Origin of the sequence: Sphingomonas sp. Leaf28, from assembly GCF_001421685.1 — a bacterium.
In the GTDB taxonomy this organism is placed as follows: domain Bacteria; phylum Pseudomonadota; class Alphaproteobacteria; order Sphingomonadales; family Sphingomonadaceae; genus Sphingomonas; species Sphingomonas aurantiaca.
Window position 1 is genome coordinate 1,193,843 of record NZ_LMKX01000001.1, and the last position, 111,514, is coordinate 1,305,356.

Below are 111,514 nucleotides of genomic sequence, written 5' to 3' on the forward strand. Positions count from 1 at the left end.
ATCGCCCGCGCCCGCGACGATCGCGAGAGTCGCGGCGTCGGCGACGAGCAACAGGCCGTGCGGCTGGATCGCACCGGGAATATGGATCGGCTCGCGGTCGCACGCGGTCAGGTCCAGCCCCACGTCCCCGGCAGAACTGGCAGTATCGCTCGACGCGCTCATGTAGGTGAAACTCTCCTCAAGAGCGCCGACCATGCCGCCCCCGGCGGAACAAAGCAAATACCTGCAACCGCTTACGGCATTAATCTGCGGCAAGATCGCTTGGGGCGGACTCGGCATAGCGGCGTGCGATCACCGCGCAGGCGACCAATTGCAGTTGGTGGAACAGCATCAGCGGGAGCAGGATCACGCCGACCTGCGCGGGCGGGAACAGCACGCCGGCCATCGGCACGCCCGACGCCAGGCTCTTCTTCGACCCGCAAAATTGCAGCACGATCGCATCCTCGCGCGGCAGCTTCATCAGGCGGGCCACCGCGAAGGTCAGCGCCAGCACGAAGGCGAGCAGCGCGACGCACAGCAGCCCGATCAGGATCAGGTCGCCGAGCGACAATCTGCTCCACAGCCCCTCTACCACCGCGGCACCGAACGCGCTGTAGACCACCAGCAGGATCGATCCGCGATCGACGATGGTGAGCATCGCCTTGCGCCGCGTGACCCAAGCGCCGATCCACGGCCGCAGCAGGTGCCCGGCGACGAACGGTACGAGCAGTTGCACGACGATTTTCTCGACGCCCTCGACCGAGATCCCGGCGCTGCCAGCGGTGCGCATCAGCAACGTGACCAGCGCGGGCGTGACCAGGATGCCGAGCAGGTTGGAGAAGGACGCGCTGCACACCGCCGCCGCGACGTTGCCGCGCGCGATCGCAGTGAACGCGATCGACGACTGCACGGTCGACGGCAGCAGGGTCAGGAACAACAGCCCCGCCGCGAGCGGCCCGGTGACGAACGGCAGCGCGGAGAGCCCGAGCCCGAACAGCGGAAACGCGACGAACGTCACCGCCAGCACCGCCAGATGCAGCTTCCAGTTGCGCAAGCCCGACAGGATCGCATCGCGCGACAATTTGGCGCCGTGCAGGAAGAACAGCAGGACGATGCCAATATCCGCCGCATAGCCGACGATCGTCGCGATCTCGCCACGGGCGGGCACCAGGCTCGCCAGCACCACGGTACCGAGCAGCATCAGGATGAACGGCTCGAAGACCGCGAGGAAACGCGCGATCATGCGTGCGCTTTGACGTACGCATCCAATGTCGCGAGATGACCGCTGAGCGAATCGTCGTCGAGAAAGCTTCCGAGAAAACTGTTCCGCGCAAGCGTGACGACCTGGTCGCGCGAGAGATTGCGGGCGCGCGCGGTCTGCCGGAAATTCTCGCCGATATAGCCGCCGAAATAGGCAGGATCGTCCGAATGGATCGTCGCGCGCAGGCCGAGATCGAGCATCCGGTCGATCGGATGGTTCTCCAGCCGGTCGACGTTGCGCAGCGCGACGTTGGACAACGGGCACACCGTCAGAGTCATCGCGTCACGCGCCAGCCGGGCGACCAAAGTCGGATCCTCCAGCGCGCGATTGCCATGGTCGATCCGGTCCACCTGCAGGATGTCGAGCGCCTCGTGGATATAGGCGGGCGGCCCCTCCTCGCCGGCATGCGCGCACAGCATCAGCCCGGCATCGCCAGCCGCCGCGAACACGCGGGCGAACTTCGACGGCGGATGCCCGACCTCGGACGAATCGAGCCCGACGCCGATGAACTGGTCGAGCCACGGCTCGGCCTGCGCGAACGTCTTGAACGCATCCTCCTCGTCGAGATGCCGCAGGAAGCTCATGATCAGCCCGACGCTCATGCCGTGCCTGGCCTGCGCCTCGTCGATCCCGGCGAACAGCCCGCGCGCGACCACGTCGAACGGAATGCCGCGATGCGTGTGCGTCTGCGGATCGAAGAAGATCTCGGCATGGACGACACCATCCTGTGCGACCCGGTCGAAATAGGCGACCGCGAGATCGCGGAAATCCTCCTCGGTCTGGAGCACCGCGGCGCCGGCATAATAGATGTCGAGAAAGGTCTGGAGGTTGGTGAAGCTGTATGCGGCGCGAACGTCCTCGACGCTCTTGAACGGGATCGCGACCTTGTTGCGCTCGGCGAGCGCGAACATCAGTTCGGGCTCGAGGCTGCCCTCGATATGAAGGTGGAGTTCGGCCTTGGGCAGGTTCGTGATGAAGTCGCCGTTCATAAAGGGTGGGGTCATGATCCGTCCTGTCGCTTGGGTCGCGTCGGCTGCAACCATTCCGCGTGCCATGCACTACCGCAAGTGCGAAAGCCGTTGCATGACAATCCTGTCACGTTACCGAGCGCGCAACCCCACGCTAAGGACACCCTCGATGCCCACAGGACTGGTCGCACTGCTCGACGACATTGCCGGGATCACGAAGCTCGCCGCCGCGAGCCTCGACGATGTCGCAGCGGCCACCGGCAAGGCGGGCAGCAAGGCGATCGGCGTGGTGGTCGACGATGCGGCGGTGACCCCGCGCTACATGGTCGGTTTCGAACCCAAGCGCGAACTGCCGATGATCTGGAAGATCGCGCTGGGCTCGTTCCGCAACAAGCTGGTCTTCATCCTCCCCGCGGCACTTGCGCTGAGCGCGTTCGCGCCGTGGTTGCTGACGCCGTTGCTGATGCTCGGCGGCACCTACCTCTGCTTCGAGGGCGCCGAGAAGATCCTAGAGGCCGTCGGTGGCGGTCATGCCGAGGAAGAGGTTGACGTCCCGACCGACGCAAAGGCGCTGGAGGACCAGAAGGTCTCGGGCGCGATCCGCACCGACTTCATCCTGTCGGCCGAGATCATGGTGATCGCGCTGTCGGACGTCGCGACCAAGCCGATCTGGGAGCAGGCGATCGTGCTTGCGCTGGTCGGCATCGTCATCACGATCGCGGTGTATGGCGTGGTCGCGCTGATCGTAAAGATGGATGATATCGGGCTCCACCTCGCACAGCGCAGCAGCGCGCCGGTGCAGGCGCTCGGGCGTGGTCTCGTGAAGGGCATGCCGCTCGTCATGTCCGCGCTGTCGGTGATCGGCACCGCCGCGATGGTCTGGGTCGGCGGGCAGATCATCGTCCACGGGATCGAGGAGTTCGGCCTCACGACGATTCCGCACTGGATCCACGATACCGCGCAGGCCGCTTCGCACGAGGTGCCGTTCGCGCAGGGCGCCGTGAACTGGGCGCTGAACGCGTTCTTCTCCGGCATCGTCGGGCTGATCCTCGGCGGCGCGATCGCGCTGGGCCTGCATGCGGTGAAAAAGCCCAAGGCGCACTGAAATGCAGGACCGTGAAGACCGCGGGTCGGGCCTAGCCGCACGACCCCGGTAAAGGACTGGACGGCTGGCCTTTCTGACGATTACACCTTGTGACATCGTCTCTCAGCCGGAAGGCCCTTCCTTGATCCGCAAGCTTCTCGTCGCATCCCTGCTCGCGTCTGCACTTCCTGCGGTGGCGCAGGTCCCCGCCGGCAATACCGCACCGCAGCCGGTCCCGTTCGTCGACACGATCCCCGACGCGGTCGACACCCCCTATCCCGGCACGCTGCTGCTCGACGTCGATGCGACCGATACCGAGCGCGGCATCTTCCGCGTGAAGGAGACGATCCCGGTCGCCAAGTCCGGGCCGATGGCGTTGCTCTATCCGAAATGGCTCCCCGGCGCGCACAGCCCCCGCGGCGAGATCGAGAAGCTCGCCGGCCTCGTAATTCGCGCGAACGGCAAGATCCTCCCCTGGACGCGCGATCCGGTCGATGTGTTCGCGTTCCACATCGATGTCCCCGCGGGCGCCAGGACGCTGGTCGCCGAATTCCAGTTCATCTCCGCGACCAAGGGCGACCAGGGCCGCATCGTGATGACGCCGACGATGGTCAGCCTGGAGCCGAACCTCGTCAGCCTGTATCCGGCCGGCTATTACACGCGCCAGATCCCGATCAAAATGACCGCGACCTATCCGGCGGGCTGGACCGCCGCGGGCGCGGTGCCCGCCAAGGTGTCGGGCTCGACCTACAGCTACGACACGACCAACTATGAGATCCTGGTCGATTCGCCGACGCTCGCGGGCAAATACGGGAAAGTCTGGCCGCTCTCCCCGCGCGTCGATCTCAACGTCTTCGCCGACAGCCCCGACCAGCTCGCCGCCAAGCCGGAGCAGATCGATGCGCACAAGCGGCTCGTCGACCAGGCGGTCAAGACGTTCGGCGCGCAGCATTATGATCGCTACGAGTTCCTGCTGTCGATCACCGATCAGCTCGGCGGCATCGGCCTCGAGCATCATCGCAGCTCGGAGAACGGCGTCCGCCCCGGCTATTTCACCGACTGGGATACGACGTCGGCCGCGCGCAACCTGCTGCCGCACGAATACACTCATAGCTGGGACGGCAAGTTCCGCCGCGGCGCGGACCTGTGGACCCCCGATTTCCGCACGCCGATGCGCGATTCGCTCTTGTGGGTGTATGAGGGGCAGACGCAGTTCTGGGGCTATGTCCTCCAGGCGCGCTCGGGCCTTGTCAGCAAGCAGGACACGCTCGACGGCTATGCCTCGATCCTCGGCATCTACGACAGCGCAAAGGGGCGCGAATGGCGTCCGCTGATCGACACGACCAACGATCCGGTGATCTCGGCGCGCAAGCCCAAGGGCTGGACCAGCTGGCAGCGCTCGGAGGATTATTACAACGAGGGGCTGATGGTCTGGATGGAGGTCGACGCGATGCTCCGCCAGAAGTCGGGCGGGACCAAGTCGATCGACGATTTCGCGCGAGCCTTCTTCGGCGTTCGCGACGGCGATTATGGCGAGCTCACCTACACCTTCGCCGACGTCGCCAAGACGCTCGACGGCATCGTGCCGTATGACTGGGCGACGTTCCTCAACACGCGCCTGACCGAGACGGGCAAGCCCGCGCCGATCAACGGCTTTGCGATGAACGGCTACAAGCTGGTCTACGGCCCCGAGCAGAGCCCGTATCTCAAGCAGGTCGAAAAGACGCGCGGCACCGATGTCAGCTATTCGCTGGGCATGGTGATCAACAAGGACGGTGTCGTGACGTCGTCGATCTGGGACAGCCCCGCGTTCAAGGCCGGCCTCGACGTCGGTACCGAGATCGAGGCGGTCAACGCCGAGGCCTATTCGTCAGACCGCATCAAGGCGGCGATCCTGGCGGCCAAGGGCACCAAGGAGCCGATCCGGCTTACTGTGAAGAACAACGACCGTTTTCGCGATATCACGCTCGATTACCATGACGGCCCGCGCTATCCGCGCCTGCAGAAGGTGGGTAATGGTGACGGCGGGCTGGACAGGCTGCTGATGCCGCGCTGACCAGCAACAAGTTTACCGGTGCCGGTCGCTCCCCACATCGTGGAGCGCCGGCATCGTCATATCGAAAGGACCGCCATGCGTATCGATCTCATCCCGACCGGCAAGAACCCGCCCGAAGACCTGAACGTCATCATCGAAGTGCCGACCGGCGGCGAGCCCGTGAAATACGAGTTCGACAAGGCTTCGGGCGCTCTGTTCGTCGACCGCATCCTGCACACGCCGATGCGCTATCCCGCGAACTATGGCTTCGTGCCGCACACGCTGAGCCCCGATGGCGATCCGCTCGACGCGCTCGTGATCGCGCGCTCGCCGTTCATCCCGGGCTGCGTCGTCCGCGCGCGCCCGATCGCGGTGCTCAACCTCGAGGACGAGGCCGGCGGCGACGAGAAGCTCGTCTGCGTACCCGTCGATTCGGTATTCCCCTATTACGCCAATATCGGCGAGCGTGCCGACATGCCCGAGATCGTGTTCGAGCAGATCGAGCATTTCTTCACCCACTATAAGGACCTTGAAAAGAAGAAGTGGGTCCGGGTCGGCAAGTGGGGCGACGCCGACGAGGCCAAGCGCGTCACGATCGAGGCGATCGAGCGCTACGAAGCCGAAAAGGCCAAGGGCGAAGAGCCAATGGACGCGGACGAAACCGCAGGGCGCTGATCGCCTGTCTCCCTCTCCCTGAAGGGGAGAGGGAAGCGGCCCGCGGCACTTGCCGTGGGAAGGGTGAGGGCACGGTGACGTCGCGTGCCCGCACCTACCGCCCCGCCAGCCGTACCAGAGCCTCCCCGGACATCCGCTGGATCGTCCAGTCCTCCATCCCGACCGCGCCGACCTTGCGATAAAAGGCGATCGCGTCGGCATTCCAGTCGAGCACCGACCATTCGAACCGCGCGCAGCCGCGATCGAGCGCGATGCCGGCAAGATGCGCCAGTAGCGCACCCCCGACCCCCTGCCCGCGCGCATCGGGCGTCACGTACAGATCCTCGAGATACAGCCCGCGCTTGCCCGTCCAGGTCGAGAAATTGTGGAAGAACAACGCGAACCCGAGCGGGCCGTCCGCGCTCTCCGCGATCAGCGCCTCCGCCGCCGGCCGCTCGCCGAACAGCGCCTCCGCCAGCATCGGCTCGGTCGCCTCGACCGCATCCGGCTCGCGCTCGAACGCGGCGAGTTCGCGCACGAAGCGCAGGATCGTGCCGACATCGGCGCGGGTGGCGGAACGGATAAGCGTCATACGGTAGCCTCGATCGATGTTTGCGCGATGTCACGCCGCCGCGCCGCGTACAGGCACGCGACGACGATGACCGCCGCGCCCGCCAGCGTAAACGCCGATACCCGCTCGCCGAACACCAGGAAACCCAGGCCCGCGGCATAGACGAACGAGGTGTATTCGGTGGTCGCCAGAAACCCCGTGTCACCGTGCGCATAGGCCCAGCCGAGCAGCCACAACGACGCGGTCGCCAGCCCCGCGGCGAGCACCAGCTTGGGCCATGACGCAGCCTCGGGCACCACCGCGAGCCATGGTGCCGCCAGCGCGAGCGTCGCGGTGATGACGAGCGCTTGGAAGAACGCGATTTCGCCCGGCCGTGCCGCCTGGCTCTGCAACCGCGCGATCACCAGGTTCACCGCATACAGCACCGCCGAGCCGAGGATCGAGAGCGTGCCGAGCAACGTCTCGGGCCCGGGCACCTCGCGTCCCTGCCCGATCATCACGACCACTACGCCGCCCAGCGCGGCGATCGACGCGACGACCGTCTTCCACCCGACTCGCTCGCCCAGCGTCACCGCCGCGAGCAGCAGCGCGAGGATCGGCGCGATGTAGGTCAGCGAAATCGCCTGTGCCATCGGCACGCGCGCGAGCCCCCAGAAGAACAGCACCGCCATCGCCGTCGTCACCAGCCCGCGCGCGCAGTGCAGCTTGAGCGCGCGCGCCGACGGCCGCCCGCTCCTGCCGAGCTTCCACGCGACCGCCCCCAGCCCGACGCTCACCATCTGCCGCCACAGCAGCGCATTATAGACCCCGATCGCAAGCACGAGCGACTTCATCACCGCGTCCATCATCGAGAACAGCCCGATGCCGAGCGCGGCCACGGCGAAGGCCAAGGCGGGGGAAACAGTGCGAGAGGTCATCGGAAAAGGCGGATATCCAGATCAAGCCCGAGCGTCACCCAAACCGTGTCACCGGTCCATAAGGTCGCCGCCTGATCTATTGCCAGCGCCAGGCAGACCCGGTCGGCGATCGACACGTTCTTGCCTTTGACGACAGGCCAAAGGTCTGCCGCGATCTTGGCCTGGCTCGCGGTGAAGGGCATGATGACGATCTCGAGTCGGTCGAGGTTCGCGATCACCGCATCGACGTCCGACACAATCTCGAACAGCTTGCTGCGGACCTCGACCAGATTGACGCTGGACAGCATCGCGCCTCGCGCATGCTCGATCACGACGTCCGCGCCGGTCTCGTTCTTCAGGATCGCCAATATAGTCGACGCGTCGAAAACGACGGTCACGCGGTGTGCCGCGTCCGCCAGTCCTCGATCTCGGTGTTCTCGCGGGCCGCTGCGGCGCGACGTTCCGCCAACAGTTCATCGACCAGATTACGATCGGCTGGCTTTGCCATCGATCTGAACTCGGACTGCACCTCGCGTACGACCTGCGCGTAGGTCTTCATCGACAGTCCGCCATCCGGATTAATCTCGATGACCAGCGAATCGCCATCTTCGATCCCCGCATCGCGGCGCAGTTCGAGGGGCAGGACGATCTGCCCACTGACGACTTTAGCGTGATAGGTCATGATCACCTCCAGCGAGGGGGCACCCTACCACGCCGCCTATTCCGCCGCCACCGGCACCAATGCTGCCATCGCCTCGTCCGCAGCCTCGATCTCCGCGGCCTTGGCCTCGACCAGCTTGACGATGTGATCGACCATGTCGGCGTCTTGGACGTGGTGGTCGGTGACGCCCGACAGATACACCATATGCTTGCCGTTGCCGCCGCCGGTGATGCCGATATCGGTCTCGCGCGCTTCGCCCGGACCGTTGACGACGCAGCCGAGCACCGACAGCGACATCGGCGTGCGGATATGCTGCAACCGCTCCTCGAGCGCCTGGACGGTGCGGATCACGTCGAAGCCCTGCCGCGCGCAGCTTGGGCACGAGACGACGCGGACGCCGCGGTTGCGGATGCCGAGCGCTTTCAGAATCTCGAAGCCGACGCGCACTTCTTCCTCGGGCTCGGCGGAGAGCGAGACGCGGATCGTGTCGCCGATGCCGTACCAGAGCAGGCTGCCCATCCCGATCGCCGACTTCACCGTGCCGCCGACGAACCCGCCCGCCTCGGTGATGCCGAGATGCAGCGGGCAATCGACCTGTTCGGCAAGCTGCTGATACGCCGCCACTGCGAGAAACAGGTCGGACGCCTTCACCGCGACCTTGAACTCGTGAAAATCATGGTCCTGGAGCAGCTTGATGTGATCCATAGCCGACTCGACGAGCGCATCGGGGCACGGCTCGCCATATTTCTCGAGCAGATGGCGCTCGAGGCTGCCGCCGTTGACGCCGATGCGGATCGCGCAGCCATTCGACTTGGCCGCGTCGACGACTTCCTTCACGCGGCTTGCCGAGCCGATGTTGCCCGGGTTGATCCGCAGGCACGCCGCGCCCGCGTCCGCCGCTTCCAGCGCGCGCTTGTAGTGGAAATGGATGTCCGCGACGATCGGCACGCGGCTCGCGCGGACGATCTGCTTCAGCGCGGTGGTCGATTCGACGTCGGGGCAGCTGACGCGGATGATGTCGACGCCCGCCTCTTCGCAGCGGCGGATCTGGTCGACGGTCGCCTTGACGTCGTCGGTCGGCGTGTTGGTCATCGTCTGCACGGTGACGGGCGCGTCGCCGCCGACGGGGACGTTGCCGACCATGATCTGGCGGCTCGTGCGGCGGGTGATATCGCGCCAGGGACGAAGGGACATGAAGATTCCTCGTGGGTTCGCATCGGTATATAGCGTCCCGCGCCGCGGAACGGAACATCGCTGGCGGCGATCGCGAACGTAAGCCATAAGTTGCGCACGCCCATCCTTGTCCTGCCAGGAGTTCCGTCGATGACACTGTCCCTCTACGATGCGACGATCCCGTCGAACCTGCAGATCCTTCGCGCGGTCGACGCGCTGCTCGACAAGGCCGAGGCGTTCGCCGCCGAGCGCGGCATCGCCCCCGACGCGCTGATCAACGCCAAGCTTGCCGACGACATGCTGCCGTTCGGCTATCAGGTGAAATCGTGCGCGGTCCACTCGGTCGGCGGGATCGAGGGCGTCCGCTGCGGGACCTTCTCGCCCGATACGTCCCCCTGGCCGACCGATTTCGCCGGGCTCCACACGCTCCTGCGCGGTGCGATCACGACGCTGGAGGCGATCGACCGCGAGACGTTCGACGTGCTCGCGGAGAACGACACGAAGTTCGAATTCGGCACGTTCGTGATGCCGTTCACCGGCGCGAACTTCCTGCTGTCGTTCTCGCAGCCCAATTTCTATTTCCACGCCACGACGGCGTACGCGATTCTGCGCGCGCAGGGCGTACCGCTCGGCAAGCGCGACTTCATGGGCATGCCGCGCATGAAGGGGTGAGCGGCCGAATCCCGTAAACGATCCTCCCCCGCCAGGGGGAGGTGGCTGGCACTTGCCAGAAGGAGGGGGAGGTAAGCGATGACGGATGTTCCGTGTCCTCCCCCTCCGTCACCTTCGGTGCCACCTCACCCTGGCAGGGGAGGATTGGAGAAAGACCACCTCACCCGTCCCGCGCTTGCGGCACTGCCCCCCGCCCCCTAGGGCGCTGCGATGACCCGGCATTACGGCATGGACTGGCTGCGGATCGGCGCGTTCGCGTTGCTGATCCTCTACCATATCGGCATGGTCTTCGTGCCGTGGAACTTCCATGTGAAGTCGCTCCATGTCGAGGACTGGGTGCGGCTGCCGATGCTGGCGAGCAACGCGTGGCGGCTGATGCTGCTGTTCGTCGTCTCGGGCTATGCCAGCCGCGCGCTGCTGAACCGGTCGCGCGGCACGGGCGCGTTCTTCGCCAATCGCTGCTACCGGCTGCTCGTGCCCTTGCTGTTCGGCATCGCGGTGATCGTGCCGCCGCAACCCTGGGTCGAGCTGGTCACCAAGCATGGCTATGCCGGCAGCTATCTGACGTTTTGGGCCCACGACTATTTCCGCTTCGGCAAGCTCGCCGGGCTGTCGCTGCCGACCTGGAACCATCTTTGGTTCGTGGTCTATCTCTGCGTCTACACGACGATGCTGACGGTCGCAGTGCTGGTCGTGCGGGGCGATGCGCTGCAACGCGCGTTCGACCGGATCTTCGGCGGCTGGGCGGTGCTCGTCGTGCCGATCGCCTGGCTCGTGTTCGTCCATGCCTGGTGGTTGCGCATGGTCGGCGAGACGCAGGCGCTGTGGGGCGACTGGATCGCGCATGTCACCTATTTCCCCGCCTTCCTGTTCGGGTTCGGCCTCGCGCGGTCCGAGCCAGCGATGGCGGCGATCGGGCGCTGGTGGAAGACGGGCGCGATCGCCGCGGTGATCGGCTATCTCTGCGTCATCGGCGTCGAGCTCCGCTGGCCGGCGGATGTCGTCACGCCGCGCTGGGTTTATACGCCCTACGGTATCGCGCACGCGCTCGAACAATGGGGCGCGATCATCGCGCTGATCGGGATCGCCGAACGCCACTGGAACCGCGACCATCGCTGGCGCCCGGTGCTGACCGAGGCGGTGTTCCCGTTCTACCTGATCCACCAGACGATCATCGTGCTCGTCATGTACGCGCTGCTCCCCGCCGGATTGCCCGGCTGGGCGGAGTTCGCCTGCCTGCTCGCCGCCACGATCGTCGGCTGCATCGCCTTCTACCGGATCGGCCGCGGCATCGCGCCGCTCCGTCCCCTCATCGGCCTGCGCGCCCTCCCCTCGAAAGACTCAGCATGACCTGGACTCTCGTTATCCACGGCGGCGCCGGCAAACTCGACAGCGAGATGGTCTCGCCTGAACAGGATAAGGGCGCGCGCGCCGGGCTCGGCCGGGCACTCGACGCCGGGTCCTCGGTACTCGCGGGCGGCGGCAGCGCGCTCGACGCGGTAGAGGCCGCGGTCCGCGTGCTGGAGGACGATCCGCACTTCAACTCGGGGCGCGGCGCGGTGTTCACGCATGACGGCGCGCTCGAGCTCGACGCCGCGATCATGGACGGGCGCACGCGTGCCGCCGGGGCCGTCGCGGCGGCCACCGCCACGCGCAATCCGGTCGGCCTGGCCCGTGCGATCCTCGACGACGGCCGCCACGTCTTCCTCGCCGGCAAGGGCGCGGATGCGTTCTCGCGCGATCGTGAATTGCCGCAAGCCGATGCCGAATGGTTCGCGACCGAAGAACGCCGCCGCCAGTTCGCCGAGTTCCAGGCCGATGGCGGCGGGTTCGACGTCGACATGAAATACGGCACCGTCGGCGCGGTCGCGTGCGACACGCACGGCCATGTCGCCGCCGCCACCTCGACCGGCGGCGTCACCGGCAAGCGCTGGGGCCGGATCGGCGATACGCCCGTGATCGGCGCGGGCACCTTCGCGGACGATCGCGCCTGCGCGGTCTCGTGCACCGGCTCGGGCGAGTTCTTCCTGCGCATCGGCGTCGGCCATGAGATCGCCGCACGCGTCCGCCTTTCGGGCGAATCACTGCAGGTCGCCGCCGACGCCGTGCTGGCCGAAGTGAAGGCGCTCGGCGGCACCGGCGGGGTGATCGTCGCGGGGCCGGACGGCGCCATGGCATGGGGCTTCAACACCGTCGGCATGTATCGCGGCACGGCATCGTCCGCGGGTAGCCGGATCGTCGCGATCTACGCTAACGAGCCGGCATGAAGCGCTTTATCCTCGCCGCGGCATCGTCCGCGCTGGCCGTTACCGGCCTCGCCTCCCCCGCCACCGCGTTCTGGGAGTACGGCCACCAGACCGTCGCGCAGATCGCCTATGCCAACGTCACGCCGAAGACCAAGGCCGCGATCCGCCGGCTGCTCGCGCAACAGGCGTTGCTCGACACGCCCGAATGCCCCGCGGGCACGATCGAGCAGGCGAGCGTCTGGGCGGACTGCATCAAGCCGCTGAAAACCGCCGACGGCGAGTCGCGGTTCGGGTTCGCGTATAGCTGGCACTACCAGAACGCCGACGTCTGTGCGCCGTTCGACCTCACGCCCGCGTGCAAGGACGGCGACTGCGTGTCGGCGCAGATCGACCGCGACGTGACGCTGCTGCGCGATCGCGCCACTGCGCCGAAGGACCGCGTCCAGGCGTTGGCGTTCCTGATCCACTTCGTCGGCGATCTTCACCAGCCGCTTCATGCGGGCGATCGTCACGACAAGGGCGGGAACGACGTGAAGGCGGATTACGGTATCTACGGCCCCGCGCGGTTCAACCTGCATTCGATCTGGGACGGCCCGCTGGCCGAGCGCGCGATCTCGACGCCGCCCTCGCTGGTACGGCGCTATCCGGCGGCCGAGCGCGCGAAGATCGGCGCGGGGACGGTCACCGACTGGAGCCGGGAGAGCTGGGCGGCCTCGCATACCGCCTATGCGGCGGCGCTCGGCGGGGACGCGTGCGGTACGGTGCCGGCGCGCGTAGAAATGGATGACGCGACGATCGCGAAGATGGTGCCCGTCTCGCGCGAGGAGATCCGCCGCGGGGGGATCCGCCTAGCGAAACTGCTCGACAAGGCGCTGGGCTGACCGACTTACCCTCTCCCCTCCGGGGAGAGGGAGGGGCCCGCGTGCTCTTGCGCGTGGGAGGGTGAGGGGCGTCAGGCTCGGGACGCGTATCCCAAAACCCCTCACCCTCCCGTCGCCTTAGCCTCCTCCTTCCCTCTCCCCGGAGGGGAGAGGGACACGCAATCTCAGTTCAGCACCACCGTGACCGCGCGGCGGTTCGCCGCCCAGCTCTGGTCGTCCGAGCCCATCGCCACCGGGCGCTCCTTGCCATAGCTGATCGTCGTCATCCGCGACGACGACACGCCGCGCGCCGCCAGATAGTTCTTCGTCGCGTTCGCGCGGCGATCGCCGAGCGCGAGATTATATTCGCGCGTGCCGCGCTCGTCGGCATGGCCTTCGATCGTGATCCGCTGGTTCGGGAACTTGGCCAGCCACTGCGCCTGGCTGTCGAGGATCGCGCGCGCGGTCGGATCGATGTCGTACATGTCGAGCGCGAAGTTCACCGTGTTCGAGCTGACCGAGCGCTGGAAGTCGGCATCCGACCCCGGCACGATCGCACCGCCGACATTGCCATTGTTCATCCCCGCATTGGGATCGACCGAGCCGCTATTGTCGACCGGTGCGGGCGGCAGCACCGCGGGGCGCTTCTTGGCACAGCCGGACACGGCGATCAGCGCGGTGCACGCGAGCAAGATGTTGGAAAGCTTCGACATAGATAGTCTCCCGTAGAAAATCACGTTTCCCCGTTATGCCCCCATAGCAGGTTTAGGGCCGCAGCGGGCCCCAAGCCGGATCCGAGCCGTCGAGCGGCGTCGGGATCTTGCGCTCGTTGACGCCCGTCAGGTCGACCGACCAGAGATCCGCCTTGCCGCCGCTGCCGCGCCCCGAGCGATAGAAGTTGATCACGCGCCCGTTCGGAGACCAGCTCGGCCCCTCGTCCTGCCAGTCGTTGGTCAGCAGCTTCTCGCCGCCGCCGCTGGGGCTCATGATCCCGATCCGGAACCCGCCGCCGAGCTTGGTGAAGGCGATGAGGTCGCCGCGCGGGCTCCACACCGGGGTCGCATAACGCCCGCCGCCAAAGCTGATCCGCTGCTGGTTCGACCCGTCCGCGTTCATCACGTAGATCTGCTGCCCGCCCGAGCGATCGCTCTCGAACACGATCTTCGAACCGTCGGGCGAATAGCTGCCGCCGGTATCGATCCCCGGCGAATTCGTCAGCCGCTGCGGCGTGCCGCCCTGCGACGACACGCGGTACACGTCGGTGTTACCGCCCTGCGCCATCGAGAACAGGATGTTGCGGCCATCGGGCGAGAAGCGCGGCGCGAACGTCAGGTTGGCGTTCGCCACTACGAGGCGCTGCTTACCCGAGCCGATATCGTAGACATAGATCGCCGGGCGATTGTTGAGATAGCTCATATAGACGATCGACTGCTGGTTCGGCGCGAACCGCGGCGTCAGCACGATCGACTGCCCGTTGGTCAGGAAGCGGTGGTTGGCGCCGTCCTGGTCCATGATCGCGAGCCGCTTGATCCGGCGCCCCTTGGGCCCCGTCTCGGACACATAGACGACGCGGCTGTCGAAATACGCGCCTTCTCCGGTCAGCCGGGTATAGACCATGTCGGCGCATTTATGGCCTGCGCGACGCCAGTCGGACGGCGGCACGACGAACCCGGTCCGCGTCAATTCGGCCTTGGACGACACGTCGTACAGATAGCAGCCGACCGTCAGATTGCCGTCGCCATTCGCGCGGATGAAGCCCTGCACCAGCGCCTGCGCGCCCGTGCTGCCCCAATAATCGAACCCCGGCGCGGTGACTTCGGGAAAGGTGATCGGGCGCAGCTGGCCCGGCGACAACGGTGTGAACAGCCCCGAATTGCGCAGATCGTTGGTGACGATATCGGCGAGCTGTCGGCCGAGCACGTCGGTCGATCCCGCCGGCGTCGAGACGACCGCGGCGGTCGGCATCACGGGAATCGCGATCGGCATCGGCGCGGAGATGCCGCCGGTGACGTCGACCACGAGGCCGCCGGACTGGTCGCCGGCTGGGGCTGGTGCGGCTGGGTCAGCGGGGGCTTGCTGGGGTGCCGGCGCGGGTGCGTCCTGTGCGGAGGCGGCGCTGCCGGACACGAACGCGAGCAAGCCGACCGAGGCGAGGATCGATCGAGCCTTACGTCTGCCCAATACAGCCCCCACCCCGGCGAAGGCCGGGGCCCAATTGGGGGACGCCGCTGAGGGCGCGTTGCGCATCATTACATCGGCCTTCCCGTTTGGGCCCCGGCCTTCGCCGGGGTGGGGTTTCTCAACGGGAAGCGCCGTGCGTGAAGGGCGAAAACCCAGATCGAATCGAGTCATAACGGACATCCTCAGCCGGGAAGTTTGTAGCGCAGGCTGAAATTGCTCCAGCCATTCTGCACGTCATACAGGTCGTCGGGCAAACCGCGCAGCGGCGAGCACCCGACAAAGGTCGCGATCGCCAGATCGTCGACGCGGTCGACATAGCGTCGGTTGTCGTCGTCGACGCCGGCATGGCCGCTGATCGTCGGCCGCGACTTGAGCGTGCCGTCGCGGTTGAGCTTCAGGTTGATCGTGACGCGGATCCGCTCGGCGCCCGGCCCCGGCGTGACCTGGCGGTTGGCGCAGGGCTGCACCTGGCGCAGGATCGCCGAGCCGATATTGGCCGCCGCCTGCGCGCCGAGCTTGGCGGCCTTGGGCGCCTCCGACTTGCTCGGCGACGGATCGGCGGACAGCCCCTTCAGGAAATTGTCGCCGAGCCGCGAGCCGCGCGGCCGCGACGTCTTGGCCTCCGCGGTCGAGCCGCTGCCCTTGGTCGCGGACGGCTTGGCGGGCTTGGCCGACGATGCGGACGCCGTCTTGCCCGACGTGGCGGACGTCTTGGCCGGCGCGGCACTCGGCTTGGCCGCGGACTTGGTCGGCGCAGCCTTCGCCGGTGCAGCCTTTGCAGGCGCGGACTTGGTGGGCGGCGCTTTCGTAGGCTTGGGCTGCGGCTTCACGACAGGCTTGGCGACCGGCGCCGGCTTCGCAGCGGGCTTCGGTGGCGCAGGCTTGGGTTTGGGCTGCGGTTTCGGCGCGGGTTCCGGGGCCGGCTGCGGCTTGGGTGCAGGCTTGGGTGGCGCGGGCTTCGGCTGCGGCGCAGGCGGGACCGGATCGGGCTGCGGCTCGGGCTCGGCCTCTTCTGGCGCCGGCGGCGCAGCATCCTCGGGCCCCCCCTCGTCCGGCGCGATCGACTGGGCGGGCGCTTCGGTCGATTGCGGCGCGGTCGCCTCGAGCGCGACGTCGGGGACGAGACTCACGTCGATCGGCTGCTGCTGGATCTTCGGCGGTTCGGGCGCATCGAGAAACCCGACCGACAACAGGCCGAACAGCACGACATGCCCCACCAGCGCGACGCCCAGGCCGATCTTCTCCGAGCGATCCATCAGCCGAGCGCCATCAGTTCTGATTACCCTCGACGGTCACCAGCGCGACCCGGTTCAGCCCGGCGCGGTTGAGTTCACCCATCACGCGCATCACGCGGCCGTAATCGAGCTTCCGATCCGCGCGCAGCAGCACCTGCGGCTCGTCACCGACCGCGCGGCTGGCGGCGATCGATGCGAGCCGGATCGGCAGCGCGTCGTCGGTCACCTGGTCCTTGTCGATGAACAGCGCGCCGGTCTCGTCCATCGAGATCTCGACGGGCTTCTGCTCCTGGTCGAGCGCCTTGGCGCGCGCGTCGGGCAGGTTCACCGGCACGCCCGCGGTCATCAGCGGCGCGGTCACCATGAAGATGATCAGCAGCACCAGCATCACGTCGACCAGCGGCGTGACGTTGATATCCGCCATCGGCGCGCGCCGCCCACGCCCGCGCGACGAAGGAAGGTTCATCGCCATCCTACTCCCCTCCCGCTCGCGGGAGGGGTCGGGGGAGGGCAGTGCCGCAATTGCCACGCGCTGAGGAAGAAGCAGAAGCCCCTCCCCTAGCCCCTCCCGCAAGCGGAAGGGGAATAAGACGGGCGCTCATCGCGACCCGTCCAGCTGGCGGCTCAGCGTCGTGTGGAAGCCGTCGGCGAACCGGTTGAGACTGGCCTCGATCCGGTTGATGCCGTGGCTGAACCGGTTGTACGCGATCACCGCGGGGATCGCCGCGAACAGCCCGATCGCGGTCGCGAACAGCGCCTCCGCGATGCCCGGCGCCACCACCGCCAGCGACGTGTTCTGCGCCGCGGCGATGCTGGTGAAGCTGCGCATGATGCCCCATACCGTGCCGAACAACCCGACGAACGGCGCGACCGAGCCGACCGTCGCGAGCACGTTCAGCCGGTCCGACAGCTTGTCGATCTCGCCTGCGACCGCGGCGCCCATCGTGGTCGCCAGCCGCTCGCGCGTGCCGCTCTTGTCGATCGTGCCGCCCGCGGTCGAGCGCCGCCATTCGGTCACGCCCGCCGCGAACACGCGCGCGGACGGCAGCTCGCTCTCGCCCTCGGCCTTGTAGAAGACGTCGATATCCTCGGCCTTCCAGAAATCGCGCTCGAACCGGGTCATGCCTTTGCGCGTCTTGCCGATCCGCCGCCAGAACGCGACGATCAGCGCCCAGGTCCAGATGCTGGCGAGCAGCAGCCCGATCATCACGCCCTTCACCACCCAGTCGGCCTGGAGGAACAAGTGGATCGGCGACAGCGTCGCGCTATCCATAGTCAACACCGGATTCATGCTTCCCCCTGCCAGACAAGGCGTTCGTAAATATCGATCCAGGCGCGCGGCTGGCGGCGCGGGCGGCCATTGGGGGCGACCAATGCCGCCACCAATTCCGCCTCGGCCAAGACAAGCCCGTCGCGCATGACTCTTTGATGAATGGCGACCCCGGCTGCACGCACCTGCGTCATCCGCGAGACGACGATCAACGCGTCGTCGAGCCGGGCCGGTGCGGCATAGCGGATCGCCAGATTCGCGATCGCATAGGATCCTTCGCCCGCCTCGAACGCCGCGCGCTGGTCGATCCCGCCGAGCCGCAGCATGTCCGAGCGCGCACGCTCCATGTAGCGCAGGTAATTGGCGTGATAGACCGCGCCCGACAGATCGGTATCCTCGAAATAGACGCGCACCGGAAAGCGGTGCTCGCGCCCTTCGAAGCGGCCTTCCGCCGGACGATCTGAAACCTCAGCCATTCCCGCGGCTGTTAACCCAGTCTTTGCAGGGAAGCCAAGCTTTGCTGCACATGGCCGCGATACGGGGCGATACTATCCTCCCCGGAAAGCGGGGGAGGATTTCCGTCGACTTACTGGAAGACGCTGGCGTCGAGCTTCAGCCGGGGCTGCGCGGGGGGCACCGGCTGCGAGACCGGCTGGAGGCGCGCCTGCGTGATCGTCTGGACCGGCGTGTTCGACGCATATTGGCGCGCGGCCATCACGGGCTGGACCGGCCGCGGAACGGCGCGACCGCGCCACGCATCGACCGCACGGTAGAAATCGGTGAACGGCCGCTCGAGGACGGGCAGGTTCTGCGCGGCGAAGGCAGGCAGCGCCTCAGCCGAAACGCCTGCGCTCTGCGCGAGAACCGTGTTCGCCGCCGTGCAGAAATCGTCGCGCGCGGGCGATTGCGAGAAGAAGTTGTACAGCCGCGTCATCGAATCGTCGTAGCGATCCTGCCAGTCGCCGCCGCCCGACTTATATTCGCTGGCATAGGTCGCCTCGGCCTTGGCGAGCACCGGCTTCTGCGCCGACAACAGCGCGTTATAGCCCGCGACGATCACCACTTCCTGCGGCCCGCGACACGCGAGCGCGGCCACGTTCAGCGCTGCGCGCAGATGCCAGACCTTGGCAGAGGTCGTCAGGTTGCGATTCGGCGTCGGATAGGTTCCGTCCGCGAGCGCAACGGGAATGACGATGGTCGGCGACGCGCCCTTGGGCATCACCGGCACGGGAACGGGCACCATGATGACGGGCGGCGCGACCGCCGCCACGGTCCGAGGCTTCTGGGCGCAGCCGGCCAGCAGGCCAAGCGCGGTAACGGACAGCAACGCAAACCGACGACTCATCGCAACACCTCGTAACGTCCCCCGACCGGACACTCTTTGCCACGCACAAGGTTAACGAGGCGTAAGCCGTACGCGGTTTGCGGCGAGTGGAGAGAGGGCGGGGTTGGAGATGCGCCACTCAACCAGCCCCACCCCGGCGGAGGCCGGGGCCCAGTTGGAAAGGTCGCAGTAACGGCGCGCAACCTCAGTCAGCGACGTCCCCCAACTGGGCCCCGGCCTTCGCCGGGGTGGTGGTGACCGCTTAATGAACGCATTCCCCGATCCTCCCCCGCCGGGGGAGGATGAGTCGTCAGGCCGCGCGCGCCTCCAGCGCCGCCGCAGCCTGCGCCATCAGCCCGGCGATGATGTCCGCGACCGGCTCCTCGCGCTTGACCATGCCAACCGACTGGCCCGCCATCACCGAGCCATGCTCGACATCGCCGTCGATCACCGCGCGGCGCAGCGCGCCCGCCCAGTAATGCTCGATCTGCAACTGCGCCTCGGCCATTTCCACGCGGCCGCCGTCGAGATGGCCGGCGACTTCGCGCTGCTTGGCGGTGAACAGCTCGCTCGACGCATTCTTCAGCGCGCGGACCGGGATCACCGGAAGCCGCGCGTCGATCTGGACGCTGGCGATCGCATCGCGTGCCGAGGCGCGGATGAACGCCTTCTTGAAATTGGCATGCGCGATCGATTCGGTCGCGCACACGAACAGCGTGCCGAGCTGGACGCCCGCCGCGCCCATGTCGAGATAGCCCGCGATCGCCTCGCCGCGGCCGATCCCGCCCGCCACGAACACCGGCACCTGCTCGGCGATCTCGGGCAGCATTTCCTGCGCGAGCACGCTGGTCGAGACCGGGCCGATATGCCCGCCGGCTTCCATGCCCTCGATCACCAGCGCGTCGACGCCGCTGCGGATCAGCTTCTTGGCGAGCGCCAGCGCGGGCGAGAACGCGATCAGTTTCGCGCCCGTCTCCTTGATCGCCTCGATGCTGCCCTTGGGCGGCAGGCCACCCGCGAGCACGACATGCCCCACCTTGTGCTTGGCGCACACCGCGATCAGCTCGAACAGATCGGGGTGCATCGTGATCAGGTTCACGCCGAACGGCTTGTCGGTCAGCGCCTTGGTCGCGGCGATCTCGGTATCGAGCAGCGCGGGCGTCATCGCGCCGCACGCGATCACGCCGAACCCGCCGGCGTTCGAGATGGCCGAGACGAGATGCCGCTCGGACACCCACGACATCGCGCCGCCGAGGATGGCGACCTGCGATCCGAGGAACTCCGCGCCGCGCGCCATGCGGCGTGCGAGCCGCTGCTCCCCTCCCGCCGTGCGGGAGGGGKCGGGGGGGGGACATATCGGTCATCCGACCCGCCTAGCCCTCCCCCGACCCCTCCCGCAAGCGGGAGGGGAGAGATTTACGCCGCGTCCTCCGCATCGAGACCGTACGCGGTGTGCAGCACGCGCACCGCGAGTTCGGTGTAATCCTCCTCGATCAGCACGCTGACCTTGATCTCCGACGTCGCGATCGCCTGGATGTTGATCCCACGTTCGCCCAGCGTCGTGAACATCGTCGAGGCGACGCCCGCATGGCTGCGCATGCCGACACCGACCACCGAGACCTTGGCGACGCGCGTGTCGTGGACGATCGTCGCATAGCCGATCGCGTCCTTCGCCTTGTCGAGGATATCGAGCGAGCGCGCGAGGTCCGCGGCGGGCACGGTGAAGGTGACGTCGGTCGACCCGGTCGAATGCGCGACGTTCTGCACGATCATGTCGACGTTGATCCCGCCGTCCGCGAGCGGCGCGAAGATCGCCGCGACCGAGCCGGGGCGATCGCTGACCTGCGTCAGCGTGATCTTCGCCTCGTTCTTGTCGTGCGCGATCCCGGTGATGAGCTGGCGTTCCATATCGTCGATTTCCTCTTCGCCCACGATCAACGTGCCACGATGTCCGTCATTGGTATCGCCGTCCTCGAACGAGGACAGCACGCGCACGCGCACATTTTCTTTCATCGCCAGGCCGACAGACCGGGTCTGCAACACCTTGGCACCGACGCTGGCGAGTTCCAGCATCTCCTCATACGTAACCTTGCCGAGCTTCCGCGCGCGCGGCACGATCCGCGGATCCGTCGTGTAGACGCCGTCGACATCGGTATAGATGTCGCAGCGATCGGCCTTCATCGCCGCCGCCATCGCGACCGCGGACGTATCCGATCCGCCACGCCCGAGCGTGGTGACGCGCTGGCCATCCGCCACGCCCTGGAACCCCGGGATCACCGCGACGACGCCCTCGGCAAGGCTGACATCGAGCGCCGCGGTATCGATCTCGCCGATCCGCGCCGAGCCGTGCGCGTCGGATGTGTTGATCGGCAGCTGCCAGCCGAGCCACGACCGCGCCTTGCAGCCCGCGGCCTGGAGCGCGATCGCAAGCAGCCCGCTCGTGATCTGCTCGCCGGCCGAGACGACGACGTCATATTCCTTCGCATCGTACAGCGACGACGCCTCGCGGCAGAAGCCGACCAGCCGGTCGGTCTCGCCCGCCATCGCCGAGACGACGACCGCGACCTGGTTGCCGGCATCGACTTCGCGCTTCACGCGCGCGGCGACGTTGCGGATCCGCTCGATCCCGGCCATCGACGTGCCGCCGAATTTCATCACGATACGGGCCATGAACTGCGCAAATCCCTTTGGGTCGAAGCGGCGGCCCTGATAGGTAGCGCGCATGATACTGGCAAGTGACACCGTAAACGGCGCAACAATCGATCCGCGCGAGGCCGCGCATTTCGGCACGATGGCAAAGGACTGGTGGGACCCCAAGGGCTCGTCCGCGCCGCTCCACAAGCTCAACCCGCCGCGGCTGCGCTATATCCGCGAGCAGGTCGACGCGCATTGGGGTGGCGACGGCGCGACCTTCACGCCGCTGGCGGGCAAGACCGCGCTCGACGTCGGCTGCGGCGCGGGGTTGCTGTGCGAACCGCTCGCCCGCCTCGGCGCCGCGGTGACGGGGATCGACGCCGCGCCCGAGAATATCATGGTGGCGGAGATCCATGCGGCGCAGAGCGGTCTGGCGATCGATTACCGTGCGGGCGGCGTCGAGGGGCTCGTCGGGCAGTTCGATCTCGTCACCAGCCTCGAAGTGATCGAGCATGTCAGCGATCCTGCGGGCTTCGTCCGCGGCCTCGCTCGCGTGCTGGCGGATGGCGGGTTGCTCATCCTGTCGACGCCCAACCGCACGCCCTTGTCGCGGCTCGCGATGATCACGCTGGCGGAAGGCACCGGCACGATCCCCAAGGGCACGCACGACTGGAACAAGTTCCTCACGCCCGAGGAACTGACCGCACTGCTGAAGGACGCCGGTCTCCGCGTGACGGACACGCGCGGCCTGAGCTTCTCGCCGGCGACCGGGTTCACGCTGAGCGATTCGACCAGCCTCGATTACTTCCTGACCGCGGTAAAAGCCTGACCCTTGCTCTAACAGCCCCCACCCCGACTTTCGCCCCCACCCCGGCGGAGGCCGGGGCCCAGTTGGGAATGCCGTGGTAATGCAGCGAGATCCCTGACCATGATCGTCCCCCAACTGGGCCCCGGCCTCCGCCGGAGTAGGGCTGGGTAATGAGCGTCACCGCTCCGCATTGTTCACCCGCGAAGGCGGGTGCCCAGACTGGGCCCCCGCCTTCGCGGGGGAACATGGTTCTGGCGCTCGCAGCGCTGGCGATCCTGTTCGTCGCCCTCGCGCTCCTCCGCCCCGTCGATCACGACGAGAGCCAATATGTCGCCGCCACGCTGCTGACCGCGCACGGCTTCATCCCCTATCGCGACTTCGCCTACCTCCAGACGCCGCTCCAGCCTTACCTCTTCGCCCCGCTCGCGCTGCTCGCCGGCGCGTGGACCTGGCCGGTGCTCCGCATCGCCAACGCGCTGCTGGGGCTCGCCACGATCGCCGCGGTCCACCGCGCCGCGCGAATCGGGGGCGCCGGCCCCCGCGCCGCCACCATCGCCGCCGCGCTGTTCGCCACCTGCGACATCCTGCTCTTCAGCATCGGCACCGCGCGCAACGACGCGCTCCCCGCCGCCTGCCTCGCGCTCGCGCTCCCCGCCATCCTCAGAACCGCGCGCGAGCAAGCCAGCCGCCGCGACGCGCTGCGGATCGGCGCACTGCTCGCCGCCGCCGCCGCCGCCAAGATCTCCTATGCGCTGCCCGCGCTCGCCTACGGCCTCTGGACTCTGTTCCGCGCCAACCGCCGCCCCTGGTGGACGCTGCTCGGCGCGCTCCCCTTCGCGGCAATCACAGGTGCGTTGTTCCTCCAGGCCCCCGAAGCCTTCCTGTTCGGGGTGCTCGGCTTTCCGGGCCAGGCGCCGACCGAATGGTATCAGGCCCACCCCTGGAAACTGTCGAGCGCAGCGAAGCTCATCGACACGCTCAAGTTCCTCGCGCTCGGCCCGGCGTTGCTGGCGATCGTCGCCACCACCGGCAGGCGCCACCGCTGGCACCTCATCCTCGACCTGCTGATCCTCGCCGGTCTGATCGCAGCGCTCGCACCGGTGCCGACATGGCGCCAATATCTGCTGCCGATGTTGCCCGCCTTGTTCGTGCGCCTGACGCTGGTCTGGCACGCGCACCCGCCCGGCAAGGCGATGCGGATCGCCGCTGTCGTCTTTGCCTGCGCCGGTCTTGCGCCGACCGTCGAGGCCGTGGCGAACGGCGGCATCCCGATGCGCGACGCGCTGCGGACCGCCACCGCGGTGCGGGAGACGCTGGACCGCGCGCACGTCACCGGCCCGGTCGCGACGCTCTCCCCGCAATTCCTCCCCGGCACGGCGATCGACCCGCGCTTTGCCCCCGGCCCCTTTTATTTTCGCAGTACGGCGCTGCTCGATGCCCGGCAGGAACGCCAACTCCACCTCGTCTCGCACGCGCGAATCGGTCTTCTCGGCGATCCGCGCGCGATCCTGACCGGCGGCGAAGGCGCGTGGAGCAGCGGCGACGACCGGATCGACGCGTTGCTCGCCGCCTATGCCATCCGCCGCGGATACCAAGCGCTACCGGTACCCGGCACCCGCTTCACGCTGTACGTCGCACGCCCTGCTTTGCCGCGACCAGTCCCGCGTAATAGTCCATGAGCTCGACCGCATGCTCGCGGTCGCTGCGGACATGTCGCGCCGCCACCGCCGCCGCGCGCTGCAGCAAAATGCGGTCGCGCGCGAACAAACGGCCGATCGCCGCCGCCGCGCTCTCCGCATCGCGCGCCGCGTACAGCTCGCTGGCATGACGGTCCGCCACCTCCGCGCACCCGCCCGTATCGGGCACGATCAGCGGCAACCCCGACGCCATCGCCTCTGACGCGACCAGTCCGAACGGCTCGGCCTCCGATCCATGGATCAGCGCATCGCAACTCGCCATGATCCGTGCAAGCCGCTCGCGATCATAGACCGGCGCGAACATCCGGATATGCGGCGATCCGCCGATCCGCCGCGCGATCGCCTTGCTCTGCGCGCCCGTCCCGATCAGCACCAGCCCGACCGGCAGCGTCGCCCCCGCCCGCGCCACCGCATCGACGACCAGCGGCCAGCGCTTCTCGCCGTGATGCCGCCCGAGCCCAAGCAACAGCATCCCCTCCTCGGGCAAGCCGCATTGCCGCAGCAATGCCGCGCGCAACCGCGGATCGCGCAGCTCGGGCGAGAAATGCCCGCGCTCGATCCCCAGCGGCATCGCCGCGTCGATCCGGACGCCGCGCGCGCGCAATCGCTTCTCGAGCGCCGGGCCGTTGGTCACGACGACATCATATTTCTCGAGGAAGCGGCTCATGTACCGGCTGTACCAGCCGAACCCGCGCTCGATCTGGTCGTGGCTCGCCACACCCGCGAACCAGCGCTGCGCATAGGCCGCGATATTGTCGTTGTGCATGAAGAAGGACTTTACCGCGCGCCCCTGCCAGTCGCCGACGAACCACGCCGGCCGCCACGGCGAGCAGCACTCGACCACGTCGGGATCGAGATCGTCGAGCACGCGGTGGATCGCGCGCTCGTCCCAGAACAGACCGTAATTGCGATCGAACGGCATTCCCGGCGATTTCAGATACAGGATCCGCCCGCCGCCCGGCCGCTCCTCGACGCGGTCCTCCCTGCCCGGCGCGACGACGATCAGTTCATGGCCCATGTCCGCCATGATCCCCATCTTCCGGTCGACATAGGTCCGCACGCCGCCCCCGGTCGGCGAGTAGAACTCGTTGACGTCGACGATCCGCATCAGTGCGGTCCGATCGGTCCAAAGCCGCCGAGCCCGCGCAGATACTGCGCAGTAATCCGCACCGTCGTCACCCCCGCGCCGACCTCGACCAGCGCCTGCTCCACCTTGGGCCGCGACCGGCCGAGCTTCACGTTGCTCGCAAACCCGGCGCCGTCGGTCCAGAAACTGAACTTGTTCTTCCCGTCGCGATTATGCGTCAGCAACAGCGCATAGCGGCCCGGCCGCGGTGCCCGGATGCACATCGTCATCGGCCCTGTCGCCGGCGTCGGCACGACCACCCGGCGAAACGTCTTGCCCGCCGCGATCAGCACGCGGTCGCCCTTCAGGAAGTCCGCTTCGGTGCCGGGATAGAGTTCGAGCTTCAGTTCGCCGGTGCGATCCTTCAGCCCGGTGATCTCGACCGCGATCGCCGGCCCCCCGTCCATGGCGGCGCCGGGCCGGCACGCGGCCGCATCGCTGCCGAGCACCTGCGCCCCGGCCGATCCCGCCAGCCCGACGATCGCGGCCAGCGCAACACACCCGCGGATCATGCGCGCAACCGCGTGAGCGCGGCATGGATGCCGAACAGGATGATTAGCGCGACGTGCACCACCAACGTCAGCGCGGCGGTGAACGCGATCAGCTCCGACAACGCCTGATCCTGCCCGATCAGCAGGATCGCAGCGTTGGCGAACAGCAGGTCCTTGTTCGGCACCAGCGGCAGCCGCGACACGAGCAACCGCCCGGCAGCGAGGAACAGCCACATCCCCACCGGCACGCCCGGCAGCGCAAAGTGCCATGCGAACGCGATCAGGACCGATCCGCACAGCAGCCGGATGCAGTGGATCCCGAACACCCACCACAGCTTGGCGCGCGGCAGCGAGAACACGCGGCGCGAGAAGATCAGGAACGGCAGCGAGATCGCCAGCGTCACTGCTGCCGAGCCGAGCACCGTCCGGAACTGGTCGTGCGTCAGCAGATGGCGGCCGAGCGGCAGCGCAATCGCCACCAGCAGCAGCGTGATCGCGTTTCCGGCGATCGCCGACAGGATCGTGACGTCCTTCACCGCGCCGAACGGCGATGCTACCATCCGCGCCTTGGCCCGCGCCCAGGCATAGAAATACGCGTCGCCCGAATAGCCGAACACGACTTCGTTCGCGATCCGCTTCTTGATCAGCGCGACCAGGCCGCCAAGCGGGATGCCCCACAACCGGCGAAAGATCACATAGTCGCCGGTCGGCGGCGACATGTAGAGCAGCCCGAAGCACAGATAGAAACGCGGATCCTGCGGGACCGAGCGCGACAGACCGGCCAGGCCATGGCCGAGCAGTTCGCGGCCCAGCCCGACGATCATCGCCACCGTCAGCAGCGCACCGATGATCGCGGGCCAGCGGCTGCTTAGCGTCTTGAGCGGCTCGAGCCCGACGCGCGCGATCTCCGCATAGCCCTCGGGCTCGCTTGTCTTCGCCATGCGCGAACTCACTCGTCGTTCCTCAAGCCATTGCCCTTAAAGCCGTTTCGACGCTGGCGGTCGGACATAATAGCCGCCCGGCAACACAGGTGCACGCAAAGTCGGTTTCAATCGGTCGCGATCTCCGCTTTATCCATCGCGCATTATGATGACCGCGATATGTCAGCCCTGATCGGATCGCCGACCGCACGGCACATCATGACCTATGCGGAGGATCTGCGCGGTGGCGGCGTCGAGCGCGCGCAGCTGCGCCTCGCGCGCGGCTGGCTGGCGGCGGGGCGTCGCGTGACGCTGGCGATCGAGACGATCGACGGGCCCCTGGCGGCCGAACTCCCCGACGGGCTGGAGATCGTCGCGCCCTCGCGGTTGCTTGCGGTGCCCGGTGTCGTGCGGCGTCTCGCGCCCGACATCATCTTCTGCCCCGGCAATTTCTATACCGGGATCGCCGCCTGGACCCGGCTGCGGCTCGGGCGGCATTGCCCGCCGATCGTCGCCAAGATGTCCAACGCGCCCGCCCGCGCCGATCACGGCCGCGCGATGCACGCCGCGCACCAGCTCTGGCTCGCGGGTCACGGGCGCTTCCTCGATCACCTCGTCGCGATGACCCCGGCCACGGCGGACGAGGCCGCGCGCGCGACGCACATGGTCGGGCGGACCAGCGTCATCCCGAACCCGCCGGCGGTGCCGATCCCCGCCGCGCTGCCCGATCTCCCGCCGCGCTACATTCTCGGCGTCGGCCGGCTCGAACCGCAGAAACGCTGGGACCGGCTGATCGCCGCGCTGCCGTTGCTGGCGGACCGGACTGTGCCGCTCGTCATCCTCGGCGAAGGGGGGATGCGCGGCGCAATCGAGGCGCAGATCCGCACGCTCGGTCTGGCCGACCGCGTCCTGCTGCTCGGTCACAGCGGCGATCCGCTGCCCGTCATGGCGCGGGCGTGCGTGTTGGCGCTGACGTCGGAGTATGAAGGTGTGCCCGGCGTGCTGCGCGAGGCGCTGTCGGTCGGAACGCCCGTCGTCTCGACCGACTCCAGCACCGCGGTGGCGGAAATCATCGACCGCCCCGATCGCGGGACGATCGTCGCGCGGGACGATGCGGCCGCGCTGGTCGCGGCATTGGATGCCTGGCTCGACGTTGGCACGCAGCGACCAGACCCGGTTCCGCAACCGGGTGCGGATTCCGCCGACCGCTACCTCGCGCTGTTCGATCAGCTGGTCAGGCGGTGACCTCTAGCTTCTCTTCTTCCCGCTCCGAACGGCGCTCCAGCGCGGTCTTGATCATCGCGGTCATCGGGTCCGCCAGCGCCAGCCCCAAGATCCCGAACAGCGCACTCGCCAGGATCTGCGCGCCCAGCGTCAGGGCCGGCGGCAGGTCGACGGTGCGCTTGGCCACCATCGGCACGATCACATAGCCGTCGATCGTCTGGACGATCAGATACGTGCCGATCGCCCAGTATCCCGTATCGACGCCCGCGCTGAACCCAACCGCGACCATCAGCACGCCTGTCACGATCGCGCCGACATTGGGAATGAACGCCAGGATACCGGCAATGATGCCGAGCAGCATCGCCATCGGCACGCCGCCGATTGCGAGCGCGATCCCGCTCGCGACACCCTCGACCGCCATGCCGAGCAGACGTCCGGCGAGCAGACGCCGCAACGTCTCGCCCATCTTGACCAGCGTCCTGGCGAATTCGGCGCGCAGGTCGACCGGCACCATCCACTGCAGCCCGCGCGAATAGGTGCCCGGATCCATCGCGATGAACAGCCCCAGGATCAGGATCATGAACATGCTCGTGATCGCGCCGATCGCAGTGCCGACCCATGACGTCACGCGCCCGACCGAGCCCAGCGCCTCCTTGACGATCCCGTTGACGTCCGACGCGCCCGGCATCAGCCCCTGCGACGTCAGATAGCCGGTGAAGCGGTTCGCCTGCATCTCCAGCGTCGAGCGCAGCTGCGTCACCTGTTCGGTCACCTGCACGCCGGTCAGGATGAACGTGCCCACCAGGAACGCGAACGTCAGCACCACGACGATCAGCAACCGCCACCCGCGTCCGATCGGCAGCACCCGCCCGAGCAGCCGCACACCGCCATCGAGCAGGGCCGCGAACACGACGCCCGCAAAGATGATCAGCAACGGCTGGACCAGCACGATCAGCAGCGCGATTCCGCAGGCGAGCCCGAGCCAGATCATCGCGCGCTTCAGTTCCTTGCGCAGGAACGGATCGCGCATCTCGACCGGGCTGAGTTCATCGACGGTCTTGGTATCGGCCATCTCAGTTCGCCTTGGCGGGATGCAGCGACGTGCCGGCGCGGTCCGAGCGCAGCGATCCCCACCAGGTCAGGGGGTTGAAGGTCGCATCGCCATCGAGGCTGAAGGTGATGAACTCCGCGCGCCCACCGAGATTCTCGTACGGCACCGGCCCGCCGAGCCCAAGCTGGCTCAGCGCGAACCGACTGTCGGCCGAGCGATCGCGATTGTCGCCCATCAGGAAGACATGGTTCGCGGGGATCGTCACTTCCGCGAAATTATCGCCCTGGCTGTCCGATTCTAGATCGATCGTCTCGTAGCGACGACCGTTGGGCAGCGTCTCGGTATAGGTCGGCAGGCGGCACATCTGGCGGCTCTCGGGCAGCGTCTCGCGCGCGCCGGGATAGTCGATCTCGCTGCACGGGCTGTTCGTGTCGACCGGGATCAGCGTGTCGTGGAGGGGCCCACGCTTCACCGCGACGCCGTTGAGGAACACGATCCCGCCGCGGACGGCGAGCTTGTCGCCGGGCAGGCCGATCACGCGCTTGATATAGTCGTTATGCGTCCCCGGCGGCGTCACGATCACCACGTCGCCGCGCGTCGGCAGCGATCCGAACAGGCGGCCATGCATGAACGGCAGCGACACGCTCCAGCTGTCTTCCTGCTGGCGCAGCACGACGCCCTTGAAGATCGCGACCGGGTTGGGGATCGTCGGCGACACGAACGACCAGCCATAGGCGAACTTGGTCACCACCAGCCGATCGCCGATCCGAAGCCCCGGCAGCATCGATTCGCTGGGGATATAGAAGGGCTTGGCAATGAAGCTGTGAAAGCCGAGCACGACCAGGATCAGCCAGAAGATCCCCTTCACCTCGCCCCACCAGTCGGTGCCGCGGCGGCGGGGTGTGTCCGATGCGGTGGCCGTCGGAGCGACGGTATCGCCCGTCGCCGCCTTCTGGGCGAGGGGCTTGTCTGGGAACTCGTTGCCGTCCAACGCCGCGTCCTTCATCGATTCATATCTACTTGAGATATCAGAGGTATAGCTTCGATGATCACAAAGGCCTGCGCCCAGGGGTGATCATCCGTCATCGTCAGATGCACGCGTGCGGCGTGGCCTTCGGGCGTCAGCGCGTCAAGCCTCGCTTTGGCGCCCCCGGTCAACGCCAGCGTCGGCGCGCCGCTCGCTGCGTTGACGACGCCGATGTCGCGCATGAACACGCCCGCGCGAAACCCCGTCCCAACCGCCTTCGAAAACGCTTCCTTGGCGGCGAACCGCTTGGCGAGCGTCCCCGCCTTGGTGAACGGCCGCCGCGCCGCCTTGGCGCGCTCGACATCGGTAAACACCCGCGCCTCGAACCGCTCGCCGAACCGCTCCAGCGACGCCGTAATCCGCTCGATATTACACAGGTCGGAGCCGAGCCCGATGATCACGAGATCCTCCCCGGTACGGGGAGGGGGACCGCGACGCGAAGCGGCGGGGTGGAGGGGGGGCTCCACGAACGATACGCCCGCGGCGGGCCCCCTCCCCCATGCTGCGCATGGTCCCCCTCCCCGTGCCGGGGAGGATTAGCGCGCCGCATCCATCGCCTCGCGCATCAGCCGAACCGCCTCGCCAAGCCCGACAAACAGCGCCTCACCCACCAGGAAATGCCCGATGTTCAGCTCCCGAACCTGCCGGATCGCGGCGATCGGCGCGACGTTGTCGTAGGTGAGCCCGTGCCCCGCATGCACCTCGATGCCGTTCTTCGCCGCCAGCGCCGCCGCATCGGTCAGCCGCCGCAACTCCACCGTCCGCGCCTCGCCCGACAGTTCGGCGTACAAGCCGGTGTGCAGTTCGACCACCGGCACCTTGAGCCGCACCGCCGCCTCGATCTGACGCGCATCGGGCTCGATGAAGAGCGACACGCGAATACCGGCCCCGGCGAGCACATCGACTAGCCGCGCCATCCGGTCGTAATGCCCGGCGACGTCGAGCCCGCCCTCGGTCGTCAGCTCCTCGCGCTTCTCGGGCACGATGCACGCCGCGTGCGGCTTGTGCCGCAACGCGATGCCGAGCATCTCGTCGGTCGCCGCCATCTCGAGGTTGAGTGGGATCGCCAGCTCGGCCGACAACCGCGCAATGTCGTCGTCGGTGATGTGCCGGCGATCCTCGCGCAGATGCGCCGTGATCCCGTCCGCGCCCGCCGCTGCCGCGACCAGCGCCGCGCGGACCGGATCGGGATACCCCGCCCCGCGCGCATTGCGCACCGTGGCGACGTGATCGATGTTCACGCCCAGGCGGAGATGCTCGGTACCGGGGGGGCTCATGCCGCCGCCCTGCTGCCCGGCTTGATCGCCGGGATCGCCGCGAGCTCGGTGGGCAAGGCATCCGCGGGATAGGTCGGCACGTCGAGCCGGATCAGCGGGAAGAACGGCACGCCCAGATCCGCCGTGCCGTTCGAGCGATCGACCAACGCCGCCGCCGCGACCGTCACGCCGCCAGCGCGTCCGATCGCGGCGATCGCCTCGCGCGACGAGAGCCCGGTGGTAACGACGTCCTCCATCATCAGCACCTTCTGCCCCGGCGCCAGGCGGAACCCGCGGCGCAGCTCGAACACGCCGTCGGGCCGCTCGAGGAACATCGCCTCGACGCCCAGCGCACGCGCCATTTCGTGCCCCGCGATCACGCCGCCCATCGCCGGCGACACCACCGCGCCGATCTGCGATCGCAGCGCGTCCGGGATCGACGCGACCAGTGCCTCGGACAGCCGCGCGCCCCGCGCGGGGTCCATCAATACCCGCGCGCATTGCAGGTAGCGCGAACTGCGCAGCCCCGAGGACAGGATGAAATGCCCTTCCAGCAACGCTTCGGCAGCGCGGAATTCGGCGAGCACGTCGTCTTCGGTCATCGCGGGTCATCGCTCCAAAAGGCCTGCGCGCGCTGATACGAGCGCGCGCGAGACCACGCAACGAGAACCCGTTCATTATTGAACCGCTTAGACAAGGCTTGAGGCAAGCCCCCCCGCTGGGTATAGCTCTTCCCAAATGATAAGCAGACATCCGCGCGTCCGGGATATCGGGTTCGCTATAAACCGGGGTCAAGAAAAACGATGCGCAAGATGGGGATGAGAGGATTTGCGATGGCAGCGGGGCTCGCACTGGCGAGTCTCGGTGGTGTCGCCGGGCATGCGGCCCAGCCTGCAAGCACACCGACAGCGACACCAGCACCTCAGGCCGCCGCGGCACCTGGCGGTGTCTCGAACATCGCACCGACGACCGCCGCCGCAACGCCCACCGCCAACCCGTCCAGCCCCGAGCTGGCGATGGATGGTGCGCCGGCAATGACGGTCAAGCCAATGATCGGTCAGCCGACCAACGGTCTGTACGGGCTCCAGCCTCAGGTCACCAAGAACGGCCAGTTCGCGCATTGGATGCACAATTCGATCCTGGTGCCGACGATCACGATCATCTCGCTGTTCGTCCTCGCACTGCTGTTCTGGGTGTCGTTCCGCTATCGCAAGGCGCGCAACCCGGTCGCGTCGAAGACCAGCCACAACACCGCGATCGAGATCCTCTGGACGCTCGCGCCGGTCGTCATCCTCGTCCTGATCGCAGTCCCCTCGATCGGGCTGCTCCAGGCGCAGTTCAAGCCCGCGCCGTCGGGTGCCGTCACGCTCAAGGCGATCGGCAACCAATGGTATTGGACCTATCAGTATCCGGACAATGGCGGGTTCGAGATCACCGCCAACATGCTGAAGGAAAAGGCTGACGTCGCCGCCGGCGAGCGCCCGCGCACCGATGCCGACGGCCCCAAGCTGCTCGCCACCGACAACCGCATCGTCCTCCCCGTCGGCGTGCCGATCCGCCTGATCACGACGTCGAACGACGTGATCCACAGCTGGGCGGTCCCGGCGTTCTGGATCAAGCTCGACGCGATCCCCGGCCGCCTGAACGAGACGAGCTTCACGATCGACAAGCCCGGCCTGTATTTTGGCCAGTGTTCGGAACTGTGCGGCGCCCGCCATGGCTATATGCCGATCGCGGTCGAGGCCGTTCCGCCCGCTGAATACGCGGCCTGGGTCCGCGCCAAGGGCGGCACGATGCCGACACCCGGCAAGGCCTCCGACAAGGTGATCCCGCAGCCCGGCGCAGACGGCTCCGCGGCCAAGGTCGAAGAGGCGGCGGAAACCGCCAACGCCACCGGCCCTGTCGAGAACGTCACCACCGCAGCCCCCGCGACGACGCAGGGCGCCACCTCAAACCCGGCCGGCGCCGGCAACGCGGGACAGTAAGATGACCGACACTGCTCTCAACCCGTCGGCGTTCGTCTCGCACGACGCGCACGACCATCATCACGATACCGATCACAAGCCGGGCTTCTTCGCGCGTTGGTTCATGTCGACCAACCACAAGGACATCGGCACGCTCTACCTGATCTTCGCGATCGTCGCGGGGATCATCGGCGGCTCGGTCTCGGGGCTGATGCGCGCCGAGCTCGCGCATCCCGGCATCCAGTATCTCCAGGGCTGGGCCTCGATGCTCCATGGCGGCCCTGCCAGCCTTGATGAATCGCTCCATCTCTGGAACGTGCTCATCACCGCACACGGGCTGATCATGGTGTTCTTCATGGTCATGCCGGCGATGGTCGGTGGGTTCGGCAACTGGTTCGTGCCGATCATGATCGGTGCGCCCGACATGGCGTTCCCGCGCATGAACAACGTGTCGTTCTGGCTGCTGATCCCCGCCTTCACGCTGCTGCTCGCCTCGCCGTTCTTCGGCGGCGCCGGTAATGGCTGGACGCTCTACGCCCCGCTCTCGACATACGGCGAGCCCGGACCGTCGACCGACATGGCGATCCTCGCGCTCCATCTCGCGGGTGCGTCGTCGATCCTCGGCGCGATCAACTTCATCACCACGATCTTCAACATGCGCGCGCCCGGCATGACGCTGCACAAGATGCCGCTGTTCGTGTGGTCGATGCTCGTCACCGCGTTCCTGCTGCTGCTCGCGCTCCCGGTCCTCGCGGCCGCGATCACGATGCTGCTGACCGATCGCAACTTCGGCACGACGTTCTTCGATCCGGCCGGCGGCGGCGACCCCGTCCTCTACCAGCATCTGTTCTGGTTCTTCGGCCATCCCGAAGTCTACATCATGATCCTGCCGGGCTTCGGCATCGTCAGCCAGATCATCTCGACGTTCAGCCGCAAGCCCGTCTTCGGCTATCTCGGCATGGCCTATGCCATGGTCGCGATCGGCGTCGTTGGCTTCGTCGTGTGGGCGCACCACATGTTCACCACCGGCCTGTCGGTGAACACCAAGATGTACTTCACCGCCGCGACGATGGTCATCGCGGTGCCGACCGGCATCAAGATCTTCTCATGGATCGCGACGATGTGGGGCGGCTCGCTTACCTTCAAGACGCCGATGGTGTGGTCGATCGGCTTCATCTTCATGTTCACCGTCGGCGGCGTGACCGGCGTCGTGCTCGCGAATGGCGGCATCGACGATTACATGCAGGACACCTACTACGTGGTGGCGCATTTCCACTATGTGCTGTCGCTGGGCGCAGTCTTCTCGCTGTTTGCGGGCTTCTATTACTGGTTCCCGAAAATGTCGGGCAAGATGTACAACGAGTTCCTCGGCCAGCTGCACTTCTGGGTGTTCTTCATCGGCGTGAACGTGATGTTCTTCCCGATGCACTTCCTCGGGCTCCAGGGAATGCCGCGCCGTATCCCGGACTACACGCCGCAGTATGAGCATTGGAACACTGTTGCTTCGGTCGGCTACATGATCATGGCCGCGGGCATGGTGATCTTCTTCGTCAACCTGATCTGGTCGATGATCGCGGGTAAGCCGGCGGGCGACAACCCCTGGGGCGATGGCGCGACGACGCTGGAGTGGACGATCTCCTCGCCGCCGCCGTACCACCAGTTCGAGACGCTGCCGAAGATCGACTGAGGCGGACAAGGGCCCTCAAGCCCCCGCCCGGCCGGCGCGGCAACGCCGCGTCCGACGACACGGGACTTGCTCCCGTGTCGGGGCCAGCCAGGAAAGAGAACGCCTCGGGGAAACCCGGGGCGTTTTTTGTTGAACAACCCGTCCAGGTCTCATCTTGGTTCCCCGCGAAGGCGGGAACCAAGACTGGGCTCCCGCCTTCGCGGGAGAACAAGGAAGCAGGCGCCCCAAAGTCTGTCATCCCAGCGAAAGCTGGGATCTCCGCCTGGGACTCCCGCCCCGCGTCAAACGGGAGACCCCAGCTTTCGCTGGGGTGACGGTGTGTGTCTGAGACCATCGGCCATCGGCCATCGGGCATCCGCCATTCACCATTCCAAAGGACAATCGCCCTACCCCCGGCTCGATGCCGAGCGCGCCACCCCCCGTCCGTCCCGACGCACCGCCCGGCATGCCGCGCGCGACCTTCGCGCTGCTCGCCGCCTTCGCCGCCTTCGCGTTCACGATCATCGTGCCGACCGCGCTTCGCGACGGCGATACCGGCTGGCATCTCGCGACCGGCGCGTGGATCGTCGCGCACGGACGCGTCCCGACCACCGACCCCTTCTCGTTCACCGCCGCCGGCCGCCTCTGGGTCGCGCACGAATGGCTGTCCGAACTGGCCATGTATGCGAGCTATCGCGTCGCCGGCTGGAGCGGCCTGATCGGCACCGCGATGGCCACCCTGTTCGCGCTCGTCGCGTACGAGATCCGCCGCTGGCTGAGCCCGCGCGCCAGTATCGTCGCGCTGCTGATGCTGATCACCGGCCTGCTCCCGTCGCTGCTGGCCCGCCCGCACATCCTCGCGCTACCGATCCTCGCCGCGTGGCTGATCGTCCTGTTGCACGCCCGCGAACGCGGCAGGGCGCCGCCGTTCGGTTTCGCGCTGCTTATGCTGGTCTGGGCGAACGCGCATGGCAGCTTCGTGTTCGGCCTCGCGCTCGTCGGCGTGTTCGCGCTCGAAGCACTGATCGCGGCCGCGCCGTCCGACCGTCGCCGCGTCGTGCTCGGCTGGGGCGCGTTCGGCGTGGCTTGCGCCGTCGCCGCGACCGTCACCCCTGCCGGCATCGACGGTCTCGTCTTCCCGTTCTACGTCGATCGCCTTAAACTGCTCGCGCATCTCAACGAGTGGCAACCCGCGGACTTCGCGACCTTCTCCGGGTTCGAGGCGATCCTGCTCGCCACGCTCGCGGTCCTTCTCCTGCGACCGGTACGCATTCCGCCGATCCGCCTGCTCCTGATGCTCGGCGTCCTGCACCTCGCTCTGCAGCATACCCGGCAGGAGATCGTCCTCGTGGTCGTCGGCATCCTCGTCCTGGCAGAACCGCTCGGCAAAGCCTGGACCGCGAAGACCGCCCCTTCGGCAACGCCTCAGCGTGCAAGCCGGTCGATCGGCGTCGTCATCCTGCTGCTCGCGATCGGCCTCGCCGGCTACCGAGTCGCCCTGCCGGTGGTGCGCGCCGACAGCGCGGGCGTTCCCATCAAGGCGCTTCGCCATGTACCGCCGCCGCTGCGCCGCCAGCGCGTGTTCAACGAATACAGCTTCGGCGGGTCGCTGATCCTCGCCGGCATCCGACCCTATATCGACGGCCGCTCGGACATGTACGGCGACCCGTTCACGCTCGACTATTTCGCGATAGCCGGCGGCGACACGACGCGCTGGCGCGCGGCGAACGCGCGCTGGCATTTCGGCTGGACGATCCTGCCGCCACGCTCGCCGCTGGTCCGCATGCTCGACCGCGATCCTGCGTGGCAGCGCATCTATGCCGACAACGTCGCGGTGATCCACCGCGTCAAGTCGGCGCGCTAACCGCCGGACATGCGGAAGCTTTGCGCACCACGCCGCAAACGCGTATAGCGTACCCGAACCATGACTCCTGCCACCCCCCTTCTTCCACCGGCGCATTGGCGCGATTTCCTTGCGTTGACGAAGCCGCGCGTGATGACGCTCGTCGTCTTCACCGGTCTGTGCGGCATGCTCGCCGCGCCTGTCGACGTACATCCGGTGATCGGCTTCACCGCGATCCTGTGCATTGCGCTCGGCGCAGGCGCCGCCGGCGCGCTCAACCAGTGGTATGAATCGGATATCGACGCCGTGATGCGTCGCACCGCGAAGCGTCCGCTTCCCGATGGCCGTATGGACCGCCAGGCTGCACTCCATTTCGGCGTCGGGCTCGGCGCGTTCTCGGTGCTGTTCATGGGCGTCGCGGTGAACCTTGTCGCGGCCGCGATCCTGACCGTCTCGATCCTGTTCTACGTGCTGGTGTACACCGTCTGGCTCAAGCGCCGCACGCCGCAGAACATCGTCATCGGCGGTGCCGCGGGCGCGTTCCCGCCGCTGATCGGCTGGGCCGCGGCGACCGGCGACGTCGCGCTGCTACCCGTGCTGCTGTTCCTGTTCGTGTTCCTGTGGACGCCCCCGCATTTCTGGGCGCTCGCGCTGTTCATGAAGAGCGATTACGCCGCCGCTGGCGTGCCGATGCTCCCGGTCGTCTCGGGAGAGCGCACCACGCGGACGCAGATCGGGCTCTACACGATCCCAATGGCCGCGGTCGCGATCCTGCCCTGGCCGCTCGGGCTGACGGGGCCGATCTACGGCATCGCAGCGGTGCTGCTGACCGGCTGGTTCGCGCTGCTCGCCGTCCGTGTCGCCAAACGTACCACGCATGCCGACGATGCGATGAAACCGGAGAAGGCCTTGTTTAGATACTCGATCCTGTACCTGTTCGTGATGTTCGGCGCTCTGGTCGTCGACCGGTGGTTCGCATGACGCCCCTGGAGCCCAACCAGGCCGACCTGATCCGCAGCCGCCAACGTGGGCGTGCGCGCGTGATGGCGCTGTTGCTCGGCGCGTTCGTCATCCTGATCTTCGCCGTCTCGATCGCCAAGATCCGCGCGGGCATGCCGCACTGATGGCCGGCTGGAAGGCCATGTCGCGCACCAATCGCACCGCGGCGCTCGCGGTGCTCTTCATCTGTTTCATGACCGGGCTCGCCTGGGCGAGCGTGCCGCTCTACCGCCTGTTCTGTTCGGTCACCGGTCTCAACGGCACCACGCAGCGCGGACTGGTCGCCCCCGGCGCGGTCGATCACCAGATCCGGGTAGATTTCGACACCAATGTCAGCCCCAAGCTGCCTTGGAAGTTCACCCCCGAGAATCGCTCGGACACGATCGCGATCGGTGCGCGCGACATGGCGTTCTTCACCGCCACGAACACCTCGACCAAACCGCTCACCGGCACCGCGACGTTCAACGTCCAGCCTGCGCAGGCGGGCAAGTATTTCACCAAGATCCAGTGTTTCTGCTTCACGCAGCAGACGCTCAAGCCCGGCGAGACCGCGCGGATGCCGGTGATCTTTTTCGTCGATCCGAAGATCCTGAGCGATCCGGACGCGGCAGACATCCAGACGATCACGCTAAGCTATACGTTTTACCCGGTGGATTCCGCGAAAAACGCAAGCTAGGACGGGCGCAAAGAGAATAGGGGAGTTCCATGGCCGGCGCTAAGAACCACGATTATCATATCCTGCCACCCAGCGTTTGGCCGTTGGTCGGATCGATGTCCGCGCTGATCATGGCGGTCGGCGGCATCATGTGGATGCACGGCGGCCATATCGACAAGCCCAATGGCGGCGGCTGGATCTTCTTCATCGGCCTCGCGGGGCTGCTGTTCACCTTCTACAGCTGGTGGGCGCAGGTCATCAAGGAAGCGCACGACGGCGATCATACCCCGGTCGTCCAGCTCCACTTCCGCTACGGCATGATCCTGTTCATCGCCTCCGAGGTGATGTTCTTCGTCGGCTGGTTCTGGGCCTTCTTTGACTTCTCGCTGTTCCCGACCGCGATGACCTATGCCGATGGCAGCGTCACGCGCGCGGTCGAAGGCGGTGCGGCGATGATCGCGCAGTGGCCACCCAAGGGCCTGACGGTTATCAACCCGTTCGAGCTGCCGCTGCTCAACACGCTGATCCTGCTCACCTCGGGCACCACCGTGACCTGGGCGCACCATGCGCTGATCCACAACCAGCGCGGCGGCGAGAAGACCGGGATCTGGGGGATGATCGGCGTCGGCAACCGCGATGGCGTTCTCAAGGGGCTGTGGCTGACGGTGATCCTTGGCGTGCTGTTCAGCTCGATCCAGGCGTATGAGTACGTCCACGCGCCGTTCCCGTTCAAGGGAATCAACTATGGCGCGGCGTTCTTCATGGCGACCGGCTTCCACGGCTTCCATGTTCTGATCGGCACGATCTTCCTGATCGTCTGCCTCGTCCGCGCCTATCGCGGCGACTTCACCCCGCGCCAGCATTTCGGCTTCGAGGCGGCTGCGTGGTACTGGCATTTCGTCGACGTCGTGTGGCTGTTCCTGTTCGTCACCGTCTATGTCTGGGGCGGCTGGGGCGCCCCCGTCCACGGCGGTTGAGCGTCTACGGGACACATCCCGTTAGGCACCACTCCGGCGAAGGCCGGGGCCCAGTTGGCGAGGTCGCAGTAACGAAGCGCTGCCCTCCCTTAGCAACGTCTCCCAACTGGGCCCCGGCCTTCGCCGGGGTGGCGGCATGTTTCGGTACCGCAACAGGACGAGCCAACGGTCCCATCCTTAGGCTGAACCCATGACCGAAGACCCCTACCCGCTCGCCACCGCCCCCACGATCGCGCAGGTCGCGCTCAAGGGGCTGTGCCCGCGCTGCGGCAAGCCAACCCTCTTCGCGAAATGGTCCAACTTCGCCGACCGCTGCCCGAACTGCGGCCTGGACTTCAGCAAGTTCAACGTCGGCGACGGCCCCGCCGCGTTCCTGACGCTGATCCTCGGCGCGGTCGTCGTCGCGCTCGCGATCACGCTGGAACTCAAGGTTCATCCGCCGCTGTGGCTGCACATGCTGATCTGGATCCCCTTCACCGCGGGCGGCGTGATCTTGTCGCTCCGCGCCGCAAAGGGTGCGCTGATGTCCGCCGAATATCGCAACGCCGCGCGCGAGGGCAAAATCGAACCGTGACCCGTCCCTCGCCGCGCATTCCCGTCATCCCGACCATCCTCGTCACGCTCGCGATCGCGGCGATGATCGGCCTCGGCCTGTGGCAACTTCTCGACCGCCTCCCGAAAAAGGAGGCGTTCCTCGCGCAGCTCGCCGCCAACCCCGCCAAGCCGCCGATGGCGTTCCCGCGCCTTCCCGACGAGACGCTCCTCTTCCGCCGCGCGTCCGGCCTCTGCCTCCAGCCGACCGCCATCACGCTCGCCGGCGCGGGCAAATCCGGCTTCCGCGCGATCGCGCAGTGCCGGACCGGCGCCGAAGGGCCCGGCATGATCGTCCAGCTCGGCACCACGCGCGATCCAATGGCTAAGATCGTCTGGACCGGCGGCCAAGTCTCCGGGTTCATCAGCCACGCGCCCGACGGCCGCTCGCTGATCGGATCGCTGTTCGATCATACCCCGCAGCGCTTGATGCTGGTCGCGGACACGCCACACGCGGGCCTTTCACCCAACGGCCGGCCCGACATCGCCTCGGTCCCGAACAACCACCTCGCGTACGCGGGCCAGTGGTTCTTCTTCGCCGCCATCGCCGCGATCATTTATGTCCTTGCGATAGCCAAGCGGCGCAACCTTGTGTCGAAAGCCTCGTCCCGCTAACCGGCTGGCCATGCGTTACATCAGCACCCGCGGTTCCGCCCCCGTCCTCGATTTCGAAGCCGCGACGCTCGCCGGCCTCGCCTCCGACGGCGGGCTGTATTTGCCCGAGGCCTGGCCGACAATGACCCGCGACGAAATCGCGGCGCTCGCCGGACTCTCCTATGTCGACACCGCGGTCGCGGTGATGGCGCCGTTCGTCGGCGACGCGATGACGCGCGACGAGCTGAAGGCGCTCTGTGAGCAGGCCTATGGCCGCTTCTCGCACGCCGCGGTCGTGCCGCTCGTCCAGCTCGACCACGACCAGTGGCTGCTCGAGCTGTTCCACGGCCCGACGCTCGCGTTCAAGGACGTCGCGCTCCAGCTGCTCGGGCTCTTCTTCGAACGCTTCCTCGCGGGCACGACCAAGCGCCTGACGATCGTCGGCGCGACCAGCGGCGACACCGGCTCGGCCGCGATCGACGCGGTCGCGGGGCGCGAGGGCATCGACATCTTCATGCTCCACCCCGTCGGCCGCATCTCCGATGTGCAGCGCCGCCAGATGACCACGGTGCTCAGCCCCAACGTCTACAACATCGCGATCGAAGGCAGCTTCGACGACGCGCAGGCGCTAGTGAAAGCGATGTTCAACGACCGCGCCTTCTCGACCAAGTTTGCGCTCTCGGCGGTGAACTCGATCAACTGGGCCCGGCTGATGGCGCAGGTGGTGTATTTCTTCTACGCCGCGGTCCGCCTCGGCGCGCCGGATCGCGAGGTGGCGTTCGCAGTCCCCACGGGCAACTTCGGCGACGTGTTCGCAGGCTATGTCGCGGCGCAGATGGGCCTCCCCGTCGCCAAGCTGGTCGTCGCGACCAACGTCAACGATATCCTTCACCGCGCGCTCAGCACCGGCGATTATTCGAAGGGCGGCGTCCAGCAGACCCCGACCCCGTCGATGGATATCCAGGTCAGCTCCAACTTCGAACGCCTGTTGTTCGATCTCGGCAGCCGTGACGGCGCGGCTTTGGCGACGCAAATGGCCGGCTTCGAATCCTCGGGTGCGATGCGCCTCACCAACGCGCAGTCCGAAGGGGCCGCGGCGCTCTTCCAGAGCGACCGTGTCGACCTCGACGACATGACGCTCGCGATGCGCTGGGCGCATGAGCATGCGGGGCAGGTGATCGACCCGCACACCGCGATCGGCCTCGCCGCGGCGCTGCGCCTCGACGTGCCGGCGGGCGTTCCCATCGTGACGCTCGCGACGGCGCATCCCGCCAAGTTCGGCGACGCAGTAGAGCGCGCGACGGGCGTGCGGCCCTCGCTCCCCGCCCGCGTCGGCGACCTGTTCGACCGCGAGGAACGCTACGCGACGCTCCCCGCCACGTTCGACGCGATCATCGCCTATATCACCGAGCGGGCGAGGCCGTCGGCATGAAGCTGCACACACTTATCGGCGAACCCTGGGCGGATTACGGCCTGATCGATTCAGGGCACGGCAAGAAGCTCGAACGCTATGGCCGTTTCCGCTTCATCCGCCCCGAACCGCAGGCGATGTGGGCGCCCGCCTCGACCGACTGGAAGGCACAGGGGGAATTCGTCCCCGGCTCCGACGAGGATGGCGGCGGCCGCTGGGAATTCGCCGAACCCGTTCCCCGCGAGGGCTGGACGCTCAAGTGGAACGAGGTGTCCTACACCGCGCAGACCACCCCGTTCCGCCATCTCGGCTTCTTCCCCGACATGGCACCGGTGTGGAGCTGGATGCGCGAACGCGTGGCGGGGCTCGACTCGCCCGAGTGCATGAACCTGTTCGGCTATACCGGCGTCGGCACGCTCGCGATGGCGACCAAGGGCGTCCGGATGGTGCACGTCGATGCCTCGAAAAAGTCGGTCGAGGCGGCCAAGGCCAACGCCAAGCTCTCGGGCATGGCCGACGCGCCGATCCGCTGGATGACCGACGACGCGGCGAAGTTCGTCGCGCGCGAGGTTCGGCGGGGGCGGCGGTATGACGGCATCCTGCTCGATCCGCCCAAATATGGTCGCGGGCCGGAGGGTGAGGTGTGGCGTCTCGAGGAAGATCTGCCGAAGCTGATCGCCGATTGCCGCAAGCTGCTCGACGAGAATTCGCGGTTCCTGTTCCTGACGGTCTACGCAGTGCGGATGTCCGCGCTGGCGATCGGCGAGCTGCTCAACCAGGTGTTCGCGGATTTGCCCGGCAAGGTTGAAGTCGGTGAGTTGGGCGTCCGCGAGGAAGCGCGCGGGTTGACGCTCCCCACCGCAATCTGGGCCCGCTGGAGCCGCTAGCTTCCGCGTGCGACCTCCCACGGCATCTTAACCACCCCGGCGAAGGCCGGGGTCCAGTTGGGAGACGTTGCTGACGACGCGCTACGCGACGTTACTGCGACCTTTCCAACTGGACCCCGGCCTCCGCCGGGGTGGAGGTTTGTGGGAAGGTAAGACGCAAGTTGGCTGCCGTTCCCCCCGCGAAGGCAGGGGGCCAGGCGCCAGAAACGACACCGCTTGCAACCCTGGGCCCCCGCCTTCGCGGGGGAACACGACAAGGCGTCAGCCGGGAATCTGCTGCGAGATGCAGTGGAAGCTCCCGCCGCCCGTCAGGATATGATCCGCGCGCTGCCCGACGACCTCGCGGTCCGGGAACAGCGCCTGGATCGCTACGACCGCCGCCTGGTCGTTCTCGGCGCCGTACAACGGCACCACCACCGCGGCATTGCCGATATAGAAGTTCATGTAGCTCGCCGGCACGACCTCCTCGTCGCGCAGCACGCGGCCCGGCGACGGGATCGTCACGACCGTCAGCCCGGCTGCCGCAGCATCACGCGCGGCATTCTGGTACACCTGCCAGTTTGGATCGTTGTCGGCCGCCTGCGGGATCGCCACGCGCCCCTCGCCCACGAACCGCGCGAGGTTGTCGACATGCCCGTCGGTATGATCGTTTACCAACCCGTCGCCCAGCCAGACGACGCGGGTATAGCCGAGGTCAGACGCCAGCCGCGCCTCGATCTCCGCCTTGCTCAGCGACGGATTACGGTTGCGGTTGAGCAGGCACTGCGCCGTCGTGACGACCGTCCCGGTGCCGTCGCCATCGATCGCGCCCCCTTCGAGCACCCACGCACACGCCTCGACCTGCTTGTGCCGGCTCGCCGCCAGCCGCTGCCCGATCGTGTCGTCACCGGGCAGGTCGTATTTTCCGCCCCAGCCGTTGAACTGGAAGTCGCGCGCGCTGCCGTCGGCGACGATGATCGGGGCGGTGTCGCGCAGCCAGATGTCGCCGAACGGCTCGACCACCACCTCCGCGAACGGCGCGAGCCGCTTGGCGGTGGTCGCCGACCCGACGTCCGCTGCGACGAGGATCACCGTCTCGCCCCGGCCCTCGGCATGCACCGCCCTGGCGAACGCGACGACCTCGTCGCGCGCGGGTTCCAGATCGTCGAGCCACAGGTCCGCATGGCTCGGAAAGCCGATCCAGACGGCCTTGTGATGCGCCCATTCGGCCGGGGTCGAGACGGCGGTAGTCGTGGTCACTTACTTGGCTCCTGCGCGATCGCGGTCACGAATGCCGCGGAATTCGGCGCTCTTATACCAGTTCGGCCACAGACTGGTATCGTCCGCGAGCTTGCGCCCGAGACCGTAATAGATCCCCAGATCCTCGACCGCGCCCGACCAGTCCCACTTCGCGTCATATTCGTCCGCGGGCTTGTGATAGCGGTGCGCGACATAGTCCTCGCGCGCGGCATGCCCCGCCGCCGTCCCACCGACGACCAGATCCTCGCCGCTGCCCCCGTCGAGCATCGGCACGCCCAGCTTGGCAAAGCTGAAATGATCCGACCGGTAATAGCCGCCGCGTTCCGGGTTCGCCTCGACCCCGATCACGCGGCCCTCGGCGGCGACGAACGGCTTCACCAGATCCTCGATCTCCGACTTGCCCGCGCCGGCCAGCACGAAATCCTTCGCGCGCCCGTCGACGTTGAGCACGTCCATGTTCACGCCGCCCACGGTGTGCGCCAGCGGATAGATCGGATGCTCGGCATAATAGCGCGAGCCGAGCAGCCCCGATTCCTCCGCCGTCACCGCGAGGAACGCGATCGAGCGCTTGGCCGGCCCCGCCTTCACCTGCGCCTCGGCCAGCGCGACCAGCCCGGCGATACCCGTCGCGTTGTCCGCTGCGCCGTTGCAGATGTCATCGCCATCGACCCCGTCGCAGCGCCCGAGATGATCCCAATGCGCCGAATACAGCACGTAATCGTTGGGAGCAGTCGTGCCCGGCAACACGCCAATGACGTTCTTCGAGGCCTGGCGCTTGATCGTGTTCGTGAACCCGCCGCCGAACTTCAGCCCGAGCGGCACCGCCTTGAACCCCTTCACCTTCGCCGCCGCGGCCAGCGTCGCATAGTCCTTGCCCGCGCTCGCGAAAACGCGCTCGGCGGCCGCCTTCTGCATCCAGCCGACGATCTGCGACTGGTCGAGATGATCGCCCTTCTCGTCCAGCTCGAGCTGCGGCCCGGTCCAGGACGACTGCACCACCGCCCACGGATAGGCCGCCGGCTCGGTATCATGGACGATGATCGCCGCCGCCGCGCCGTGCTTGGCGGCGTTCTCGAACTTGTACGGCCAGCGGCCATACCAGGTCATCGCGCGGCCCTCGAACGGCCCCTCGCGCGACATCGTCTGCCAGTCGGCGTCGTTGATGAGGATGACGACGGTCTTCCCCTCCACGTCGACGCCCGCATAATCGTCCCAGCCCTTTTCGGGCGCGGTGATCCCGTAGCCGACGAACACGACGTCGCTGTTCGCCACGGCGGACTTGGGCGCCACGCGGTAGGTGCCCGCGACCATGTCGGTGCGATAGGCGAGGCTGACGGGCGCCGTGCCACCGGTGAAGCTGAACGGCGCGACGTTGCCCGCCGTGATCTCCACCATCGGTACGTCCTGCGTCCACGTGCCCTTGTTACCCGGCTTCAGCCCCGCCGCCTTCATCCGCTCGACGATATAGGCGACGGTCTTCGCCTCCGCAGGCGTGGTCGGCGCGCGGCCTTCATACGCATCCGACGACAGCACCTGCGTGACGGTCTTGAGCGTCTCGACTGAGATCGTCGGCGCGGGCCCGCCCTGGGCGGCAAGCGGGAAAGGCAACAGCAGGGCAGCAAGTATCAGGGGACGCATCTATGCTCCAATCGGTTGGCGCCGCTCTTTTCGCACCCGGTTTAGCGCTTGTCCACGAACACGATCCATTTCCGATATACACCGATTGCCAGCGCGCGCGGGTCGGATACTATCGACCGGATACGGGGAATCAGGGGGTTTCGTGACGATAGGATCATGGGCGATGCCGGCGTTGATGCTGGCGGCGGCGACAAGCCTGGCTACTGTGCCCGCCGACGCCGCACCAAGCGATGCGGCGCGGCAATTCGGTGCGCGGGACAATGTGACGGGCGTCACGATTTCACCGGACGGCAAGGCACTGGCGGTGATCCAGCCAACTGCGGGCCGCGGCGCCGTGCTGTCGATCGTCCGTCTCGACGATGGCAAGGGCATGAAGCCAATCCTGACGACGAGCGGAAACCCGGAGCGGCTGCGCTATTGCCGCTGGTCGACCAATACGCGATTGGTTTGCGGGCTGTACGTGATCGATATGATCGGCACGTCCTATTACGGCTATACCCGCCTCTTCTCGATCAATGCAGACGGCAGCGACCAGAAGCTGCTGAGCGCGCGCGGCAACGAATATTCGCTCGGCATTGCGCTCGGCGGCGGTGGCGTGATCGACTGGCTGGGCGAGAAGGGCGACGGCACCGTGCTGATGCAGCGCTTGGCCGTTCCCGAGGTCACGACCGGACGCATAACCGGCCAAACCCGCGAGGGGCTGATGGTCGAGCGCGTCGATACAACTACCCTGTCGCGCGCGATGGTGGAAGCGCCGCGCGGTGGCGTCGCAGGCTATGTCACCGACGGACGCGGGGTGGTCCGCATCATGGTGCGCCGCCCAACGACGACGCTGGGGCAGAATGCGGGCCGCTACGACTTTCTTTATCGCCGGAAGGCTAGCCGTGAATGGCTGCCGCTGTCGACGGTGACGACCTCCGGCGGCCGTTCGAGCGGGTTCGTACCCCAGGCCGTCGATCCCGATTTGGACGTCGTCTACGGTCTCGACGCGACAGGCGGACGCACTGGGGTGTACAGCATCGCGCTCGACGGCAGCATGACCAAGAAACTCGTCTTTTCTCGCCCCGACGCGGACGTCGACGAGCTGGTCCAGATCGGCCGCCAGGACCGCGTCGTCGGCGCCAGCTGGGTCACCGACAAGCGCGCGACCGCGATGTTCGATCCGCCCCTCAAGCAGTTCGCCGCCTCGCTGTCGAAGGCACTGCCGGGCGCGCCGCTGACGAGCTTCGTCGATGCGAGCGCGGACGAGCAGAAGCTGGTCATGTTCGCGAATGCCGATACCGATCCGGGCCGCTTCTACCTGTTCGACAAGACGACCAAGAAGCTTGCCGAGATTCTCCCGATCCGCCCGCAGCTTACCGACGTCAAGCTGGCGCAGGTCAAGCCGGTCAGCTTTCCCGCCGGCGACGGGACGATGGTGCCGGGATATCTGACCCTACCGCCGGGTAGCGACGGCAAGAACCTTCCGACCATCGTCCTGCCACATGGTGGCCCCTGGGCGCGCGACGAATGGAATTTCGACTGGCTGTCGCAGTTCTTCGCCCATCGCGGCTATGCCGTGCTGCAGCCCAATTATCGCGGCTCGACCGGCTATGGCGACAGCTGGTTCCAGCAGAACGGATTCCGATCGTGGAAGACTGCGGTCGGCGACATCGACGATGGCGGGCGGTGGCTCGTCAAGCAGGGGATCGCCGATCCCGCCAAGCTGGCGATCGTCGGCTGGTCCTATGGTGGCTATGCGGCACTCCAGTCTGGAACTGTCGATCCGACCTTGTTCAAGGCGATCGTCGCAGTCGCACCCGTGACCGATTTCGACCTGTTGCGTCAGGAGTGGAAAGGTGATTCGACGCCACAATCGCTGGACGAGACGTTCGGGACGCGGGTCACCGCCGAGGAAGGCTCACCGGCCCGGCACGCCGATCGCTTCGTGGCGCCCGTGCTGCTGTTCCACGGGGATCGCGACCAGAACGTGTCGATTGCCGAAAGCCGGTTGATGGCGTCACGCCTGAAGGGGGCAGGCAAATCGGTTCAGTTCGTCGAGTATAAGGGGCTCGACCACCAGCTGGAAGACGACACCGCGCGGACCGACCTGCTCGACCGCGCCGATACGTTCCTGCGGACGGCGATGAAGATGTAACGAAAAAGGGCGGCCCCATCGGGACCGCCCTTTTCTGTTTTCGAACCGCGCCGTGGCGAAGCCACGTCGTCAGACGTCGAACGTACTCGACTTAACGCGAGTAGAATTCGACGACGAGGTTCGGTTCCATCTTCACCGGGTAAGGCACTTCGTCGAGCGTCGGAACGCGCGTGAAGGTAACCTTAGCCGCGCCGTCCGGAGCGACATAATCGGGGATTTCGCGCTCGGCGAGGCTCTGCGCTTCCATCACCAGCGCCATTTCCTGCGCCTTCGAACCCAGCGTGATCTCGTCGCCGACGAAGCAGCGACGCGAGGCGATGTTGCACTTCACGCCGTTGACGCGGATGTGGCCGTGCGAAACGATCTGGCGGGCCGCGAAAATCGTCGGCGCGAACTTGGCGCGATAGACGATCATGTCGAGACGCTGCTCGAGCAGGCCGATCAGGTTCTGCGAGGTATCGCCCTTCAGACGAGCCGCCTCATGGTAGCATGCGCGGAACTGCTTCTCCGTCACGTCGCCATAATAGCCCTTGAGCTTCTGCTTGGCGCGCAGCTGGATACCGAAGTCGCTGACCTTACCCTTGCGGCGCTGGCCGTGCTGGCCCGGGCCGTATTCGCGCTTGTTGACCGGCGACTTGGGACGACCCCAGATGTTCTCGCCCATACGGCGATCGAGTTTGTACTTCGCGCTTTGACGCTTCGACATAGTATAACCTTTGCAAATGCAAACAACGTTGGTCCCGGTATCGCTCTGCTGGTCGTCGTGAGACCCAAGGGTCCGGACAAGGCAGGGCCACCGCTTCACCGGGGTGCAGGGCCATTGCGAAGGCGGGCGCCTAGACGGAGGGCGCGCCAGAGTCAAGCTGGACAGGCTGCGGGCCGCTCGGCAAGAGGCGGCATGAGCATCCTATCCGGACCCGACTGCACCACCATGACCGAGGTCCGCGCGGGCGTCGACGCGCTCGACCGCGAGCTCGTCGCACTCTTGGCGCGGCGCTTCGCCTATATGGACGCCGCCGCACGCATCAAGCCCGAACGCGGCCATGTCCGCGACGAGGCGCGCAAGACTCAGGTGATCGAGAATGCGCGGGCCGAGGCCACGCGGCTGGGGTTGCCGGATGAGGCAATCGCGGATCTGTGGGAAGGGCTGGTCGAGGCGTCGATCGCGTATGAGCTAGCAGCGTTCGACCGGCGCTGAGACGGGCTGCGGAGGACGCCGCCGCCCCGCTCCCGTCATCCTGGACTTGATCCAGGATCCAGAGCCACAAACGCCGCCCTCTCTGGCTCTGGATCCTGGGTCAAGCCCAGGATGACACAGGTCAACCCCGGGGCTTCTTCCCCGCCAGCGACGACAGCACGCCGCGCATCGTCCGGATCTCCTGGCTCGACCAGCCGGGCTTCGTCAGCAGCGTGCGCAGCGTCCGCCGCGTCGTCTGGATCTTGTCGGGCGGATAGAAGAACCCCGCCCCCATCAGCATCGTATCGAGCTGCCCGATCATCCCGTCGAGCTCCTCCTGCGGCGCAGGCGGCATGATCGGGTTGATCGACGGCTGGCTGAGCTCGCGCTCCGCGGTCAGCCCCTTGGACCATTCATACGCGACCAGGATCACCGCCTGGGCAAGGTTGAGCGAGCCGAACTCCGGATTGATCGGCACCGTGATGATCGTCCGCGCGACCGCGACGTCGTCGGTCTCGAGGCCCGATCGCTCGGGCCCGAACAGGATCGCGGAGCGGCCGGGCGCGGCGTGGATCTCGGTCGCGGCCTGTTCGGGGGTGACGACGGGCTTGGTCACGCCCCGCTTGCGGACCGTGGTGGCGAACACCTGCGCGCAGTCCGCGGTCGCCGCAGCGACGCTGTCATAGACCTGCGCGTTCTGGAGCACGATGCCCGCGCCGCTGGCGGCGGGGCCCGCGGAGGGGTTGGGCCAACCGTCGCGCGGGGATACGAGGCGCATCTCGACGAGCCCGAAATTGAGCATCGCACGCGCGGCCTTGCCAATATTCTCGCCGAGCTGGGGGCGGACGAGGACGATCACCGGGGGTGGGGTGGGGCCGCCGACAATCCCGGCCCCGTCCGAAAGCGTCTCGCTGTCGCCGGTAATGTCCGCACGCGTCATATTTTCGTCAATCACGTCGCCAAATCCACCAATCTCGCCAAGCTCACCAAAGTCGATGTGCTCAGCCAATTCACCCCGGTCTTCCACCCCACCCCGTTCGTCCTGAGTAGGGGCTGAGCGAAGCCGAAGACCCGTATCGAAGGACTTGCGCGCGAGGAAGCGCACCGCCTCCCAATTGCCCGCCGCCAACGCTTCTTTCTTCGCGCGGCTCCATCCCTTTAGCTGGCGCTCGGCTCCCAGCGCTTCGATCCTGCTCGGGAAATCTTGCGACCAAATGAGTGTCACCGGGCGCCGGTTATGCGTGTATCCCGGAAACTCGCCAAGCTGGTGCTGCGCGATGCGGCGTTCGAGCGCGTCGGTATGGCCAATATAATAACTGCCGTCGGAACAGCGTAGCATGTAGGCGTAAAAGCTCATGCAACCTGTCCTTCGATACGGGCCTTCGCCAAGCTCAGTCCCTACTCAGGACGAACGTAAGGGGGTGAGGCAATGTCGATAAGGTGAAGTGCGCAATGTGGCCAGCACTGGCGCGGATCGAAGGACCGACTCGCTGGCCCCGATCACTCCGCCCGCCCGACCTCCTCGACGCTCCCGGCAAAAGCCTCGAAGTCCTTAGCCTCGCTAAAATCCCGGTACACACTCGCAAACCGGATATACGCGACCGAATCGAGCCCCTTGAGCCCATCCATCACCATTTCGCCGATCCGCTTCGACGTCACGTCGTTTTCACCCAGCGTCTCGAGCCGGCGCTGGATCCCGCTCACGAGCTTGTCGATCCGCCCCGCCTCGATCGCCCGTTTCCGCGTCGCGATCGACAGCGACCGCAGCAGCTTCTCGCGGTCGAATGGCTCACGCCTGCCCTCGCTCTTCAACACGAACAGTTCGCGCAACTGGATGCGTTCGAACGTCGTGAAACGCGCGGCGCAGCCCTCGCATTGGCGCCGGCGTCGGATCGCCGCCCCGTCTTCGGTGGGGCGGCTGTCCTTTACCTGGCTGTCTTCATGTCCGCAGAAGGGGCAGCGCATTCAGACCTTCTTCTTGCCCTTGTAGTAGGCGTAGCCCGCGCCGGCGAGCGCACCGAAGATCGGGCCGATCACCGGCACCGGGATCGCCACGACCGCGCCGAGCGCGCTCCACTTGGCCATGCTCTTGCCGAGGCCGGGGGTCGCCTTGATGTCGTTCTGGATTTCGTCGATCTTCGACATGCTCATCATCCTTGATAGATCGGGAAGCGTGCGCACAGCGTGCGAACACGCGTCCGAACGTCCGCCTCGACCTCCGGGTCCCCATGCTCGCCCTTTTTCGCGAGCCCGTCCAGCACGTCGGCGACCATGTTGCCGATCTCGCGGAATTCGGCCGGACCGAAGCCGCGCGTGGTGCCGGCAGGGCTGCCGACGCGGATGCCGCTGGTCTTCATCGGCGGCAGCGGATCGTTGGGGATGCCGTTCTTGTTGCAGGTGATCCCCGCGCGCTCGAGCGCCTCGTCCGCATCGCGCCCGGTGATGCCGAGTGGGGTGAGGTCGATCAACGCCAGATGCGTGTCGGTGCCGCCCGACACGACGTCCGAACCACGCTCCTTGAGCGTCGCGGCCAAGACCTTCGCATTCTCGACGACGGCGGCGATGTAGCTCTTGAAGTCGGGCTGGAGCGCCTCGCCGAACGCGACCGCCTTCGCCGCGATCACGTGCATCAGCGGCCCGCCCTGGAGACCCGGGAACACCGCCGAGTTGATCTTCTTCGCGATGGCCTCGTCATTCGTCATGATCATGCCGCCGCGCGGACCGCGCAGCGTCTTGTGCGTGGTGGTGGTGACGACATGCGCATGGCCGAACGGCGTCGGGTGCAGCCCGGCCGCGACGATCCCGGCGAAATGCGCCATGTCGACCATGAAATACGCGCCGACCTTGTCCGCGATGGCGCGGAAGCGCGCGAAGTCGATGACGCGCGGATAGGCCGAGCCGCCCGCGATGATCAGCTTTGGCTGATGCTCGACCGCCAGCGCCTCGACCGCGTCGTAATCGATCAGGTGTGTGGTCGCGTCGACGCCGTACTGGATCGCGTTGAACCACTTGCCCGACTGCGCGGGCTTGGCGCCGTGAGTCAGGTGGCCGCCGGCATCGAGGCTCATGCCGAGGATGGTGTCGCCGGGCTTGACCAGCGCGAGCATCACCGCGCCGTTCGCCTGCGCGCCCGAATGCGGCTGGACGTTGACGAACCCGCAGCCGAAAATCTGTTTCGCGCGCTCGATCGCGAGCGTCTCGACCGTGTCCGACGGCGCGCAGCCCTGATAATAGCGCTTGCCCGGATAGCCCTCGGCATATTTGTTGGTGAACACCGAGCCCTGCGCCTCGAGCACCGCCTTCGAGACGATGTTCTCGGACGCGATCAGCTCGATCTGCGTCTGCTCGCGCTCGAGCTCGGCCTCGACGCCGGCGAAGACGGCGGCATCGGCAGCGGCGAGGCCGCGGGTGAAGAAGCCGTCCGGCTGGACGTCATGGAGCGTGGTGGGCTGGGTGCTCATGCGGGGACCTTTAGCTTGTCGACACGGTGTTGATGACGGCCGCCGGCGAAATCGGCGGTCAGGAAGGCTTCGACGCAGGCCTTGGCCATTTCCTCGCCGATCAGGCGGGCGCCCATCGCGATGGCGTTGGCGTCGTTGTGGATGCGCGCAAGGCTTGCCGACAGCGGCTCGGAGACGAGCGCGCAGCGGCAGGCGGGATTGCGGTTGGCGGCGATCGAGATGCCGATGCCCGACCCGCACAGCGCGATGCCGCGGTCCGCGCTGCCATCGGCGATCGCCGAGGCGAGCGTGTATCCGTAATCGGGATAATCGACGCTGGCGGTGCCTTCGGGGCCGAGATCGAGCACGTCGTGCCCTGCCTGGCGCAGCCATGCGGCAAGCACCGCTTTCAACGAAACGGCGGCGTGATCGGACGCGATGGCGATGCGCACCTGGCGTAATCCTGTGACGGGGGATCGGGTGCCCAGCCCTTTACCGAGCCGAGCCGGGATTTGCCACACCTGTTCGCGAGGCCGTGATAGAAGCGCGCATCCCAATCGACGCCGTCATCCTGACGAAAGTCAGGATCCAGGGTCATATAGCGCGCCCTTCTTGGCTCTGGGTCCTGACTTTCGTCAGGATGAAGCGCTAAGATTTGCAGTTGCGCAAAACGCCGACCGCGAAGGAAGACCGCCATGAAACCCCTCGTCCTGATCGCCGCCGTCGCGCTGATCGCTTGCTCCGGCCCCGCGCCCGACACCAGCAGCGACGGCACCATGACGTCCGTCGGATCGGTCGAACGCAAGGTGGTCCCGCCAAAGCCGAAGCCCGCGCCCGATTATGCCGGCCGCTGGATCGGCGTCGAAGGCATGGTCCTCGACATCGCCCCCGCCCCCGCTGGCGCGCCCGGCCGCTATGCACTCTCGATGCAATGGGATCTCGACAACAAGGGCAGTTTCGACGGGGTCGCGGCCGGCGACACGATCACGTTCGATCGCAACGGCATACGCGAGACGCTGCGCCCCACGAACGGCACTGCGACCGCCCTGAAATATCTCGCGGGAAAAACCGACTGCCTTACCGTCAAGCCAGGCGAAGGCTATTGCCGCGACGGACTTAGCCGCTAGGCTCCCAACTGTGACTATCACACATCTCAACGCCGATGCCGCGCGCGCGCACCTTTCCGAAGTGCTGCTGCGCACCGGACAAGAGGATCGCGATGCGTTTCGCGAGCTCTATTCGCTGACCAGCGCGAAGCTTTTCGGCATCACGCACCGTATCTGCGGCAATGCCCAAGCCGCGGAGGATGTGCTGCACGAGGTCTATCTCACGATCTGGAAACGCGCCGGGGCCTGGGAACCCGGGCGCGCGAGCCCGATAACCTGGTTGGCGACGATCGCGCGCAACCGCGCCATCGACTGGCAGCGCGCGCAGGGCGTCCGCCGCACGAGCCCGCTCGACGATGCGCCCGACATCGCCGATCCCGGCGAAGGCGCCGAGGCGGGCATGCTGGCGAGCGAGTCGTCGCGCGAGCTGATCGAATGCCTCGACGGTCTCGAGCCACAGCAGCGCGACGCGATCCGCACCGCATTCTTCGACGGCATCACTTATGCCGAACTGGCGATCAAGCGCGCGGTGCCACTCGGCACGATGAAGAGTTGGGTCCGCCGCGGCCTAGCTCGCCTGAAAGATTGCCTCGATGGCTGATCCCGACACCATCCCCGAAGACGTCGCCGCCGCCGAACTCGCACTCGGTTTGCTCGACGGCGAAGAGCGCGGCGCGGCGCTTCGTCGCGTGCTCACCGAACCCGGTTTTGCGGCCCGGGTCGAATGGTGGCGATTGCGCTTCGCCGCGTTGTTCGATCTCTGGCCAGAGCACGCGGCCCCGCCGCATCTCGCCGCGCGGATCGAGGCCAGCCTCGACGGTCCGACGTCCGCTAAAGCCAGCCGCTTTGCGTGGCCTGCGCTCGCTGCCATCACCAGCGCGATCGCCGCATCGCTGCTGCTGTTCGTCATGGTCCGCCCCGAACCGACCGTGCCCGTCTCGCAACCGATCCCCGTCGCCCGCGCGACCAGCGTGCTCGTCGCGATGCTGGGCGATGCGAAGTCGCCGGTCGCCGCGGTCTATGATCCCGCCAACGGCGCACTCCGCGTGGCAGCCGGTCCCGGCGTTCCGGACGCCCGCGTCGCACAGCTCTGGGTGATCGGCGGCGACGGCGTGCCGCACTCGCTCGGTCTGTTGTCGAGCCGTCCGACCGCGCTGGCGCCGAAGGGCGTCGACCGCGGTCGCATCGCCCCCGGCGCGACACTGGCGATCTCGGTCGAACCGCTCGGCGGATCGCCGACCGGGCTGCCGACCGGTCCGGTCGTCGCGACCGGCGTGGTCGCGCGCGTCTGATGCCCGTGCAACCTGCCGCGACCGGCGGCATCCCGCCGCTCGCGCGCCTGCTCGGCCTGAGCGGCCTGCTCCCGCAACTCGGCGCGGTCGCGCTGTTGCTGAGCGGCGATCCGCAAAGCCGGTTCTCCGCGCTCGCGATCGCCTACGCCTATGCCGCGATCATCCTGAGCTTCCTCGGTGGCCTGTGGTGGGGCCTCGCCGCGCGCACCGACTCAGCCCCACGCTGGCTCTGGTTCGCCAGCGTCGCCCCCTCGCTGATCGCGCTCGGCACGGCGTGGCCCTGGATGGTCGGCCTGCGCTGGCCCGGGCCGTCGCTGGTGGTGCTCGGCCTCAGCCTGATCGCCGCGCTGCTCGTCGACCGCACGCTGGTCCGCGACGGCATCGCGCCGTACGGCTGGATGGCGTTGCGTATGCCGCTGTCGCTGGGTTTGGGCGTGCTGACTCTTTTGGCGGCGGCACTCTAACGACTCTGCGTGGCGTCCGATAAGTGCTATCGTCCATCGATGAACAAGCACGCCGCCATCGTCCGCGCCGAGCCAGAACCTCAGGTTCGCTCGACACCGGCGCGGTTCACGGCTGCGGAATTCATGCGCATGGCCGAAGCCGGTGCGTTCGACGACATGAAGATCGAATTGGTCGACGGGGAGCTCGAACGCATGAACCCGCCGATGAGCAACCATAGCTGGTACCAGTCCGAAGTATTTGCGGCGCTGTTAACGATAGCACGTGCCGCCGGGCTGTTCGCGTTGGCCGAAACCGGACTTCGCGTAAGCGAAACAACGATCAGGGCCTGTGACGTGGCGTTGGTTCGAACGCGCCCGGATACGAACCGCCTGTTCAGCGCTCCCGATATAGTTTTGGCCGTAGAGATCGCCGAAACGACCCTCGCCCGTGATATGGGGCCCAAACGCACGGATTATGCACGGATAGGCATCGCCCAGTATTGGGTCGTCGACAGCGCCCGATCAGTTGTTCACGTGTTCGGGGAACCGATCGATGGCGACTACGCGCAGGTCCGTACGATACGATTCGGAGAACCGCTCGACGTCCCCGGTACCGACGGCACCATCACGATCGACTGAAGCTGGCTCGCCCCTCACGCAAGCTCCGTCTCACGCCGCCTTGCGCAGATCCAGCCGACTCCAGATCTCGACCAGTGCATCGGTCAGTTCGCGCATCATCGCCTCGGTATGCGCAGGCCCCGGGGTGAACCGGAGCCGCTCGGTCCCGCGCGGCACGGTCGGATAGTTGATCGGCTGCACGTACACCCCGTATTCGGCGAGCAGGACGTCGCTGATCTTCTTCGCCTTGACCGGATCGCCGACCATCAAGGGCACGATATGCGTGTCGCCGATCATCACCGGCAGCCCAGCGTCCTTGAGCATCGCCTTCAACATCGCCGCTGCGGCCTGCTGCCCGTCGCGCTCGACGCTCGACGCCTTCAGATGCCGCACGCTCGCCAGCACGCCTGCGACCAGCACCGGCGACAGCGATGTCGTGAAGATAAACCCCGGCGCATAGCTGCGGATCACGTCGACGATCGTGCGATCGGCGGCGATATAGCCCCCCATCACGCCGAACGCCTTGCCCAGCGTCCCTTCGAGGATCGTGATCCGGTGCGCGACGTCGTCGCGCTCCGAGATCCCGCCGCCCCGCGCGCCGTACATCCCGACCGCATGGACTTCGTCGCAATAGGTCAGCGCGTTGTATCGGTCGGCGAGATCGCACACCGCAGAGATCGGCGCGATGTCGCCCTCCATCGAATACACGCTTTCGAACGCGATCAGTTTCGGCACCGCCGGGTCTTCCGCGGCGAGGAGCTCTTCGAGATGCGCGAGGTCGTTGTGACGGAACACGCGCTTCTCGCACCCCGAATTGCGGATGCCCGCGATCATCGACGCGTGGTTCAGCTCGTCCGAAAAGATGATGCAGCCCGGCAGGACCTTCGCCAGCGTCGCCAGCGTCGCCTCGTTCGAGACGTACCCGCTGGTGAACAGCAGCGCAGCTTCCTTGCCGTGCAGGTCGGCGAGCTCGCCCTCCAGATCGACATGGTAATGCGTGTTGCCGCCGATGTTGCGCGTGCCGCCCGAGCCTGCGCCGACGTCGTGCAGCGCCTCTTCCATCGCCGCGATCACCTTGGGATGCTGGCCCATGGCGAGGTAATCGTTCGAGCACCAGACGGTGATCGGCTTCGGACCGTTATGCCCCGCGAAACAGCGCGCGTTGGGGAACGCGCCCTTGTTGCGGAGGATGTCGATGAACACGCGGTAGCGCCCCTCGGCATGCAACCGGTCGATCGCCTGCGTAAACACGCGCGAATAATCGACTCGCGGACCAGTACTGCCGTCCGTTGCCGTTTTGCCTGCGATAATCATGGCCTTGGGCACTACGCCTCACTTTCACTCAGTTCCAGCGCAATACCGCTCTTACGGTGATCGCTTTCCTCGTCCTGGCAGCACATTGCCACGATGCGCCCGCGAAGCAAGGTGCCACATTGTCCCAGGCCGTCGCCTAAAGCTGCTCGATCCTGCCGAACCCGCGCGCCGCCAACGCCGGTCCGAGCGCGCGTTCGTCGTTGCCCAACCGCGTGAAGACGGCGATGCCCTCGCCCGCACCCGACCACGTTTCGCCCTGCACCAGGTGAACGATCCGCCGCGCGATCCCGGGACCGCCGTCGACGAACCGCACGCCGGGCGCCGCCACCGCAAGCTCGGCCTCGACCAGCGGGAAATGCGTGCACGCGTTGACGATCACGTCGATCGAGTCGCCGCCGGATTGCGAGAACAAGCCGTTGAGCACTTTGGCATAGCGTTCCGGCGCCACCGCCCGCCCGTGCAGCTTGGCCTCCGCCATCTCGACCAGCGCCGCCGATCCGTAGCGCAGCACGGTGCAATCGCCAGCGAACCTCGCCGCGAGATCGTCGACATAGGCCTGCCGCACCGTCGCCTCGGTCCCCAGCACGCCGATCGTCCGCGTGACCGACAATACGGCGGCGGGCTTGATCGCCGGTACCGTTCCGACAACCGGCAGGTTGAGCGCCGCGCGCACCACCGGCAAGGCGATCGTCGAGGCCGTGTTACACGCGATCACGATCAACCGCGGCCGGTACCGCTCCGCGAGCCGCCCCAGCAACACCGGCACGCGCGCGGCGATCTCCGCCTCGCTCTTGGTGCCGTACGGAAAACCGGCCGAGTCGGCGGCGTAGACGAACGGCGCGTCAGGCAGCGCCGCGCGCGCAGGTCCGACGATCGACAACCCGCCGACACCGGAATCGAAGAACAGGATGGGGCGCATGTCCATCCCCGCGCCTTAGGACGGATTGGCGCGTCTGAACCAGACCTCGCGTGCGATCGGCCGCCGCTCGAGGCCATTTGCCGTCCGCCACGACTCGTTTATAAGCGCGGCCAGAACGGGGGACATGCTTGCAGACGGAAATTCTCTGGGTCGCGCCCACGCTATCGCTCGTGCTCAGCTATCTGCTCGGCTCGATCCCGTTCGGCGTCATTTTGACTCGGCTCGGCGGCGCGGGCGATCTGCGCACGATCGGCTCTGGCAATATCGGCGCTACGAACGTCCTGCGCACCGGTCGCAAGGGCCTTGCCGCCGCCACGCTGCTGCTCGACATGGCCAAGGGGGCGGTGGCCGTCCTGCTCGTCGCGTCGCTCTTCCCCGGTAACGCATTGCTGGCCGCCGCCGGTGCGTTCATCGGCCATTGCTACCCCGTCTGGCTCAGGTTCAAGGGCGGCAAGGGCGTCGCCACGCTCATGGGGATCGTCGTCGCGCTCTACTGGCCGCTGGGGCTCGTCTATGCGGCCGTCTGGCTCGGGCTTCTTGCTGCTCTGCGTATCTCCTCGGTCGCTGGCATGACCGCCGCACTCAGCGCGCCGTTCGCGGCGGCATTGTTCGGTCGGTTCGATCTCGTCCTGCTGCTTCTCGCGCTCGCGCTGATCGTGTTGTGGAAGCACCGCGAGAACGTCGAGCGGCTATTTTCCGGCACCGAGCCGCGGATCGGCGCCAACCGGAAAAAGAATGGCTGACCCGACGGTCTCCCGTCTTCGGCTCATCCGCACGACCGGGATCGGACCGGTCACCTATCGCCAGCTCATCGCCCGCTTCGGCAACGCGGAGGCTGCCATCGCCGCACTCCCGATGCTTGCCCAACGCGGCGGCGGGCGCAGTCCCCGGATCGCCGACGTCTCCGTCGCCGAACGCGAAATCGCCGCCACCACCAGGCTTGGTGCGCGCTACCTGTTCCTCGACGACCCGGACTATCCGCGTCTCCTAGCCGAGATCGAAACCGCCCCCCCGGCGCTGATCTTCCGCGGCGACATCGCGCACGCAGCCCGCCCCTGCGTCGCGATGGTCGGCGCGCGCAACGCATCGGCCGCCGCTTGTAGGTTCGCGCGCCAGCTCGCGCTCCAGCTGGCGGAAGAGGGCACGACCATCGTCTCGGGCCTCGCGCGCGGCATCGACACGGCGGCGCATATCGGCGCGCTGGGTGCCGGCTCAGCCGGCGCCACGATCGGGGTGATCGCCAGCGGAATCGACATCGCCTATCCGCCCGACAACACCGCCTTGCAGGAGCGGATCGCCACCGCCGGCCTCCTGCTCGCCGAACAACCCCCCGGTACCGAACCCAAGGCGCGCAACTTCCCCTCGCGCAACCGCATCATCGCAGGCCTTGCGATCGGCACGGTCGTGGTCGAGGCCGTCCCCAAATCCGGGTCGCTCATCACCGCGCGGCTCGCCAACGAATCCGGCCGCGAGGTCATGGCCGTGCCCGGCAGCCCGCTCGACCCGCGGGCGCAAGGCTGCAACCTGCTGATCCGCGAGGGCGCCACCCTGGTGCAATCGGCCGCCGATATCCTCGAACAGATCCGCCCGTTCGATCCCCGCTCGGTCCGCTCGCCGATCGACGCCTTTGCCGCGACGCCGACGCAGGATGCCAGCGACGCCGACCGCCGCCGGATCGCCGACCTGCTCGGCCCCGTCCCCGTTGCGATCGACGAGCTCATTCGCCAGTCGCGCGAGAGCCCGGCGGTCGTCCACACCGTGCTGCTCGAACTCGAACTCGCCGGCCGCCTTGAGCGTCACGCCGGCGGACGCGTCAGTCTCGCCTGATCGCGAGACGCTATCCTCCCCCGCCAAGGGGAGGATAGCCGGGCTGCGGCTTTGAGTTATTCCGCGGGCAGATAGATCTCGCTGCCCTTCGCGCGAAACTACTCGCTCATATCGGCCATGCCCTGCTCGGCATCGGCCAGCGTCGCGCCGGTCGCGAACTTGGCGCGGTCGGCATCGGCCGCGGTGACGTCCACCGCGAGGAACGTATCCGCCGGGCTGTTCTGCTTGGCGGCGAAATCGCGCACCTCCTGCGTGATCTTCATCGAGCAGAATTTGGGCCCGCACATCGAGCAGAAATGCGCGGTCTTGGCACCCTCCGCAGGAAGCGTTTGGTCGTGATACTGTTCGGCCGTATCGGGATCGAGGCTCAGGTTGAACTGATCGCGCCAGCGGAATTCGAACCGCGCGCGCGACAGCGCATCGTCGCGCATCTGCGCGGCGGGGTGACCCTTCGCCAGATCGGCGGCATGCGCGGCCAGCTTGTAGGTGACGACGCCGACCTTCACGTCGTCGCGGTCGGGAAGCCCGAGATGCTCCTTGGGCGTCACGTAGCAAAGCATCGCGGTGCCATACCAACCGATCATCGCGGCGCCGATGCCGCTGGTGATATGGTCGTAGCCCGGCGCGATGTCGGTGGTGAGCGGCCCGAGCGTGTAGAACGGCGCTTCGCCGCAGACCTCGAGCTGCTTGTCCATATTCTCCTTGATCTTGTGCATCGGCACATGGCCGGGGCCTTCGATCATGACCTGCACGTCGCTCTTCCACGCACGATGCGTCAGTTCGCCGAGCGTGTAGAGCTCGCTGAACTGCGCCTCGTCGTTCGCGTCGGCGATCGAACCGGGGCGCAGGCCATCGCCGAGCGAATAGGCGATGTCATACGCCTTCATGATCTCGGTGATCTCGTCGAACCGCTCGTAGAGGAAGCTCTCCTTGTGGTGGCTGAGGCACCATTTCGCCATGATCGAGCCACCGCGGCTGACGATGCCGGTGACGCGCTTGGCGGTCATCGGGATGTAGGCGAGGCGGACGCCGGCGTGGATCGTGAAATAGTCGACGCCCTGCTCGGCCTGCTCGATCAGCGTGTCGCGGAAGATCTCCCAGGTCAGGTCCTCGGCAACACCGCCGACCTTTTCCAGGGCCTGGTAGATCGGCACCGTGCCGATCGGGACGGGCGAGTTGCGCAGGATCCATTCGCGCGTGTCGTGGATGTTGCGACCGGTGCTGAGGTCCATCACCGTGTCAGCACCCCAGCGGATCGACCAGACGAGCTTGTCGACTTCGGCCGCGACATTCGATGCGACCGCCGAATTGCCGATATTGGCGTTGATCTTGACCAGGAAGTTGCGGCCGATCGCCATCGGTTCGGATTCGGGGTGGTTGATGTTGTTGGGGATGATCGCGCGGCCGCGCGCGATCTCGTCGCGGACGAATTCGGGGGTGACGAAGTCGGGGATCTGCGCGCCGAAGCTTTCGCCGTCGCGCTTATAGTCCTTGAGCATCGCGCGGCCGAGATTCTCGCGGGTGGCGACATATTCCATCTCGGGGGTGATGATCCCCCGCCGCGCGTAATGCATCTGGCTGACATTGGCGCCGGGCTTGGCGCGCAAGGGGCGCTTGATGCTGCCGGGGAATTGCGGGACGCCGCCCGAGCGGTCGGGGCCGAGCTGGCCATTATCCTCGGGACGGACTTCGCGCGCGTCATAGCTCTCGACGTCGCCGCGCGCTTCGATCCAGGCGCGGCGGAGTTGCGGCAGGCCCGCGTCGATGTCGATCGTGGCGCGCGGGTCGGTGTACGGGCCGCTCGTGTCATAGACGCGCAGGGGCGGCTCAGAACAGCTCGGGTCGAGGACGATCTCGCGCATCGCGACTCGGACGTCGGGGCTGGTCGGCACCGCGACGTGGATTTTCCGCGAGCCCCGGATCGGGCCGGTGGTGACGCCGATCTGTGCTGCGGGCTGGGGGAAATGCGTGTCGACGTCGGCCATGCGCTTGCTCCTAAAGATATCGGAGCAAGGCTGCGGTTCTGTAGCGACCGCTCCCTCCCTCCGCCGGTATCAACCGGATCAGGTTCAGCGGGTCGAAGGCTCCTGCCTTCCTCTCAAGCGCGGTGGGGTGCCCAGCAAATTCGCATTTGATGGGAACCCGGCAGCGCTCCCCCGGGGTGTGGCAAGCATAGGGGCACGGGCTTGGTACGCAACGCAAAAAGGACCGCCGCCCGGTTCGGGTAGCGGTCCTTCCTGTCGATGGGTCGGTTGTCAGCCACTGCGTCGGGGGCTGACCTTTACGTCAGAAGCGGAACGACACCGTCCCGCGCAGGCTATGCCAGCGGAAATTCTCGTCGCTGCGGCGGAACGTGGTGCCGGAAGTGTTGGGCGCCAGCACGAACGGGTTGTTCGCCAGCAGGACCGGGCTGCCCGCAAGCGCGGTACCGGCGGTGACGCGGACGCGGGCGTCGTCGTCCTTATACTGGTGATAGGTGTATTCCATGCCGATCGAGATGTTCTTGGTCAGCTTCTGCTCGATGCCGCCGCCGCCGACATAGCCCCAGCGCTTGTCCGAGCCGGTGGCTGCGAACGCATTGGCGGTGTTGGTGGTGAAGAACAGATTGTCGATCTTGGCATAGCCGGCGCCGCCGGTGGCGTAGAACAGCGTGTTGCGCGCGGCGAGACCGGCGCGCGCGCGGACCGAGCCCTCCCACTTCAGCTTGCGCGCCATCGTGTAGCTGGCGGGGGTCGTCGAGAAGGCGGCGACGCTGTCGGTGATCTCGGCCTTGCCGAATTCGCCGACCAGGCCGACCACGAACGGACCGCTCTGCACGTCGAAGCCCGCGCGGCCATAATAGGACCAGCCGTCATCGTCGTTACGGCATCCATAAGCCGGGACGGCGGTGCGGGCCGAGCCGTTGCAGAAGCCGGGCGAGAAGGCGTTTGCACCGGTGATCGTGTTAACGCTGTCGCTGAAGTTACCGTCGCCATTGCGGTCGAACAGGATCGACGAGCCGACGTCGTTGGGCTGGACGTCGTAACCGCCGGCAGCACCGATATACAGGCCCGAGAACGGCTTGTCGTCGGTCGTCATGTCCTGCGCGTGCGCCGGAACGGCAAAAATGCCCGCGGTGGCGAGACCGGCGAGCATCGTGAGTTTCGTGAAGTGAGTCATGGTCGTTCCCCAAACAAGGGTCGCGGCGCTCCCAATGCTCGCCGCGACCCAAGGTTTCTGTTTCGGTTGCGCAGGCCGATCAGGCGTTGGCGGCACTCGTCTTGATGTTGCCGTTGACACCGGCCGGGAAGAACCCGCCCATCGAGACGGCCGTCTTGTTGAGATAGACGATGTTGAGCACCTGGCCGGTCGAACGGCTGTAGGCGAGCCCGTTGGCGTCGGTGGGCACGATGTTCGACATCGTCGCATCCGATCCGGTGATGCCCTGATCGTCGTCGCCGATCACGCCCGTCGACGTGTTCGTGACGGTACCGTCGAGGCTGTCGCGCGCGTCGCTGATCTGGTTGGCGCCTGTGACCAGCGAAGGTGTGGTCAGGCCCTTACGGAACAGGATCGTCCGGATAAGACCGGCGTGATAGGCCTCGGCAGCAAGAATGCCGGCGGCAGCTTCCAGATACGTCTTGTTCGCGATCAGCGGCGATGCGCCCTTATAGGCCGAAACGCCGACGTCCTCGAAGATATATGCCCCCAGCAGGAAGCTGTTGTCGTCGGCATAGGGGTTGAACACTCCCGTCGCACCAATGACGCCGGCCGCACGCGCAGCAGAGGTAAATGCACCCGGCGCGGCAGCGGTGCCGGCCGAGATGTCGAGTGCAGGCTGCGCCACGGCGGCGGTGCCAAGCGCGGACCGCAGGAACGCGACGTGCGCGACCTCGTCGATCGCGATCTCGCGGGCATATTCGCGCACGACAGTGTCGGAGAACGGTACCTGCGCACCGCCCGTGACCCCACCCTGCGTGCCGGTCCCGGTCAGCAGGCTCGCATTGAGCCCGACGCCGAACGCCGCATAGGCATAGAATTGTGCCTCGAGATATTCGAGGTTGAGTGCGAAGTTCAGCACGTCCGCGTCATTCAGCGCAGCCGTCGGAGTCGGCGACGGTGTCGGCGACGGGGCGAGATCGGAATCATCGCTGCCGCAGGCGGAGAGCAGCGTCGCACCGCCGAGTGCGATCGCCGAGCCACCGGCGAAACGAAGGAAGCTGCGGCGCTCGTTGCGGCGCGTGGCGATCGCGTCGAATATTTCGAGCTTGGTATTGAGATCGGTCATTGGGGTATCCCCTGAATAGCGAAGAAAAGCAGTGGGCTAGGCTGATGCGATCAGCCTGCCGCGGTGCTCGTCCTGATGTTGCCGTTCATGCCGCTCGGGTAGAAACCGCCCGCCGACGCTGCACCGCTGTTGAGGTACACGATGTTGAGCACCTGGCTGGCCGAGCGGCTGTACGCGACGCCGTTGCTGTCGAGCGGAACGATGTTCGACACGGTCACTGCGGCCTGCGTGCTCGCTAGGTTGATCGGCGTCGCGCTGTACGACGAGATGCCCTGGTCGAGATCGTTGGTGCCGAAGATCGTCGTGTTCGCGCCACCGCCGTCGAGGCTGTCGCGGGCACGCGAGATCGCGTCGGCCGAGGTGCGCAGCGACGGGGTCGCGATGCCCTTGCCGTACAGCGTCGTGCGGACGATCGCCGCGTGATACGCCTCGACCGCGAGCAGGCCAGCCGCGGCTTCCAGATACGCCTTGCTGGTCAGCAGCGGGGCGGCGCCCTTGTAGGCGGTCACGCCGACGTCCTCGAAGATGAACGCGCCGAGCAGGAACGCTTCGTCCGACGCATAGGGATCGAACGCGGTGCCGGCGGGGACGAGGCCTGCAGCCTGTGCCGCCGTCGAGAAGGCGCTGGTGGCCGAGACGCTGACGTCGATCACCGGCTGCGAGACGGCGGAACTGCCGAGCGCGGTGCGGAGGAACTTGACGTGGGCGATCTCGTCCTGCGCAATTTCGCGCGCATATTGGCGGACGACCGGATCGGTGAAGGTCACCTGGCGACCGCCGCGGACCGCACCCTGCGTGCCGGTGCCGGACAGCAGGCTGTTGTCGAGACCCGTGCCATAGGCGGCGTAGGAGTAGAATTGCGCCTCGAGATATTCGAGGTTGAGCGCGAAATTCAGAACGTCCGCATCGGTGATGGTCTGCGCCGCAGCCGAGCTGGAAAAGGACAAGGCGGTCGCGCCGGCCGCGGTGATCGCAGCCGCGCCGAGCGCGTTCTTGAAGAAATCACGCCGTTCGCTGCGTCGCTCTTTGCGGGCATCGAGGGCTTCGATCAGGTGCACGCTCTCGGTCATATCAGGGTCCTCCCCTTGTAGTTGCAGACGTCGGAGTTTTTAGAACAATCGAACAATCTGGACCGATATAAGCCAGACCCTTTCAAGAAGGTCCAGCCCGTAAAGCGCTCTATTGCGGGCAAAAAGATGCCGTCCATGGCGAGGAACGTCCGCCATCGGGATCTGGACGCACGCTTCAAGGGGTTGCCATGAAATAATTTACGGTGTGTTGCAGACCATGTCTGCGGGGTACGCGACGCCCTCGACGGGGGTCAGCGGGTCGCGCTCAAGCAGCGACCTGGCGCGGGGTACAACCGCCCTTCCCCATCGGGCGAACCGATGGGGAAGGCTTCCGACCTCAACGCGCGCCGAGGTCCAGGCTATGCAGGTGTCAGAAGGTGTAGGTCAGGCCCAGTGCGCCCAGCCACTGGTCGGCATCGCCGACATCGGCGACGATCGGGCTGTCCTTGTACTTGCCGACCATGCGGCCATAGAGCACGCCCGCGCCGATGCCGAAACCGTGGCGAAGATCGCCCGACAGGCTCTGCACGACGAACAGCGATGCGTTGACGCGACGAAAGCCGCTGTCATTCACGTCATAGGTCCGCAGCCCGCTGGCCAGCGTGCCGATCGGCGTCACTGCCGCGTAGGTGCGACCGAAGCCCTTGCCGGCATAGTCCGCAGATACGCCGAGCGAGACGAGCGTGCGGACCGACAGCGGCGTCGTGTAGTTCACCTGCGGCGTGATGACATAGCTGTCGTACGTGCCGGAAACGTCATGGACATAGGCGACGCGCGCAGTGAGCGTGTCATAGTCGCTGGTGATGACGCCGGTCCTGGCGACGCCGACATAGCCGCCCAGCTCATAGGCGGTATCGATCTTGCCGAGCGCGCGGACCTGCCGGTTGTCGATGTCGCCGGTGCGATCGCGGCGGACGCCGCCGATCACGCCGAGCTCGAAATTGGTGCCGACCTCACCCGTATTCGGGATCAGGTTGAAATACAGCTGCGTGCCGCGGAGGAAGAAGTCATGCCCGCGCACGGTGCCGACAAAGGCGCCCGCGGGAGTGAAGGAATTGCTGTCTGCGCCTTCGTAATCGGGCATCGACACCACACCGAGCGCGACCGTCACGCGGTTGTTGTCCTTGGGATCGGTGATCGTCGGCGACGGATTGGGATCGGTCTGCGCCAGCGCAGGGGTGGCGATCGCAAGTGCCGCGATTGCGGCAGACGTAAAGAGAGTGAATGCGCGCAAGGAAATGCTCCGGACAAAAACGTTCCACGTCGCAACGCGGTGAAATCGTTTTCGGTCCGTTACGGGCAATCAGAAGATGTAACGCATTTTCACCTGTTGCAATTCGGCATCACCGGCGACCATGAACCGGGCCGCCGAAAAGCGCGGCGGACCGAACCGGACCGCGGCGTTGCGTGAGAAGCCATAGCCTTCGCGCGGGATGCCCGCGATCGTGTCGAGCTTGGAATTGCTGTTCTCGTCATGGATGATCGCCAGCGCATAGCCGCGCTGCGGCAGGCCGGGAAAGCTGGTGGTCCTGACGCTGGCGGGCACCGACCGGGTCAACGCGTTGGCATCGTCGATACAGGCGGGGAAATTGTCTGGATCGGCGGTAAGGCAGATCCGGATCATGCCCTTGGCCGACCGCAGATTGTCGACCTCGACGTCAAGCCGCGTGACGGGGGCCGCCGCGGCCAGCATTACCCAGGTCACCGCCGCGACCGCGACGAGCGGCAGCCTTTGCATGCGCCTTGGCAAAGTCGCCGAGCCCGTTGTCGGTGCCGCAGAGCCGATCCCAGAAGCGGAAATATAGGCCATAGTTGCACCCGTATTGTTCGTGATGACGCTGATGATGGCTCGCCGTGATCAGCCAGCCGCCCAGTGCGCCCCGCCACATGAACCGCGGGAAAACCTCCCACCCCATGTGATTGGTCACACCCATAACGGTCATGATCGTCAGTACCAGACCCAGCGCGCCGGCATGGATCGGAATGACGAACACCAGTAGCGGAATTACCACAGCACCGGTGATCGCCTCGATCGGGTGAAACGCCATCGCCGCCCATGCGGTCGGCGGGCGGCTGGCATGATGCACCGCATGCGCCAGCTTGAACGGCTTGGGCCGATGCATCCAGCGATGCGTCCAGTAGAACCAGCTGTCGTGCGCGACCATAAAGGCGAGCACCGACACCGGCAGATACCAGACCGGATAGGCATGGACGTCGGTATAGACCTGAGTCCAGCCGCGATACTGCCAGCCCCAGGCGACCACCCCCGCGGGAACGCCATAGATCGCGGCCGACGCGATGCTCCACCAGATCTCGCGCCGCATCTGCGCGTCGAGCCCGCGATAGAGGCCGGGATGCCGCGCCCGCGTCACCGCAGCGAACGCGCCCGACACGATCAGATACCGGACACCGACGATCGCGGTCATCACGATCGCGGAGAGGAGAATGGCGAGCCACATGACGCGGCGTATAGGGGGTTTCGCCCTGTCGGGTAACGGGTGTTCGGGTGGCTGATGCGGAGATCGACAGCGTCGCGGGGAGAATAGCTCGGCGTTGCAATAGCCTCTATGCAGTGCACCGAAACGTGATAGCCTCCCCTCCAGAGCAGGATGACCTGCCAAATCGGAGAGTGATGCATGGCAAACCACAACGCCGCGCGCGGGGATACCGGTAAGGACCATAAGGGGCTGATCTATGCGATCGCTGGCAGCATCCTGGCCCTGGGGCTGGTCCTGATGGCGTTCTATGATCGGGCAGGCGATCCGATGCCCATCGGAGCGGTGCAGAAACCGGTCGTCACCGCGCAGCGCTGACCCCGGCACCCGCCGAACCCGCGGCACGATCGAGGATCAGGATCGGCGCATCGCGGTAGAGGCCCGTCGTGCGCAGGCGATAGCCAAGCCGGTCCGCAAGGCGGATCGACGCGGCGTTGGCGGGATCGATGATGCAGGTCGTGCTGGGGATTCGCGCGTCGGTCCAGGCGAGGATCGCGGCGAGCGCCTCGGAGGCGTATCCCTGGCCGTGCGCGTCGCCGGCCAGCGTCCAGCCGATTTCGGGCGCAGCGTCGATCGACGGCGTGATCGCGCGGCGCGTCTCCATCAGGCCGAGTTCACCGATCAGCCGGCCCGCCGTATCGCGCGCGACCCAGGTGCCGTAGCCGAACAGCGTCCACTGGCCGATCGAACGAAGGAGGCGGATCCAGACGTCCTCGCGCGATCGCGGCTGGCCGCCGATCATCGCATAGACGCGCGGGTCGGACCACATGGCGGCGCAGTCCTCGAGGTCGGCCGCGGCGTGGCCGGTCAGCGTCAACCGAGCGGTGGTGAGTATGGGGGCGGAGGGCGACGTCTGCATCGCCGCACGATACCGCCATCGGCAGGGAAAAGGGAGCACCCCCGCCCTCCCCGTGCCATGCGAAGACGCCCCGATCGTACGCCTCCAATCCTGCCCCGCCGGGGGGAGGTGTCGCCGAAGGTGACGGAGGGGGAGGCGACGGAACAGAGGTTCTCCTTACCGCCCCCTCCGTCTGGCAAGCGCCAGCCACCTCCCCCTGGTGGGGGAGGATCATAGGCGAGCCCGGCAACGCAGGTTGCCTTCGTTCAAGATTGCTTGGGAAAGGCTGTTTTCGTGTCCCGCCGTTTGCGCTAGTCGGAGGCATGGCATCGACGATCTCCTGCGACGTCGCGATCGTTGGCGCGGGTTTGGCCGGCGGGATGATCGCGCTGGCGCTCAAGGCCAAGCACCCCGCGCTCGACGTGCGACTCATCGACTCCGCGCGCGTCGTCGGCGGCAATCACCTCTGGTCGTTCTTCGGCAGCGACGTCGCACAGGCCGACCGCTGGCTCGTCGCACCGCTCGTCGTGCATGCATGGCCTGCCTATGACGTCCGCTTCCCGGCGCATGCGCGGACGATCGACGCGACCTATTATTCGATCGAGAGCGAGCGGCTCGATCGCGAGGTGCGCCGCGTCCTGCCGCCGCACGCGCTGATGCTGGGCCACAAGGTATCGGGCGCGAGTGCGACCGCGGTGGTGCTGGCCGACGGCGACCGGATCGAGGCGACCGGCGTGATCGACGCGCGCGGGCCGGGCGACCTGTCGCTGCTCGATCTGGCGTGGCAGAAATTCGTCGGCCGCGAACTGGTGCTCGACGCGCCGCACGAGAGCCCGGTGCCGATCGTCATGGACGCGACCGTGCCGCAGATCGACGGCTATCGCTTCGTCTATTGCCTCCCGCTGGCGGCCGACCGGATGTTCGTCGAGGACACCTATTACAGCGACACGCCCGATCTCGACGTCGAGGCGCTGACCGCGCGCATCCATAATTATGCCGACGCGCGCGGCTGGCGCGTGGCGCAGGCGGCGCGGCATGAATCGGGCGTGCTGCCGGTCGCGATGGGCGGCGATTTCGAGGCCTATTGGCGATCGGGCGGCGCGCGCGTCGCCAAGGCCGGGATGCGCGCGGGCATGTTCCACCCGACAACCGGCTATTCGCTGCCCGATGCCGTGCGGACCGCCGCGATGCTCGCGGGCCTCAATGATTTCTCCGGCGCAAAGCTGCACGACGCGACGCATGCGATGGCGCGCGCGACGTGGAAAAGTCGCGGCTTCTACCGGATGCTCGACACGATGTTGTTTCGCGCGGCGGAGCCCGAGGAACGCTATCGCATTCTCGAACGCTTCTACCGCCTCTCACCACCGCTCATTGGCCGTTTCTACGCCGGACGCTCGACTCTCTCCGACAAGGCGCGGGTCCTGACCGGCAAGCCCCCCGTCCCCATCGTGCGCGCCGTCCGCGCCATCGCAGGCAGTATGTCATCATGAAGACCGCAATAGTCATCGGCGCAGGTTTCGGCGGGCTGGCACTCGCGATCCGGCTGCAATCCGCAGGCGTGCAGACGACGATCGTCGAGAGCCGCGACAAGCCGGGCGGCCGTGGCTATTATTGGGAACGCGACGGCTTCACCTTCGATGCGGGGCCGACTGTCATTACCGATCCGGATTGCCTGCGCGAGCTGTGGGCACTCACGGGGCGCGACATGAGCGAGGACGTGACGCTCGATCCGGTGCTGCCGTTCTACCGGCTGAACTGGCCCGACGGGACGAATTTCGATTACACCAACGACGACGTGCAGATGCGCGCCGAGATCGAGAAGCTGCATCCGGGTGACTGGGCGGGCTACGAGAAGTTCCTCGCCTATTCGGCGGGCGTCTTCCACGAGGGCTATGAAAAGCTCGGCCACGTGGCGTTTCTCGACTTCGGGTCGATGATCAAGGCGGCGCCGGCACTCGCGAAATACCAGGCGTGGCGGTCGGTCTATTCGATCGTGTCCAGCTATGTGAAATCGGAGAAGCTGCGCGAGGCGCTCTCGTTCCACACGCTGCTGGTCGGCGGCAACCCGATGACGACGAGCGCGATCTATGCGCTGATCCACAAGCTCGAGCGCGACGGCGGCGTGTGGTTCGCGCGCGGCGGCACCAACCGGCTGGTCGCCGCACTGGTAACCCAGTTCGAGCGGCTCGGCGGCGTGCTCCGGCTCGACGATCCGGTCACCGCGATCGACACTCTCGGCGACCGCGCGACCGGCGTGACGACCGCCAGCGGCTGGTCGGGTCAGGCGGACGCGGTCGCGGCGAACAGCGACATCATGCACACCTACCGCGACCTGCTCGCGACGTCGCGCAGCGCCAAGCGCAAGACGGGATCGCTCGAGCGGAAGAAATATTCGCCGTCGCTGTTCGTGGTGCATTTCGGGATCAAGGGCACGTGGCCGGGCATCCCGCACCACATGATCCTGTTCGGGCCGCGCTATAAGGGGCTGCTCGAGGACATTTACGATCACGGCGTGCTGAGCGAGGATTTCTCGCTGTACCTGCATCATCCGACCGTGACCGATCCTTCGCTGGCGCCGGAGGGACATTCGACCTTCTACGCGCTGGCGCCGGTGCCGCACATGGGCAAGTTCCCGGTCGACTGGGACGAGATCGCGCCGATCCTCGAAAAGCGCATCCTCGACGAGATCGGGCGGCGGTTGATCCCCGATATCCACGATCGGATCGTGACCAAGTTCAGCTACGCACCGAAGGATTTCGCGCAGGACTTGAACGCGCATCTGGGGTCGGCGTTCTCGCTGGAACCGGTGTTGACGCAGAGCGCCTATTTCCGCGTGCACAACCGCGACAAGCATATTCCGAACCTGTACTTCGTCGGAGCGGGCACGCATCCGGGGGCAGGAATTCCGGGGGTCGTGGGGAGTGCGAAGGCGACGGCGGCACTGATGCTCGGCGAACGATAGCCTTACCAAGCCTCATAGCGTCCGCCAGATTCGTCCGAAACGGTCTAATTTTCGATAGACTACTAGGCTAAACTTCCTCTGACGTCGCGACTAACGCAGTAATGGCTGTATCGGATGTAGATGCCGGCGGTCAGTGTTCTAGCATCTTTGTCGACCGGATACCGGTCGACAACAGAGAGGATGCGTCATGGCCATTACTGTCAACAGCGTGGACTGGAACGGGATCAGCAGCGACGAGCAGCAGAAGATCCGCGACATCATCGGCAAGAACTTCGACGGACAGACGGTCGAGGTCGGCGAGGCCCCCTTGCAAGCCGACGCCGGCAATGCCTGCACGACGGCCTGCAACATCGCGCAGCAGGCAGCCCAAATCGCCTGTAACGCCCTGCCCTGGCCTGCGAGCACGGTCTGCAACTATGCCGCCGAGAAGGCCGGTGATTTTTGTCGGAGCCAGTGCTGAGATAGTCGGCGGGTGCCGCCATCGCGGCGGCACCCGCCCAATCAGGCCGGGTACCCTCCTTGTGACCGGGTATCACATCCCCTAACGCGGGCGTATGAAACGTCTTGCAGTCTATTGTGGGTCGGCGACGCCGGCCGATCCGACCTATATCGAGGGCGCGCGGGCGCTGGGGCTGGCTTTTGCGAAGCGCGGGATCGGCCTCGTCTATGGCGGTGGCCGGACGGGCCTGATGGGCGCGATCGCCGATGGCGCGCTGGAAGGCGGCGGCGAGGTAATCGGCGTCATCCCGCAGGCGCTGGTCGATGCCGAGGTCGCGCATCGCGGGCTCACCGAACTCCACGTCGTGCAGGGGATGCACCAGCGCAAGCAGATGTTCACCGACCTGTCCGACGGGTTCGTGACGATCCCCGGCGGCACCGGCACGATGGACGAATTGTGGGAGGCGCTAAGCTGGGCACAGCTCGGCTATCATGCGGATCCGGTCGGATTGCTCAACACTGCGGGCTATTACGATCACCTGATCGCGTTCTGGGACAAGATGGGCGAGGTCGGTTTCCTGCGCCCGCAGCACCGCGACCTGCTGATCGTCGCGGATACGCTCGACGTACTGCTCGACCGGATGGCGGAGCATGTGCCGACCCAGCCGATCGTCCGGATGAACGCGTCGGATCTGTGAGGCAGCCTCAGTTGACGTCCGATCTCAACCTACATCGCCACCCCGGCGAAGGCCGGGGCCCAGTTGGAAAGGTTGAGGTGACGACGCGCAACGCCAACCAAACGCCGTTACCCAACCGGGCCCCGGCCTTCGCCGGGGTGGTGACCGCAATTGTGGCGCGCGTGCGCGGATGAGTCACCCCCTCCCCTCGCGCGAGGCGATCGTCGCGACCGCGCACGAATCCATCGCGCGCGGATCGAAGAGTTTCGCCGCCGCCAGCCTGTTGTTCGACAAGCCCACGCGAGAGCGGGCGTGGCTTCTCTACGCCTGGTGCCGGCGCTGCGACGATATCGCCGACGGGCAGGATCACGGCCACGGCATGACCGTGGTCCACGACGCGCCCGAACGGCTCGCAGCGCTTTCGGCGATGACCGAGCAGGCGCTGGCGGGCGAGGTCGTCGGCGAGCCAGCCTTCGACGCGCTGCGCATCGTCGCGGCCGAGACGCGTATGCCCAAGCGGTTCGCGCGCGATCTCGTCGCGGGCTTCGCGCTCGATGCCGAGGATTGGCGACCGCGCTCCGAGAACGACCTGTATCGCTATTGCTACCATGTCGCGGGCGTCGTCGGCTGTATGATGGCGGTGGTGATGGGCGTCGATCCCGACGACGACGACACGCTCGATCGCGCCTGCGACCTGGGCATGGCATTCCAGCTCGCGAATATCGCACGCGACATCGAGGAGGATGATCGCGTCGGGCGCTGCTATCTGCCGATCGAATGGCTGGTAGAAATGGACTTTCCGCCGGGCCAGCACATGAAGCCGCCCTTCCGCTCGCGGCTTGCGCTACTGTCGAAGCGGATGGCCGATCGCGCGGCAGCATTCGAAGCTAGCGCTCGACAAGGAACGCCCTCGCTATCGTTCCGCTCGGCCTGGGCGGTGCTCGCGGCTGCGGGGATCTACGGCGCGATTGGACGGACCGTTGCAGCTCGCGGAGAGCACGCTTGGGATCATCGTGTAACTACGTCCGGGATGCAAAAGCTTGGGTTCATCGTCGCCGCAGCGCGAGAGGCCGCTGGTCGCGAAAAGCTGTATCCCCGGCAACCGCGCGATCCGCGGTTATGGGCCCGTCCCAAAAGCTAGGACGGCGACTGGAATAGCGATCAGCCCTGCGACTTGGGCTTGCCGACTTTCGCCATGTACCGCCCCTGCGCGCGGCAATTCGCGCCGATCATCGGATACGGCACATCGGTATTTTGCGCGAGCTGATCTGGCAGCGCCGCACGGCACTGCGCCATCGTCTCATACCGTGCCGGGATCACCCGCGCCTCGGTGCAATTGATGTTGCCGTCACCGCAGCCCATGATGGCCATGACGTAGAACAGCGGTTCCATTTCATTCTCCAGTGGATCGCGGCGCCCGGCGTTGGACACGGTAGGAAAAGCGACGAAGTGGCAGGATTGTTCCCCCAACCGCTTTCGCCGGGGCTTGACCGCGCCTACATCCCCACCAGCAATGCCCCCTGATACCTACACCTCCACCCGCGCGGACCAGCCTCTGCTGCCGACGCTCCGCCGCTTCCTGCCATTCCTGTGGCCGGCGCGGCAGCCCAAGCTGAAGGGGCGGATCGTCGTCGCGATGCTGCTCGTCATCGCATCGAAGCTGGTGCAGGTGTTCGGCGCGGCGTTCACGCTGAAATACGCAGTCGACCGGATGGCGGGGAATGATCGCGGCGCGCTGACGCTCGTCGTACTGCTGGTGGTCGGCTATGCCGCGTCACGGTTCGGCACGACGCTGTTCGACAATCTGCGCAACGCGGTGTTCGAGCGTGTCGGGCAGGACGCGTCGCGGCGCCTGGCGGCGCAGGTGTTTCGCCACCTCCATGCGCTGAGCCTCGATTTCCATCTGTCGCGCCGTACGGGCGCGGTGACCAAGGTCGTCGAGCGGGGCACCAAGAGCATCGATACGATGCTGTATTTCCTGCTGTTCAACATCGCGCCGACGGTGTTTGAACTCGTGCTGGTGCTGGGGCTGTTCTGGACCAAGTTCGGCTGGCCGCTCGTCGTAGCGACCGTCGTGATGGTGGTCGGCTATATCGCGTTCACGCGGATGGTCACCGACTGGCGCAATGCGCTGCGCGCGCGGATGAACGACCTCGATACCGGCGCGGTCGCGCATGCGGTGGATTCGCTGCTGAACTTCGAGACGGTCAAGTATTTCGGCGCGGAGGAACGCGAGGCCAAGCGTTACGACAGCGCGATCACCGCTTATTCCGAGGCGGCGGTGAAGAGCGAGAATTCGCTCGCATGGCTCAACCTCGGCCAGGCGCTGATCACCAACCTGATGCTTGCGGGCGGCATGGGCTTCGTCGTTTGGCGGTGGAGCCGGGGCGAGGCGTCGGCGGGCGACGTGGTGTTCGTGTCGACGTTGCTCGCGCAGCTGTTCCGGCCGCTCGACCTGCTGGGGATGGTGTATCGCACGATCCGCCAGGGCGCGCTCGACATGGCGGCGATGTTCGACCTGATCGACACGCCCGCTTCCGTCGTCGACGTGGCCGACGCGCCTGCGCTTGCGGTGAGTGCTGGGCATGTCCGGTTCGAGAATGTCTCGTTCGGCTATGATGCAGGCCGGCCGATCCTGCGCGACCTCGAGCTCGACGTGCCCGCGGGATCGACGCTCGCGGTGGTCGGGCCATCGGGCGCGGGCAAGTCGACGCTCGCGCGGCTGCTGTACCGGTTCTACGACCTGACGGGCGGGCGGATCACCGTCGACGGGCAGGACATCGCGCAGGTCCGCCAGGCGTCACTCCGCGCCGCGATCGGCATCGTGCCGCAGGACACCGTGCTGTTCAACGACACGATCGGCTACAACATCGCGTACGGCCGCGAAGGCGCCGAGATGCCCGAGGTCGAGATGGCGGCCAAGGGCGCCGCGATCGCGGGCTTCATCGAGCGCCAGCCGCAAGGCTATGCGACGCGCGTCGGCGAGCGCGGGCTGAAGCTGTCGGGCGGCGAGAAACAGCGCGTGGCGATCGCGCGCACGCTGCTCAAGAACCCGCCGATCCTGATCCTCGACGAGGCGACGTCCGCGCTCGACAGCCGCACCGAGGCGGAGATCCTCGACACGCTCGAGGCGATCGAGCGCGGCCGCACCACGATCGTGATCGCGCACCGGCTGTCGACCGTGGTGCATGCCGACCAGATCGTCGTGCTCGAGGCGGGACGGATCGTCGAGAAGGGCACGCATGGCGAGCTGCTGCGCGCGGACGGCGTCTATGCGGAGATGTGGAACCGCCAGGCGCAGGAGCGTGCGGGGCAGGATGACGGGGCGCTGGCGGCCGAGTAGCGACGCACCGGCCGGGCTTACCCCGCCCTGCGCGTTCGCCGCCAGTAGAAGAACGAGTAGAGGACCGGCGTCGCGATCATCACCAACAGCAGCGCGATGACGAACGACGTCCGCGTTGCGTTTTGCATCGGCAACAGCGCGACGAGGATCAACCCGAACCCCGCCCCCATCATGATGCGGCCGCCATAGCGGTGCGTGGCGATCCAGTTGTCGGGATCCATGATTGCCCAGGGCGTGCGGATGCCGACGAAGAAGCCGGGGCGCGACTTCGGGAGGACGTTGCCGAGCGCCACGAACAGCACGCCAATCCCGATCAGCATCGTCGTCGCGGGCAGCGCAAGCCCGAACGCCGGGGCGGCGACCATCGCCTCGACGAGGATCATGATCCCCAGCAGCCCGACCCAGGCGGTGCGATAGAGCGGCGCGGATTGTTCGAGCTTGTGCTGCATCGGTTCGAGCGAAGGCAGCGCCGCCATGGTCAGCGACACCACGACCGTCAGCGCGACCGGCATGAACAAGGCGGTCCCCGCATCGGCGAAGCGGTCGGGCAGCCCGTCGGGGCCCCAATGCGTCGGCAGCTGCGTCCCCGCCGGCAACCGCCCGAGCGCGACCGCGGCGACGATCGCGAGCCCGCCCGCGGTCACCGCAGAGGCTATGATGAGGTTTCGGTAACGCATGTCTCGTCCCCCTTATCGTCATCCGCAGCCCCGACGCGAAGCCGCCCCATGAAGCCCATCACCACCTCCTCCATCACCGACAGATCGAGCGTGTAGACGATCGACGTGCCCCGGCTTTCGGCCTGGATCAGCCCGGCGGCCTTCAGCTTGGCGAAGTGGTTGGACATGGTCGGCTTCGACACCGCGAACGCATCGGCCAGCGCCCCCGCGGTCATCGCGCCGCCTTTGAGCAGCTCGAGAATGCGGCGGCGAGTCGGATGCGCGAGGGCGTCGAAGACCGAGTCCATGAGACTGTTTATTCGTAAATTTGCTAATTAGCAAGATGACTAAATATGCTGGATGGCTGGACTGGGTTTGCGCCTCCCTGGCGGAGGCCATTCCATATGGTCGAGATGCCAAGCCCCGATGCTACGTCGCGATAAGACCCGCGCTCTCCTCGACATCGCAGCGGGGATCGCTACCTAGACGGCGATGGCACTCGACCCCCTCCCCGATCTCCAGCGCATCTTCGGCTTTCCTGATTTTCGCGGCGTGCAGCGCGATGTCGTCGACCGCGTGCTTGCGGGGCAGCGGACGCTGGCGGTGATGCCGACGGGTGCGGGCAAGTCGCTGTGCTACCAGTTGCCGGCGACGATGCTCGAGGGAACGTGCGTCGTCGTGTCGCCGCTGATCGCGCTGATGCACGACCAGCTGCGCGCCGCGACCGCGGTGGGGATCAAGGCGGCGACGTTGACCTCGGTCGATACCAACCGCGAGGAGACAATCGCGCGGTTCCGCGCGGGCGATCTCGACCTGCTGTACGTCGCGCCGGAGCGGGCCTCGAACGAGAGTTTCCGCAACCTGCTCGGCCAGGCGAAGCTGTCGCTGTTCGCGATCGACGAGGCACATTGCGTCAGCGAATGGGGGCATGACTTCCGGCCGGACTATCGGTTGCTGCGGCCGCTGCTCGACAGCTTTCCCGACGTGCCGCGGCTCGCGCTGACCGCGACCGCGGACGCACATACGCGCGCGGATATCCTCGAACAGTTGGGGATCTCGCGCGAAGGACTGATCGTGTCGGGGTTCGACCGGCCGAACATCCGCTATGCGATCTCCGCGCGCGACAACGTCAACCGGCAGATCGCGGATATCCTCGAGAAGATCCCGGGGCCGGGGATCGTCTATGCGCAGACACGCGCGGCGACCGAGAAGCTCGCCGAGGCGCTGGGGCGGAGCGGGCGGCCGACGCGGGCGTATCATGCAGGGCTCGATCCGCAGGTGCGCGCGAAGAACCAGGCGGATTTCGTCGCGAGCGAGGACATGGTGATCTGCGCCACGGTCGCGTTCGGGATGGGGATCGACAAGCCCGACGTGCGGTTCGTGGCCCACGCGGGGCTGCCGAAGTCGATCGAGGCCTATTATCAGGAGACCGGCCGTGCGGGGCGCGACGGCGATCCGGCGATCGCGCATCTGTTCTGGGGCGCTGAGGATTTCGCGCGCGCGCGCCAGCGGATCGGCGAGGTCGAGCCCGAGCGGCAGGCAGGCGAACGCCAGCGGCTGACCGCGATGGGCGGGCTGGTCGAGACGGCGGGGTGCCGGCGCCGCATCCTGCTCAAGCATTTCGGCGAGGAGCGGCTCGAGGATTGCGGGAATTGCGACAATTGCCTCGGCAATGTCGACGCGGTCGACGCGACCGAGACCGCGCGGAAATTCCTGTCGGCGGTGTTCCGCACCGGGCAGATGTTCGGCGTCGGCTATATCGAGGGCATCCTGACCGGCGTGTCGTCGGAGCGCAGCCTCATGAACGGGCACGAGGCGCTGTCGGTCTACGGGATCGTCGAGGGCGACGAGGTGGCGTTGCTCAAACCCGTGTCGCGCGCGCTGATGCTGAAGGATGCGCTGCGGACCAATCCGCATGGCGGCCTCGAATTCGGCCCAGCGGCGAAGGCGATCCTCAAGGGCGAGGCCGCATTGTCGGTGATCGTGCCGCCCAAGCGCGAGCGGCGGCGCAAGGCTGCGGCGGGCGCGGTGCCGAACCCGGTCGACGATCCGCTGTTCGAGGCACTGCGCATCCGTCGGCGCGATCTGGCGAAGGAAGCGGGCGTTCCACCGTATGTGATCTTCCACGATTCGGTGCTGCGTGACATGGCGGCGCAGCGGCCCGCATCGCGCGCGGCGCTCGCCGTGCTGTCGGGCATTGGCGCGCGCAAACTCGACGCCTATGGAGATGCCTTTCTGGCAGTTATCCGCGAGTCCGCATGATCCGGCACATCAACGAAAGCATTTCGGTCGCACCGCAGATCGCGGTCGAACAGGTCGCGGACATCGCCGCGGCGGGCTTCAAGACGATCGTCAACAACCGCCCCGACGACGAGGATGCGGGCCAGCCTTCGGGCGATTCGATCCGTGCGGCGGCAGAGGCGGCCGGTCTGGCCTATTTCTCTATTCCGGTGACGCATGCGGGCTTCTCGCATCCGCAGATCGACGCGATGACCACGGCGCTGGTGGAGTCCAAGGGCCCCGTGCTGGCCTATTGCCGGTCGGGCACGCGGAGCTGCAATTTGTGGGCACTGGCGGCGGCGAAGCAGGGGCGCAACCCCAATTTGCTGCTCGCCCAGGCCGAGGACGCCGGGTACGACCTGCGCGGTATTCGCCCGATGCTGGACGCGCTCGCAGGGCCGCGATGACGCCTGCGATCGTCGGCGGCATCGTGGCCGTCGTGGTGGTGCTGCTCGCGGGGCTGGCCTGGGCCGCCGTGCGGATGCGACGCGTCGTGAAGATCGAGACGCCCGAAGAAGCGGCGGATGCCGCGCAGGCACAGCTTCCGGGCTTTGCGGTGGCGGGCGCGGTCGTCGGGGCGGATGGCCAGGGCGCGCTGGCGATCGCGGCCGACGGGCGTGTCGCGGCGGTCCGGCGGATCGGCAAACGGTTGGCGGTACGCGAGGTTTCGTGGCGGACGGTGCGCGCGACGCGCGAGGGGATCCTGGTCGAGACCGGCGACCGCGCGCTGGGAGCGGTCATGCTCGCGCAGGTCGACGTGCTCGATATCCGGCGGCTGGCGCCCAAGGGCGTGCGGGTCTGACGCGGTTCGCTGACGGCTGACGCGTTCCTCCCCGGCGGAGGCCGGGGTCCAGTTGGGAGACGGCGCTAACGGAACGCGGCACGTCGTTCCCGATACCTTTCCAACTGGGCCCCGGCCTTCGCCGGGGGGTACCGGCGCTTAGGACATAAGCGGCGAACAGAGTCGAAATGGCACTCTTCAACTCCCCTTCCGCTTGCGGGAGGGGTCGGGGGAGGGGTTAGCCCCATGGACCGGACGCCGGTACGTAGGTCGGCACCTCCCCTAACCCCTCCCGCGAGCGGAAGGGGGATTTGACTTACGTAGCTTTGCCTGGCCCTGAACGCCCGCTTTCAAGGGAGAACTTTCAAGGCGCCCCCCTCCTCGAACGCGATCGAAGCACCCCCTTGATCGACTAAAAAATGGCCCGGTATGTTGCCACACCGAGCCAAGGTTGTCCGCAGGAGGAACGTCGTGGGTTCGGGCTCGTCCGGCCCGATACCGATCAGTTGTACGCGCGCTCGCCGTGCTCGCCGATGTCGAGACCTTCGGTTTCGACTTCGCGCGAGACGCGCAGGCCGGTCAGCGCCTTGGCGACGTAGATCGCGATGACGGTACCGACAGCCGCCCAGACGATCGTGGTAGCAACAGCGGCGATCTGGACGAAGAGCTGGTGACCCATGTCGAAATCGGGCTTGCCGGGGCCGCCGAGCGACGGTGCGTAGACGATGCCGGTGCCGATCGCGCCGATCATGCCGCCGATGCCGTGGATGCCGAACGCGTCGAGCGCATCGTCATAGCCGAGCTTCGGCTTAAGGAAGGTCACCGCGTAATAGCAGACCACCGAAGCGACCGCGCCGAGGATGATCGCGCCGAACGGGCCCGAGTTGCCCGCCGCCGGGGTAACCGCGACGAGGCCCGCGATGATGCCCGAGCAGAAGCCGAGTGCCGAACCCTTGTGGCCGTTGACGCGCTCGATCAGCATCCAGGCGAGCCCGGCCGAGGCGGTAGCGACGAAGGTGTTGAGCATCGCGAGACCCGCAGAACCGTTCGCCTCGAGCGCCGAGCCGGCGTTGAAGCCGAACCAGCCGACCCAGAGCAGCCCGGTGCCGATGCCGGTCATCGTCAGCGAATGCGGTGCCATGCGCTCGGCGGGGTAGCCGATCCGCTTGCCGAGGATAAGCGCGGCTACCAGCGCCGAGACGCCCGCGTTGACGTGCACCACGGTGCCGCCGGCGAAATCGAGCGCGCCCATCTTGAAGAACTTGCCGCCCGATGCCCACACCATATGCGCGACCGGGAAATAGACGATCGTCAGCCAGACGATGGCGAACACCATCACCGCCGAGAACTTCATGCGCTCTACGACCGAGCCGAGCACGAGCGCGATGGTGATCGCGGCGAACGTCATCTGGAAACAGATGAAGACATATTCGGGGATCGCGACGCCCGCGGTGAAGGTGGCCGCGGTCGAGTCGGGGGTGATGCCGCGGAGCAGCGCCTTGCCGAAGCCCGAGATATACTCGCCGCCGCCGTCGCCGAACGCCATCGTGTAGCCGTACATGACCCACAGCAGCATCGCGAGACACGCGACAGCGCCGATCTGGGTCATCGTGGACAGCATGTTCTTCGCGCGCGTGAGGCCGCCGTAGAACAAAGCGAGGCCGGGGACGATCATCATCAACACCAGCAGCGTCGACGTCATCATCCAGGCGGTGTCGCCCTTGTTCACGGTGGCCACCACGGGCGCGACGACCGGCGCCACGGCGGGTGCGACGACGTCCTGCGCCCAGGCGGGGGCGGCGGCGATCATCGCCGCGCCAAACCCGAGGACCGCGGCGGCGGCCGTCTTCATATCATGCTTCATTATGTCCCCCCTCGAGTCGTTCATTGTCACAGGGCTGAATCGTCGGTCTCGCCGGTGCGGATGCGCACCGCCTGCGCCACCTCGAGCACGAAGATCTTGCCGTCGCCGATCGCGCCGGTGTTCGCCGAGGCCTGGATCGCCTCGACCACGCGGTCGGACAGGCTGGCGGCGCAGACCACCTCGATCTTGATCTTGGGCACCATGTTGGTGCTGTATTCGGCCCCCCGATAGATCTCGGTCTGGCCCTTCTGCCGGCCGAACCCCTTGACCTCGGTGACCGTCATGCCCGCCACGCCGATCGTGGTGAGCGCTTCGCGCACCTCGTCGAGCTTGAACGGCTTGATGATGGCAATGACGAGTTTCATCGCGCCCCTTCCCCAGTTGTCTTGGGAACCGCATCGCAATGTGCGTGCCAGTTTTGGTGCGGAGGGGCGGGCTGTGCTCTGCCCGGGAGCAGAGGCGGGTTCGGGGTTAAAACTTGTGCAGTGCGGCGAAGGTGCCTGTTTTATGGGCAGGCTCACGGCCTTCGTCATTCCGGCGAAGGCGGGAATCCATATTGGCGAACTTCCCAGACGAAAACTGGCCGTTGCCAATATAGATCCCCGCCTCCGCGGGGATGACGGTTGATATTGCGCGTTTCGACCTCAGTGGCGGAAGTGGCGCATGCCGGTGAAGACCATCGCGAGACCGGCTTCGTCCGCGGCGGCGATGACGTCGGCGTCGCGGATCGAGCCGCCGGGCTGGATCACTGCCGTGGCGCCCGCCTCGACCGCCGCGAGCAGGCCGTCGGCGAACGGGAAGAACGCGTCGGAGGCGACCGCCGAGCCGATCGTGCGCGGGGTGCCCCAACCGGCCTTGTCCGCGGCGTCCTTTGCCTTCCACGCGGCGATGCGCGCGGATTCGAGGCGGTTCATCTGGCCCGCGCCGATGCCCGCCGTGCTGCCGTCCTTGGCGTAGACGATCGCGTTCGACTTTGTGTGCTTGGCGACGGTCCAGGCGAAGCGGCAGTCGATGAGTTCCTGCTCGGTGGGCTGGCGCTTGGTGACGACGGTGAGTTCGCCCGGCGTGCCGTTGTCGCGGCCCTGGACGAGCCAGCCGCCCGCGATCGACTTGGCCGTCAGACCCGCACGGGCCGGATCGGGGAGCTCGCCGGTGAGCAGCAGGCGGAGGTTCTTCTTGGCGGCGAACAGCGCGATCGCGTCCTCGTCGGCATCGGGGGCGACGACGACTTCGGTGAAGATGCCCGTGATCGCGCGCGCCGTCTCGGCGTCCAGCGTACGGTTGACGGCGATGATGCCGCCGAATGCCGACACCGTGTCGCAGGCGAACGCGGCGGCATAAGCCTCGGCGAGCGTCGCGGCGGTGGCGACGCCGCAGGGGTTGGCATGCTTGACGATGACGACCGAGGGGTCGGCGTCGCGGAACTCGGCGATGAGTTCGAGTGCGGCGTCGGCGTCGTTGAGGTTGTTGTAGCTGAGCGCCTTGCCCTGCAACTGGCGCGCCTGGCCGATGCCGCGGACGCTGCCCGTCGCCGTGTAGAAGGCGGCGGACTGGTGCGGGTTCTCGCCGTAGCGCAGCGTGTCGCCGCGCTTGAGCGTGATCGGCAGGGTGGCGGGGAATTCCTCGGCCTGGTCGACGGTGCCGAACCACGTCGCGATCGCCGAATCATAGGCGGCGGTGGTGGCGAAGGCCTTCGCGGCGAGGCGCTTTCGGTCGTCGAGCGTGGTGGTGCCGCCCGAGACGAGCGCATAGTCGGCGGGGTCGGTGACGATCGCGACATAGGCGTGGTTCTTGGCCGCCGAGCGGACCATGCTGGGGCCGCCGATGTCGATATTCTCGATCACGGTGTCGCGGTCTGCGCCCTTCGCGACGGTGGCTTCGAACGGGTAGAGGTTGACGATCACGAGATCGATCGCGCCGATCTGGTGCTCGGCCATCGAGGCGGCGTGGCCGGCGTCGTCGCGGACCGCGAGGAGGCCGCCATGCACCATCGGGTGCAGCGTCTTCACGCGGCCGTCCATCATCTCGGGAAAACCGGTGAGTTCGCTCACGTCGCGCACCGTGAGCCCCGCAGCGCGCAGCGCGGTGGCGGTGCCGCCGGTCGAGACGAGTTCGACGCCGTTTGCAGCGAGCGCTGTGCCGAGATCGACGATCCCGGTCTTGTCGGAGACGGACAGGAGCGCGCGCTTGATCGGGATGCTGGTCATGAGGGTCTTTCGTGGAGTCGCCGTGCGGCGGGCCTTAGCCGCGGTTGACGCTGGGGAACAGGGGGGCCGGCGTCTCAGTCGCGCGACGCCCCGCACGGATAGCACCTCCCCGGCGGAGGCCGGGGTCCAGTTGGAAAGGTCGCGGTGACGACGCGCCGTCCTTCGTTAGCAACGTCCCCCAACTGGGCCCCGGCCTCCGCCGGGGGCACTATGTTTCAGGCACTATGTTTCAGGCACTATGTTTCAGGCGGTGTGGCTCAGGCCTTCTTCAGCGCCCAACTCACGCTAGCGCCACCGGCCGCCGCCTCACCCGTGATCATCAGCTGTTGCGTAGCGACCGGGCGGCCGTCGGCGTCGATCCAGACGCTGTCCTCGACCACCAACGCGCCACCGCGGCAGCGGAACTGCCAGAGCGCGCCGCCGGGCAGACGGAGGATCGCGCCAAGGCCATCCGCGGTCGGCGACACCTGCACGCCTTCGCCGAGATGGAAGCGGATCGCGAACAGCGACAGGCCGACGCGGCGTTTGCGCCCCTGCGGCAACAGCGCGTCCTCGCCGCGCAGTTCGCGACCGTCGCCGGTGAGCATCAGCTGGCGGCGGTGGAGGAAGCCCCAGCGGCGGACATAGCCGTCGTGGCTCGCCTCGATCCGGCTCGCGGCCTCCGATTCCTGGCGGCTGAGCTCGACTTCGCCGACGCCGCGGCCGAGCGTGCCGTCGGCCAGAATCGCGGTCGAGTTGCTATCGGCGATCGTCAGCGTCGAATGCGCCGCGGTCGAGCGCAGCCCCTCGACCATCGCCGCGGGAAGCTGCGCGATGCCCGCGCGTGCGCCGCCGCAATTGACGACGATCCGCGCCGGGCCGTCGGAGAATTCGAACGCGAGCGTCGAGGCGCAGCCGCCCTCGACGAGCCGCGCGATCGGCGGCGGTGCCGCATCGACGATCAGCACCGCGGTACCCGCGGCAAGGCGCTGATAGCCCCAGTCGCGCGCCTGACGCAGCGGACGCGTGCGCACGCCGCTGGCCTCGATCACCGCGGCGACCTGCGTTTCGCTCGCCGGGCCACCGCCCTGCCAGCTCGACAACCCACGATCGGCGTGCGCGACACCGAGCAGGGCTGCGACCATCCGGGTGAGCGTGACCGCGACCGTCTCGGGCAATTCGGCACCGCGCGCGGCGTAGCTCTCCTGGAGCAACGTTAGCAGCTGGATCGAATCGAGCAGCATCGCCGGGCTGCGCGAGACCGAGCCGCCGTCGTCGAACAGACCGGTCCCGAGCGCGCGGAGCAGCCCGGCCTCCCCGAACGCCTGGCGGGGTTCGCCGCCGGGGATCAGGAGGCCCGCCGCGACGACCCCGCACCACGCGGCGATGCGCGGCGCGCCCGCGGGGGCCTTGTCGGCATTGCGATCGAGGTGGAGCGCGCCCTTGGCGAGCGCGTTGAGCACCTTCGAGCGGTAGATCTGGTCGGACGACGACAGGATCAGCGGCGCATGCGCGGTCCAGGCGAGGATCCGCCTGCCCCACATATCCGGGCGCCACGCGATCCCGCCCTGCGTGTCGGCGTGCGCGGTCAGCCAGAGGCCCATGAGATATTCGGCGATCGGCGCGCCGCGCGCGCGGGTCGCGACGGTCGACAGGTCGCGCAGCCACGCGAAACTCTGCAGATACTCGGCGAAGGGTTTGGGGAGCGGCTTGGCGAGATCGAGCGTCTCGATATCGCGCGCTTCGCCGCGGAATGCGAGCACGCCCTCGAGCAGCATCGTGCCGCGCGGGATGTCGCCGAGAATGGGATCGTCGGGGACCGCGATCAGTTTCAGCGGGTAGCGCCCCTTGAGCCGCAGCGTGTGGAGCGGGGCGCGCCATGTCAGCCGGTGGAAGCGCTCGGCGAGGCGGTCGGCGAGCGACAGCCCCTTGTCGCCGTCGAGACGGATCAGGCGACGACCTTCGTCGATCCCGTCGGGTGCGGACTCGGTCACGGGATCGCGCGTCAGATCATGCGGATCGTTCACCCCCGCAACGCGGCGATGTTGGCGGCATAGTGATCGGGGCCGCCGCGGAAGACCGAGGTGCCCGCGACCAGCGCGTCGGCGCCCGCCTCGATGCAGCGCTTCGCCCACTCGGCATCGACGCCGCCATCGACCTCGAGATCGATCGCGCGGCCGCTCTTTTCGATCATCGTGCGGATCGCCGAGATCTTCTTGAGCTGGCTCGGGATGAAGCTCTGCCCGCCGAAGCCGGGGTTGACGCTCATCACGAGGACGAGGTCGACCATGTCGAGCAGATAGTCGAGCATCTTGGCGGGCGTACCGGGGCAGATCACGATTCCCGCGCGCTTGCCGAGGCTCTTGATGTGCTGGAGCGAGCGGTGGATGTGCGGGCCAGCCTCGTAATGCACGGTGATGCAATCGGCACCGGCCTCCGCGAACGCGTCGAGATAGGCGTCGACGGGAGCGATCATGAGGTGGACGTCGAACGGCTTGGTGGTGATGCCGCGGACCGACTTCATGACCGCGGGGCCGAACGAGATGTTGGGGACGAAATGGCCGTCCATCACGTCGATATGGATCCAGTCGGCGCCGGCGGCGTCGATGGCGCGGACCTCCTCGCCGAGCTTGGCAAAATCGGCGGAGAGGATCGAGGGGGCGATGCGGACGGGTTGCATGATTGTGTCCTAGCGCGGGATTCGGTTGGTGCGAAGTCTTTGGTTTTCGATCCTCCCCTGCAAGGGGAGGTGGCACCGAAGGTGACGGAGGGGTGACGCGCTCTCGACAGGGCGATACCCCTCCGTCGCTTCGCGCCACCTCCCCTTGCAGGGGAGGATTGGTTAGCTGCGCTTCAGGCGGGCGATGAAGAAGCCGTCGCAGCCGCCTTGCTCGGCGAGCATGCCGGGGAGCGTGCGGACGCTACCAGCTAGGGGGCCTGTCTCCGTGGGCGTGATGCCGGCGGGGAGTTCGGACTGATCCACCGGCATGATCGTGTAGTCGCTGCGGGCGGACAGAAACGCGTCGAGTTGCGCTTCGCCTTCGGACGGCTCGAGCGAGCAGGTGGCGTACACCAACGTGCCGCCGGGCTTCACCCAGTCCGCGGCGCGCGCGAAGATGCGTGCCTGCAACGCCGCGGTCTCGGCGATGATCGAGGGGCGAACGCGGTGGAGAACGTCGGGGTGGCGGCGGAAGATGCCGGTCGCGCTGCACGGCGCGTCGATCAGGATCGCGTCGGCGGGCTCGGTCGGCGCCCATTCGAGAATGTCGGCGTTGACGACTTCCGACTTCAGATGTGTGCGATAGAGGTTTTCGCGCAGGCGCTTGATCCGGCTCTGCGAATTGTCGACCGAGGTGACGGTCCAGCCGGCCGCGGCGAGCTGCAGCGTCTTGCCGCCGGGCGCGGCGCACAGATCGAGGACATGGCCCCCACCCTCTGACGGCGCCTTGCCGAGCAGGCGCGCGGGAAGCGAGGCGGCGATGTCCTGCACCCACCAGGCGCCGTCGCCGAACCCGGCCATGTCGGGGACCGAGTCGTGGTCGCCGAGGCGGAGATGGCCGGGCATGAAGCTCTCGCCACCCAGTTTCTCGCGCCAGCCTTCGGTTTCGGCGGGGTCGGCGATCGTCAGGTCGAGCGGTGGTGGGGCGGCGATCGCGCGGCCGGCGGCGTCGACCATCTCCTCGCCCCACGCGGCTTCCCAGCGCAGTTCGACGGGGGCAGGCAGTGTCGGCACCTCGGGGAGCAGCATGTTGGCGCGGAACAGCGTGCCGAACACGCCGTGGACGAGTTTGCGCGGGCCGCCGTCGACCAAGGGCAGCACGGTCGAGATCGCGGCGTGCGACGGCGTGCCGAGGATCAGCACCTGGACGAGTGCGATGCGCAGCGCCATCCGCGCCTTCGCATCGTCGGGCAGGTTGGTCTTGGTGACCGAATCGATCATCGCGTCGAGATCGGGGAGCCGGCGCAGCGTCTCGGCAGCGATCGCATGCGCGAGGCCGCGATCGGGGCCGTGGATCGCGCGCGTCGCGGCGGGGAGCGCGGATTCGAGCGACTCGCCGCGGCGGAGCACGGCGTCGAGAAGGCGGAGCGCGGCGCGGCGGGTGGGGACGCCAAGCGGCTCGGGGGCGTGGGTATAGTCGGGCATCAAAGGTCCTTCGCGTTCGGGTGCCGCTGCGTCCATTGGCAAGTCGCGCGACAAGGCCCATTTGGCGATAACGACGCCAACACGCAAATCCGGAGAGCCGCGATGGGCCAGCGCCCCGATCATGTGAAGCCACCCGAATATCTCGCGAAGACCACGCCGGTGCCCAAACCCGAGCCGATCGTGCCCGACAAGGATCCCGAACCGCGCGATCCCACGCGCTATGGCGACTGGGAGCTGAAGGGCATGGCGATCGATTTCTGAGGGTTCTGTATACCGCGACGCCCGCAACGGGAGATACCACCCCGGCGGAGGCCGGGGTCCAAGTGGAGAGGTCGTCGTAACGTAGCGCAGTGCTTCGTCAGCGACGTTCCCCAACTGGACCCCGGCCTTCGCCGGGGTGGTAGGTGAGGTAAATCTGCGGCAGCGGTCCTGACGCACGCGGAACGAATGACCGTTCGGCGCGTCGCGGTAAGATGAGGGGATTCTTCGCAAAACGCTGGGTGAAAATCACCGGCATCGTCGTAGCGGGCGTGCTTGTGCTGGGGCTGGTGGGGCTCGCCGCCTTCCCCTGGGGGTCGCTCAAGGGCGTGATCCAGCGGCAGCTCACCGCGCGGTTCCGGCGGCCGGTGACGATCGGCGGGATCGAACGAGTCGATGCGTTCGGGTTCAACCCGACGATCCGGATCACCGATGTGCGGATCCCGCAGGCCGACTGGGCCGGCAAGGGCGATTTCGTGCGGTTGCGCGAAGCCGAGGCGACGTTCTCAGGGCTCGCGCTGCTCAAGGGCGCGTTCGGGCCGCGCGACGTGAAGGCGCGCGGGCTGCGGCTCGTGCTGGTGCGCGACAAGCATGGCCGAACCAATTGGGAGCGGCCGGGCAAGCCCAAAAGCGGCGGGAGTTCGAGCGATCTCGACGGCCTGACGATCGGCGACAGCGTGATCACGTATCGCGACGACAAGCAGGACCGCTTTGCCACGGCGCGGTTCGTATCGGATCCGGTGCACGGGATCCACGCGACCGGCAGCGGCACGATCCGCGGCGCGGCCGTTCGGATCGCGGTCGCGGGGCCCTCGGTGGCGAAATTCCAGGGCAAGCCCTGGCCGTTCACCGCGTCGATCGATGGCGATGCGCTGTCGATCAGCGCCAAGGGCCGGATGGACCGGCCGCTCGATACCGATGCGATGAGCCTCGACGTGACCGCGCGCGCGACCGATCTGAAGCTGATCGACGCGGTGATCGAGGCGGGGCTGTTCCGCACGCAGCCCATATCGTTCAGCGCGCATGTCCGTCACGACCAGCCGAAATGGACGGTAACGCAGCTCAAGGGCGTGGTCGGGCGCTCGGATTTCACCGGCCACGTTACGGTCGACAAGCAGGCTGGCCGCAGCAAGGTCGACGGCGACATCGTCTCGCGCCAGTTCGATTTCGGCGATCTGGCGTCGGACCAGGGCAAGGCCGAGGGCGCCGCGCTGGAACGCGCGATCGGGCCGCGGCTGGTGCCCAATACGCGGATCGATATCGGCAAGATCGAGACCACCGATGCGCGGATGGGGTTTCGGATCGGGCGGATCGTCAGCGGCAAGGGCGCGTCGCCGATCCTGTCCGCCAAGGGCGTGCTGGCGATCGACCATCAGCTGCTGACGCTGAGCGATCTGGTCGCGCGGCTGCCGCATGGTAACGTCACCGGACGCGTGACCGTCGACCAGCGCGGCGACCGCAAGGTGCCGAGCGTCGATATCGACCTCCGGCTGCGCGGCAGCAGCGTGCAGGACATCGCGGGCGGCGGCGGCGATTTCAGCGGCAACGTCAGCGCGCGCGTGCGGCTGAAGGGACCCGGCGAGACGATCCGTGCGGCGGTCGGGCGGTCGAACGGCACGATCGGGTTCGTCGCGCGCGACGGCCACTTGCCGCAGGGGATCGCGGCGGCGCTCGGGTTCGATGCGGCGCGCGCGTTGCTGGCCAAGGATGGCGAGCGCGCGGGTCTGCGGTGCGTGGTGCTCAAGCTCGACGTGACGCGCGGACGCGGGCGGGTCGATCCGATGATCGTCGATACGACGGCCAGCCAGTTGCGCGGCCAGGGGAGCGTGGTGTTTCCCGGCGAGACGCTGGACATACGGCTGACCGGCACGCCCAAACAGCATGCGCTGCTGCGGTTGCCGGGGTCGGCCTCCATGACGGGGACGATCGAGCGGCCGCATGTGACGATTCCGCCCGAGGTGAAATCGGTCGGGAATATCTTCAAGGCGATCGGCCGCGCGATTACGGGGAAGGAGGGTCCGGTCGCGGGGGATGCGGATTGTTCGGGGCTAGCGGCGCGGGTGCTGCGATAACCCTCGATCCTCCCCCGCAAGGGGGAGGTGGCTGGCACTTGCCAGACGGAGGGGGAGGTAGGCGACACGTCGGTTCCGTGTCCTCCCCCTCCGTCGCTTCGCGCCACCTCCCCCTGGCGGGGGAGGATCGAGCGGTCGCACTGTATCAGCCGGCCTCGCCCTTGAGCGGCCGTGCGAGCAGGTCGCCGATCACGTCGCTGACGGGCGCGCCTTCCAGCAGGCGGCAGACGGCTTCGGTGATCGGCATGTCAACGCGCGCGTCGCGGGCGGCTTCGCGGAGGACGGGCGCGGTGAACGCGCCTTCCGCGACGGTGCGGCGGTCGGACAGGAGGGTCGCGGCAGAGTCGCCTCTCCCCAAACCGACGCCGAGCGAGAAGTTGCGCGAACTGGTCGAGGAGCAGGTGAGCACGAGGTCGCCCAGCCCCGACAGCCCGGCGAGCGTTTCCGCACGCGCGCCGCGGGCGAGGCCGAAGCGCGTCATCTCGGCAAACCCGCGCGCGATCAGCGCCGCACGCGCGTTCTGGCCGAGCCCTGCGCCCTCGACCACGCCGCAGCCGATCGCGAGCACGTTCTTCACCGCGCCGCCGATCTCCGCCCCCGCGACGTCGGTCGACGCGTAGGTACGGAAATGACGCGCGGCGAGCCGTGCCGCGAGGCGCTCGCCGAGCTCGGCATCCTCACATGCGAGCGTCACCGCGGTGGGCAATCCCGCGGCGACCTCGTGTGCGAAGGTCGGGCCGGACAGGACCGCGATCGGCGCGTCGGGGTGGACGGCGCGTGCAACTTCACCGACGAGCCGCTTGCTGCCCGCCTCGATCCCCTTGGCGCACAGCACCAGCGGGATGCGGCCGACCGGCGCGGCGGCGAGAACGCTGCCAACATGCTGTGCCGGCGCGACGACGAGAATCGCGTCCATGCCGGCGAGCGCGGCGAGGTCGTCCGTCGCGCGGATCGTTGGCGAGAGCGCGACACCCGCCAGGAACAGTGCGTTCTCATGGGTCGCGTTGATCGAGTCGACGACCGCGGGTTCGCGCGCCCACAGGATAACCTCACGCCCTTCGTGCGCCGCGACCTGCGCGAGCGCGGTGCCCCACGCGCCGCCACCAATGACCCCAATCTTCATGCCTTCACCCCCGCACCACGCACCGCTTCGGCGTTGGGATCGAGCGGCCAGCGCGGGCGCGCGGCGACGTCGAGCGGATCGGTGAGCCCCGCGGCGAACCGCTCGGCCCCCGCCCAGCCGATCATCGCGGCATTGTCGGTGCAGAGCCACAAGGGCGGCGCGACGAAGCGCAGGCCGTGCGCGCTGGCGAGCGCCTGCAACGCGCCCCGCACCGCGGTGTTGGCGGCAACGCCGCCGGCGACGACGAGCGCGGTGGCGCCGTGCGACGTACGCAACGCCTTGGTCGTGCGGTCGATCAGACAATCGACCACCGCGGCCTGGAACGAGGCAGCGAGATCCTCGGGCGAATACTGCCCGACGACGCGCGCGACCGCGCTCTTCAGGCCGGCGAACGAGAAATGCGGTTCGGCCGAGCCCTTGAGTGGTCGTGGCAGCGGGACCGCCTTCGGGTCGCCGAGCGCGGCGGCGCGTTCGACCGCGGGGCCGCCGGGAAAGCCCAACCCGAGCAGCTTGGCGGTCTTGTCGAACGCCTCGCCGGCCGCATCGTCGATCGTCGTCGCCAACCGCCGGTACGCGCCGACACCCTCGACCAGCAGCAGCTGGCAATGCCCGCCGGACACGAGCAGCAGCAGATACGGAAATTCGAGGTCGGGGTCGGACAACCGCGGCGACAGCGCATGGCCTTCGAGGTGGTTCACCGCGATCAGCGGCTTGCCCGCAGCGTGCGCGAGCGCCTTGCCCGTGACGAGCCCGACCATGACGCCGCCGATCAAGCCCGGCCCGGCGGTCGCGGCGATCGCATCGACGTCGGCCAGCTTGAGCCCCGCGTCGGCCAAGGCCGCGACGATCAGCGGCTCGAGCGTCTCGACATGCGCACGCGCGGCGATTTCGGGGACGACGCCGCCGAACGGCGCGTGCGCGGCCTCTTGTCCGAGCAGCCGGTGCGCGAGGACCTGCCGGTCGCCGGTGACGAGCGCGGCGGCGGTTTCGTCGCAGGAGGATTCGATGCCGAGAATGATCATCACCGCGTCCTATCGTGCCAGCCGGCGCTTGTCGAAGCCCTGCCCTTTCTGCATGGCACGCGGATGACTCGTTTTCGGCTCGGTACGCGCGGCTCGCCGCTCGCTCTCACCCAGGCAGGCATGGTGCGCGACGCGCTGTGCGCCGCGCATGGCTGGTCGCCCGACGCCGTCGAGATCGTCGTGATCCGCACCACCGGCGACCGCGTGCAGGATCGCGCGCTGGCCGAGATCGGCGGCAAGGCGCTGTGGACCAAGGAGCTCGATCGCGCGCTGCACGATAGCGACATCGATTGCGCGGTGCATTCGATGAAGGACGTCGAGACGATCCGGCCAGATACGCTGGCGATCGCGGCGATGCTGCCGCGCGCCGACGTGCGCGACCGGCTGATCGGCGCGGAGACGCTGTCCGACCTGCGCCAGGGCGCGGTGGTCGGCACGAGTTCGCCGCGACGCCGCGCGCAGATGCTGCGGCTGCGGCCCGACCTGGAGATCGTGCTGATCCGCGGCAATGTCGACACGCGGCTCGGCCGGGTGGCGAGCGGCGAGATGGATGCGACGTTGCTGGCAGCCGCCGGGCTCGACCGGCTCGGGCGCGACGACGGCCATGCGATCCCGACCGACGTGATGCTGCCCGCGCCCGCGCAGGGGGCGGTCGGGATCGAGGTGCTCGCCGGGAGCGCAGCGGGCGGGATCGTCGCGGCGATCGACCACCGCGATACGAGCCTGTGTGTGTTGACCGAGCGTGCGCTGCTCGCGCGGCTGGGCGCGGACTGTCACTCGCCGGTCGCGGCGCTCGCGTCGCTCGCGGGCGAGACGCTGACGCTCCGCGCCGAGCTGATCGCGGAGGACGGCGCGTGCGACGTCGCGGGATCGATCGAGGGGACGGTCGACGACGATCTCGGGACGGCGCTTGCGGAGGATCTGCTCGCACGCGCACCGGCCAGCGTGAGACGATTATTCTCCGCATGACGCCGGTCGTGGTGCTGCGGCCGGAGCCCGGCAACACGCGCACCGCCACCGCGCTGCGGGCGCTGGGGATGGACGTGCGCCAGATCCCGCTGTTCGCGGTCGTGCCGGTCGACTGGACCTCGCCCGACCCCGCCCGGTTCGACGCACTGTTGCTGACAAGCGCGAACGCGGTTCGCCGCGCCGGTATCGGGGTCGAGGCGTTGAAACACTTGCCCGTCGTCGCGGTTGGCCAGGCGACGGCGGCGGCGGCGCGCGCGGCCGGGTTCGGCGTTGCGCTCACCGGCAACGCGGACGGGCGAGCGGCCGTCGCGCTGGCACAGGACCGCGGCTTTGCCCGGCTGCTGCATCTCACCGGCCGCGACCGCGCGGCCACGGGTGAGGCAGAGGACCGGGATCGCGCTGTCGAGCCGGTCACCGTCTATGCCAGCAATCCCGTGCCGCTCGACGACGCGGTTGCACGGTCGTTCGAGAATAACGCGATACTGCTCCATTCGACACGCGCCGCGATGCGGCTGGCCGCGCTGGTCGATGCGAGCGGAGCGGCGCGTGCGCGGATCGCGCTCGTCGCGATCAGCCAGGCGGTCGGCGACGCCGCCGGCGCGGGTTGGCAAGACGTCACGATCGCCCCGCAACCGACCGATGCCGCGGTCGTCGCATGTGCTGCTGCACGTGCGAACACACGCGCGATTGACCAGCGTGGCTAGGCCGGAGATAAGCACGCCATGACTGACTACGTGCCGACCGACCGCCCACGGGCACGCGGACCCAGAATGGGCGTCATCCTGGCGCTGGTCGGCCTCGCCTTCATCGCCGGGCTCGGCCTGATGGGCTATGCGGTCCGGACGCTGCCCTGGTTCGCCACCTTCCGCGCGACGAATGCCGCATCGACCGCTGCCGGACAGAAGGCTGCCGCGGGCAATGCAGGCTATATTCCGTCGCAGCCGCTCGGCCCCGATGGTCAGCCGCAGGCCGCAGCGCCGGTCGATACCGCCGTTCTGGCGACGCGCGAAGCAACGCTGGCGGCGCAATTGACCGCGCTCGAGGCGCGCACCGCGACGATCACCACCGATGCCACCGCGGCCGGCGGACAGGCGACGCGCGCCGAAGGGCTGATGGTGGCATTCGCTGCGCGCCGTGCGCTCGATCGCGGGGTCGGGCTCGGCTATCTCGAGGAACAGTTGCGGTTGCGGTTCGCCCAGGCGCAGCCGCGCGCGACGACCACGCTCATCCAGGCCGCACGCCAGCCGGTGACGCTCGAGGATCTGCGCCAGGGCCTCGACACGATCGCGCCCGACATCACTGCGTCGACCGGCGATGGCTGGCTCGACACGCTGCAACATCAGATCGACTCGCTCGTGGTCCTGCGCAAGGCCGGCACCCCATCGCCGATGCCGACCGATCGCCTCGCCCGCGCACGCCGGTTGCTCGAAGCCGGCCAGGTCGAAGCCGCCCGCGCCGAAGTCGCGCGCTTGCCGGGTGCGGCACAGGCCGGCAACTGGATGAGCGCCGCCCGCCGGTACGTCGTGGCGCGCCAGGCGCTCGACGTGATCGAGAACACCGCGCTGATCGGACAGGCCGGCCAACCCCAGCCGGCTCCGGTGGTCATCCCCGCGCCGGTCGTGGAAACCGCGACGCCGGACGACGCAGCCGGCATATAGACCGCCGACGGGCGCGGTCGGGTGTCGGAAAAATCGGGCATTCTGCCCGTGTCCGATACAACCATTCCGACTGATATATTGATCTAGATTGTGATCATATTACTGACATAATAGCGTTAATTTAACCCGATGCCCCCAGACTGGGCACATGATGCAGTTCATGCCCCGCTCCCCGAAGGATCTCGAACTCTGGCATGGGCGTCATCTCCAGCTCGCCGCGCTGGCGCTGACCGCGCAGGTGATGGAGATGCATCTGAGTCTTGCCGGTCTGTACAGAGAGCAGATCGCCGCAATCCTCCTAGGCAAGGCCTGACCGCGCCGCCCGACCTCACCGCTTGTGCCCCACCCTATCGGACCCGTCCCGGTCCTCTCGCGGTCAGGGTGCGATGCGTTCGATCAACGCCATTGCTGCGTGGGGTGCGCGCACTTTGGCGCCGTTGATGACGAAGACGAACGTATCGCGGGTGCGATCCGGCGGAACGACGTCCTCGACATAAGGCAGGCCTTCTGGTCGCCCACCCGCCGACCACGTCTTCGCTCTGGCCCCCCACGCATCGAGCGCGCTCGGCGCATAGCCCGCGACGAACCGCTCCTCGGCATCTTCCAGCCGCACATAGACGAAGTCGCCGGTGACATCGGCAATCGCGGGGTATCCGGCCGATTGCGCGAACGCGATCGCGACGCCCGCGTCCCGGCACATCGCGACGAATTCGGGCACCGCGAAACTCTCGTGCCGGACCTGGATCGCGTGGCGTAGCGCAAGACCATCCTGGCTGGCGGGCAGGAGTTTGAGAAACGCACCGAAATCTTCGGGATCGAACCGCTTGGTCGCCATGAACTGCCACAGGATCGGCCCGAGGCGGTCACCCAGCTCGACGATGCCCTGTCCGGTAAACCTGGCGATCGTCTCGCCAGCATCCGCCAGCACCTTGCGGTTCGTGCAATAGCGCGACGCCTTGAGGGCGAAGACGAAGCCATCGGGCACAGCCTTGGCCCAGGACGCGAACGTCGCAGGCTTGTGGCTACTATAATAGGTGCCGTTGATCTCGATCGCGGTGACGCGCGCCGCGGCATAGTCCAGCTCGCGCGTCTGCGGCCATTTCCCGGGATAGAAGGTCCCCCGCCACGGCGCGTAGGTCCAGCCGCCAATGCCGATTCGGATGGTCATGCGGCGGAGTGTAGCGCGGCGATGCGGCGCTTGGCGATTGCCCGTCGGCGCCCGCCCCAAACAGAAAACCCCGACGGCCGAGGCCGCCGGGGTTTCGTACCGCTCGCGCCAGGCGCGGGCGGATCCGACCGGCATCGGCACCCTTGGGGGGCGATGCCAATGCCGGTGCTCGGATTACTGAAGCAGCTTCAGGACGCTCTGCTGGCTCTGGTTGGCCTGGCTCAGCATCGCGGTCGATGCCTGGCTCAGGATCTGCGCCTTGGCGAGCGCAGTCGTTTCCGACGAGAAGTCGGTGTCCTCGATGCGGCTCTTGGCGTCCGACAGGTTGGTCGCGTTCGAGGTCAGGTTGTTGACCGCCGACTGCAACTGGTTCTGCGACGCGCCGAGGTTTGCGCGACGGTTCGAGACGTTCGAGATCGCCGTGTCGTAGTCGGAAAGCGCGCCTGCCGAGCCGGTTGCGGTTACGACCGTGCCGACACCCGTGGCGGCGGCGGAAAGATCACCGCCGAGGTCAAGCTCGATCGCGTCGGTTGCATTGGCACCGGCCTGGATCGAAACCTTGCCGTCGGTGCCCTTACCTGCGGTACCGGCGAACAGTGCCACGCCGTTGAACTTCGTGTTCGTCAGGACGCTCGTAATCTGCTTGGACAGCGCGTCCTGCTCGGACTTGATGTTCTTGATGTCGTCGGTCGAGTAGGTACCGTTGCCCTTCTGGACTTCGAGCTCGCGCATCCGCTGCAGGTTGTTCGTGACCTCGTCGAGTGCGCCCTCGGCGGTCTGCGCCATTGAGATGCCGTCGTTCGCGTTGCGGACGCCCTGGTTCATGCCCTTGATCTGCGACGTCATCGACGACGAGATGGCAAGGCCGGCGGCATCGTCCTTGGCCGAATTGATACGCTTGCCGGTCGACAGGCGCTCCATCGACGTGGCCAGCATGTTCGAGGCCTTGGTCGAAGCGTTGGTCGCGCGCAGTGCGGAAACATTGGTGCCGATGACAGACATTGTAAAACTCCAGTAATTCTCGGCGATCCCCGCCGCCCCCGTGGCGAAGGGCCGTGCCGCCATAATAAGTAACGGCAGGATCCCGCCGGACTTAAATAAAACCGGCCATATATTGCCGCTTTTTTCTTTGGTTTATAAAATCTTGCTGGAGTTTTCCTGTCGGCCGAGAACGAACAAACCCCGACGACCTTTGGTCGCCGGGGTTCGATTCTTTGGATCCTGAACGCCGCACGGGAAAGCGCGTGCGCGTCATCGCTCCGATCGGCGCCGTCACCCTAGGGGGGCGGTGCCGGCACCGAACCGGATCAGCCGAGCAGCTTCAGAACGCCCTGCTGGCTCTGGTTGGCCTGGCTGAGCATCGCGGTCGATGCCTGGCTGAGGATCTGCGCCTTGGCGAGTGCGGTCGTTTCCGACGAGAAGTCGGTGTCTTCGATGCGGCTCTTGGCGTCCGACAGGTTGGTCGCGTTCGAGGTCAGGTTGTTGACCGCCGACTGCAGCTGGTTCTGCGACGCGCCGAGCGAAGCACGGCGGTTCGAGACGTTGGACAGCGCCGTGTCGTAGTCGGCCAGGATCGTCGCCGAGGTCGCACCTGCGCCGGTTGCCGTGACGACCGTGCCGACGCCGCCTGCACCCTTCAAGTCACCGCCAAGATTGAGGTCGATCGAGTCGTTGGCGTTCGCGCCCGCCTGGATCTTTACGACGCCGGCGGTACCGGCGGTACCGTCGAACAGCGCGACGCCGTTGAACTTGGTGTTGGTCAGGACGTTGGTGATCTGCTTCGACAGCGCATCCTGCTCCGACTTGATGTTCGCGATGTCGCTCGGCGAATAGGTGCCGTTGGACTTCTGAACTTCGAGTTCGCGCATGCGCTGCAAGTTGTTGCTGACCTCGTCGAGTGCGCCCTCGGCGGTCTGCGCCATCGAGATGCCGTCGTTCGCGTTGCGGACGCCCTGGTTCATGCCCTTGATCTGCGACGTCATCGACGACGAGATCGCCAGACCGGCGGCATCGTCCTTGGCCGAATTGATGCGCTTGCCTGTCGACAGGCGCTCCATCGACGTGGCCAGCATGTTCGAGGCCTTGGTCGAGGCGTTGGTCGCGCGCAGTGCCGAGATGTTGGTACCGATGACAGTCATGAGAATCTCCGTGATCTTCGACGATCCGCGCCGCCCCCATGGCGAAGTGCCGATCCGTCACAGGGGGTAACGGCCGCCTCGTCGCGAACTTTAGCGGAAAAAAATCGCCTCGCCTGCGAGCGCCCCCGGTGCGCGCCCTCCTACGCGCGCGCGTAGACGCGTCCGCATGTGTCCACGCGGACGCGCCCGGAAATAATCTGCCGCATGCCGGCACCGTTTAACCGCAAATTTACCACCAATGGCGCATTCCCCGAATCGTTCAGGGGGAACTCAATGCGTTCTATTTTTCCATCGGCCGCAGTCACTTCGCGGAAATATGCGCTGGTCTCGTCGCTTCGGGCGCAGGGATTTGCCGTAGGCTCGTTCGAAACGGCGCAGCCGGGCCCGAACGATCTGTTCCTGGTCGTCGAAGGCGAGGGCATCGCCGCCCCTGCCCGCACCGTCGTGATCGGCTGCGAAGGCCGCCAGGTGACCCCGTCGCGCGACGGTTCGCCCGCCCGGATCAGCTTTGCCGCGGAAGACACTGCGGTCGGCAACGGGTTCGCGCGCGCGCTGATCGGCGGCCCCGACATGCCGACCGCCGCCGACCCCGAATCGCTCGCGTTGCTGGCACTGGCCGAGCGCGTTGCCGCCGCCGACATCACCGTCCTGATCAACGGCCCGACCGGCACCGGCAAGGAAGTGCTCGCCCGCGCGATCCACAATGGGTCGGCACGCAAGGACAAGCCGTTCATCGCGATCAACTGCGCAGCCCTCCCCGAATCGATGCTCGAGGCGCTGCTGTTCGGCCACCAGAAGGGTGCGTTCACCGGCGCATCGTCGGGCGGCGACGGCTTCTTCCGCGCGGCAAACGGCGGCACGATCCTGCTCGACGAGATCGCCGAGATGCCGCTCCAGCTGCAGGCCAAGCTCCTCCGCGTGCTGCAGGAGCGCGAGGTCGTGCCGCTCGGCGCCTCGGTGCCGCAGCCGATCGACGTCCGCGTGATCGCCTGCGCCAACCGCGACCTTCACGCCGAAGTCGCCGCGGGCCGGTTCCGCGCCGATCTCTATTACCGCCTCGCGGTGTTCCCGCTCGCGACCAAGTCGCTGGCCGAACGCCCGCAGGATATCCCTGCGCTCGCCGCCACGCTGATCCTGCGCCACGCTGGCACGCGCACCTCGATCCCCTGGCCGAGCCATGCAGCGATCGAGCAGCTGATGCAGCACGACTGGCCCGGCAACGTCCGCGAGCTGGAAAACGTGATCCAGCGCGCGCTGCTGTTCTGCGGCGGCGACACGATCGAGGCGAACCACATCGTGTTCGACCGCCCGGTGTCGATGACGTTCCAGCGTACCGCGGTAGTCACGCCCATCACGCCGGTTGCAGCGGAGCCGGAAACGCCCCCCGGGACCTTGGGCAACATCGTCCAGATGAGCGAGTTCGCCGCAATCCGCGAGACGCTCAAGGCGTGCAACGGCAGCCGGATCGAGACCGCCAAGCGCCTCGGCATTTCCGAACGCACGCTGCGCTATCGCCTCGCCAAGGCGCGCGAGCAGGGCGACGATATCGGCAACGTCCATAACTGGGCCGCCTCGGCATGAGCGGCGTCTCGGGCATCGGTGGCGGCGCGATGAGCGTCGACCGCGTCATGGCGCTGCGCTCGCAGATCCTCGAACGCAACCAGGCGCTGTCGCGCGCGGGGGCGAGCGGCACCGTCGCGCCGACCGAAACGGTCAAGCCGACCAGCTTTGCCGACACGATGGAAACCGCGCTGAAAAGCGTCAACGACGGCCAGACCCAGGCCGCCAAGCTCAGCGAAAGCTATGAGCGCGGCGAGACGGTCGACATCGCAAAAGTGATGCTCGCGCGCCAGCAGGCATCGGTCGGGTTCGAGGCGACGTTGCAGGTCCGCAACAAGCTGCTGTCCGCCTACAAGGATATCATGAGCATGCCGGTCTGACATGAGCACCGCACTCATCCCCACCTCGCCCGGCGGCACCGAACGGTTCGCCAACCCCCTCCAGCAGATCAAGGGCGTGTTCGCACAGCCCGCGGTTCGCCGCTCGCTGCCGATGGCGCTGATGGTCGGGCTGATCGCAGCCGCCGCGCTGGCATGGATGAGCCTGTCGACGCCGACGCAGAAGACGCTGTTCAGCGGCCTGCCCGATTCCGACAAGGCCGCGGTCACCTCCGCGCTGACCACCGCCAACATCAAGAGCCATATCGACGAGGGCACCGGCGCACTCACCGTCGGCGAGGACGATTACAGCCGTGCCAAGATGCTGCTGGCGGGCCAGGGCCTGCCCAAGGCGGCACCGGGCGGCTATGCGATCCTCGACCAGCTGCCGATGGGCGTCAGCCGCGCGGTCGAGGGCGAACGCCTTCGCCAGGCGCGCGAATCCGAGATGGCGAAGTCGATCGAGGAGATCGACGCTGTCGCCGAGGCGCGCGTGCACCTCGCAATGCCCGAAGCTTCGGTGTTCGTCCGCGACAACGCCGCGCCATCGGCATCGGTGATCCTGAAGCTCCAGGGCGGGCGCTCGCTCAGCGAGGCGCAGGTCGCCTCGATCATCAACCTCGTCGCCTCGTCGGTGCCCGGCATGAAGCCCGAGGCGGTGACGATCGTCGACCAGATGGGCGCGCTGCTGACCAAGGCCGGCGGCAGCGATGGCGCGGGGGCTGCCAGCGACGCTCGGATCGATATCCAGCGCCGGATCGAGGACAAGTACCGCACGCAGCTGATCGCGCTGCTCACCCCGCTCGTGGGCGCGGGCAACTTCACCGCCGAGGTGCAGGCCGACGTCAATCTCGACGAGAGCCAGGCGACGCGCGAAAGCTACGAAAAGCAGGGCGTGCTGCGTGCCGAGACGGGCAACTGGACCGGCAACCAGAAGGACGGCGGCGCAGGCGCGCCAGGCGGCATCCCCGGTGCGCTCAGCAACACGCCGCCCGCCGCCAGCACGCTGTCCACCCCGCAGGCCGCGACCGGCAACCCCGGCACGCCCGCCGCGCAGCCCGTCGCCGGCGGCCCGGCACCCGACGCGATGAAGCAGTCCGACCAGTATCAGCGCGCCTATGACCTTGGCCGCGAAGTGTCGGTCACGCGCGCCACCCCCGGCGGCGTCAAGCGGCTGTCGGTCGCCGTCCTGCTGCGCGATCCGGACAAGACTCGCCGCACCGCGATGGAGATCAACCAGATCACCGATCTCGTGAAGAGCGCGGTCGGCTTCGACCAGGCGCGCAACGACAACGTCACCGTGATCAGCCGCAAGTTCGCAGGCGCCACCGACGCGGCGGCGGGGCCCGCCTGGTACGACAATGCGTGGCTGCCCGTGCTCGCCCGCAACGGCACCGCGATCCTGATCGCGCTGCTCGTGCTGCTGCTCGGCGTCCGCCCGATCGCCAAGGCGCTGATGAAGAAGCGCGAGGACGCCGGCACGCGCCCCGCGCTCGGCCAGCCGATCGGTGCGGCGGATCAGGACGGCATGACCGTCGCCGCCCCCGTCAGCCTCGACCAGCTCGAGAATACGCGCGGCTATGACGACCGGATCGGCGCGGTCCGCGGCTTCACGCGCGACAATCCGACGCGCGCGGCGCTCGCGGTCCGCGACATGATCAAGGCGGACGCGAAGTGAGCGACGTCGCGCTCCGTACCTATACCGGCGTCGAGCGCGCCGCGGTGCTGATGATGCTCGTCGGCGAGGAGGAGGCCGCGGCCATCCTCCAGAAGCTCGAGCCCGAGGAGGTCCGCCAGCTCGGCGCGGCGATGTTCAAGGTCGCCGATGTGTCCGAGCAGGAGGTCGAGGACGTGCTCGACGATTTCGTCGGTCGCGCGCGCGAGCGCACCGCGATCGGGTTCGACCCGCGCCCGCAGATCGAGGCGGTGATGAACCGCGCGCTCGGCCCCGAAAAGGCCGAGAGCGTGCTCGCGCGGATCACCCCGCCCGAGGCCGCGTGCGAACTCGAGCTGCTCGACTGGCTCGACGCGACCGAGATCGCCGCGATGATCGAGAAGGAGCATCCGCAGATCGCCGCGGTGCTGATCGCGAACCTCGACGCGTCGATCGGCGGCCAGGTGCTCGAACTGCTGCCCGACGCGGTTCAGCCCGACATCCTCCACCGGATCGCGCGGCTTGGCCCGATCACGCCCGAGGCGGTCGAGACGCTGCGTACCCTGCTCGCCAACCGCACCAGCACCGCGTCGGCCGGCGCCGGCGTCACGCTCGGCGGCACGCGCGAAGCCGCCAAGATCCTGTCGGGCGCGCGCAAGGCGACCGAGCAGCGCGTGATGCCGAAGCTGTTCAAGATCGACCGCGACGTCGCCAAGGCGATCGAGGAGGCGATGTTCATCTTCGACAACCTGCTCGACCTCGACGACAAGAATCTGGGTACGCTGATCCGCAACGTCGACAGCGAGATCCTGACCAAGTCGCTCAAGGGCGTCGACGAGACGATCCGCAACCGTTTCCTCGGCTGCATGTCGGCGCGCGCTGCCGACGGTATCCGCGACGAGATGGAGGCACGCGGGCCGATGAAGCTCGCCGAAGTGCTCGAGGCGCAGAAGGCGATGATCGCGATCGCGCGCGGCCTTGCGAAGGACGGCACGATCCAGATGGGCGGAGGCGAGGACGATTATGTCTAACGGGTTCACCGCCGGCTTCGCGTCGCGCCACACCACCAGCGCCAACGTCCTCGCCAGTGCGTTCGCGCCGCCATCGGGTTTCGCCGCCGCGGATATCCGCGCGCGCGCGACGGTCCGGCCTGCCAATGATTTCGGCCAGGCGTTCACCGCCGAATCCGTCCGTGACGCCGCCGCCGATACCGGCACGCCGCGCCACTTCAGTCCGGCGGACAAGAACGCGAACCCGACCGCCGGTTGGGATCCGCTCGATCCGGTCAGCGAATCGTCGTTCATCGATCCGCTCGCGGCTGCCCATGCCGCGGGCTACGAGGAAGGGCTCGCCGCCGCGGCTACGGCCGCGCGCGATGCCGCGGCGCGTGACGCGACGTTGCTCGGCGATCTCGCCTCTGCGCTGGGCGCCGATCGGATCGACCGCGAGCGCATCGCCGGACAGCTCCGCCAGACCGTCCTGTTCCTGGTGTCCAAGGTGGTCGGCGAAGTCGGCATCGCGCCCGACGTGCTTGCCGGCCGGATCGAAAACGCCGCCGAACTGCTCGCCGACAGCGCTGAATCCGCGTTGCTCCGCGTGCATCCCGACGACGTCGCGCTGCTCGAAGGCCGCTTGCCGAAATCGATCTTCGCCGCCGGCGATCCGGGCGTCGCGCGCGGCAGCTTCGTGCTCGAAAGCGCCTCGACGATCGTCGAGGATGGCCCCGAATTGTGGCTCGACCAATTGGCGCAGGCGATCGACCGCGTGCCGGTGCCCCGCTGATGCTCAATCGCTTCACCGCCGATTATCTCGAAACCCTCTCCAACACCGATTTCGTCGCCAAGCCCAAAGTCTCCGGCCGTCTCGCCTCGTTCGACGGGCTGCTGATGGAAGCCGTCGGGCTGACGCTGCCGGTCGGCACCGTCTGCCAGGTCGGCGAGGGCGCGGCGAGCGTCGAGGCGGAGGTGATCGGCTTCCGCAACGGCCGCACGTTGATGATGAACCTCGGCGGCCCCGCCGCGCTCCTCCCGCGCGCGCCGGTCAAGCCGATCGGCGCGCCGGGCGAGGCCGAAGTGGGCGCTGCGATGCTCGGCCGAGTCGTCGATGGCGCGGGCAAGCCGATCGACGGGCTCGGCCCGATCCGTGGCGCAGGCCGCTGGCCGCTCGCGGGGAAACTCCAGTCGCCGCTCGATCGCGGCCGCGTGCGCGAACCGCTCGACGTCGGCGTCCGCGCGATCAACGGCCTGCTGACGATCGGCCAGGGCCAACGCGTCGGCATCATGGCGGGCTCGGGCGTCGGCAAGTCGGTGCTGCTCGGCATGATCGTCCGCGCCGCGCAGGCCGACGTGATCGTCATCGGCCTGATCGGCGAGCGCAGCCGCGAAGTCGCCGACTTCCTGGAAACCAAGGTCGCGGGCGCCGCGCGCGCGCGCTCGGTCGTCGTCGCGGTGCCGGCCAATCATTCGCCGGTGCTGCGGATCCGCGGCGCGCTGCGTGCGCATGCGATCGCCGAATCCTTCCGCGACGAGGGCAAGAAGGTCCTGCTGATCATGGATTCGCTGACCCGAGTCGCGCATGCCGGTCGCGAGATCGGCCTCGCGCTCGGCGAGCCCGCCTCCGCGCGTGGCTATCCGCCCTCCGCAATTGCGATGCTGCCCAACCTGATCGAGCGCGCCGGCGTCGACGTCCATAGCGGCGGGTCGATCACCGCGATCTACACGGTGCTGGCGGACGGCGATGACGGCAATGATCCGGTGGTCGATTCGGCGCGCTCGATCCTCGACGGCCATATCGTCCTCAACCGCCATCTCGCCGAGCGCGGCGTCTATCCCGCGATCGATATCGGCCCGTCGGTCAGCCGCGTGATGACCGACATCGTCGACGCAGCCCATGCCAGGGCCGCGCGGACTTTGCGCCGCCACCTCGCCACGTACGAGGAGAACCGCGATCTGGTGCTGATGGGCGCCTATCGCCACGGTGCGGATCCGGCGATCGACGCGGCGATCGCGTGCCACCCGGCGGTGATGGAATATATCCGCCAGGACGCCGACGATAATGTCTCGCTCGCCGATGCGGTCGCCGAGCTGACCGGCGTGTTCGGCGGCTGACATGGCGCGTGGCAAGACGCTCGCGCGCATCCACCGCGTCCGCACGCTCCAGCTCGGGTTGACGCGCGCCGACGAGGCGCGCGCGCATGACAAGTTCGCGAGCGAACAGGCGTTGTCCGGGCGTATCGCGCTGCTCGCCGAAGCGGTCGCGCCGATCAACGAGACTCGGGTGGCGGTGTCGCTCGGTGCCGCCGCGCATTACCGCGAGCGCCTCCAGCAATCCGCCAACGCCGCCGTCGCACGCGTCCAGGCGGCCGAACAGCATGTCGAGCGCGCCGCCGAGGCCACCCGCGCCGCCAAGCGCGACCAGAGCGCGGTCGAGAAGCTCCTCGCGCGCGCCGATGCCGATGCGGTGTTGAAGGCGATCCGCGCGATGGAAGAGTCTCCCGTCTTCCGAAAGGTTCGGCACGATCCTTGCTGAGGGTGCGGCATGCGGCTTCGCGCCGCGCGCCCGAACGAGTATCCTGCATGATCCTGACCGCCTCCCTGTCCCCCGTTCTACCCGCGCAGACACGCTCGCCGGCCGTACAGGGCGGACGGGCGGCGATCGATTTCGCCGGCTCCTTCGCGCAGGCGCAGACCCCCGATGCTGTCCTGGCTCCCGTCCTGCCCTTGCTGGCGGCCAAGCCCGATGCGACAGTCCTGCAGAACGCCGCCGCCCCCGGCAACGCCTTGCCGATGGCGACGCCCGCCGCTGACCCGCCAGCAGCATGGCAGCCCGGAATCCCGCCGCAAGCGCCCGCTCTAGCGGTTGCCGCGCAGAAATCGCTGCTGCTCCCGGCAAACGCCCTGACGCCGGACGCAGTCGAAGCCGATCCGCCGCTCGGCACCGCAAACCCTGCCGCCATCGCCACCCCGGTCGCCCGCATCGCCCGGCCGACCCCGTTCGTGGGCCCGACCCGCGGCGCCCGCGCGAAGGACCAGAGCGCAACGGACGGCACCGCTACGACCGAGGCGGATACGAGCGAGGCCGATACGGACGACGCGGCCCCAAGCGTCGCCAGGTCCGTGGACATGCCGGTCATACTCTCGACCGCCCCACCCGCCTTGCCGATCACCTCCCTGGCCATCGTCGATACGGTCAAACCAGACGATGGCGCGGCAAGCGCGGCAGCGCCCGCCGTGCTGTCGCCATCCCTCGCCGGGCTGGCCGAAGCGAAACCGCAGACCGCCGAGACAGCCGCGCCGGCGCCGGGCGCCGATCGGCGTGTGCCGCCTGCGGTCACACCCGGCCAAATGCTCCCCGACAGCCCCGCCCCGCTCCAGCCAACCGCTACGGCTACCGCTGCGACCAGCCCCAACGAGACGCCGCCAGTCCCGGCGCCGGGGGTATCGCCCGCGCTCGCCCTGCCTGTCGCAGGGCAAGCCGATGCCGCGCTCACCCCCGCGACCGGCAATGCCGCTCCGCGAACGCCGTTCGTGCGGCTACCGACGCCGCCGCAGACCGCCGATACGCGACTGCCGCTCGACCAGACGCCACCTATCGGCCCCGCGCAGACCGCGCCGGCCGCCATGGCGGCCGAGCCAATGATGCCCGGCCCGGCGGCTCCGCCAGCCGTCGCCCCGCCCCTCGCTGGAACCGTAGAGACGGCTCGACCGGCCACGCCTGGCTTGCCCCAGCAGCGCGAAGCGACCGCACTGCCGGTCAGCCCCGACACCCCGATCTCCACGCCGCGCTGGGTTTCGACCGGAGCCACCACGCCCGTCGCGCTCGCCGTGCCGATGCCCGCCGCGGTCCAGCCGCAGCCCGGTACCGTCGCGTCGGCGAGCCAGGTGTTCGGCGCCGCGATCCGCGCCGCGACCAAGCCCCGCGACGAGCGTGACGCCGCGGACCCCAGCATGGTCTCGCCGACCGCCGGCACGCCCGTATCGGCGCCGACGATCGCGACCGCGGCGGCGCAACAGGCCCCGCTCGACATGCGGCAGGAACGCTGGCCGCACGCGATGATCGAGCGGATCGAGATCCTGCGCGATGCCGCCGACGCGGGCGACACGCGGATCCGCCTGGTCCCCGACGCGCTCGGCGCGATCGACGTCGCGCTGAAGCAGGACGGCGACACCGTCCATGTTCACTTCCACGCGGAGCAGGGCGCGACGCGGGCCTTGCTCCAAGAGGCGCAACCCCGGCTCGTCGAGCTGGCCGAAGCGCGCGGTCTGAAGCTCGGCCAGGGCGGGCTCGGCGACAACGCCGGCGCCGGAAACGGCCCGCCGCGCGCGCAAGCCACGCCGCACGCATCCAACCGCACCCCATCCCCTCCGGCGTCCGCGACGATCGTCGCCGCGCCCGAAGATATCCGAATCGCCTGAACCGAAGGACCCGACATGGCTGAGAAGACTGATACCGCAGACGCCGCGCCCAAGAAAAAGGGCAAGATGAAGACGATCCTGATCGGCGGCGTGGCGCTGCTGGTGCTGGTCGGCGGCGGCGTCGGCGCCGGCGTCTATGCGTCGAACGCCGGGCTGCTCGGCGGCGGTCATGCGGCGGCGGCCGACGACGGCAAGCCCAAGCTCGTCCCCAAGAGCGAACAGAAACATGCCACCGAGGGCGGCGAAGGCGGCGGCCACGGCGGCGACGAGGCTGCGCCCGAAAACCACGGGATGAAGCCCCCCGCAGGCGAGGGCGGCGACAAATACGCCTCCACCTACTACCCGCTGGAGAAGGATTTCACCTCGAATCTCCAGGACTCGGCGCACTTCGTCCAGGTCGGCGTCGCGGTCTCCACGCCCTATGACGACACCGTCATCACCAACCTGAAGACCAACGACATCGCGGTCCGCTCGGCCATCCTGATGGCGCTCGGCGACACCACCGAGGAGCAGGTGATGAGCAGCGAGGGCAAGCGCCAATTGCAGGTCAGATTGGCCAAGGCGATCAACGATACGCTCAAGCAGAAGGAAGGATTCGGCGGCATCGGTAACGTTTACTTTACCAGTTTCGTCGTTCAGTGAGGCATGGTTAACGAGGGCTCAGCAAAGACGCGCGAACGGCGCGACCGGGATCGCTCCACCGCCCCCAAACAGGGCGTGCTGCATCAGGGCGTGCTCGGCGGGGCCAAGCTCAATCCGTTCGGCGACCTGCATACGTTGCAGCATCTCTCCGCCCGGTTCGCGCGCGGTTTGCGCGGCGTGTTCGAGCCGCTGCTGCGCCAGGAGGTCCGCTGCTGGGCCGAGCCTTTGGTCGTCCAGCGCTTCACCGACTACCGTGCCGAGCGCAGCGACGCGCTGACCGCGTGGCTGCCGCTGATCATGACGCCGGGCATGGCGCAGGCGCTGTGCATCATGGACGGCAAGTTCGTGCTCGAGATGCTCGACATGTTCTTCGGCGGCACCGGTGCCGCGCCGCACGTCCTGCCGAGCGAATTCTCGCCCGCCGCCGAGGCGATGGTCGCGCGGATCGGCCAGATGATCGCGACCCCGCTCAAGACCGCGTGGGAGCCGATGGCACGGTTCGATTTCCAGCCGACCCGCGTCGAGGTGAACCCGGCGATGATCGCCGATCTCGACGGCGAGGACGCGATGATCGTCACGCGCTTCGGCATCGCCGCGGGGAACGCCAAGCCGGTGTTCCTCGACCTCGTCTACCCCGTCTCCGCGCTGAAGCCGCACGCGCCGTCGCTGACCGCCAAGGTCGTCGGCAAGTCGGCCGAGCCCGACCCGGCATGGCGCAACGAGCTGACCCGCGCCGCCATGAACGTGCGGTTCCCGATCCGCTCGGTCCTCGCCGAGCCGGTCGTGAAGCTGACGATGCTGATGGACCTGAAACCCGGCGACGTGATCCCGATCACCATCTCGGGCGACGTGCCGGTGATGGTCGGCAACAACCGGCTCGGCTGCGGCACAGTCGGCACGTCCAATGGCTTTGCCGCCATCCAGCTCACCTCGATTACCCGTTTCGACGAAGGATTTGCAGCATGAACGACATGACCGGAGGCTTCCCTGTTGACGCCGCGGTGGCCGCCAATTTCCGGCTGCTCCAGGATGTCGACGTCAAGCTGACCGTCGAGATCGGCTCGACCAGCCTGACGCTGCGCGAACTGCTGGCACTCGGCGAATCCAGCGTGATCGAGCTCGATCGCCAGGCCAACGAACTGCTCGACGTGTTCGTCAACGGCACGCTGATCGGTCGCGGCGAAGTCGTCACGGTCGGCGAGCGCTTCGGCGTCCGCATGACCGAGCTCGTATCGCCCGACAAGCGCGGCTGATTTCGATGCTCTGGACCTATATCCTCAAGCTCGTCATCCTGCTTCCGCTGGTGTGCGGGCTCATGTTCGGGTGCCTGTATCTGTGGCGCAAGTTCGAGAGCCGGATGCCTGGCAAGCCGTCGACCCGGCTGATCGGCGTCAAGGAAACGATGATGATCTCGCCGGGCCTGCGCCTCGCGGTGATCGATTTCGAGGGCCGCCGGCTGCTCGTCTCGGTCGGCCGTGGCGGCGTGCATTTGATCGACAAGGTCGACGCATGACCGCCGCTGTTCGTCCGACGGTGACCCGCAAGGGCTCGGGCCCGGCCTTGTTTGCCGCGTCGAAATCCTCCCCGTTTTCCCGCGCATGCCGGAAACCAGGAACCGCGAACGGCGCGCTCCGTAACCCTGCGTCCCCGCCGTCGCGCGGAAACGCGTGGTTGTGGGTCGCGCTGGCGGTTCTGCTCGCCCTGTTCCTCGCCATGCCCGCCTTCGCCCAAGCCGTCCCCGCCCCGACCAACCCCGCGGTCGGCGACGCGGTCGATCGCGCGCTCGGCCAGCTCGGCGGCCAGGCCGCAGGCAATACCGGCCAGAGCGGCTCGCTGTCGCTCTCGCTGCAAGTCCTCATCATCATGGGACTGCTCACGGTCCTGCCGGGCATCCTGCTGATGATGACCAGCTTCACGCGGATCATCATCGTGCTGGCGATCCTGCGCCAGGCGCTCGGGCTCCAGCAGACGCCGCCGAACCAGGTGCTGCTCGGGCTGTCGCTGTTCCTGTCCTTCTTCATCATGGCGCCGACGATCAGCCAGATCAACACGACCGCGATCCAGCCCTATGCCGCCGGGCAGCTGGCGGGCACGCAGATGATCACCACCGCGGGCGTGCCGCTCCACGCCTTCATGGTGAAGCAGACGCGGATCAAGGACGTGACGATGTTCGCGCAGATCGCCAAGTCCGGCCCGTATGCGTCCTCCACCGACATCCCCTTCTCGGTCCTGCTGCCCGCCTTCGTCACCTCGGAACTCAAGACCGCATTCCAGATCGGCTTCCTGATCTTCCTGCCGTTCATCGTCATCGACCTCGTCGTCGCGACCGTGCTGATGTCGCTCGGCATGGCGATGTTGTCACCGACGATCATCTCGATGCCGTTCAAGCTCCTCCTGTTCGTGCTCGTCGACGGCTGGGCGCTGACGATGGGCAGCCTCGCCAACTCGTTCGCGACCTGAGGCGATGGACGCGCAATATTTCCTGACCGTCGCCAACCAGACGATGTGGGTGCTGGCACTCGCCAGCGCGCCGATCCTGATCCCGGCGCTGCTCGCGGGGCTGATCCTGGGCATGATCCAGGCCGCGACGTCGATCAATGAGCAGACGCTGTCATTCGTGCCGAAACTGGTCGTGGTTGCCGTGTCGATCCTGATCTTCGGGAGCCTGATCCTGGGATTGCTGAGCGATTTCACGATCGGGATCTTCGAGCGTATTCCGGATCTCGTTAAGTGAGGCGCAGCGCCAGCGCGGCGACGTCCGCGCACTTAGCGCAAGCCCGGCCGGCCTTGGCACAGCCAAGGACCGACGACGCGGCTTTGCCGCGGCGCTGGCACGCCGAACACGCGACCGTCCCTTCTGCTCCCCTCCCGCAAGCGGGATGGGGATTTAGTCGTGTTGGGCTTCGGGCTCTCGATCGAGCCGCAACTCTGGGCGCTCGTGTTCGTGATGATCCGCATCGGCGCGACGTTCATCGCCGCGCCCGTGTTCGGGGCGGTCGCGGTGCCGCTGACCGTGCGCGTCACGCTGTCGGGCGCGATCGGCTTCCTCGTGCTCGCGGTCCATCCGATCGTGCCGCCGGCGAGCATCTTCTCGGTGACCACCGTGCTGTCCGCCGCCGCCGAGGCGCTCGTCGGCCTGGCGCTCGGCTTCGTCCTCCAGATCGCGTTCGCAGCCCCCGTCATCGCCGCCGAGGTCATCGGCGGCGCGATGGGGCTCGGCTTCGCCTCCTCGATCGACCCGCAGAACGGCAAGTCGTCGCCGGCGCTCGGCCAGTTCTTCTCGATCATGCTGACGTTGCTGTTCCTGTCGGTCGACGGCCACCTGATCCTGATCGACATGATCGTGAAGAGCTATGAGGTGCTCCCGCCCGGCGCCGCGTGGATCGGCGTCGAGCGGCTCAAGGCGATCGCGTTCTT

Annotated in this window: 118 protein-coding genes and 1 riboswitch (2 of these 119 cut by a window edge); of the genes, 61 read left to right on the forward strand and 57 right to left on the reverse strand. The window is 67.4% G+C overall.

What is annotated here, in order from left to right:
- The 3 genes in view from ASE79_RS05475 to ASE79_RS05485 are tightly spaced (at most 46 nt apart) and all read right to left on the reverse strand, a layout consistent with a single transcriptional unit that may run on beyond the window.
- Positions 1-195 carry the 5' portion of a histidine kinase dimerization/phosphoacceptor domain -containing protein gene (locus tag ASE79_RS05475; RefSeq protein ID WP_235516755.1) on the reverse strand. Its footprint begins 1,995 nt before the window's first position, so 195 of the gene's 2,190 nt are visible here — the first part of the coding sequence; its start codon is at positions 193-195; the stop codon falls past the left edge of the window.
- A 46-nt stretch (positions 196-241) separates the two neighbouring features.
- Positions 242-1,222 carry a bile acid:sodium symporter family protein gene (locus ASE79_RS05480; protein ID WP_056412712.1) on the reverse strand — a complete coding sequence of 327 codons (981 nt, stop codon included), beginning with the start codon at positions 1,220-1,222 and terminating at the stop codon, positions 242-244.
- Positions 1,219-2,244 carry an adenosine deaminase gene (locus ASE79_RS05485; protein ID WP_056413468.1) on the reverse strand — a complete coding sequence of 342 codons (1,026 nt, stop codon included), beginning with the start codon at positions 2,242-2,244 and terminating at the stop codon, positions 1,219-1,221. The genes ASE79_RS05480 and ASE79_RS05485 overlap by 4 nt, the downstream gene beginning before the upstream one ends.
- A 133-nt stretch (positions 2,245-2,377) precedes the next feature.
- On the opposite strand from ASE79_RS05485, the gene ASE79_RS05490 reads away from it, so the two are divergent.
- The 3 genes from ASE79_RS05490 to ppa all read left to right on the forward strand — a co-directional run bounded on the left by ASE79_RS05490 (position 2,378) and on the right by ppa (position 6,002).
- Positions 2,378-3,313 carry a DUF808 domain-containing protein gene (locus ASE79_RS05490; protein ID WP_056412715.1) on the forward strand — a complete coding sequence of 312 codons (936 nt, stop codon included), beginning with the start codon at positions 2,378-2,380 and terminating at the stop codon, positions 3,311-3,313.
- 121 nt (positions 3,314-3,434) lie between these two features.
- A complete protein-coding gene (locus tag ASE79_RS05495; RefSeq protein ID WP_056412718.1) occupies positions 3,435-5,348 on the forward strand; it encodes a M61 family metallopeptidase in 1,914 nt (637 codons plus the stop codon).
- Positions 5,349-5,423: 75 nt separating this feature from the next.
- Positions 5,424-6,002 carry an inorganic diphosphatase gene (ppa, locus tag ASE79_RS05500; RefSeq protein WP_055875064.1) on the forward strand — a complete coding sequence of 193 codons (579 nt, stop codon included), beginning with the start codon at positions 5,424-5,426 and terminating at the stop codon, positions 6,000-6,002.
- Between the two features lie 94 nt (positions 6,003-6,096).
- Here the strand turns inward: ppa and ASE79_RS05505 are convergent, their stop codons facing one another.
- From ASE79_RS05505 to ispG, 5 genes are read right to left on the reverse strand one after another with little or no spacing between them, the layout of a single operon-like run.
- Positions 6,097-6,573: a GNAT family N-acetyltransferase gene (locus tag ASE79_RS05505; RefSeq protein ID WP_056412720.1), complete on the reverse strand. Its 477-nt coding sequence runs from the start codon at positions 6,571-6,573 to the stop codon at positions 6,097-6,099.
- Positions 6,570-7,469 carry a DMT family transporter gene (locus tag ASE79_RS05510; protein WP_056412722.1) on the reverse strand — a complete coding sequence of 300 codons (900 nt, stop codon included), beginning with the start codon at positions 7,467-7,469 and terminating at the stop codon, positions 6,570-6,572. Before ASE79_RS05510 ends, ASE79_RS05505 begins: the two co-directional genes overlap by 4 nt.
- Positions 7,466-7,846 (reverse strand): type II toxin-antitoxin system VapC family toxin, encoded by a 381-nt coding sequence (locus ASE79_RS05515; protein WP_056412725.1) that lies wholly within the window; start codon positions 7,844-7,846, stop codon positions 7,466-7,468. Before ASE79_RS05515 ends, ASE79_RS05510 begins: the two co-directional genes overlap by 4 nt.
- Positions 7,843-8,130 carry an AbrB/MazE/SpoVT family DNA-binding domain-containing protein gene (locus tag ASE79_RS05520; RefSeq protein WP_056412728.1) on the reverse strand — a complete coding sequence of 96 codons (288 nt, stop codon included), beginning with the start codon at positions 8,128-8,130 and terminating at the stop codon, positions 7,843-7,845. The genes ASE79_RS05515 and ASE79_RS05520 overlap by 4 nt, the downstream gene beginning before the upstream one ends.
- Before the next feature lie 36 nt (positions 8,131-8,166).
- Positions 8,167-9,303: a flavodoxin-dependent (E)-4-hydroxy-3-methylbut-2-enyl-diphosphate synthase gene (gene ispG, locus ASE79_RS05525; protein ID WP_056412731.1), complete on the reverse strand. Its 1,137-nt coding sequence runs from the start codon at positions 9,301-9,303 to the stop codon at positions 8,167-8,169.
- 129 nt (positions 9,304-9,432) lie between these two features.
- Between ispG and ASE79_RS05530 the strand changes: the two genes are divergently transcribed.
- From ASE79_RS05530 to ASE79_RS05545, 4 genes are all read left to right on the forward strand, one after another.
- On the forward strand, positions 9,433-9,954 hold the full coding sequence (locus ASE79_RS05530; protein ID WP_056412735.1) for a DUF1993 domain-containing protein: 522 nt from the start codon (positions 9,433-9,435) through the stop codon (positions 9,952-9,954).
- A 210-nt stretch (positions 9,955-10,164) separates the two neighbouring features.
- On the forward strand, positions 10,165-11,304 hold the full coding sequence (locus ASE79_RS05535) for an acyltransferase family protein (RefSeq protein ID WP_056412738.1): 1,140 nt from the start codon (positions 10,165-10,167) through the stop codon (positions 11,302-11,304).
- Positions 11,301-12,221 (forward strand): isoaspartyl peptidase/L-asparaginase family protein, encoded by a 921-nt coding sequence (locus ASE79_RS05540; RefSeq protein ID WP_056412740.1) that lies wholly within the window; start codon positions 11,301-11,303, stop codon positions 12,219-12,221. Before ASE79_RS05535 ends, ASE79_RS05540 begins: the two co-directional genes overlap by 4 nt.
- Positions 12,218-13,081 (forward strand): S1/P1 nuclease, encoded by an 864-nt coding sequence (locus ASE79_RS05545; RefSeq protein WP_056412742.1) that lies wholly within the window; start codon positions 12,218-12,220, stop codon positions 13,079-13,081. Before ASE79_RS05540 ends, ASE79_RS05545 begins: the two co-directional genes overlap by 4 nt.
- Before the next feature lie 164 nt (positions 13,082-13,245).
- Here ASE79_RS05545 and pal read toward each other — a convergent pair whose 3' ends face one another.
- The 9 genes from pal to ASE79_RS05590 form a co-directional block, all read right to left on the reverse strand.
- The gene (pal, locus tag ASE79_RS05550; RefSeq protein ID WP_056412750.1) at positions 13,246-13,773 is read right to left on the reverse strand and encodes a peptidoglycan-associated lipoprotein Pal; all 528 of its coding nucleotides are present in this window, start codon (positions 13,771-13,773) and stop codon (positions 13,246-13,248) included.
- A 52-nt stretch (positions 13,774-13,825) separates the two neighbouring features.
- Complete coding sequence (gene tolB / locus ASE79_RS05555; RefSeq protein WP_416354504.1) at positions 13,826-15,199, reverse strand: Tol-Pal system beta propeller repeat protein TolB; 1,374 nt, start codon at positions 15,197-15,199, stop codon at positions 13,826-13,828.
- A 224-nt stretch (positions 15,200-15,423) separates the two neighbouring features.
- Positions 15,424-16,497, reverse strand: a complete 1,074-nt coding sequence (locus ASE79_RS05560; RefSeq protein ID WP_056412753.1) for a hypothetical protein — start codon at positions 16,495-16,497, stop codon at positions 15,424-15,426.
- Between the two features lie 13 nt (positions 16,498-16,510).
- Complete coding sequence (gene tolR, locus ASE79_RS05565) at positions 16,511-16,948, reverse strand: protein TolR (RefSeq protein WP_055882060.1); 438 nt, start codon at positions 16,946-16,948, stop codon at positions 16,511-16,513.
- A gap of 126 nt (positions 16,949-17,074) precedes the next feature.
- Positions 17,075-17,767: a protein TolQ gene (gene tolQ / locus ASE79_RS05570; RefSeq protein ID WP_056412755.1), complete on the reverse strand. Its 693-nt coding sequence runs from the start codon at positions 17,765-17,767 to the stop codon at positions 17,075-17,077.
- Positions 17,764-18,222, reverse strand: a complete 459-nt coding sequence (locus ASE79_RS05575; RefSeq protein ID WP_056412758.1) for a YbgC/FadM family acyl-CoA thioesterase — start codon at positions 18,220-18,222, stop codon at positions 17,764-17,766. The genes tolQ and ASE79_RS05575 overlap by 4 nt, the downstream gene beginning before the upstream one ends.
- Before the next feature lie 110 nt (positions 18,223-18,332).
- Positions 18,333-19,091: a hypothetical protein gene (locus ASE79_RS05580; RefSeq protein WP_056412763.1), complete on the reverse strand. Its 759-nt coding sequence runs from the start codon at positions 19,089-19,091 to the stop codon at positions 18,333-18,335.
- A gap of 289 nt (positions 19,092-19,380) precedes the next feature.
- Complete coding sequence (locus tag ASE79_RS05585; RefSeq protein ID WP_055882071.1) at positions 19,381-20,367, reverse strand: NAD(P)H-dependent flavin oxidoreductase; 987 nt, start codon at positions 20,365-20,367, stop codon at positions 19,381-19,383.
- Between the two features lie 119 nt (positions 20,368-20,486).
- Positions 20,487-21,740, reverse strand: coding sequence for an aspartate kinase (locus tag ASE79_RS05590; protein WP_056413474.1), 1,254 nt, complete (start codon positions 21,738-21,740; stop codon positions 20,487-20,489).
- Positions 21,741-21,792: 52 nt separating this feature from the next.
- On the opposite strand from ASE79_RS05590, the gene ubiG reads away from it, so the two are divergent.
- The gene (gene ubiG / locus ASE79_RS05595; protein WP_056412764.1) at positions 21,793-22,533 is read left to right on the forward strand and encodes a bifunctional 2-polyprenyl-6-hydroxyphenol methylase/3-demethylubiquinol 3-O-methyltransferase UbiG; all 741 of its coding nucleotides are present in this window, start codon (positions 21,793-21,795) and stop codon (positions 22,531-22,533) included.
- Between the two features lie 224 nt (positions 22,534-22,757).
- Positions 22,758-24,191 (forward strand): hypothetical protein, encoded by a 1,434-nt coding sequence (locus ASE79_RS05600; RefSeq protein WP_056412767.1) that lies wholly within the window; start codon positions 22,758-22,760, stop codon positions 24,189-24,191.
- Here ASE79_RS05600 and ASE79_RS05605 read toward each other — a convergent pair.
- From ASE79_RS05605 to ASE79_RS05615, 3 genes are read right to left on the reverse strand one after another with little or no spacing between them, the layout of a single operon-like run.
- A complete protein-coding gene (locus ASE79_RS05605) occupies positions 24,133-25,317 on the reverse strand; it encodes a glycosyltransferase (protein ID WP_056412771.1) in 1,185 nt (394 codons plus the stop codon). The genes ASE79_RS05600 and ASE79_RS05605 overlap by 59 nt on opposite strands.
- Positions 25,317-25,847 carry a DUF2141 domain-containing protein gene (locus ASE79_RS05610; RefSeq protein WP_056412774.1) on the reverse strand — a complete coding sequence of 177 codons (531 nt, stop codon included), beginning with the start codon at positions 25,845-25,847 and terminating at the stop codon, positions 25,317-25,319. The genes ASE79_RS05605 and ASE79_RS05610 overlap by 1 nt, the downstream gene beginning before the upstream one ends.
- A complete protein-coding gene (locus ASE79_RS05615; RefSeq protein WP_056412777.1) occupies positions 25,844-26,767 on the reverse strand; it encodes a hypothetical protein in 924 nt (307 codons plus the stop codon). The genes ASE79_RS05610 and ASE79_RS05615 overlap by 4 nt, the downstream gene beginning before the upstream one ends.
- Positions 26,768-26,926: 159 nt before the next feature.
- On the opposite strand from ASE79_RS05615, the gene ASE79_RS05620 reads away from it, so the two are divergent.
- Positions 26,927-27,991 (forward strand): glycosyltransferase, encoded by a 1,065-nt coding sequence (locus ASE79_RS05620; protein WP_056412780.1) that lies wholly within the window; start codon positions 26,927-26,929, stop codon positions 27,989-27,991.
- Here the strand turns inward: ASE79_RS05620 and ASE79_RS05625 are convergent.
- The 5 genes from ASE79_RS05625 to pyrE all read right to left on the reverse strand — a co-directional run bounded on the left by ASE79_RS05625 (position 27,981) and on the right by pyrE (position 31,906).
- Entirely contained in the window at positions 27,981-29,042 is a 1,062-nt protein-coding gene (locus ASE79_RS05625) for an AI-2E family transporter (RefSeq protein ID WP_056412782.1), read from the reverse strand. The two genes, ASE79_RS05620 and ASE79_RS05625, sit on opposite strands and share 11 nt — an antisense overlap.
- A 1-nt stretch (position 29,043) precedes the next feature.
- Positions 29,044-30,012 (reverse strand): signal peptidase I, encoded by a 969-nt coding sequence (gene lepB, locus ASE79_RS05630; protein WP_235516757.1) that lies wholly within the window; start codon positions 30,010-30,012, stop codon positions 29,044-29,046.
- 11 nt (positions 30,013-30,023) lie between these two features.
- On the reverse strand, positions 30,024-30,449 hold the full coding sequence (gene acpS / locus ASE79_RS05635) for a holo-ACP synthase (protein ID WP_056412788.1): 426 nt from the start codon (positions 30,447-30,449) through the stop codon (positions 30,024-30,026).
- Between the two features lie 135 nt (positions 30,450-30,584).
- Entirely contained in the window at positions 30,585-31,325 is a 741-nt protein-coding gene (locus ASE79_RS05640) for a pyridoxine 5'-phosphate synthase (protein ID WP_056412790.1), read from the reverse strand.
- Complete coding sequence (pyrE, locus tag ASE79_RS05645) at positions 31,322-31,906, reverse strand: orotate phosphoribosyltransferase (RefSeq protein ID WP_056412795.1); 585 nt, start codon at positions 31,904-31,906, stop codon at positions 31,322-31,324. Before pyrE ends, ASE79_RS05640 begins: the two co-directional genes overlap by 4 nt.
- A gap of 231 nt (positions 31,907-32,137) precedes the next feature.
- Here pyrE and coxB point away from each other — a divergent pair, with 231 nt between their 5' ends.
- The 11 genes from coxB (at position 32,138) to ASE79_RS05695 (ending at position 42,891) form a co-directional block, all read left to right on the forward strand.
- Entirely contained in the window at positions 32,138-33,289 is a 1,152-nt protein-coding gene (coxB, locus tag ASE79_RS05650; protein WP_235516758.1) for a cytochrome c oxidase subunit II, read from the forward strand.
- Position 33,290: 1 nt separating this feature from the next.
- Positions 33,291-34,955: a cytochrome c oxidase subunit I gene (gene ctaD / locus ASE79_RS05655; RefSeq protein WP_056412799.1), complete on the forward strand. Its 1,665-nt coding sequence runs from the start codon at positions 33,291-33,293 to the stop codon at positions 34,953-34,955.
- Positions 34,956-35,355: 400 nt separating this feature from the next.
- The gene (locus tag ASE79_RS05660) at positions 35,356-36,798 is read left to right on the forward strand and encodes a hypothetical protein (protein ID WP_056412802.1); all 1,443 of its coding nucleotides are present in this window, start codon (positions 35,356-35,358) and stop codon (positions 36,796-36,798) included.
- A 60-nt stretch (positions 36,799-36,858) separates the two neighbouring features.
- Positions 36,859-37,758, forward strand: a complete 900-nt coding sequence (locus ASE79_RS05665; RefSeq protein ID WP_056412806.1) for a heme o synthase — start codon at positions 36,859-36,861, stop codon at positions 37,756-37,758.
- Complete coding sequence (locus ASE79_RS21380) at positions 37,755-37,901, forward strand: hypothetical protein (protein WP_165391695.1); 147 nt, start codon at positions 37,755-37,757, stop codon at positions 37,899-37,901. The genes ASE79_RS05665 and ASE79_RS21380 overlap by 4 nt, the downstream gene beginning before the upstream one ends.
- Entirely contained in the window at positions 37,901-38,452 is a 552-nt protein-coding gene (locus ASE79_RS05670; RefSeq protein WP_056412810.1) for a cytochrome c oxidase assembly protein, read from the forward strand. The genes ASE79_RS21380 and ASE79_RS05670 overlap by 1 nt, the downstream gene beginning before the upstream one ends.
- Positions 38,453-38,481: 29 nt before the next feature.
- Positions 38,482-39,408 (forward strand): cytochrome c oxidase subunit 3, encoded by a 927-nt coding sequence (locus tag ASE79_RS05675; protein ID WP_056412812.1) that lies wholly within the window; start codon positions 38,482-38,484, stop codon positions 39,406-39,408.
- Between the two features lie 190 nt (positions 39,409-39,598).
- Positions 39,599-39,982, forward strand: a complete 384-nt coding sequence (locus ASE79_RS05680; RefSeq protein ID WP_056412813.1) for a DUF983 domain-containing protein — start codon at positions 39,599-39,601, stop codon at positions 39,980-39,982.
- Positions 39,979-40,614 (forward strand): SURF1 family cytochrome oxidase biogenesis protein, encoded by a 636-nt coding sequence (locus tag ASE79_RS05685; RefSeq protein ID WP_323755138.1) that lies wholly within the window; start codon positions 39,979-39,981, stop codon positions 40,612-40,614. The genes ASE79_RS05680 and ASE79_RS05685 overlap by 4 nt, the downstream gene beginning before the upstream one ends.
- 10 nt (positions 40,615-40,624) lie before the next feature.
- The gene (gene thrC / locus ASE79_RS05690) at positions 40,625-42,025 is read left to right on the forward strand and encodes a threonine synthase (protein ID WP_056412816.1); all 1,401 of its coding nucleotides are present in this window, start codon (positions 40,625-40,627) and stop codon (positions 42,023-42,025) included.
- Positions 42,022-42,891 (forward strand): class I SAM-dependent methyltransferase, encoded by an 870-nt coding sequence (locus ASE79_RS05695; RefSeq protein WP_056412819.1) that lies wholly within the window; start codon positions 42,022-42,024, stop codon positions 42,889-42,891. The genes thrC and ASE79_RS05695 overlap by 4 nt, the downstream gene beginning before the upstream one ends.
- Positions 42,892-43,152: 261 nt before the next feature.
- Here the strand turns inward: ASE79_RS05695 and ASE79_RS05700 are convergent, their stop codons facing one another.
- Positions 43,153-44,130, reverse strand: a complete 978-nt coding sequence (locus ASE79_RS05700; RefSeq protein ID WP_056412822.1) for an agmatine deiminase family protein — start codon at positions 44,128-44,130, stop codon at positions 43,153-43,155.
- Complete coding sequence (locus ASE79_RS05705) at positions 44,131-45,768, reverse strand: M28 family peptidase (RefSeq protein ID WP_056412825.1); 1,638 nt, start codon at positions 45,766-45,768, stop codon at positions 44,131-44,133.
- Positions 45,769-45,931: 163 nt separating this feature from the next.
- Here ASE79_RS05705 and ASE79_RS05710 point away from each other — a divergent pair, with 163 nt between their 5' ends.
- Entirely contained in the window at positions 45,932-47,905 is a 1,974-nt protein-coding gene (locus ASE79_RS05710; protein WP_235516759.1) for an alpha/beta hydrolase family protein, read from the forward strand.
- Positions 47,906-47,996: 91 nt separating this feature from the next.
- Here ASE79_RS05710 and rpsD read toward each other — a convergent pair whose 3' ends face one another.
- A complete protein-coding gene (gene rpsD / locus ASE79_RS05715) occupies positions 47,997-48,611 on the reverse strand; it encodes a 30S ribosomal protein S4 (RefSeq protein WP_056017869.1) in 615 nt (204 codons plus the stop codon).
- 192 nt (positions 48,612-48,803) lie between these two features.
- Here rpsD and ASE79_RS05720 point away from each other — a divergent pair, with 192 nt between their 5' ends.
- A complete protein-coding gene (locus ASE79_RS05720) occupies positions 48,804-49,103 on the forward strand; it encodes a chorismate mutase (protein WP_056412829.1) in 300 nt (99 codons plus the stop codon).
- A 121-nt stretch (positions 49,104-49,224) separates the two neighbouring features.
- Here the strand turns inward: ASE79_RS05720 and ASE79_RS05725 are convergent, their stop codons facing one another.
- The 5 genes from ASE79_RS05725 to rpiB all read right to left on the reverse strand — a co-directional run bounded on the left by ASE79_RS05725 (position 49,225) and on the right by rpiB (position 52,974).
- Complete coding sequence (locus ASE79_RS05725; protein WP_082445072.1) at positions 49,225-50,439, reverse strand: TrmH family RNA methyltransferase; 1,215 nt, start codon at positions 50,437-50,439, stop codon at positions 49,225-49,227.
- A gap of 143 nt (positions 50,440-50,582) precedes the next feature.
- The gene (gene nrdR, locus ASE79_RS05730; protein WP_056412833.1) at positions 50,583-51,047 is read right to left on the reverse strand and encodes a transcriptional regulator NrdR; all 465 of its coding nucleotides are present in this window, start codon (positions 51,045-51,047) and stop codon (positions 50,583-50,585) included.
- Positions 51,048-51,227 (reverse strand): hypothetical protein, encoded by a 180-nt coding sequence (locus ASE79_RS05735; RefSeq protein ID WP_055882487.1) that lies wholly within the window; start codon positions 51,225-51,227, stop codon positions 51,048-51,050.
- A gap of 5 nt (positions 51,228-51,232) precedes the next feature.
- Complete coding sequence (glyA, locus tag ASE79_RS05740) at positions 51,233-52,543, reverse strand: serine hydroxymethyltransferase (RefSeq protein ID WP_056412836.1); 1,311 nt, start codon at positions 52,541-52,543, stop codon at positions 51,233-51,235.
- Positions 52,540-52,974: a ribose 5-phosphate isomerase B gene (rpiB, locus tag ASE79_RS05745; protein WP_056412839.1), complete on the reverse strand. Its 435-nt coding sequence runs from the start codon at positions 52,972-52,974 to the stop codon at positions 52,540-52,542. Before rpiB ends, glyA begins: the two co-directional genes overlap by 4 nt.
- Positions 52,975-53,217: 243 nt before the next feature.
- Between rpiB and ASE79_RS05750 the strand changes: the two genes are divergently transcribed.
- The 5 genes from ASE79_RS05750 to ASE79_RS05770 are packed head-to-tail and all read left to right on the forward strand — an operon-like array spanning position 53,218 to position 56,002.
- Positions 53,218-53,649: a hypothetical protein gene (locus ASE79_RS05750; RefSeq protein WP_056412843.1), complete on the forward strand. Its 432-nt coding sequence runs from the start codon at positions 53,218-53,220 to the stop codon at positions 53,647-53,649.
- Positions 53,650-53,659: 10 nt separating this feature from the next.
- On the forward strand, positions 53,660-54,229 hold the full coding sequence (locus ASE79_RS05755; protein WP_056412847.1) for a sigma-70 family RNA polymerase sigma factor: 570 nt from the start codon (positions 53,660-53,662) through the stop codon (positions 54,227-54,229).
- Positions 54,222-54,920 carry an anti-sigma factor domain-containing protein gene (locus ASE79_RS05760; RefSeq protein WP_056412848.1) on the forward strand — a complete coding sequence of 233 codons (699 nt, stop codon included), beginning with the start codon at positions 54,222-54,224 and terminating at the stop codon, positions 54,918-54,920. Before ASE79_RS05755 ends, ASE79_RS05760 begins: the two co-directional genes overlap by 8 nt.
- Entirely contained in the window at positions 54,920-55,384 is a 465-nt protein-coding gene (locus ASE79_RS05765; protein ID WP_056412851.1) for a DUF3429 domain-containing protein, read from the forward strand. The genes ASE79_RS05760 and ASE79_RS05765 overlap by 1 nt, the downstream gene beginning before the upstream one ends.
- Before the next feature lie 39 nt (positions 55,385-55,423).
- The gene (locus tag ASE79_RS05770; protein WP_056412853.1) at positions 55,424-56,002 is read left to right on the forward strand and encodes a Uma2 family endonuclease; all 579 of its coding nucleotides are present in this window, start codon (positions 55,424-55,426) and stop codon (positions 56,000-56,002) included.
- A gap of 30 nt (positions 56,003-56,032) precedes the next feature.
- Here the strand turns inward: ASE79_RS05770 and hemA are convergent, their stop codons facing one another.
- Positions 56,033-57,295, reverse strand: coding sequence for a 5-aminolevulinate synthase (gene hemA, locus ASE79_RS05775; protein ID WP_056413487.1), 1,263 nt, complete (start codon positions 57,293-57,295; stop codon positions 56,033-56,035).
- Positions 57,296-57,431: 136 nt separating this feature from the next.
- Positions 57,432-58,220, reverse strand: coding sequence for a glutamate racemase (murI, locus tag ASE79_RS05780; protein ID WP_056412856.1), 789 nt, complete (start codon positions 58,218-58,220; stop codon positions 57,432-57,434).
- A 122-nt stretch (positions 58,221-58,342) separates the two neighbouring features.
- Here murI and plsY point away from each other — a divergent pair, with 122 nt between their 5' ends.
- Complete coding sequence (gene plsY / locus ASE79_RS05785) at positions 58,343-58,957, forward strand: glycerol-3-phosphate 1-O-acyltransferase PlsY (RefSeq protein ID WP_056412858.1); 615 nt, start codon at positions 58,343-58,345, stop codon at positions 58,955-58,957.
- Positions 58,950-60,041, forward strand: a complete 1,092-nt coding sequence (gene dprA / locus ASE79_RS05790; RefSeq protein ID WP_056412861.1) for a DNA-processing protein DprA — start codon at positions 58,950-58,952, stop codon at positions 60,039-60,041. Before plsY ends, dprA begins: the two co-directional genes overlap by 8 nt.
- Positions 60,042-60,139: 98 nt before the next feature.
- Here the strand turns inward: dprA and thiC are convergent, their stop codons facing one another.
- From thiC to ASE79_RS05825, 7 genes are all read right to left on the reverse strand, one after another.
- Complete coding sequence (thiC, locus tag ASE79_RS05795; RefSeq protein ID WP_056412865.1) at positions 60,140-62,026, reverse strand: phosphomethylpyrimidine synthase ThiC; 1,887 nt, start codon at positions 62,024-62,026, stop codon at positions 60,140-60,142.
- A 38-nt stretch (positions 62,027-62,064) separates the two neighbouring features.
- A riboswitch (TPP riboswitch) is annotated at positions 62,065-62,210 on the reverse strand.
- 117 nt (positions 62,211-62,327) lie between these two features.
- A complete protein-coding gene (locus ASE79_RS05800; RefSeq protein WP_056412869.1) occupies positions 62,328-63,200 on the reverse strand; it encodes an outer membrane protein in 873 nt (290 codons plus the stop codon).
- A 79-nt stretch (positions 63,201-63,279) separates the two neighbouring features.
- Positions 63,280-64,308, reverse strand: a complete 1,029-nt coding sequence (locus ASE79_RS05805) for a ferritin-like domain-containing protein (protein ID WP_056412872.1) — start codon at positions 64,306-64,308, stop codon at positions 63,280-63,282.
- Between the two features lie 50 nt (positions 64,309-64,358).
- Positions 64,359-65,378 (reverse strand): ferritin-like domain-containing protein, encoded by a 1,020-nt coding sequence (locus ASE79_RS05810; protein WP_056412876.1) that lies wholly within the window; start codon positions 65,376-65,378, stop codon positions 64,359-64,361.
- Positions 65,379-65,748: 370 nt separating this feature from the next.
- A complete protein-coding gene (locus ASE79_RS05815) occupies positions 65,749-66,612 on the reverse strand; it encodes a MipA/OmpV family protein (protein WP_056412878.1) in 864 nt (287 codons plus the stop codon).
- Positions 66,613-66,681: 69 nt separating this feature from the next.
- Complete coding sequence (locus tag ASE79_RS05820) at positions 66,682-67,116, reverse strand: DUF2141 domain-containing protein (RefSeq protein ID WP_082445073.1); 435 nt, start codon at positions 67,114-67,116, stop codon at positions 66,682-66,684.
- On the reverse strand, positions 67,037-67,837 hold the full coding sequence (locus ASE79_RS05825; RefSeq protein WP_056412884.1) for a sterol desaturase family protein: 801 nt from the start codon (positions 67,835-67,837) through the stop codon (positions 67,037-67,039). The genes ASE79_RS05820 and ASE79_RS05825 overlap by 80 nt, the downstream gene beginning before the upstream one ends.
- Positions 67,838-68,014: 177 nt before the next feature.
- Here ASE79_RS05825 and ASE79_RS20765 point away from each other — a divergent pair, with 177 nt between their 5' ends.
- The gene (locus tag ASE79_RS20765) at positions 68,015-68,191 is read left to right on the forward strand and encodes a hypothetical protein (RefSeq protein WP_156359531.1); all 177 of its coding nucleotides are present in this window, start codon (positions 68,015-68,017) and stop codon (positions 68,189-68,191) included.
- Here ASE79_RS20765 and ASE79_RS05830 read toward each other — a convergent pair.
- Complete coding sequence (locus ASE79_RS05830) at positions 68,175-68,732, reverse strand: GNAT family N-acetyltransferase (RefSeq protein WP_056412887.1); 558 nt, start codon at positions 68,730-68,732, stop codon at positions 68,175-68,177. The two genes, ASE79_RS20765 and ASE79_RS05830, sit on opposite strands and share 17 nt — an antisense overlap.
- Positions 68,733-69,034: 302 nt before the next feature.
- Between ASE79_RS05830 and crtY the strand changes: the two genes are divergently transcribed.
- The 5 genes from crtY (at position 69,035) to ASE79_RS05855 (ending at position 73,929) form a co-directional block, all read left to right on the forward strand.
- Positions 69,035-70,201 carry a lycopene beta-cyclase CrtY gene (gene crtY / locus ASE79_RS05835; RefSeq protein ID WP_056412890.1) on the forward strand — a complete coding sequence of 389 codons (1,167 nt, stop codon included), beginning with the start codon at positions 69,035-69,037 and terminating at the stop codon, positions 70,199-70,201.
- On the forward strand, positions 70,198-71,673 hold the full coding sequence (locus tag ASE79_RS05840; RefSeq protein ID WP_056412893.1) for a phytoene desaturase: 1,476 nt from the start codon (positions 70,198-70,200) through the stop codon (positions 71,671-71,673). The genes crtY and ASE79_RS05840 overlap by 4 nt, the downstream gene beginning before the upstream one ends.
- 187 nt (positions 71,674-71,860) lie before the next feature.
- Entirely contained in the window at positions 71,861-72,133 is a 273-nt protein-coding gene (locus ASE79_RS05845; protein WP_056412894.1) for a hypothetical protein, read from the forward strand.
- A 94-nt stretch (positions 72,134-72,227) separates the two neighbouring features.
- Positions 72,228-72,809 carry a TIGR00730 family Rossman fold protein gene (locus ASE79_RS05850; RefSeq protein WP_056412897.1) on the forward strand — a complete coding sequence of 194 codons (582 nt, stop codon included), beginning with the start codon at positions 72,228-72,230 and terminating at the stop codon, positions 72,807-72,809.
- Between the two features lie 169 nt (positions 72,810-72,978).
- Entirely contained in the window at positions 72,979-73,929 is a 951-nt protein-coding gene (locus tag ASE79_RS05855; protein WP_056412900.1) for a phytoene/squalene synthase family protein, read from the forward strand.
- Positions 73,930-73,949: 20 nt separating this feature from the next.
- Here the strand turns inward: ASE79_RS05855 and ASE79_RS05860 are convergent, their stop codons facing one another.
- Entirely contained in the window at positions 73,950-74,180 is a 231-nt protein-coding gene (locus tag ASE79_RS05860; protein ID WP_056412902.1) for a hypothetical protein, read from the reverse strand.
- A gap of 121 nt (positions 74,181-74,301) precedes the next feature.
- Between ASE79_RS05860 and ASE79_RS05865 the strand changes: the two genes are divergently transcribed.
- Positions 74,302-76,131 carry an ABCB family ABC transporter ATP-binding protein/permease gene (locus ASE79_RS05865; RefSeq protein ID WP_056412905.1) on the forward strand — a complete coding sequence of 610 codons (1,830 nt, stop codon included), beginning with the start codon at positions 74,302-74,304 and terminating at the stop codon, positions 76,129-76,131.
- 17 nt (positions 76,132-76,148) lie between these two features.
- On the opposite strand, the gene ASE79_RS05870 is transcribed toward ASE79_RS05865, so the two are convergent.
- Both ASE79_RS05870 and ASE79_RS05875 read right to left on the reverse strand, forming a co-directional pair.
- The gene (locus ASE79_RS05870) at positions 76,149-76,808 is read right to left on the reverse strand and encodes an SdpI family protein (RefSeq protein WP_082445074.1); all 660 of its coding nucleotides are present in this window, start codon (positions 76,806-76,808) and stop codon (positions 76,149-76,151) included.
- A complete protein-coding gene (locus tag ASE79_RS05875) occupies positions 76,784-77,095 on the reverse strand; it encodes a metalloregulator ArsR/SmtB family transcription factor (protein ID WP_056018496.1) in 312 nt (103 codons plus the stop codon). Before ASE79_RS05875 ends, ASE79_RS05870 begins: the two co-directional genes overlap by 25 nt.
- A gap of 184 nt (positions 77,096-77,279) precedes the next feature.
- Here ASE79_RS05875 and recQ point away from each other — a divergent pair, with 184 nt between their 5' ends.
- Genes recQ through ASE79_RS05890 form a run of 3 tightly spaced genes read left to right on the forward strand, consistent with a single transcriptional unit; the run spans position 77,280 to position 79,869 of the window.
- Positions 77,280-79,049: a DNA helicase RecQ gene (recQ, locus tag ASE79_RS05880; RefSeq protein ID WP_056412911.1), complete on the forward strand. Its 1,770-nt coding sequence runs from the start codon at positions 77,280-77,282 to the stop codon at positions 79,047-79,049.
- Positions 79,046-79,474 carry a TIGR01244 family sulfur transferase gene (locus tag ASE79_RS05885; protein ID WP_056412914.1) on the forward strand — a complete coding sequence of 143 codons (429 nt, stop codon included), beginning with the start codon at positions 79,046-79,048 and terminating at the stop codon, positions 79,472-79,474. The genes recQ and ASE79_RS05885 overlap by 4 nt, the downstream gene beginning before the upstream one ends.
- Positions 79,471-79,869, forward strand: coding sequence for a hypothetical protein (locus tag ASE79_RS05890; RefSeq protein ID WP_056412917.1), 399 nt, complete (start codon positions 79,471-79,473; stop codon positions 79,867-79,869). Before ASE79_RS05885 ends, ASE79_RS05890 begins: the two co-directional genes overlap by 4 nt.
- A gap of 481 nt (positions 79,870-80,350) precedes the next feature.
- Here ASE79_RS05890 and ASE79_RS05895 read toward each other — a convergent pair whose 3' ends face one another.
- The 6 genes from ASE79_RS05895 to ASE79_RS05920 form a co-directional block, all read right to left on the reverse strand.
- The gene (locus tag ASE79_RS05895) at positions 80,351-81,712 is read right to left on the reverse strand and encodes an ammonium transporter (protein ID WP_156359532.1); all 1,362 of its coding nucleotides are present in this window, start codon (positions 81,710-81,712) and stop codon (positions 80,351-80,353) included.
- A gap of 26 nt (positions 81,713-81,738) precedes the next feature.
- Positions 81,739-82,077, reverse strand: a complete 339-nt coding sequence (locus tag ASE79_RS05900; protein ID WP_056412920.1) for a P-II family nitrogen regulator — start codon at positions 82,075-82,077, stop codon at positions 81,739-81,741.
- A gap of 279 nt (positions 82,078-82,356) precedes the next feature.
- Positions 82,357-83,919 (reverse strand): bifunctional phosphoribosylaminoimidazolecarboxamide formyltransferase/IMP cyclohydrolase, encoded by a 1,563-nt coding sequence (gene purH, locus ASE79_RS05905; protein WP_056412923.1) that lies wholly within the window; start codon positions 83,917-83,919, stop codon positions 82,357-82,359.
- A gap of 257 nt (positions 83,920-84,176) precedes the next feature.
- Positions 84,177-85,925, reverse strand: a complete 1,749-nt coding sequence (locus tag ASE79_RS05910) for a heparinase II/III family protein (protein ID WP_056412926.1) — start codon at positions 85,923-85,925, stop codon at positions 84,177-84,179.
- Positions 85,922-86,578, reverse strand: a complete 657-nt coding sequence (gene rpe / locus ASE79_RS05915; RefSeq protein WP_056412928.1) for a ribulose-phosphate 3-epimerase — start codon at positions 86,576-86,578, stop codon at positions 85,922-85,924. The genes ASE79_RS05910 and rpe overlap by 4 nt, the downstream gene beginning before the upstream one ends.
- A 162-nt stretch (positions 86,579-86,740) precedes the next feature.
- Positions 86,741-88,042, reverse strand: a complete 1,302-nt coding sequence (locus tag ASE79_RS05920; RefSeq protein ID WP_056413493.1) for an RsmB/NOP family class I SAM-dependent RNA methyltransferase — start codon at positions 88,040-88,042, stop codon at positions 86,741-86,743.
- A gap of 102 nt (positions 88,043-88,144) precedes the next feature.
- Here ASE79_RS05920 and ASE79_RS20205 point away from each other — a divergent pair, with 102 nt between their 5' ends.
- On the forward strand, positions 88,145-88,303 hold the full coding sequence (locus tag ASE79_RS20205) for a DUF1674 domain-containing protein (RefSeq protein ID WP_082445075.1): 159 nt from the start codon (positions 88,145-88,147) through the stop codon (positions 88,301-88,303).
- 212 nt (positions 88,304-88,515) lie between these two features.
- Positions 88,516-90,372, forward strand: coding sequence for an AsmA family protein (locus ASE79_RS05925; protein ID WP_056412931.1), 1,857 nt, complete (start codon positions 88,516-88,518; stop codon positions 90,370-90,372).
- Between the two features lie 145 nt (positions 90,373-90,517).
- Here ASE79_RS05925 and ASE79_RS05930 read toward each other — a convergent pair whose 3' ends face one another.
- Positions 90,518-91,495 (reverse strand): NAD(P)H-dependent glycerol-3-phosphate dehydrogenase, encoded by a 978-nt coding sequence (locus ASE79_RS05930; protein ID WP_056412933.1) that lies wholly within the window; start codon positions 91,493-91,495, stop codon positions 90,518-90,520.
- Complete coding sequence (tsaD, locus tag ASE79_RS05935) at positions 91,492-92,520, reverse strand: tRNA (adenosine(37)-N6)-threonylcarbamoyltransferase complex transferase subunit TsaD (RefSeq protein ID WP_056412935.1); 1,029 nt, start codon at positions 92,518-92,520, stop codon at positions 91,492-91,494. The genes ASE79_RS05930 and tsaD overlap by 4 nt, the downstream gene beginning before the upstream one ends.
- Before the next feature lie 60 nt (positions 92,521-92,580).
- Here tsaD and hemC point away from each other — a divergent pair, with 60 nt between their 5' ends.
- The 4 genes from hemC to ASE79_RS20770 all read left to right on the forward strand — a co-directional run bounded on the left by hemC (position 92,581) and on the right by ASE79_RS20770 (position 95,457).
- Positions 92,581-93,486, forward strand: a complete 906-nt coding sequence (hemC, locus tag ASE79_RS05940; protein WP_056413496.1) for a hydroxymethylbilane synthase — start codon at positions 92,581-92,583, stop codon at positions 93,484-93,486.
- Complete coding sequence (locus ASE79_RS05945; RefSeq protein WP_056412940.1) at positions 93,483-94,190, forward strand: uroporphyrinogen-III synthase; 708 nt, start codon at positions 93,483-93,485, stop codon at positions 94,188-94,190. Before hemC ends, ASE79_RS05945 begins: the two co-directional genes overlap by 4 nt.
- Before the next feature lie 18 nt (positions 94,191-94,208).
- The gene (locus ASE79_RS05950; RefSeq protein ID WP_056412944.1) at positions 94,209-95,144 is read left to right on the forward strand and encodes a hypothetical protein; all 936 of its coding nucleotides are present in this window, start codon (positions 94,209-94,211) and stop codon (positions 95,142-95,144) included.
- 160 nt (positions 95,145-95,304) lie between these two features.
- On the forward strand, positions 95,305-95,457 hold the full coding sequence (locus ASE79_RS20770; protein WP_156359533.1) for a hypothetical protein: 153 nt from the start codon (positions 95,305-95,307) through the stop codon (positions 95,455-95,457).
- 63 nt (positions 95,458-95,520) lie between these two features.
- Here the strand turns inward: ASE79_RS20770 and ASE79_RS05955 are convergent, their stop codons facing one another.
- The 3 genes from ASE79_RS05955 to ASE79_RS05965 all read right to left on the reverse strand — a co-directional run bounded on the left by ASE79_RS05955 (position 95,521) and on the right by ASE79_RS05965 (position 98,450).
- Positions 95,521-96,312, reverse strand: coding sequence for a DUF72 domain-containing protein (locus ASE79_RS05955; RefSeq protein ID WP_056412947.1), 792 nt, complete (start codon positions 96,310-96,312; stop codon positions 95,521-95,523).
- Positions 96,313-96,486: 174 nt separating this feature from the next.
- Complete coding sequence (locus tag ASE79_RS05960; protein WP_056412950.1) at positions 96,487-97,314, reverse strand: flagellin; 828 nt, start codon at positions 97,312-97,314, stop codon at positions 96,487-96,489.
- A 305-nt stretch (positions 97,315-97,619) separates the two neighbouring features.
- Positions 97,620-98,450, reverse strand: a complete 831-nt coding sequence (locus ASE79_RS05965; protein WP_056412954.1) for a flagellin — start codon at positions 98,448-98,450, stop codon at positions 97,620-97,622.
- Positions 98,451-98,723: 273 nt separating this feature from the next.
- On the opposite strand from ASE79_RS05965, the gene ASE79_RS05970 reads away from it, so the two are divergent.
- From ASE79_RS05970 to fliR, 15 genes are all read left to right on the forward strand, one after another.
- The gene (locus ASE79_RS05970; RefSeq protein ID WP_056412957.1) at positions 98,724-100,031 is read left to right on the forward strand and encodes a sigma-54 interaction domain-containing protein; all 1,308 of its coding nucleotides are present in this window, start codon (positions 98,724-98,726) and stop codon (positions 100,029-100,031) included.
- Entirely contained in the window at positions 100,028-100,390 is a 363-nt protein-coding gene (gene fliE, locus ASE79_RS05975) for a flagellar hook-basal body complex protein FliE (RefSeq protein WP_056412962.1), read from the forward strand. The genes ASE79_RS05970 and fliE overlap by 4 nt, the downstream gene beginning before the upstream one ends.
- Position 100,391: 1 nt before the next feature.
- Positions 100,392-102,065 carry a flagellar basal-body MS-ring/collar protein FliF gene (fliF, locus tag ASE79_RS05980; RefSeq protein WP_056412965.1) on the forward strand — a complete coding sequence of 558 codons (1,674 nt, stop codon included), beginning with the start codon at positions 100,392-100,394 and terminating at the stop codon, positions 102,063-102,065.
- Positions 102,062-103,072, forward strand: coding sequence for a flagellar motor switch protein FliG (gene fliG, locus ASE79_RS05985; RefSeq protein ID WP_082445076.1), 1,011 nt, complete (start codon positions 102,062-102,064; stop codon positions 103,070-103,072). The genes fliF and fliG overlap by 4 nt, the downstream gene beginning before the upstream one ends.
- Positions 103,065-103,823, forward strand: coding sequence for a FliH/SctL family protein (locus ASE79_RS05990; RefSeq protein WP_056412968.1), 759 nt, complete (start codon positions 103,065-103,067; stop codon positions 103,821-103,823). The genes fliG and ASE79_RS05990 overlap by 8 nt, the downstream gene beginning before the upstream one ends.
- On the forward strand, positions 103,823-105,148 hold the full coding sequence (locus ASE79_RS05995) for a FliI/YscN family ATPase (RefSeq protein WP_056412971.1): 1,326 nt from the start codon (positions 103,823-103,825) through the stop codon (positions 105,146-105,148). The genes ASE79_RS05990 and ASE79_RS05995 overlap by 1 nt, the downstream gene beginning before the upstream one ends.
- Before the next feature lies 1 nt (position 105,149).
- Positions 105,150-105,569 (forward strand): hypothetical protein, encoded by a 420-nt coding sequence (locus ASE79_RS06000; protein ID WP_056412973.1) that lies wholly within the window; start codon positions 105,150-105,152, stop codon positions 105,567-105,569.
- Positions 105,570-105,616: 47 nt separating this feature from the next.
- Entirely contained in the window at positions 105,617-107,455 is a 1,839-nt protein-coding gene (locus ASE79_RS06005; protein WP_056412976.1) for a flagellar hook-length control protein FliK, read from the forward strand.
- 15 nt (positions 107,456-107,470) lie between these two features.
- Positions 107,471-108,097, forward strand: a complete 627-nt coding sequence (locus ASE79_RS06010) for a flagellar basal body-associated FliL family protein (RefSeq protein WP_056412979.1) — start codon at positions 107,471-107,473, stop codon at positions 108,095-108,097.
- Positions 108,098-108,100: 3 nt separating this feature from the next.
- Positions 108,101-109,063, forward strand: a complete 963-nt coding sequence (locus ASE79_RS06015; protein WP_056412982.1) for a flagellar motor switch protein FliM — start codon at positions 108,101-108,103, stop codon at positions 109,061-109,063.
- On the forward strand, positions 109,060-109,350 hold the full coding sequence (gene fliN, locus ASE79_RS06020) for a flagellar motor switch protein FliN (protein ID WP_056054132.1): 291 nt from the start codon (positions 109,060-109,062) through the stop codon (positions 109,348-109,350). The genes ASE79_RS06015 and fliN overlap by 4 nt, the downstream gene beginning before the upstream one ends.
- Positions 109,351-109,355: 5 nt before the next feature.
- On the forward strand, positions 109,356-109,610 hold the full coding sequence (locus ASE79_RS06025; protein WP_055874442.1) for a flagellar biosynthetic protein FliO: 255 nt from the start codon (positions 109,356-109,358) through the stop codon (positions 109,608-109,610).
- Entirely contained in the window at positions 109,607-110,557 is a 951-nt protein-coding gene (gene fliP, locus ASE79_RS06030; RefSeq protein WP_082445077.1) for a flagellar type III secretion system pore protein FliP, read from the forward strand. Before ASE79_RS06025 ends, fliP begins: the two co-directional genes overlap by 4 nt.
- Positions 110,558-110,561: 4 nt before the next feature.
- A complete protein-coding gene (gene fliQ / locus ASE79_RS06035) occupies positions 110,562-110,831 on the forward strand; it encodes a flagellar biosynthesis protein FliQ (protein WP_055874447.1) in 270 nt (89 codons plus the stop codon).
- 159 nt (positions 110,832-110,990) lie between these two features.
- A protein-coding gene (fliR, locus tag ASE79_RS06040) for a flagellar biosynthetic protein FliR (RefSeq protein WP_082445078.1) crosses the window boundary here: on the forward strand, positions 110,991-111,514 show its 5' portion. It continues 250 nt past the right edge of the window; only the first 524 of its 774 coding nucleotides appear in the window; the start codon lies at positions 110,991-110,993; its stop codon lies off the right edge, out of view.

Coding starts and splice junctions, on each gene's coding strand:
- ASE79_RS05480 (WP_056412712.1), bottom strand. CDS start 1,222: ATGATCGCGCGTTTCCTCGCGGTCTTCGAGCCGTTCATCCTGATGCTG.
- ASE79_RS05485 (WP_056413468.1), bottom strand. CDS start 2,244: ATGACCCCACCCTTTATGAACGGCGACTTCATCACGAACCTGCCCAAG.
- ASE79_RS05490 (WP_056412715.1), top strand. CDS start 2,378: ATGCCCACAGGACTGGTCGCACTGCTCGACGACATTGCCGGGATCACG.
- ppa (WP_055875064.1), top strand. CDS start 5,424: ATGCGTATCGATCTCATCCCGACCGGCAAGAACCCGCCCGAAGACCTG.
- ASE79_RS05505 (WP_056412720.1), bottom strand. CDS start 6,573: ATGACGCTTATCCGTTCCGCCACCCGCGCCGATGTCGGCACGATCCTG.
- ASE79_RS05510 (WP_056412722.1), bottom strand. CDS start 7,469: ATGACCTCTCGCACTGTTTCCCCCGCCTTGGCCTTCGCCGTGGCCGCG.
- ASE79_RS05520 (WP_056412728.1), bottom strand. CDS start 8,130: ATGACCTATCACGCTAAAGTCGTCAGTGGGCAGATCGTCCTGCCCCTC.
- ispG (WP_056412731.1), bottom strand. CDS start 9,303: ATGTCCCTTCGTCCCTGGCGCGATATCACCCGCCGCACGAGCCGCCAG.
- ASE79_RS05530 (WP_056412735.1), top strand. CDS start 9,433: ATGACACTGTCCCTCTACGATGCGACGATCCCGTCGAACCTGCAGATC.
- ASE79_RS05535 (WP_056412738.1), top strand. CDS start 10,165: ATGACCCGGCATTACGGCATGGACTGGCTGCGGATCGGCGCGTTCGCG.
- ASE79_RS05540 (WP_056412740.1), top strand. CDS start 11,301: ATGACCTGGACTCTCGTTATCCACGGCGGCGCCGGCAAACTCGACAGC.
- ASE79_RS05545 (WP_056412742.1), top strand. CDS start 12,218: ATGAAGCGCTTTATCCTCGCCGCGGCATCGTCCGCGCTGGCCGTTACC.
- pal (WP_056412750.1), bottom strand. CDS start 13,773: ATGTCGAAGCTTTCCAACATCTTGCTCGCGTGCACCGCGCTGATCGCC.
- ASE79_RS05560 (WP_056412753.1), bottom strand. CDS start 16,497: ATGGATCGCTCGGAGAAGATCGGCCTGGGCGTCGCGCTGGTGGGGCAT.
- tolR (WP_055882060.1), bottom strand. CDS start 16,948: ATGGCGATGAACCTTCCTTCGTCGCGCGGGCGTGGGCGGCGCGCGCCG.
- tolQ (WP_056412755.1), bottom strand. CDS start 17,767: ATGAATCCGGTGTTGACTATGGATAGCGCGACGCTGTCGCCGATCCAC.
- ASE79_RS05575 (WP_056412758.1), bottom strand. CDS start 18,222: ATGGCTGAGGTTTCAGATCGTCCGGCGGAAGGCCGCTTCGAAGGGCGC.
- ASE79_RS05580 (WP_056412763.1), bottom strand. CDS start 19,091: ATGAGTCGTCGGTTTGCGTTGCTGTCCGTTACCGCGCTTGGCCTGCTG.
- ASE79_RS05585 (WP_055882071.1), bottom strand. CDS start 20,367: ATGGCGCGCGGCGCGGAGTTCCTCGGATCGCAGGTCGCCATCCTCGGC.
- ASE79_RS05590 (WP_056413474.1), bottom strand. CDS start 21,740: ATGGCCCGTATCGTGATGAAATTCGGCGGCACGTCGATGGCCGGGATC.
- ubiG (WP_056412764.1), top strand. CDS start 21,793: ATGATACTGGCAAGTGACACCGTAAACGGCGCAACAATCGATCCGCGC.
- ASE79_RS05600 (WP_056412767.1), top strand. CDS start 22,758: ATGGTTCTGGCGCTCGCAGCGCTGGCGATCCTGTTCGTCGCCCTCGCG.
- ASE79_RS05605 (WP_056412771.1), bottom strand. CDS start 25,317: ATGCGGATCGTCGACGTCAACGAGTTCTACTCGCCGACCGGGGGCGGC.
- ASE79_RS05610 (WP_056412774.1), bottom strand. CDS start 25,847: ATGATCCGCGGGTGTGTTGCGCTGGCCGCGATCGTCGGGCTGGCGGGA.
- ASE79_RS05615 (WP_056412777.1), bottom strand. CDS start 26,767: ATGGCGAAGACAAGCGAGCCCGAGGGCTATGCGGAGATCGCGCGCGTC.
- ASE79_RS05620 (WP_056412780.1), top strand. CDS start 26,927: ATGTCAGCCCTGATCGGATCGCCGACCGCACGGCACATCATGACCTAT.
- ASE79_RS05625 (WP_056412782.1), bottom strand. CDS start 29,042: ATGGCCGATACCAAGACCGTCGATGAACTCAGCCCGGTCGAGATGCGC.
- ASE79_RS05640 (WP_056412790.1), bottom strand. CDS start 31,325: ATGAGCCCCCCCGGTACCGAGCATCTCCGCCTGGGCGTGAACATCGAT.
- pyrE (WP_056412795.1), bottom strand. CDS start 31,906: ATGACCGAAGACGACGTGCTCGCCGAATTCCGCGCTGCCGAAGCGTTG.
- coxB (WP_235516758.1), top strand. CDS start 32,138: ATGGCAGCGGGGCTCGCACTGGCGAGTCTCGGTGGTGTCGCCGGGCAT.
- ctaD (WP_056412799.1), top strand. CDS start 33,291: ATGACCGACACTGCTCTCAACCCGTCGGCGTTCGTCTCGCACGACGCG.
- ASE79_RS05660 (WP_056412802.1), top strand. CDS start 35,356: ATGCCGAGCGCGCCACCCCCCGTCCGTCCCGACGCACCGCCCGGCATG.
- ASE79_RS05665 (WP_056412806.1), top strand. CDS start 36,859: ATGACTCCTGCCACCCCCCTTCTTCCACCGGCGCATTGGCGCGATTTC.
- ASE79_RS21380 (WP_165391695.1), top strand. CDS start 37,755: ATGACGCCCCTGGAGCCCAACCAGGCCGACCTGATCCGCAGCCGCCAA.
- ASE79_RS05670 (WP_056412810.1), top strand. CDS start 37,901: ATGGCCGGCTGGAAGGCCATGTCGCGCACCAATCGCACCGCGGCGCTC.
- ASE79_RS05675 (WP_056412812.1), top strand. CDS start 38,482: ATGGCCGGCGCTAAGAACCACGATTATCATATCCTGCCACCCAGCGTT.
- ASE79_RS05680 (WP_056412813.1), top strand. CDS start 39,599: ATGACCGAAGACCCCTACCCGCTCGCCACCGCCCCCACGATCGCGCAG.
- thrC (WP_056412816.1), top strand. CDS start 40,625: ATGCGTTACATCAGCACCCGCGGTTCCGCCCCCGTCCTCGATTTCGAA.
- ASE79_RS05695 (WP_056412819.1), top strand. CDS start 42,022: ATGAAGCTGCACACACTTATCGGCGAACCCTGGGCGGATTACGGCCTG.
- ASE79_RS05705 (WP_056412825.1), bottom strand. CDS start 45,768: ATGCGTCCCCTGATACTTGCTGCCCTGCTGTTGCCTTTCCCGCTTGCC.
- ASE79_RS05710 (WP_235516759.1), top strand. CDS start 45,932: ATGCCGGCGTTGATGCTGGCGGCGGCGACAAGCCTGGCTACTGTGCCC.
- rpsD (WP_056017869.1), bottom strand. CDS start 48,611: ATGTCGAAGCGTCAAAGCGCGAAGTACAAACTCGATCGCCGTATGGGC.
- ASE79_RS05720 (WP_056412829.1), top strand. CDS start 48,804: ATGAGCATCCTATCCGGACCCGACTGCACCACCATGACCGAGGTCCGC.
- ASE79_RS05725 (WP_082445072.1), bottom strand. CDS start 50,439: ATGAGCTTTTACGCCTACATGCTACGCTGTTCCGACGGCAGTTATTAT.
- nrdR (WP_056412833.1), bottom strand. CDS start 51,047: ATGCGCTGCCCCTTCTGCGGACATGAAGACAGCCAGGTAAAGGACAGC.
- ASE79_RS05735 (WP_055882487.1), bottom strand. CDS start 51,227: ATGTCGAAGATCGACGAAATCCAGAACGACATCAAGGCGACCCCCGGC.
- glyA (WP_056412836.1), bottom strand. CDS start 52,543: ATGAGCACCCAGCCCACCACGCTCCATGACGTCCAGCCGGACGGCTTC.
- ASE79_RS05750 (WP_056412843.1), top strand. CDS start 53,218: ATGAAACCCCTCGTCCTGATCGCCGCCGTCGCGCTGATCGCTTGCTCC.
- ASE79_RS05760 (WP_056412848.1), top strand. CDS start 54,222: ATGGCTGATCCCGACACCATCCCCGAAGACGTCGCCGCCGCCGAACTC.
- ASE79_RS05765 (WP_056412851.1), top strand. CDS start 54,920: ATGCCCGTGCAACCTGCCGCGACCGGCGGCATCCCGCCGCTCGCGCGC.
- ASE79_RS05770 (WP_056412853.1), top strand. CDS start 55,424: ATGAACAAGCACGCCGCCATCGTCCGCGCCGAGCCAGAACCTCAGGTT.
- hemA (WP_056413487.1), bottom strand. CDS start 57,295: ATGATTATCGCAGGCAAAACGGCAACGGACGGCAGTACTGGTCCGCGA.
- murI (WP_056412856.1), bottom strand. CDS start 58,220: ATGGACATGCGCCCCATCCTGTTCTTCGATTCCGGTGTCGGCGGGTTG.
- dprA (WP_056412861.1), top strand. CDS start 58,950: ATGGCTGACCCGACGGTCTCCCGTCTTCGGCTCATCCGCACGACCGGG.
- thiC (WP_056412865.1), bottom strand. CDS start 62,026: ATGGCCGACGTCGACACGCATTTCCCCCAGCCCGCAGCACAGATCGGC.
- ASE79_RS05800 (WP_056412869.1), bottom strand. CDS start 63,200: ATGACTCACTTCACGAAACTCACGATGCTCGCCGGTCTCGCCACCGCG.
- ASE79_RS05805 (WP_056412872.1), bottom strand. CDS start 64,308: ATGACCGATCTCAATACCAAGCTCGAAATATTCGACGCGATCGCCACG.
- ASE79_RS05810 (WP_056412876.1), bottom strand. CDS start 65,378: ATGACCGAGAGCGTGCACCTGATCGAAGCCCTCGATGCCCGCAAAGAG.
- ASE79_RS05820 (WP_082445073.1), bottom strand. CDS start 67,116: ATGCAAAGGCTGCCGCTCGTCGCGGTCGCGGCGGTGACCTGGGTAATG.
- ASE79_RS05825 (WP_056412884.1), bottom strand. CDS start 67,837: ATGTGGCTCGCCATTCTCCTCTCCGCGATCGTGATGACCGCGATCGTC.
- ASE79_RS20765 (WP_156359531.1), top strand. CDS start 68,015: ATGGCAAACCACAACGCCGCGCGCGGGGATACCGGTAAGGACCATAAG.
- ASE79_RS05830 (WP_056412887.1), bottom strand. CDS start 68,732: ATGCAGACGTCGCCCTCCGCCCCCATACTCACCACCGCTCGGTTGACG.
- crtY (WP_056412890.1), top strand. CDS start 69,035: ATGGCATCGACGATCTCCTGCGACGTCGCGATCGTTGGCGCGGGTTTG.
- ASE79_RS05840 (WP_056412893.1), top strand. CDS start 70,198: ATGAAGACCGCAATAGTCATCGGCGCAGGTTTCGGCGGGCTGGCACTC.
- ASE79_RS05845 (WP_056412894.1), top strand. CDS start 71,861: ATGGCCATTACTGTCAACAGCGTGGACTGGAACGGGATCAGCAGCGAC.
- ASE79_RS05850 (WP_056412897.1), top strand. CDS start 72,228: ATGAAACGTCTTGCAGTCTATTGTGGGTCGGCGACGCCGGCCGATCCG.
- ASE79_RS05855 (WP_056412900.1), top strand. CDS start 72,979: ATGAGTCACCCCCTCCCCTCGCGCGAGGCGATCGTCGCGACCGCGCAC.
- ASE79_RS05860 (WP_056412902.1), bottom strand. CDS start 74,180: ATGGAACCGCTGTTCTACGTCATGGCCATCATGGGCTGCGGTGACGGC.
- ASE79_RS05865 (WP_056412905.1), top strand. CDS start 74,302: ATGCCCCCTGATACCTACACCTCCACCCGCGCGGACCAGCCTCTGCTG.
- ASE79_RS05870 (WP_082445074.1), bottom strand. CDS start 76,808: ATGCGTTACCGAAACCTCATCATAGCCTCTGCGGTGACCGCGGGCGGG.
- ASE79_RS05875 (WP_056018496.1), bottom strand. CDS start 77,095: ATGGACTCGGTCTTCGACGCCCTCGCGCATCCGACTCGCCGCCGCATT.
- recQ (WP_056412911.1), top strand. CDS start 77,280: ATGGCACTCGACCCCCTCCCCGATCTCCAGCGCATCTTCGGCTTTCCT.
- ASE79_RS05885 (WP_056412914.1), top strand. CDS start 79,046: ATGATCCGGCACATCAACGAAAGCATTTCGGTCGCACCGCAGATCGCG.
- ASE79_RS05890 (WP_056412917.1), top strand. CDS start 79,471: ATGACGCCTGCGATCGTCGGCGGCATCGTGGCCGTCGTGGTGGTGCTG.
- ASE79_RS05895 (WP_156359532.1), bottom strand. CDS start 81,712: ATGAAGCATGATATGAAGACGGCCGCCGCCGCGGTCCTCGGGTTTGGC.
- ASE79_RS05900 (WP_056412920.1), bottom strand. CDS start 82,077: ATGAAACTCGTCATTGCCATCATCAAGCCGTTCAAGCTCGACGAGGTG.
- purH (WP_056412923.1), bottom strand. CDS start 83,919: ATGACCAGCATCCCGATCAAGCGCGCGCTCCTGTCCGTCTCCGACAAG.
- rpe (WP_056412928.1), bottom strand. CDS start 86,578: ATGCAACCCGTCCGCATCGCCCCCTCGATCCTCTCCGCCGATTTTGCC.
- ASE79_RS05920 (WP_056413493.1), bottom strand. CDS start 88,042: ATGCCCGACTATACCCACGCCCCCGAGCCGCTTGGCGTCCCCACCCGC.
- ASE79_RS20205 (WP_082445075.1), top strand. CDS start 88,145: ATGGGCCAGCGCCCCGATCATGTGAAGCCACCCGAATATCTCGCGAAG.
- ASE79_RS05925 (WP_056412931.1), top strand. CDS start 88,516: ATGAGGGGATTCTTCGCAAAACGCTGGGTGAAAATCACCGGCATCGTC.
- ASE79_RS05930 (WP_056412933.1), bottom strand. CDS start 91,495: ATGAAGATTGGGGTCATTGGTGGCGGCGCGTGGGGCACCGCGCTCGCG.
- hemC (WP_056413496.1), top strand. CDS start 92,581: ATGACTCGTTTTCGGCTCGGTACGCGCGGCTCGCCGCTCGCTCTCACC.
- ASE79_RS05945 (WP_056412940.1), top strand. CDS start 93,483: ATGACGCCGGTCGTGGTGCTGCGGCCGGAGCCCGGCAACACGCGCACC.
- ASE79_RS05950 (WP_056412944.1), top strand. CDS start 94,209: ATGACTGACTACGTGCCGACCGACCGCCCACGGGCACGCGGACCCAGA.
- ASE79_RS20770 (WP_156359533.1), top strand. CDS start 95,305: ATGCCCCGCTCCCCGAAGGATCTCGAACTCTGGCATGGGCGTCATCTC.
- ASE79_RS05955 (WP_056412947.1), bottom strand. CDS start 96,312: ATGACCATCCGAATCGGCATTGGCGGCTGGACCTACGCGCCGTGGCGG.
- ASE79_RS05960 (WP_056412950.1), bottom strand. CDS start 97,314: ATGTCTGTCATCGGCACCAATGTTTCCGCACTGCGCGCGACCAACGCT.
- ASE79_RS05965 (WP_056412954.1), bottom strand. CDS start 98,450: ATGACTGTCATCGGTACCAACATCTCGGCACTGCGCGCGACCAACGCC.
- ASE79_RS05970 (WP_056412957.1), top strand. CDS start 98,724: ATGCGTTCTATTTTTCCATCGGCCGCAGTCACTTCGCGGAAATATGCG.
- fliE (WP_056412962.1), top strand. CDS start 100,028: ATGAGCGGCGTCTCGGGCATCGGTGGCGGCGCGATGAGCGTCGACCGC.
- fliF (WP_056412965.1), top strand. CDS start 100,392: ATGAGCACCGCACTCATCCCCACCTCGCCCGGCGGCACCGAACGGTTC.
- ASE79_RS05990 (WP_056412968.1), top strand. CDS start 103,065: ATGTCTAACGGGTTCACCGCCGGCTTCGCGTCGCGCCACACCACCAGC.
- ASE79_RS05995 (WP_056412971.1), top strand. CDS start 103,823: ATGCTCAATCGCTTCACCGCCGATTATCTCGAAACCCTCTCCAACACC.
- ASE79_RS06000 (WP_056412973.1), top strand. CDS start 105,150: ATGGCGCGTGGCAAGACGCTCGCGCGCATCCACCGCGTCCGCACGCTC.
- ASE79_RS06005 (WP_056412976.1), top strand. CDS start 105,617: ATGATCCTGACCGCCTCCCTGTCCCCCGTTCTACCCGCGCAGACACGC.
- ASE79_RS06010 (WP_056412979.1), top strand. CDS start 107,471: ATGGCTGAGAAGACTGATACCGCAGACGCCGCGCCCAAGAAAAAGGGC.
- ASE79_RS06015 (WP_056412982.1), top strand. CDS start 108,101: ATGGTTAACGAGGGCTCAGCAAAGACGCGCGAACGGCGCGACCGGGAT.
- fliN (WP_056054132.1), top strand. CDS start 109,060: ATGAACGACATGACCGGAGGCTTCCCTGTTGACGCCGCGGTGGCCGCC.
- ASE79_RS06025 (WP_055874442.1), top strand. CDS start 109,356: ATGCTCTGGACCTATATCCTCAAGCTCGTCATCCTGCTTCCGCTGGTG.
- fliP (WP_082445077.1), top strand. CDS start 109,607: ATGACCGCCGCTGTTCGTCCGACGGTGACCCGCAAGGGCTCGGGCCCG.
- fliQ (WP_055874447.1), top strand. CDS start 110,562: ATGGACGCGCAATATTTCCTGACCGTCGCCAACCAGACGATGTGGGTG.